The organism is Mesorhizobium sp. M0590 (assembly GCF_040320905.1).
In the GTDB taxonomy this organism is placed as follows: Bacteria; Pseudomonadota; Alphaproteobacteria; order Rhizobiales; family Rhizobiaceae; genus Mesorhizobium.
The window spans coordinates 1-112,383 of the sequence record NZ_JAMYQN010000004.1 but is presented as its reverse complement, the minus strand read 5'-3'; the positions used below and the strand labels follow the sequence as shown (position 1 = coordinate 112,383).

Genomic DNA, 112,383 nt, shown 5'->3' with positions numbered 1-112,383 from the left:
GCGGCAGCGACGATGATGGCGGTGCCGTGCTGGTCGTCATGGAAGACCGGTATGCCCATGCGGGCTTTCAACTGCTCCTCGACCTCGAAGCATTCGGGCGCCTTGATGTCTTCCAGGTTGATGCCGCCGAAGGTTGGTTCCAGCGCCGAGATCGTCTCGACCATGCGCTCGATGCCAGGTGCGTCGATCTCGATGTCGAAGACATCGATGCCGGCGAACTTCTTGAACAGCACCGCTTTGCCCTCCATCACCGGCTTGGAGGCGAGCGGACCGATATTGCCGAGGCCGAGCACCGCCGAACCGTTAGTGACAACGCCGACCAGATTGGCGCGGGCTGTATAGTCGGCAGCGGTTGCCGGATCGTCGCGGATTTCAAGGCAGGGGGCGGCGACACCCGGCGAATAGGCAAGCGCCAGGTCCCGCTGGTTGCCGAGCGGCTTCGTCGCCTGGATTTCAAGCTTTCCGGGACGGGGGTGCTTATGGAAATAGAGCGCTGCTTCGTCGAGGTCGGATCGGGCCGCCTTCTTGCTTTCGCCTGTCATGACGGCCGCCTCCTCAGTTCAGTCCGTTTGGTGTTTTGAGTCTCTTAGCATGCAGCCGAGCCTTTTCGAGGGGTGATATGTCGCAAGCGCGAGCTTATGGCTTCGCATCGCCCGCCGGCCTGTACGGTCTGCCATTGAAATGTTGGGGCGATAGGCGCGTTGCTGGAGCGAGCTGCGAGCCGAATGTCTGCTTCAGGTGGTTTGCGGACGATTAGGTATTCTTTCGCTAGTTCGCTGTGGGGCTGTTGCTCCTATAAAGTGCACGAAAGAAACTCTTGGAATAGCGATCGTACCAAGCGGCAGCCCACTCGCCGACAAGTCGCTCTGTCGACGACACCCTACGCCGGTAGTCGACTGTTCGGCGGATACCTCCTTCTTCCTCAAGCTCGATGTCCAGGTGAGTAAACTTTGGGGCCGCATCCGAAAACCTGAGATACATGTATGCAAACACCGCGATATGACGTTTACCCATTGATAAGCAACGATTTTCTATCGCCACCACCGCAGACTGGACTGTAGCGAAATCCTCTAGCCTAACCGCTCGTTCTAGACGAACGAAGTCAAGGAACAATCTCCTGTCGGCAATTGCAAGGTTGCCGTCGGCCGTGTCTCGAACCCCGTGCGACAGCAGTTTTTGCGCAACAAAGCGATAAATAGACGCCATTCGCCGGTCTCATTTTCATGTGCGAGGCAGGACATAACATGCGGACTAACCCTAGTCCTTGTGAACTGGGCGCCGTTTTGAGCATAATGTTGCCCTGTTTCGGCTTGCCTGAGGGCGCCTGTTGCCCGCCGTTTCCAGCGGGTATCAAGCCTTGGATTCTGCCACTAAAACGCGCTGACATAGAGGCCGCCGTCCACCGGTATGTTCTGTCCGGTCAGGTAGCCGGCATGGACCGAGCACAGAAAGGCGCAGATCTGGCCGAATTCCTCCGGCGTGCCGAGTCGCTTGGCCGGAACATTGGCCGCTGCTTGCGCTTTGCGCGCGGCGGCGGCGGCCGGATCTTCGGGCGTGCCGGCCTCGTGCGGGCCGCGCAGCCGGTCGGTATCGAGTTTTCCCGGCAGCATGTTGTTGATCGTCACATTGCGGTCGATCACCGTGCGCGCGACGCCGGCGAGGAACGAAGTGAGGCCGGCGCGGGCGCCGGACGACAGGTCGAGGCCGGGGATAGGAACATAGACCGACAGCGATGTGATGTTGACGATGCGGCCGAAGCCGCGCGCCGCCATACCGTCGATCACCGCCTGAACCAGTTCGACTGGGGTCACCATGTTCTGGGTGACGCCTTCGAGGATCTTTTCGCGGTCGAGCGCGCGGAAATCGCGAAATGGCGGACCGCCATTGTTGTTGACGAGGATGTCGGGATCGGGGCAGGCGGCAAGCAGCGCCTTCTGGACATCGGGCTTGGATACGTCGCCGACGATTTCGGTCACCTTGACGCCGAATTTCTCGCGCAGTTCAGCGGCGGTTTTGGCCAGCACGTCGGCGTTGCGGCCATTGACCACCAGATCGCAACCTGCCTCTGCCAGTGCCATGGCGCAGCCGCGTCCCAAGCCTTTGCTCGAAGCGCAGACGATGGCCTTCTTGCCGCGAATGCCGAGATCCATAGTGGTTTTCTCCTCTGATTGCCGCGGCAACCTACCCGTATGGCTGGACCAATCGCAACCGTCATACGCTTGTTGCATGAATCGGGGCATAGCCTCACGCGAAAGCAACGGTGACAAATGATGTCCGGCGCAGAGCCCCGCACTTTCCGCAGCATGTTCATCTCCGACGTCCATCTCGGATCGAAGGCGGCGAAGGCCGAGTTCCTGATCGATTTCCTGCGCCATCACGATGCCGATATCATCTATCTCGTCGGCGACATCGTCGACGGCTGGCGCTTGAGACGAAGCTGGCATTGGCCGCAGAGCCACAATGACGTCGTCCAGAAATTGCTGCGCAAGGCGCGCAAGGGCGCCAGCATCACCTACATCGCCGGCAATCACGACGAGTTCGCGCGCCAGTTCCAGGGCGTGCATTTCGGCGGCATTGTCGTCGCCGACCGCGCCATCCACGAGACCGCCGATGGCAAACGCCTTCTTGTCATTCATGGCGACCAGTTCGACACCGTCGTCCACAATGCGCGCTGGCTGGCCTATCTCGGCGACTACGCCTACGACGCGGCGATGCTGGTCAATCGCGTCATCACACGTCTGCGCCAGGTGCTCGGCCTGCCTTACTGGTCGTTCTCGTCCTGGGCCAAGGTCAAGGTCAAGAAGGCGGTGAATTTCATCGGCTCGTTCCAGACCGTGCTGACCGAGGAGGCGCGCCGCTCGCATGTCGACGGCGTGATCTGCGGGCACATCCACCATGCCGCGATCGAACGCTATGAGGACGTGCAATACATCAACACCGGCGATTGGGTGGAGAGCTGCACGGCGGTGGTCGAGCATTTTGACGGCCGGATTGAGATCCTGCACTGGGCGCATGTCCTGCCGGAGACTCCGGTCGGCAGCGAGGTGCTCGTGCCGATCGGCATCAAGGGCAGGGCAGTCCGGGCGGCTTGACCAAATCCGGCCGCATCTCGCTTCAATCGGTTAGTCCAGCGGTTTCATCGACTTTTTCGCCGTGTTAAGCAGCGGCAGGTGTGGCGGGCCGACCCGGCTGAATGCCGTGCCGACGGATCGCCTGTCAATGTCCTCGCTGCCGCCGCTTTCGCCCGAACAGCTCGTCAAGCCACGCCATTTCGAACTGCGCATGAGCTTGATCTTCTTTACGCTCTTCGTTCCGCTCGGGACGCATGTGCCGTATTTCCCGCTGTGGCTGCAGGCGAAGGGGTTCCATGCCGAACAGATAGCCGTGATCCTCGCCGCGCCGATGTTCCTGCGCGTGGCGACGACGCCTTTTCTTACTGCGCTGGCAGACAAAGCGAGCGACCGCGCCAATGTCTATGTTGCGCTCGTCGCCGCATCGCTGATCCTGTCCGCCGGCTACCTCCTGCCGCCGACCTACGCAACGGTACTTGCCGTGTCGTTGGCCCTGACGGTCGTCTGGACGCCGCATTCGCCGATTGCCGATTCGCTCGCCCTTTCAGGTGTTCGCCGCTTCGGCTCGAATTACGCAAGCATGCGCAAATGGGGCTCGATCTCCTATCTCTGCGCCAATCTCGCCGGCGGTTTCATCCTGTCGGCGAGCGGTGCCCAGGCTGTCCCGGTGATCATCTTCGCGGCGCTGTGTGCCGCGCTAGCCGCCGGACTGATTGCGCCGCGCCTCGGCCGTCCACGCCGCGCCTCGCCGCTGTCGGCCGCCGATATCCAGCAATCGGCACCGAAACTCCTCAACCGGTACTTCCTCTATTTTTCGACAGGCGTCGGCGTCATCACCGCCAGCCACGCATTTCTCTACGGTTTCGTGTCGATCTACTGGAAGTCGATCGGCATCAGCGATTCGGTTGTCGGGCTTCTGTGGGGGTGGGGAGTCGTCGCCGAGATATGCATGTTCGTCGTTTTCACCCGCGCTTTCGCCTCCTTCTCGGTCGTCTCGATCATGCTGATTGCCGGGATTGGCGCGATCGTGCGCTGGTTCGCCTTTCCGCTGATCTGGCCGCTTGGGCTTGGCGTTGGCGGGTTTTTCGCGATCCAGACGCTGCACGCGGTTTCGGTGGCGCTGGTGCTGATCGGCCTGCAAAAGATGATCGGTGAGACGGTCGCGGAAGAACGCACCGGGGCGGCGCAAGGCATCGCCTACTTCTCCAATGGCTTCTTCATGGCGGCGGCGACGCTGATTTCCGGTCCTCTTTACGACCGCTTCGGCGCGAATGGCTTCTTTGCGATGATCCCGATCGCCCTGACGGGCCTGGCTCTGATCGGGCTTGCCGCGCGTTCAGCCCCACAGCGCCCGCTCGGGCGGTGACACCAGCGAACCTTGGTAGACGAGACCGGGAACGCGGTCGCGGGCCAGCAGCAGCGGACCGTCGAGATCGACGAAATCGGCATCCTGCGCCAACAGCACGGCCGGCGCCATCGCAAGCGATGTGCCGACCATACAGCCGACCATGACACCAAGACCCAGTTCGCGGGCGCGGTCGCGAAGCACGAGTGCAGCGGTCAGGCCACCCGATTTGTCGAGCTTGATGTTGACGGCGTCGTAAAGGCCGACAAGCGCTTCAAGGTCCTTCGCCTCGTGCACGCTTTCGTCGGCACAGATCGGTACCGGATGCGCGATGTGGCGAAGAATACCGTCATGTCCCGCCGGCAGCGGCTGTTCGATCAAGGCGATACCGTGCTCGGCGGCAAAGGCGAGGTTTGCGACGATATTGTCGTCATTCCAGCCCTCATTGGCGTCGAGAATGATTCGGCTGTCGGGTGCTGCCGCCGTCACTGCGCGGATGCGCGCGATGTCGTTGTCGCCGCCGATCTTGACCTTGAGTAGCGGGCGCTGGGCGTTAGCGCGGGCCTGCGCCGCCATAGCCTCCGGCTCGGCGAGCGACAATGTATACGCCGTCTCGAGCAGCCGTAACGGAACGGTTCGTATCGTATGCGCCACCGGTGTTCCGCTGATCTTCGCTTCCAGGTCCCAGAGCGCGCAATCGATGGCGTTGCGTGCCGCGCCGGCAGGCATGGCATCGAGCAGGGCGATGCGGCTGATGCCGCGCGCGATCTCGCTGCGCATCGCCTCGATCGCGTCGCGCACACCCTCCATGGTCTCGCCATAGCGCTTGTAAGGGACGCATTCGCCGCGTCCTGTACGGCCGTTTTCGGTGATGGCGCAGGAAATCACCTCCGCTTCGGTCTTCGAGCCGCGCGAAATGGTAAAGGTCCCGGCTATCGGAAAGCGCTCGGCCTCGACCGAAATGACACGCGCCATATTTTTCTGCTCCAGCTGTGCGACAAGGAGGATATCGGCAAATCGACAGGTCGGCCCCGTCAGGCTAAACAGGATGCCATGTTGACCATCCGCAAACGCGACGCAAGCGGCCCTGCCAAGGAGCCCGACCACCAGCCGCGCATCGCGATCGGCGAGGAGGGCGACGTTCTCGGCTGCGCTTTCTCGGGAACCTGGACGACACGTACCGTTGCCCTGGTCGATGCCGAGATGCGCAAGATCGAGAAGCGCGGCGGCTTCAAGACGCTGGCGCTCGACCTTTCACAAATCGAGAAGATGGACACTGCCGGGGCGTGGCTGATCGACCGCCTGGTCAGCAGCTTCGAAAAGAAGGGCGTCGAGATCACGATGCAGGGGCAAAGCGAGATTGCCTCCATCCTGCTCGGCGCCGTCGGTGATGCGGTCCGACGCGAGGCCGAATCAGGTCCGGCAAAGCCGCCCAACTTCATCATTCGCGGGCTCGAGGCGGTTGGCCGGCGCGTTTATGAGATGCGCGACGATTTCCTGGCCGCAATGAATATCCTCGGCGCCACGATACGCGGCTCTCAGATGAAGCTTGGCCGTGGCCATGGCGTCAACATGGCGGCGATCTTCAATCAAATCGATCGCATGGGTGTCGGCGCCATACCGGTAGTCGTGCTGATGTCGGCCATCGTCGGTGCGATCGTTGCCCAGCAAGGCGCTTATCAGCTCAGCTATTTCGGCGCCGACATCTTCGTCGTCGACCTGGTCGGGGTGCTGATCCTGCGCGAGCTCGGCGTGCTGATGACGGCGATCATGATCGCCGGCCGCTCCGGCAGCGCGATCACCGCCGAGATCGGCTCGATGAAGATGCGCGAGGAGGTCGATGCGCTGAAGGTGATCGGTCTTAATCCAATCGGCGTGCTGGTGTTTCCGCGGCTGGTCGCGCTGGTCGTCGCGCTGCCTTGCCTGACGATCATCGCCAACTTTGCCGCGCTGGGCGGCGGCATTTTGGCTGCATGGCTCTACTCCGATATTGCACCGGCAGCGTTCATCGACCGGCTGCGTGTCGCAATCGACCTCAGCACCATTTTTGCCGGCCTGATCAAGGCGCCCTTCATGGCCATGATCATCGGCATAATTGCCTCGGTCGAGGGCATGAAGGTTGGCGGCAGCGCCGAATCGCTTGGCCAGCATGTGACCGCCTCAGTGGTGAAGTCGATCTTCGTGGTTATTATCCTCGACGGGCTTTTCGCCATGTTCTATGCAGCGATCGAGTTCTGACATGGCGCTGCCGGGCACAAACACGACCAAGGTGGCGGCGAAAGCCAAAGAAGACGAGATCGTGCTGTCGGCGCACGATATCACGGTGTCGTTCGCCGACCAGGTTGTTCTCGACAAATTGTCGCTCGATATCTGGCGCGGGGAGATTCTCGGCTTCGTCGGTGCCTCCGGTGCCGGCAAATCTGTTCTCTTGCGCACCATCCTTGGCTTGACGCGCAAGCAATCGGGAACAATCAAACTGTTCGGCGTTGACGTCGAGAAGGCAACCGAAAGGGAGCGCCTTCGCATCGACATGCGGCTTGGCGTGCTGTTCCAGCATGGTGCGCTTTTTTCGGCGCTGACGGTCCTCGAAAACGTCCAGGTGCCGATGCGCGAATATCTCGATTTGCCGAAGAAGCTGATGGACGAACTTGCCATGCTCAAGGTCGAGCTGGTCGGATTGCCGCCGGATGCGGCGCAGAAATTCCCCTCCGAGCTCTCCGGCGGCATGATCAAGCGTGCTGCGCTGGCGCGCGCTCTGGCGCTCGACCCGGATATCGTCTTCCTCGACGAACCGACGTCCGGGCTCGATCCGATCAGCGCGGCTGAGTTCGACGAATTGGTCGTCAAGCTGCGCGATACGATGGATTTGACCGTGTATATGGTCACGCACGATCTCGACACGCTGTTTACGGCGTGCGACCGCGTGGCGGTGCTCGGCAACAAGAAAGTGCTGGTCGAGGGCACGATCGACGACATGCTCAGGAGCGAGGAACCCTGGGTAAAATCCTATTTCCGCGGAAAACGCGCCCGGCAACTTGATCTTGCGGCGCGCGCATAGCCATAAGTGAGCAATGGAAACCAGGGCCAACTACGTCATTGTCGGCATTTTCACGCTGGCCGCGATCCTCGCGGCTTTCGCTTTCGTCTATTGGACGGCGGCAATCGGCGAAAAGGGTGAGACGACGGTGCTGCGCGTGCGCATTCCAGGCTCCGCTTCGGGGCTCGGCCGTGGCAGCTTCGTGCTGTTCAATGGCGTCAAAGTCGGCGACGTGCGCCGTGTCTATATCGACGTCGACAATCCGACCGCTGCTATCGCCGACACCGAAATAGACCGGAATACGCCTATCACCAAGTCGACGCAGGCCGATATCGGGCTTGCCGGCCTCACCGGCCAGGCCAACATCGAGCTCAAGGGCGCCGACCCCAAAGAGCCAAAACTTCTCGACGAGGCGGAAAAGGAAGGCCGTGTCGCCGAGATCGTTGCCAACCCGTCGGCGGTCACCAACCTGCTGCAGACGGCGCAGAACATCTTCACCCGCGCCGACAAGGTCCTTTCGGAGCTCGAAGGCTTCACCAAGGATGTTCGCGGGCCGCTGACGCAGACCGTCAACAATGTCCAGACCTTCTCCGATGCACTGGCCAGGAATGCGGACGGCGTCGACAAGTTCCTGGCCAGCGTCAGCTCGCTGGCGGACGAACTGAAGGGTGTTTCGGGCAAGCTCGACGGCACCCTGAAGGCGGCGGAAGGGCTACTCAACGCCGTCGACAAGGACCAGATCAAGAGCATCGTCGCCAATGTCGACACGGTCACTTCCAACCTCAAGGAAACCAGCAAGCAGTTCGACGCGGTCATCAAGAACGTGGACACCGCGGTAGGCTCGATCAACGAGTTCGCCCAGAAGACGCAAGGCACGCTGGCCAAGGTCGACGGCGTTCTCGACGGCATCGATCCGGCTGAAGTTCGCACCGCGCTGGCCAATATCCAGAAGGCCAGCGAAAACGCCAATGAAGCTGCCGCCGACATCGCCAAGGTGACCAACAAGTTCGCCAACCGGGCCGACGACATCGACGAAACCATCAAAGACGCGCACCAGCTCGCAGGACGCCTCAACGATGCCTCGGTGCGAGTCGACGGTATCCTTGCCAAGGTCGACAAACTGCTCGGCTCCGGTCAGGCCGACGGCGTCATGGCCGATGCCAGGGCGACGCTCAAATCGTTCAAGCAGGTCGCCGACACGCTGAACGCCCGCCTCGGCACCATCACCGACAATCTGGCGCGGTTCTCGGGACAGGGGCTGCAAAACGTCGAATCGCTGGTCCAGGACAGCCGTCGTTCGATCAACCGCATCGAAGAGGCGGTGACCGACCTCAGCCGCAATCCACAGCGGATCCTGTCCGGCGGCGAGGGTGAGGTCCGGCAGTTCGACGGCAGGGTGCGCCGTTGACTTCGGCCTGCGCCCACCGCAAGAACATAGCTTGCGGATGCGCGTTGTTTCCACGATCCGGGGGGGATCGCGTTTGAAGTCGATCAGTTCAGGCAGCGTCAGATCGAGTGGGTTCAAGACCGGAGCGGCACTGCTGGCGCTTTCGCTCGCCGGCTGCGCGGCGCTGGGCGGCAAGCCGGCGCCGCTGGATACGTTTGAGCTTTCGGCGCCGTCGCTGGAAGCGCGTGCCCACAGCCGTCGCCAGATACTCATCGCTCAGCCATCGGCGCTCAAGGCGCTGGACAGCCAGAACATCGTCATTAAGCCATCGCCGCGATCGATCCAGTATCTCAAGGGCGCGCAATGGGCCGACCGGCTGCCGATGATCGTACAGGCGCGGCTGGCAGAGACGTTCCAGCGCTCGGGCAGCTTCACCGGCGTCGGCAAGCCAGGCGAGGGGCTGGCGATCGACTATCAGGTGATCGTCGAGATCCGCTCGTTCGAGGTGCGTGTCGACGGTGGCGAACATGCCGAGGTCGAGCTGTTTGTGCGCCTGTTGAACGATCGCAACGGTGAAGTGCGCGCTTCGAAGACGTTTAGCGCAATCGCGCCCGTTTCGGGCAATGGCAACCAGGCCTATGTCGGCGCGCTCGATGCCGCGTTCGGCGATGCGGCAGGGCAAATCGTCCGCTGGACGGACACCGTGATCTGACACAGCCGGAACTGCCGGCACGGCACTCTACAGCGCCAATGGAATTCAGTACGGCATGAAAAAGGCGGGAAATCCCGCCTTTTCGTTTGTTCTCTGTCGCCCGCTTAGTGCAGGCGGCCGCTGGCGTGGGCCAGCATGGTGTAGACCTTGCCGGTGTCCGACGTCAGGTAGGTCTGCGCCATGATGTTGTCGCGGTCGTTGCGCGACACGTCCTTGAGCAGCTTTTCGAAATCGTCGCAGTAACGATCGACAGCAGCGCGGAACTCCGCCTCTGACTGATATTTGCGGCGGATCTCGTCGAACGTCTGCTGGCCCTTCAGCGTGTAAAGTCGGCGTGTGAAGACGTCACGCTCGCCACGCCGGTAGCGGTTCCACAACTCGATCGACGCATCGTGATCGATGGCGCGTGCGATATCGACCGAGAGCGAGTTCAGCGATTCCACGACATGAAGCGGCGAACGCGCAGCGGGAGCCGGGCGCGGCGCTTCGGCAGGCGCTGCCGGCTTGGCGTCGTCTTCGCGTGATGCACCGGTCAGGAGGTCACGCACCCAACCGCCCTGCGGCGTGCGGCCGTTGGGGTCGCGCTGGCGCGGCGCTTGGTCTGCGGGACGTTCGAGGTCGAGCGTGCCGCGCAGCGCCGTCTCGCCCGAAGGCGCCTGCGGTGCACGGCGCTGTTCGGGAGCCGGAGCCGGGCGACGTGGCGGTTCGGCGGGGCGTGCGGCAGGCGCTTGCGGCGCCGGACGCAGGTTGCGCTGTTCCGAACTGTCGGCGCTGCGGCCAGATTTCGCAACGATTTCAGAAAGTTCCTTCAGCGCGTTGATCTGCTCTGAAACGGCACGGCGGATAGCCGTGGTTGATTCCTTTGCCTCTTCCGGCATCTCGATGACGCCTTTCTTAAGCTCGGCCCGGGTGAGGTCGAGCTCGCTCTTGATCGAGCCGGCGGTACGCCGCATCTCCTCGGTCGCATCGGCAAAGCGCTTGGTTGCCGAATCGACCACTTCGGAAATCGCGGTACGGATCTTGTCGGCGGATTCCAGCGTCTTGCCTTCGGCGTTCTGCAGCGTCTGGCCGACCAGATTCTCGAACGAGCGCATGACCCTTTCGAGATCTTCCGACTTCTTGACAAGGCCGACGGCAAGGTCCTCCAGCGACGATTGCCTTTCGAGTGTGTGCTCAAGATTGCTCTGGGCCGAGCTCAACAGGTCCGAGGCACTGGAAAGCAACCGGCTGTGCTCGTCGAACTTGGTGGCGATTGAAGCAACCTCGCGCAAGGTCGACGACGACAGCTCGGTGAGCCGCGTCGTGTTCGAATCGACCAGGCGCGCCGAGCTGGCGAAGGTCTGCGCGGTCTTTTCGGTAGTCGCTGCGAAGCTTTGCGTGCTGCCGGTCAGGCGTTCGTCGACCTGGCCGAGATTGGCCGCCGCCTGCTCGATCAACTGACCGAGCTGCGAGCTGGAGGTGGTCATGCGGCCGATGAGGTCGGCAACGCTGTCGGCAAGCGTCGAGCGCGCGCCTTCGACGGCCGACAGCGTTTCGGCCGTGCGGCTGGCGAGGGCGTCGACGAGGGCGGCGTTTTGAGTGCGCAGCTTCTCGGTCGCACGTTCGGTGACCTCTTCCATGCTCTTTTGCAGCTCGGAGCCGCCCTGGGCGAAGCGCTCGACCAGAGGCCGTGCCGTCTCGTCCAGGATTTTCGATATTTCGGCCGAACGTGCCGCAAGCATCGTATTGAGCTCGCGAGTATTGGCACCGATGGACTTTGCAGCGTCATTGGTGCTCTGGCCGATATGCTGGCCGACCGCGGTGAAGGTTTCGGCGATCGAGTTGGCGCGCGAGACCAACTGCGCCTCGGCATTCGAGACCTGTTCATTGAGCTTTTGGCCCATTGTCTCGGCGGAGTAGGCGAGGCGGTTCTCGACGCTGGCGACCTGCTCCTCGACGCGGGCCGCAGTGGCAGCAGCACTCGATGCCAGGCGTTCGTCGGCACCGGCAAGCAGTTGCTCGATTTCACGGGCATGGACGGCGAGTTCCTGGCCAGTCTGCCTGGCGCGTTCGGCAACCCGCTGCTCGGTGCTGGTGAAGGCACCGACAATGGTGTCGGCATGTTCGCCGATTGCGGTGCTGCTGTCGGCAATGCGGGACACCAGACGATGATCCGCCTCCTCGAAGATGCGGCCGATCTCGGACGCACGGGCCGAAAGTGCTTCGGAGCCTTCGGCAATGCGCGAAATAAGTTGCTGGTCGGCGGCATCGAAAATGCGGCCGAGATCCGACGCACGTGCCGCGAGAGCTTCGGCGGATTCGCCGATGCGCACGCCCAGCCGCTCGTCGGCTGTTTCGAAATTGCGCAGGATGTCGCCGGCACGTGCAGCCAGCGACTGGGCCGTTTCGATGGCGCGAGAGACCAGCCTGTGGTCCGCCACGTCGAAGGTGCCGGCAATCTCACTTGCTCTGGCTGCCAGCTGATCGGCCGTCTCCTGGGCACGCGCGAACAAGGTGTTCGACGTGTCGTCGGCGCGGGCAATCAGTGCGCTCGACGTATCCTCGGCGCGGGCGGCGAGGCGACGATCCGCCTCTTCAAAGGTGCGGGCGATGTCCTCCGCCCTGGCGAGCAGGGCGGCCGAGGTCTGCTCGGCGCGCTCGGCGATCTTGCGGTCGGCATCGCTGAATGCCGCGCCCGCCTGCTCATGCAGCGCGCTGGTAACTTCCATGACCTTCTCGCGCAGCGCGCCGGCGACGAAGACCGCGCTTCTTTCGAGCACACTGCGCACGTTGTCGACACCCGTCGACAGCGCCCGCTCCATTGTGCTGGCGCGCTCTTCAATGATGCCTGTCTGCCGGCTGAACGCCTGCTCGATCTTTTCTACGTCCGCAGCGATCGCATCGGAGATGTCGGTGCTCCTGGCGGCGATCTGGTCGATATGGCCGGACAGCGAACGGTCGACATCCTTGCGCGTTTCGGCGAGCCTGGAGAGATCGTCCTGCAATGCGCGGGTCAGCATGTCGCGGCCCTCGCTCAGCTTGCCGACATGACCGGCGACGATCTCGTCGACTTCGCTGCGGCTCATTGCAAGCCTCTCCAGATCGGCTTCCAACGCGCGCCTGAGGATGTCGCGGCCTTCCGCCAGTTTCTCAACCTGGCCGGCAACCAGCCCATCGATGCTCGAGCGGCTTTCCGCCAGCTTGGCGAGATCGTCCTCGAGCGCCTTCGACAGGGTCGAGCGGTCCTGGACGAGCTTCTCTGCGTGGGTTGCGACAAGGCTGTTCACGTTGCCGAGATCGGCTTCCAGCGCACGCGAAAACTGCGCGCGATTATCGGTCAATAGCTGCGACTGATCGGCGATGGCGCCCCTGATCGTGCTGAGATCGGCCTCCAAGGCGCGCTTGAGGATGTCGCGACCTTCGGCCAGCTTCTCGACCTGGCCGGAAACCAGTCCGTCGATGCTCGAGCGGCTTTCGGCCAGCTTGGTAAGATCGTCTTCCAGCGCGCGCTTGAGGATGTCGCGACCCTCGGCCAGCTTCTCGACCTGGCCTGCGACCAGCCCGTCGATGCTCGACCGGCTCTCTGCCAGCCTGGCAAGATCGTCCTCGAGCGCCTTTGACAGGGCCGAACGGTCCTCGGCGAGCTTGTTCATATGTTCGGAGACGACGCCCCGCACGGTCTCGAGATCGGTCTCTAGTGCCCGCGACAGCTGACCACGATCCTCGGCCAGCTTCTCGGATTGGCCGGCGATGACATCCTTGACAGTGCTCAGATCGGCTTCGAGCGCACGCTTGAGGATGTCGCGGCCCTCTGCAAGCTTTTCGACCTGGCCGGCAACCATCACATCGATGCTCGAGCGGCTTTCGGCCAACTTGACGAGATCGTCTTCGAGCGCCTTCGAAAGGGTCGAACGGTCTTCGGCGAGCTTGTCCATGTGATCGGAGACAACGCCCCGCACAGCCTCCAGGTCGCTCTCCAGTGCCCGCGACAACTGGCCACGGTCTTCCGCCAGCTTTTCAGACTGGCTGGCGATGACGCCCTTGATCGCGTTCAGGTCCGATTCAAGCGCGCGCTTGAGGATGTCGCGGCCTTCGGCCAGCTTCTCGACCTGGCCGGCAACCAGCCCATCGATGCTCGACCGGCTTTCGGCCAGCTTGGCAAGATCGTCTTCAAGCGTCTTCGAAAGCAGGCTGCGGTCATCGGCGAGCCTGCCAGAATGATCGGCGATCAGGCTCCTGATGTCGGACAGGTCGTTATCGAGTGACTGGGAAAGCCCGCTGCGGTCTTGCGCCAATTTCGCCGAATGAGCCTCGATGAGGCCATTGATGCCGGCGATGTCGGCTTCCAACGCACTGGCGAGTATGGCGCGACCCTCGGCGATCTTTTCGACTTGACCGGCGACGAGGCCGTCTATGCCGGCGCGACTCTCTGCCAGCTTGCCGAGGTCGGCCTCGAGCGCGCGCGAAAGGATGCTGCGGCCTTCGGCGAGCTTGCCGACGTGCCCGGCAACCATTTCATCAATTATCGTGCGGGCTTGCACGAGTTTTCCAGAGTCTTCGTTCAAGGCCTGGGCAAGCCTGTTGCGACCCTCTTCAAGGCTTTCGAGATGGCTGCCCAGCGAAGCGTCGATCGCTGCGCGCGATTCGTTGACCTTGCGCAGATCCTCTTCAAGGGCGCGCGAGATCAGGCCGCGGCCTTCGGCTAGCTTCTGCACCTGGTTAGCCACCGCTGCGTCGATTTCGGCGCGACCTTCGGCGAACTTCGCCAGATCGGCCTGCATTGCCGCCGCCATCCGGTCGCGGCTTTCGGAAAGCTTGCGGCTGTGGTTCTCGACGGCTTCCTCGATGCCGGCGCGAGCATCGGCAAGCCGCTCGATGTCCGTATCGAACGAACGCGATACGACATGGCGCGCCGCTTCCATGCGCCCGGCGAAATCGCCGGCGCGGGCTTCAAGCATGGTCGAGGTCGATGAAATGATGTCGGCCATGTCGGCGCCGATCTGGGTCTTGCCCTGATCGATCATCGCCGACAGCGTATCCTTGCTATCCTGGAATGTGTGGGCGATTTCGCGGGCGCGCTCGACCAGCGTCTCGTTGATTTGGCGTGCGCGAGCCTCCAGCGCGGCGTTGAGCTTCTGCGTGCCGGTGTCGAGCGCCTCGGCGCGGGTCTGGAACTCGCTGATCAGCGCCTGGCCACGTTCAGCAAGCGTCCGCTCGATGCCGTTGAGGCTGGCTTCGAATTCCGAATTGAGTGTGCGGGCGGCACCGCCGAGCAGCGACACCATGCCGCTCGTGCGGTCGTCGAGCAGGTCGGTCAGTGACCGCGTCAGGCCATCGGTGGTGTCCGTCAGCTTGGCGATCCGGGTGTCGAGCAGGCTGGCGAAGGCCTCGCCCGACGTCGACAGCCGATCGGTGATCGATTCGAGCCGGCCTTCCACCGAATCGAAGATCGACAACGAGCTTCCGTTGATCCTGTCGATCAGCGTATCGCCGGATTCGTTGATCGTCATCGACAGCTTGGTCGAGGCGTTGAGAATGCTGTCGCGAATGATATCGCTGGCGGCGTTGATCTCGTCTTTCAGTGTCTCGTGGGCGCCGGTGATCGAGGCGCGCACGCGCTCGGCATGGGTGACGACCGCTTCGCGCTCGCTGCCCAGCCCGTCGACCAGCGAGCGGATGCGGGACTCGTTCTCTGAATAGGAGCGCTCGATCTGGTTCACCTCGCTGTGGACCAGCGTTTCGAGCTCGACGGCACGCGCAAGCGTGCGTTCGATGCCTTCGCCCATGGCTGCCACCTCCCGGCGAACCGCTTGGCCGATCATCATGACGCGATCCTGGGCAAGATTTTCCGGCTCGGCCAGACGGAAGGCCACCTCGGTCATCGACTGCGCGGCAAGGCGCATCTCCTGAGCGCGGCGAATCATCACTGCGAATGCCCAGAACAGGATGACGGGCACGATTGCCGCGACCGCCAGGCCGATCAGCTCCGGACGGGCGAAAAACTGATCGAAGGTGCGGATGTTCCAGATGCCAGGTCCGAACAACAGGTTCGCAAGGCCGCCAGCGCCGGCGATCCAGGCCAGCGAAACGAAAGCCACGACCCAGTAGATCGTGTTCGAGGCGCGCCGATTGAGGGTGTGCAGGAGCGTCTTATAGTCTTTTTGACGATCGTCGTTGGCCGGCGAGAAAGCTGCCGGCTGCGAGCCATTGCGCGTTACGACAGGACGCAACTCAGCCGGCTTGGCCTTTGGCGCGGGTTTTGCGATCTGGCTTTGATTGGCGGCAGGTGCCGCGTTCTGGGTCTGGTCCGGGGCAGGCGCTTCGTTCTGGCTGCGACCTTCGCGCGCCAACTCGTCGGCGGCTTGCGATATTTGCGCTTCGAGATCTTCCATGGATGCAGCCATGTCGAAGTCGCCGCCGGCATCGCCGCTCAGATCGATATCAAGTGCCTTTTCAAGTTCCCTGGCTACGTCGCTGTCGAGCGTTCTTGTCGTCGTTGGTTTCTTCGCCATGCCTTCGCTACCCTGTACAAGCTGCCGCGGGACTTATGGTTCTGCTTATTGATTCTGCCTAGCGTGTCCCGCGCAGGAGGCTGAAAATGGACCTGTCGTATCGTAATGACACAGCCGGGTAAAGAAAACATGCATTCCGCCCGATACGTAAAACTTTAAATATAAGGTTAACACAGCCGTGATTCCGGCGCCGTTATCGCGACATTTTTCCGGGCCAATCATTAACCCGTTGTCCACCGGATACGCCTAGTTTTTGCGGCGGTCGAAGAACGGAGTCTCAAAGTGATACGTGGCGAAAACGGCATTGCCTTCTCGATGCCCGGCGGCGACGTGTCGGGGACAGCCGGGGCGCGGCCGATCGACCTGGCGCATCTTGCGCGCCAGACGATGGGCGATCGGAGCCTCGAGCAGGAGGTGCTGGCTCTGTTCGTGCAGCAGGCGCTGTCGGTGCGCGACAAGATCGTCGAAGCGGATGTCAGGCAGCGGCTGCTATTGGCACACGGGCTCAAAGGCTCGGCGCGCGGGGTCGGCGCCTTCGCCATTGCCGATTGCGCCAGCGCGATCGAATGCCGGCCCGAAGACGCCAGCACGCTGAAGCGGCTTGGCTCGCTGATCGAAGAAGTGCGCGACTTCGTCGCCGCCATCAGCCGATAGGACTTATCCCAAAGACGCCACGCACGGGCGCTTTCGCGCCGCAGTTGACTTGTCCGGCAGAGTGATTATGTCGGCTCAGACTCCCTTCAGGTGACAAATGACCAAGCTGACCTTCATCGCCCATGACGGCACGCATTTTGACGTGGATGCCGAAAACGGCTCGACCGTCATGGAAAATGCGATCCGCAATGCGGTGCCGGGAATAGAAGCGGAATGCGGCGGCGCCTGCGCCTGCGCGACCTGCCATGTTTATGTCGACGAAGCCTGGACGGCGGAGGTCGGCGAGCCGGAAGCCATGGAAGAGGACATGCTGGATTTCGCCTACGAGGTCCAGCCGAACTCGCGGCTGTCATGCCAGATCAAGGTGCGCGACGCCCTCGACGGGCTGGTCGTGCGCGTGCCGGCCCGCCAGGGCTGAAGCCGATTTTTGCGGCTGCCGCTTGGCAGCGGACCAATGGTCATGCAGTGTCGCGCCGTTTTCCCATAAAGGCGCATGCTTCATGACCGCTATCACCAAGACGGACGTACTCATTGTCGGGGCAGGGCCTGTCGGCCTGTTTGCCGTATTCGAGCTCGGCCTCTTCGACATGAAGTGCCATCTGATCGACATCCTCGACCGGCCCGGCGGGCAATGCGCCGAACTCTACCCGGAAAAGCCGATCTACGACATTCCGGCTTGGCCCTCGATCTCGGCGCAAGGCCTGGTCGACAAGCTGCTTGAGCAGATCGCGCCGTTCAAGCCCGAATTCACCTATAGCCGCATGGTTTCGAGCCTGGAAAGATTGGAGGACGGCAGCTTCCGCGTCATTACCGACGAAAACGAGGTGTTCGAAGCCAAAATTGTGGTGATTGCCGCCGGCGGCGGTTCGTTCCAGCCGAAGCGCCCGCCGATTCCAGGCATCGAACCCTATGAAGGCAAGAGCGTGTTCTACTCGGTGCGCCGGATGGAGGACTTTCGCGGCCACGACCTCGTCATCGTCGGCGGCGGCGATTCGGCGCTCGACTGGACGCTGAACCTGCAGCCGGTTGCCAAGAGCGTGACGCTGGTGCACCGGCGGCCCGAATTCCGTGCAGCGCCCGACAGCGTCAACAAGATGTATGCCATGCAGGAGATGAAGCAGCTGGAATTCCAGGTCGGACAGGTGACTGGCCTGACCGGCGCCGACGGCCAGCTCGCCTCCGCCACCATCAAGGGGCCGGAGGGCGATATCGAAGTGCCGTGTACGCGGATGCTGCCGTTCTTCGGCCTGACGATGAAGCTCGGCCCAATCGCCGAATGGGGCCTCAACCTCCACGAGAACCTGATCCCGGTCGACACCGAAAAATTCCAGACGTCGGTGCCCGGCATCTTCGCCGTCGGCGACATCAACTGGTACCCCGGCAAGCTGAAGCTGATCCTGTCGGGCTTCCACGAGGTCGCCTTGATGGCGCAAGCGGCCAAGCGCATCGTCAGCCCCGGCGAGCGCATCGTTTTTCAGTATACGACCTCGTCAACCAGTCTGCAGAAGAAGCTCGGCGTGATCGACTGAGCCTCGCCATATTTTCGTCGGGCCGGTCTACTCCGCCAGGGCTGGAGCCACAGCCTCGGCATGGCCGCGAAGCGTTTTCTCCGGCATCAGCCAGAGCGTGATGAGCGACAACAGCAAGATCGCGGCCGCGGCAAGAAAGATCATCACGAACGGCATGGCCGAGGCGATATGGCCGGCCGGCTGCGTGCCTTCGCTGGCCAGCGGCAGCCCGTAACCAAGGGCGACGGCACCGAGCATAGCGACGCCAAGCGCGCTGCCCAGCGAGCGCAGGAAGGTGAGAACGCCGGTCGCTACGCCAAGGTGCATGCGATCGACGGCGTTCTGGACCGAGACGGTGGCAACCGGAAAGGTCGTGCCTGTACCCAGGCCTACGCAGGTCGTCAACACCTCGACGAGCAAAAGTGAGGCATGCCCGGCGACCAGGCTGAGCACGCCGAGGCACAGGATCGAGAAAACAGTTCCGATCATGGCAATGCGCTTATAGTGGAAAAAGCGCGGGATCATTCGCGCGCTGAATGTCGCACCGGCCACCGTGCCGAGCATCAGCCCAAGCAACGCGGTGCCCGATTGACTGACCGACAGGCCGACGACCGATTGCAGGTAGACCGGCAGATAGACCGACAGGCCGACATTGGCGGCCTGCAGTAGGAACATCGACAATGTGCCGGCGAGAACGATCGGATTGCCGAGCACTTCGAGCGAGATCAGCGGTTCGGCCGCGCGCATGAGCCGCAGCGCGAACGCGCTCCAGAACACCGCCGAGCAGGCGAGCAGTCCAAGGATTTCAGGCGACAGCCACGGATACTCGCTGCCGCCCCAGTTCAAGGCAAGCAGCAGCAGCGAGGTGGCCGCGACCAGAAGCAGCGCGCCGAGGCCGTCGATGCGGTGATGTTTTGCGGCGATCGGCAGCTTCTTGAGCGGGTTGTTGATGATCGCCATGGCCAGCAGGCCGAGCGGAATGTTGATCCAGAAGATCAGCGACCAATGCAGATGTTCGGCGAAGGTGCCGCCGAGGAGCGGCCCCGCGATGCTGGCGACGGCCCATGTGCCCGAGATCCAGGCGGCGTATCGGGCCCGCTCGCGCGGCGGCACGAGGTCGCCGATCACGGTCTGCGTCAGGGCGAACAGGCCGCCGCCACCGGCGCCCTGGATCGCCCGGCCGACAACCAGGACCAGCATGTTAGGGGCCGTGGCGCTGACCAGCGAGCCGGCGAGAAAGATCAGGATTGCAGCATAGACGGTCGGCCGGCGACCATAAATATCGGAGATCTTGCCGTAGAGCGGCGCCACGGCGGTCGCGGTCAGAAGATAGCCGGTCACGATCCATGGCAGATATTCGGCATGCCCGAGCAGACGGGCCATCGTCGGCATCGCCGGCGCGACGATGGTCTGGTCGAGCGCCGCCAGCAGCATCGACAAAAGCACGCCGCCGATGATGGCGTTTTTCTCGGTTTCGGTCAGCGGCGCGCTGGTTTCCACCATCGTTTGCTTGTCGACAGCCTGGTCCATATCCGTTCATCCATTATGCCTGCGTGCACGTCCGCGACGGGCTGGGAAGCATCTAGGTACGCCGATTGGCGTTTGCCGGAGGCTGATCCCTGCGAACCTGGCATATGTCGTTCGCTATAGGCCGATTTCGACAGCGGCTCGAAAGTTTTCCGAAGCTGGCACTATGTTTCGGCAAAATTGGCTTTGTCCGACGACGCGGAGTTCAGCCGGGAGCGAGCCGGCCGTTCTCAATGCGCTCGATGCGATAGTGCAAAAGCCGCAGGATGCGGCTTTGGAAATTGGCGCTTTCGACGCGATCGAAGCGCATCTGGTCCTGGTCGTGTTTGGCAAGCATGGCCGCAGTGATTTTTGCGGCCTTGGCCTTTGCCAGTTCGCAGGTCTTTTCCGGGTAGCTCGCCTTCAAGGCGTCTTCTAGTTCGCGGCCGTGGTTCTTGGCAATCTCGACGTGGCGTTCCTCATGGCGCTTGATGTCGGCGGACAACGTATCCCAGAACAGCCTGACGCCGGCATCGGCTTTGCGCGGGCGGCGCCACTCAGGAAGGATGACCTTGACCTTGACGGTGACGACAGCGTCGGCAATCCAGCACGAGCCCGGCTTTTGCGCATAGCTGACGCGGGTGGTGAACGCCATCTGGGTAGCTCCCGGATGCCGCGACCCGGTGCTTTTCACCTGAGGCCCGAGTTTCGACAGCTGGGTCTCGATGTCGTCGAGCGTCCTGCCGCCGATCGGGAAATAACTATATGTCTTGACGAGAGTTGCAGCGCCGGCCGGGAATGCGGTCAGAGCGAGCATCAGGGCGCAGAGGAGGGATCGTTTCATCGTGTTGCCTCTTTCCCCACCTTGCTTTACCGCCGTCCTCGGCGCAACGGAATTGATCCCCCGCCACGCCGCGAGATCGAACATGGTTGATGGGCAATGATGACAGGGCGATGGCAATTGGCGCACGGACGCCATCTCGACCTTGGCGGCAAGGCCGTGGTCGTCGGCATCCTCAACATCACGCCGGACAGTTTTTCCGACGGCGGCCTGTTCGATGCGCCGGAAAAAGCAGTGGCTCAGGCGCGCCGCATGGTCGAGGAGGGGGCCTCCGTCATCGACATCGGCGGAGAATCGACACGTCCCGGGGCGTCTGCGGTCTCCGCAAAGGAAGAGCAGGCTCGCATATTGCCGGTCATCGAGGCGCTCGCGACGTCTGGCGGAACGCTGATCTCGGTCGATACCTATCGCGAGGATACGGCCCGGCTTGCCGTCCAAGCCGGCGCGCATATCGTCAATGACGTCTGGGGCCTGCAGCGCGAACCGGGCATTGCCCGGGTCGCGGCCGAAACCGGCGCTGGCCTTGTCGTCATGCACACTGGACGGGACCGGCAGAAACTGCCCGACGTGATTGCCGATCAGCTCTTCTTCCTCAGGAAGTCGCTGGAAATCGCGCGGCGGAGCGGTGTTGCCGACGACCATATCGTGCTCGATCCGGGCTTCGGCTTTGCCAAGGAGACGGCAGCGGAAAATCTTGACCTGATGGCACGGTTTTCCGAGCTTCATGCGCTGGGTTTTCCACTGATGGCCGGCACATCGCGAAAGCGCTTTATCGGCACCGTCACCGGCCGCGACGCAGCCGCAAGAGGCGCCGGGACCGCGGCCACCAGCGTTATCCTGAGGCTCAAAGGCGCGCATCTCTTTCGCGTCCACGATGTCGCAATCAACGTGGATGCGCTGGCCATCGCCGATGCTATGCTGGCACGTGAGATCGGGGAAAGCTGAGCCATGTATGTCATCCGCATGAAGAACTGCGCCTTCTTTGCCCGGCACGGTGTGCTGGACGAAGAAGAGACGCTCGGCCAGCGCTTTTATGTCGATGCGGCACTCACGGTGGATCCCGGGCAGGCGCTGGTCGAGGATTCCATCGAGGACACCGTCAATTACGGCATCGCCTTTGCGGTCATCGAGAAGATCATTACCGGCGAACGGCGCTTTCTGATCGAAGCGCTGGCGCTCGAAGTGGCGAGGGCGCTGACGGCGCGGTTTCCGCAGATCAAAAAGGCCGAAATCACCGTGCGCAAGCCGAACGCCCCGGTGCCGGGTGTGCTCGATCATGTCGAGGTGACCGTTGTCTGGCCAGAATAGTAACAACAACAACACCGTCTATCTCAGCCTTGGCGGCAATCTCGGCGATCCGGCGAAGTCGATGGCTGCGGCACTGGGCATTCTGGATGCCAACGAGAGAACGCGCGTCGTTGCCGTTTCGTCGCTCTACCGCACGCCCCCCTGGGGCAAGCTCGATCAGCCGGATTTCCTCAACGCGACGGCCGAAATCTCGACCGCGCTCGCGCCACGGGCTTTGCTCGACCTTTGCCTCGACGCCGAGCGAAAACTGAAGCGGGTGCGCGAGGAGCGCTGGGGTCCACGCCTGATCGATATCGACATTCTGGTGTTCGGCGACCGCATCATCCACGAGACCGGACTGGAGGTGCCGCATCCGCGCATGCTGGAGCGCGCCTTCGTGCTGGCGCCGCTGGCAGAAATTGCGCCGGAGCTTGTGGTCGACGGCAAGAGCGTATCGGAGCGGCTGGCCGCCGTCGACACATCGGGCATTGAACGGCTGCCGTCAGGCCGGGATTGGTGGAAAACCTGATGCTGCCGCCATCGGTGCCTGAAATCAGCCGGAGAACCCACCTCCGTCGAGGAACATTTGTTCGTCCGGTGTCGTCTCGCGGCCAAGCATCCTGTTTCGATGCGGAAAGCGGCCGAAGCGCTGGATGATGTCGCGATGCTCGATCGCATATTTCAGATAGATCGGGGCTTTGGCGGCGGTAAGCTCTGCCGATTTGAGCTGATCGGCGAGGTCCTCCGAATGCTCATAGGGCAGATAGAGAAAAACGCGGAGCTCTTCGTCGAGTGCCAGGTCATGGCCGGCAGCGATCGCTTTCCCGGCGAAATGCCGCGCCAGCGGGTCCGTGGCGTACATGTGGCCGGTGGCGCGAAAGCAGTTTCGCGGAAACTGGTCGAGCAGGATCATCAGTGCCAGCGACCCTTCGGCGTGTTCGGACCAGCCGTCGCATTCGCGGCGGGCGGCGGCAAAGTGCAGATCGAGAAACCGGGTGCGAAAGTCGGCATCAAAGGCGTCGTTCTTCTCGAACCACGCGTCCTCCCCGGCGTCGCGCCAGAATCTGGTGATGGAGACAGCGCGCTCGTCCAGTTCGTTCATCATTCGCGTCTTTCCAACGTTTAATCGGCCGGTTCGGATTTCTGCAGCACGCCGGCGGTCTCCTCGTTGAGCGCCTGGCCCACGCGCCGTGGCGTGCTGAGCGGCGTCGGGATGGGGGTGCCGATATTGCCTTTGAGGAAACGCCGCCCGGCGCGTATGCCTTCGGCCTGTTGAAGCTCGAAACGGGCAGCATCGCGGCGGCGGACGTCCTCGACTACCTCGGCGACCTCTTCCGGATCGACGCCGAGAGCTTCCAGTGTCGAGCCGCCGAAGACAAGCGCCGATTCGAACGTCTCGCGGAGCTGATAGTCGACGCCGGCACGAATGAGCTGCAACGCCGTGCCGCGGTCGAAAGCCCGCGCCAGCACCGTCAGCAACGGAAACTCCGCCTTGATGAGCTCGGCGATGCGCACGGCGGCATCGGGCTTGTCAACGCAGATCAGCACGGCGCGTGCGCGCCCGGCTCCCGCGGCACGCAGGATGTCCAGCCGCGTGCCGTCGCCGTAATAGACCTTGAAGCCGAAATCGGCCGCCGCCTGGATCATTTCGACCTCATTGTCGATGATCGATACGTCGATCCCGCGCAACAAAAGCGGCTGGCTGGCGATCTGGCCGAACCGGCCAAAGCCGATGATCAGCACGCTGCCGGTCAGGCCGTTGGCGACATCGACGCCTTCAAGCGACTGCTCGTCGCGCGGCGTCAGATACCGCAGGGCTATGATTGCCAACGGCGTCAGCACCATGGAAATGATGACGATGGCGGTTAGCATCGCATTGGCCTGGCTATCGATGATCCCGACTGCCGCTGCTGCGGAATAGAGGACGAAGGCGAATTCGCCGCCTTGCGCCATGAAGACCGCGCGCTCGAGCCCTTCCCGGTGGCCGGTTTTGAGAATGCGGGCGACGATATAGATGCCGATCGCCTTCATCATCATGTAGGCGACGACATAGATGGCAATGAGCTGCCAGTTGACGACGACCACATGCAGGTCGAGCGACATGCCGACGGCGAGGAAGAACAGTCCGAGCAGAATGCCGCGGAACGGTTCGATGTCGGCCTCCAGCTGGTGGCGGAAGGTCGATTCCGACAAAAGCACGCCGGCCAGGAAGGCGCCCATCGCCATCGACAGGCCGGAAAGCTGCATGGCGAGCGCCGATCCGAGAACGACCAGAAGGGCGGCTGCGGTCATCACCTCGCGGGCGCGCGCATCCGCCAGGATACGGAAGAACGGATTGAGCAGATAGCGTCCTGCAAGCACCAGCCCGACGATCGCGGCAAGGCCGATGCCGACCTCCGTCAACCGATCCGACAGGCTCATATCGGCGCCGCCCGGCGCGAGGAAGGCGATCAGCGCCAGCAGCGGCACGATGGCCAGGTCTTCCAAAAGCAGGACCGAAACGATGCGCTGGCCCTTGGGCGTGGCCAGTTCGCCGCGTTCTTCCAGCAATTGCATGACGATGGCCGTCGAGGTGAGCACGAAACCGGCGCCGGCGACGAAGGATTGCGCGATAGGAAAAGCTCCCGCCAGCCCGACGCCGGTCAGCAGGACCGCGCAGACGCCGACCTGCAGCGCGCCAAGCCCGAAAATCTCGCGGCGCATGCCCCATAGCCGTGACGGCTGCATCTCCAGCCCGATGATGAACAGAAACATGACGACGCCGAGTTCGGCGACATGAAGAATGGCTTCCGATTCGGAAAAGATGCGCAGCCCGAACGGACCGATCACGACGCCGGCCGTCAAATAGCCGAGGATGGAGCCAAGTCCGATGCGCCTGAAGATCGGCACCGCAACGACGCCGGCGGCGAGCAGCGCCACCACCTGGATCAGATCGCCGTTCGATGCCTCTGCCGCCATGCCTGCCGTTCCGCTCTCTTGCAACAAGCGGCCAAGATAGGGGCTTCGGGGCGGATCGAACAGTGCGAATCCGGCGTGTTGTGAAGGCGATATTGCAGGCGCACTGAACAGGATAATGGGCTCCCGCGCGTTGCTTGTTCCAGCAATCCGGCGCTAAGGACGCCCGGCTTCGGCCAGTGAAGGGCGAGCGACGATCAAGTCGCGGCCCTTTTTTGAGGAGATGACTGACATGAAGAAGTTCTTGCTGCTTGCCGTTGGCATCGCGGCACTTGCCGGTTCTGCCTGTTCGAAGGCGCCGGAGTGCACGACCGAGATGCTGACCAAGAAGGCCCAGGACATGACTGCGGCACTTCAGGCTGCGATTACCAAGAATCCGGCCAAGGCAGCCGACCTCGGGGCCAAGGTCCAGGCGGTCACAACCAAATATCAGAGCGGCACGACAGCGGCTGAGGCCTGCAAGGCCTATGACGAAGTGATTGCCGCGATCAAGGACTGAGCGCCCATTTGCAAATCAAAAGAGGGCGGCGCCGTTTGGCCGCCGCCCTTCTCACGCTGAAAGTCAGTTCGGAGTTATGGAGCCGACCTCGACTGCATCGATCCGCTTCAGCTTCATGCCGATGACCGGGACCAGCTGCTGGTCGACGCGCACGGCAACGGTCACCGTCATTGAATTGTCGTCGGGGACAAGCGCCTGCATAACGCCGCGCAACTGATTGCGATTGATGGTGAAAACCACCTTGTGCGCATCGACGACATTGCCGCCGATAATGTCGAGGCCGGAGCCGGCGGCCCCGCCCATAAAGCTGCCCTTGTAGCCCTGCCGGCCCTTGTGTTCGATCGTTGCCGACATCTGCTGAGTGAACATACCGACCCGGCAGCCGCCGTCGAGCGACATGCCGACCTTGCCGTCAGGCGTCGAGCCGATGAAGCTGCAGGTGAATTTCGTGCCTTTGTATTTGCCGGCAACGATTTCTCCGGGGCCGACCCATTTGCCTTCGACCGATCGAAAGAACTGCTTGTCCGGTTCCGCCGCCGAAGCGTTTCCGGCAATGCCGACGGTTGCGACAAGCGCGAGCGCCACGGGCAGCCCGCTGGACAGAATAACGCTTTTCATCGACGACACCCGGCAACAAAGAGACTGGTTTGGACGCTTCCGACCATGGACAAGATTGGTTAATGCTTTGTCACCCCAAGGCAATAGTCACGTTCCGGAAGCGGATGTTTCTTTTTCTTTCTTTGCTGCAAAGGAGGTCAGCGCGGAGAGGAAATCGCCCAATCCGGGCCGCCTGACCGCGTAAAAGGGCAGGGGCCTTGCGGTTTCCATCGCTGCAATGCCGATGCGCGCAGTCATCATGCCGTTGACGACGCCTTCGCCGAGCTTGGCCGAGAGCCGGGCGGCAAGGCCGTGGCCGACGATCTGCTGGACGAAACTGTCGCCGACGGCGATCGACCCGGTGACCGCGAGATGGGCCAGAACGCTGCGCGCCAGGCGAAAAAAGCCAAGCGTGCCGGGGCGGCCGCCATAAAGCTCCGACAGCCGGCGAATCAACCGGCCGGCTTCGAACACGACATAAGCGACGTCGACCAGCGCGCGGGGGCTGACCGCGGTCACCAGCGAGACGCGCTTCGCCGCTTCGAGGATCATCACCCTGGCGCGGGCATCGAGCGGGCCGAGTATCTCGGTCTCGGCCAGCCGCACCAGATTGCCGCCGTCAATGATCTCGCCGCGCAATTCGGCCAGCGAGCGCCTGCCGGCCGCGGTTTCAGGCTTGGCCGAGACAAAGACCGACAACTCGTCGACCACGGCGCGGGCGGCCTTCGGATCGTCACGGGCAATCGCATCGAGCGCCCGCTTCTGCAACTTTTCGACCTCGGCAAGGCGGGCAATCGCCATGAATTCGCGCACCAGGATGATCAGAAGCGCCAGGATGGCGATCGCGGCCATAGCGGCAGCCAGCCAGCCCAGCCACTCGGCGCGCTCGAACAGGTCGCGAATCAGCTGGTCGGTCCAGAGGCCGACGGCGAGCGAAACCAGAACGCCCAGCGCGCCGAAGAACAGGCTGCCAAGCGGCGAACGTTTTCGCGGCGCAATCGCCGGCGGCGGTTCGGCAGCGACGATATCAGGCTCGTCGAAGACGTCGATCTCCGCCGGTGTGACCACGGCAAGATCCGCCGTCACGGTACGCGGCTTTCGCGCCGGCGCGGCCTCGGACGCAGCATGGTGAGCCGTCGAATCTTCCTTCTGCTGGGGCTCCGGCTCTATGCGAAAGGCCGCCGGTCTGCGGGGCGCACTCATGCGAGATGATCTCCGATCAGGAACTGCAGCGCGCGGTCGAGCCTGATATGCGGCAGCGACAGCGTCACACCCTCGGCGGTGCGCTCGAGTTTCGGCGGGCGAAAGCGCACGAAGCGGATCGCGGGGTCGTCATTGTTCTGCCGGCGGGTCGATTCGGAAACGTCGAACACCGCATCAACTTTCTCCGGCAAGTCACCGGGAAATATGGCTGTTTCGGTCTTTCCGTCAAAGGTTTCGCCATCGATTTTTTCGCCGCGCAATGGCGTGCCGATAATGACCGGCAAAGTCTCGCGGCCCTGCTTGACCGTGCCTTCCCGGGTCGCGCGCATGGCAGCCATAGCGACGACGTCGACGTCGGCGCCGGTGAAATTCGCCCGCGCCACGGCTCGGTCGGCTAGCCGCCGCACGATCGCCTGCAGCCGGTCGTGGCTTTCGTGGTGCAGATGGTCGGCCTTGGTCGCGGCCACCAATATGCGGTCGATACGCCTCGAAAACAGGTCGGTCAGGAAGTTGCCCCGGCCGGGCCGGAAACAGGACAGGATTTCGGTGACCGCGCGCTCCAGATCGGCCATCGCACCGGGGCCGGCATTCAATGCCTGCAATGCGTCGATGAGCACGATCTGGCGGTCGAGACGCGTGATGTGTTCGCGAAAGAACGGTTTGACGACATGCGTCTTGTAAGCCTCGTAGCGCCGCTCCATCATAGCCTGCAGCGATCCCGAGCGGGCGCGCCGGCCGCCCAGATTCGGCAGCGGCGCGAAGGTGAGAGCGGGCGAGCCTTCAAGATCGCCGGGCATCAGGAAGCGGCCGGGCGGCAAGGTCGAAAGCGCCCGCTCGTCGAGTTTGCAGGCCTTGAGATAGGCCGCGAAGCTCTCAGCGAGACGGCGCGCCGTCATCTCGTCGGCCTCGGCGTTGGGGTCGACCGGATTGGAGAGCGCCCGCCATTCCCGCGAAAGGTCGACACGCACCGGCAACACGGCCATCTCGAAGGCCTCACGCGAAAAATCGGCGTAGGACTTGCCGAGCAGCGGCAGGTCGAGCAGCCATTCGCCGGGATAATCGACGATGTCGACCGACAATTTGCCGGCGGAAAACATGCGGCTCCAGCCAGAGGCCGATTCGTATTCGATGGTGAGCCTCAGTTCGGAAATCGCACGCGTCGAATCCGGCCAGACGCGATCGTCGACAAGAGCCGCGATGTGATCCTCGTACTGGAAGCGTGGTACCGCGTCGTCCGGCTGCTCTTCGAGAAAAGCCCGGGCGATGCGCCCCGATTTTTGTGCCTCAAACAGCGGCAAGCGTCCGCCATGGACCAGATTGTGCACAAGGGCCGAGATGAACACCGTCTTGCCGGCGCGGGACAGCCCGGTCACGCCAAGACGCAGTGACGGAGCGAAAAGCCCGGCAGCGCGGCCTGACAACGTATCCAAGGCAATCTTCGCCTCGTCGGTAAAAGTCGTCAGCGATGATGCCAAATCTGTTCTCGCGGGCCGGTCAGGATCCGATATAGGCTTTGATGCGCGGCTTTGAAATGGCCTCAGATATCGGCAGGCGTCAGGAAGGCTTCGAGATAGCCGGTGCCTGGCGCAGCCTCGGCAAGTCTGCCGTTGAACCGGACCACCGCAAGTGCGGAGGTCGGGAAGCCGTGGTTCAGCATGGCCCGCGCGGTCTCGTCGCCGTCGCCTGAGAGCGCCATGGCGAGATCCTCAATCATCGGATTGTGGCCGATGACGAGCAAGGCATCCAGCCCGCCATTCTGCCGGATGGCAGTGAGGTACGCGGCGGCATCGTCGCTGTAGAGGGTGTCACAGAACAGCACCCGGCCCGTGTCCGTCTGGCCAGCCAAGCTTTCCAGCGTCTGGCGGGCGCGCTTGGCGCTTGAGCAAAGGGTGAGGGCCGGTGCGCATTTGCGGGAACGCATCAGCACGCCCATCGCTTCGGCATCGGCGAAGCCGGATGGATCGAGCGGGCGATCGAAGTCAGCCACGCCAGGCAGCGCCCAGCCGGCCTTCGCATGCCTCAGCAGGTAAAGTCTGGTCACCGGATCCCCGTTGTGCCGGGCACCGAACCCGTCAGCACGCCGCAGGATTTGCCATCAGAAGAGCTCCGTGCGCAATGGCAAGCACCCCTCAAGCATAGCGAATCATGTACGGATTCGGTCGTATTCTTCGCAAAAAGGGCATCGCAGATGCTGGTTTGTCCGAGACTAACAATTGCGTGAAACTGTTGTCGATTGACCTTGTGCAGCTTTCGGTCCGCGAATATATAGGCGCCAAATTTGGGGTTTGTTGGGTGAGTCGAATGAACGACATCGTTACCGCCGATTACGTGCCCTCCGAAGACGAGCCGTTCATGAACGAGCGGCAGAAATCCTACTTTCGCATGAAGCTCGTCACCTGGAAGAACGACATCTTGCGCGAAGCGCGCGAAACTCTCGAAATCCTGCAGCAGGAAAACGCCAACCACCCCGACCTCGCCGATCGCGCCTCCTCCGAAACCGACCGCGCCATCGAACTTCGCGCCCGCGATCGCCAGCGAAAACTCATCTCCAAGATCGATTCGGCCCTCCAGCGCCTTGACGAAGGCACTTACGGTTATTGCGAGGAGACGGGCGAGCCGATCGCGCTGAAGCGGCTCGACGCGCGCCCGATCGCCACCTTGTCGATCGAGGCACAGGAGCGCCATGAGCGGCGCGAGAAGGTCTACCGCGACGACTGAGTCGGTGGGTAAACAGCAGCAGCGATAAGTGTTCACAATGGCCGGTTTTCCGGCCATTTTCATTGGCCGTTCGCTATCGGCCTATCTTTTCTGATTGGACAACTCGCCGAGGAGCTTCGTCATCTCGTCGTCGAGAGAGGGCGATGCCTTCGCCACCGGCTTGCTCGGCGTTTGGCTGAAGCGTGGCTCGTCGAGGGAAACCTCCAGCTCCTTCATCAGCGCATCGTCAATCGACTCGTGCTGTGCCGGCGGCTCGTATCTTGCCGGGGAGTCCTGTCTTGCCGGCGGCGGTGCATGTCGCGAGGCATTGGCGTTGACGGATCCATAACTTGGCAACGGTGTGACGTTCGATGCCGGTTTCGGCGCCGGCGCCGGCATTATTGCCGGGATTGTCGCCGTCTGGCGGGCTCGGACGGGCGTTGCGGCTGCACTTGCCGGCTGCGGCGGCGCTTGCCTCGCCGGCGCGGCTGTGGTCTGAGCCGACCTTGCTGCCGGCTGGTGGCTGTTGTCTCCGGTCAATGCCGGGCGGCGCAGCGCCGAGAGCCTGATGTCGCGCTCGACGACGACGTCGGTCGGGCCACCGATCAAAAGCAGGTGCTCGATATCGTCGCGGCGCACCAGCACCAGCCGACGGTGACTGTCGACCGCTGTGGCGTCCATGACGGCCAGCCGCGTCTTGCGGTTCCTGCCGCCGGCGACGAATGTTCCGAACGTCAGGCTGCGGACCAGCTTGATGATGAGAAGAATGATGAGCAGAAGGACAAGTACTGCAAACGTCCATAGGATTGCTGCGGCATAACCAGGACCCGCCACGCCATCCAGCCATTGCAGCATTGGTTCCCCCAAAATCGGCTTTCGAAGAGAGGCGACACTAGACTGTTGCGGCAGGCCACCGCAAGTTGCCTTTCACGCTTCGTGAACAGCTTGAAGCACCGGGAGCCGAACGGCGTCATTTTTAGCGGACATTTGCCGCCGGGCCTTTTCCCGACCCTGAGAATATGATTCAACCGACACCGGAATTCACGAGCAGGGGGCACATGGCCAAGGAAGCGCGCGGCGATTTCTATCCGGTACCTATCGTCGACCAGAACACGCGACCGGGCGCGGTCACCCGGCTCATCGTCTTCATCGTCGTCCTGACAGGGGCAGCGATCGTCTTCGGCCTTTTCCGCGAGCGACTTGGCGATCCATTCCTGCTCGGCATGCTTGGCGTGCTGGCGATGATCGGCGTCGGCTTTCTGTTCGCCACTGCGATCGGCTTCGTGCACATCACGCCGCGCTCGACAAGCGACGAACTGTCGAAAGCCTTCGTCGATTCGATGTCGCAAGGTCTCCTGGTCACCGACACCAAAGGCCGTATCATCTACGCCAACCGGACCTATGCCGATATGACGGGTGCCGAGTCGGCCGCCGACCTCAAGACCGTCGAAGGTTTGCTTTCAGACGTTCCCGAGGCCTCGGTGACCATATACCGGCTGGCGTCCGGCCTGCGTGATGGCCAGCCTGGCGACGGCGAGTTTCGGCTCGCGCAGTCCATTCGGCCAGGCGCCGAACCGGGCGCTCGCTGGTACCGCGTTCGGGCCCGCGCCTTCAGCGTTCCCGGCCAGCGGCTGCCCATGCTTGCCTGGCAGCTTGCCGACATCTCGCAGGAACGGGCCGAGCAGGAGCGGTTCTTTCTCGACCTGCAAAAGGCGATCGATCACCTCGACCATGCGCCGGCCGGTTTCTTTTCGGCCGACCAGGAAGGCCGCGTCACCTATATCAACGCGACCCTTGCGGAGTGGCTGGGCATCGACCTGGCCAGCTTCACTCCCGGCGCCATCACGCTGCCGGAGATCGTCGCCGGCGACGGCATGGCGCTGGTCCGTTCGGTCAAGGCCGACGCTGGTACCACGCGCAATGCCGTTATCGACCTCGATCTGACGACGATGACCGGCGAGGCGCTGCCGGTGCGCTTCATGCATCGTGTCTCGGCCAGCCGAGAGGGGCTCAACGGCCCGACTCGCACCATCGTGCTCAACCGGACGCAAGGCGAGGACGCTTCGGCCGACCTCCGCGCATCGGAAATACGCTTCACGCGGTTCTTCAACTCGACGCCGATGGCGATAGCCGGCGTCGACCATGCCGGCCGCATCCTGCGCACCAATGCGCCGTTCCTGTCGCTGTTTTCCTCGGTCGTCGACCGCGATGCGGTCGATCGGCGTGTGCGGCTGGATACGGTGATCCACGAGCGCGACCGGCCGGCTTTCGCCGCGGCCTTTGAAAAGGCACGCCAGCAACAGGCTGACATCGAGCCGATCGATACGGTGCTGCCCGGCAATGAGGAGCGCCACATACGCTTCTACGTCAACGCGGTCGCAGACGGTACCGGTGGCGAGGGCGCCGAGGAATCGGCCATCGTCTATGCCGTGGAGACCACTGAGCAAAAAGCCCTCGAGGGCCAGATGGCGCAGAGCCAGAAGATGCAGGCGGTCGGCCAACTCGCCGGCGGCATCGCGCATGATTTCAACAATGTGCTGACCGCCATCATCATGGCCTCGGACCTGCTTTTGACCAACCACCGGCCGTCCGATCCGTCGTTCCCGGACATCATGAACATCAAGCAGAATGCCAACCGGGCGGCCTCGCTGGTGCGGCAGTTGCTGGCCTTCTCGCGCAAGCAGACGCTGCGGCCGGAGGTGCTCAACCTGACCGACGTGCTCGCAGATCTAAGGATGCTGCTTGCCCGGCTGGTCGGCAACGACATCAAGCTCAAAATCGACCATGGCCGCGACCTGTGGCCGGTCAGGGTCGATATCGGGCAATTCGAGCAAGTGGTGGTCAATCTGGCGGTCAATGCACGCGATGCGATGCCGGCCGGCGGCGAGCTCACCGTACGCACCCGCAACGTCAGCGCCGGAGAGTGCAAGACCTTTTCCTACCGCGAACTTACTCCGGCCGACTATGTGCTGGTCGAGGTCGAGGACAGCGGCAGCGGCATCGCGCCTGATGTGCTGAAAAAGATCTTCGAGCCCTTCTTCACGACAAAGGAGGTTGGCAAGGGAACCGGCCTCGGCCTGTCCATGGTCTATGGCATCATCAAGCAAACAGGCGGCTTCATCTTCTGCGATTCCGAAGTCGGCAAGGGATCCGTGTTCCGCATCTTCCTGCCGCGGCACATTGCGGAGGCAAGGAAGGCGGGCGAGGCTGGAGAAGTGCCGGCCGCCCCTGCCAAGATCGCCGACTCAGCCAAGGATCTGTCGGGCTCGGCCACGGTGCTGCTGGTCGAGGACGAGGACGCCGTGCGCATGGGCGGCATGCGGGCGCTGAAATCGCGCGGCTACACCGTCCACGAGGCGTCGTCGGGCGTCGAGGCGCTTGAAGTCTACGAAGCGCTCGGCGGCAAGGTCGACGTCGTGGTGTCGGACGTGGTGATGCCGGAAATGGATGGCCCGACGCTGCTTGGCGAATTGCGCAAACGGCAGCCCGACATCAAGTTTATCTTCGTGTCCGGCTATGCCGAAGACGCGTTCGCCAAGAACTTGCCGGCCGACGCGCATTTCGGCTTCTTGCCGAAGCCGTTTTCGCTCAAGCAATTGGCCACGATCGTAAAGGACATGCTGGAATCCTGACCCTTCCAACGCTCCGCTTGCGCAATGTCGTGAGACTGCCATGATTGCAGGCGAAACGGGCGACGGGTTTTGGAAGCATGCCGTGACGCCACACAACGAGGCTAGCAAAGGCGACTACGCAAGCACGGTGCTGCTGCCGGGCGACCCGCAGCGCGCTGAATGGATGGCGGAGACCTTTCTGGAAGCGTCGCGCTGCGTCAACCGCCGCCGCGGCGCGCTCGGCTTTACCGGGTTGTTTCGCGGCAAGCCTGTCAGCGTCCAGTCCACCGGCATCGGCGTCCCGTCATTCCTGGTCTACGTGCACGAGCTGCTGGATTTCTACGGTGCGAAAACGTTGATCCGCACCGGCACCTGCGGCGGCCTGACCGCCGAGATGGCGCTGCGCAGCCTGGTGATCGCACAATCGGTGCGCGGCGAAAATGCGGAGAGCGGCCAGGTTTTTGGTCTCTATCGTGCCGATGCCGGCCCCGATCCTGCATTGTTGGCCCAGGCGTTGGCCCGGGCTTCGGAACTCGGGATCGACCATCGGGCCGGGCTGACGATCTGCAGCGACATTTTTTATCATCCGCTGGGGCGCGAACGCTTTGCCGAAGCACAGGCACAGGGGGCGCTCGCCGTGGATATGGAAACCAGCGCACTCTACCGCATTGCGGCCGATTTCGGCGCCCGGGCGCTGTCGATCCTGACCGTCGTCGACAATGTGGCAACCGGCGAGCAGACCGACTATTCCGAACGCCAGGGCCTTTTCACCGATATGACCCGGCTGGCGCTCGACATGGCGGCGGAGAGCTAGGCGGCTTCTACTTCGGAGTACGGAACCTCGCCAGGTTCCGTACTTTTCAACGCTTCGTGCAGGTCGAGGCGGTAAAGGCGCCGTCTGGCTGCTTCATGATGATATCGAAGGACGGGGTGGTTCCGCTTTCCAGCGTCGCCTGCGTAAGCGAGATCGAGTTGCCGCCACTGGTGTAGCCGCCCAGCGGACCCAGCCAGGTGATCACGCCGTCTGCATCCATCTGGTAATTGTAGCTTTGCGGCGCGATGCCGAAGCTCACCGGACCGCTATAGACGTTTCCCTTGATGGTGATGTCGCCGAGGCTGAGGAACATGCCAAGCAGATAGACTTCGCAATGATAGGAGCCGTCCGGCAGCTTGCCGTCGCTGAAGCCGGCGCGCGCTACGGTCGTCGCCGCCAGCAGAAGCATGGCGGTGAAAATGCAAGAAGCTCTGAAGGCCATGGAGTCCCCCGTTAAGGGTTCGAACTTGCCTCATTTCGCTGCGGCGCTGCAATCCTCGCCAGCGCTCATATGATGCTGCTCAAAATTCGGGCATTGGCCTATATGTGAGTAAAACTTAGGCTGATACGAGTGATCTTTTCTCATTTCAAACCTGGCAGGGGAGGTTCATCTCCTGCGGCTAATACATTAACCGACTGACAGGGCTGGGAAATCTCAAACACTCCGATCTTTCGCCGGTGATTGGCACAGCCGTTGCATGGTCCTGTTCCGATGCAGTTAACCAGCTTGGGAGTTTAAAAGTATGAGGGGCAGTTTCTCGACAATAACAAAAATGTTTTCGGCCGGCGTGGTCACCGCCGGCCTGCTGATGAGCATTCCCGCCAGGGCGGCCGACGACACCATCAAGGTCGGCATCCTCCATTCGCTGTCGGGAACCATGGCGATCTCGGAGACGACGCTGAAGGACGCCATGCTGATGCTCATCGAAGAGCAGAATGCCAAGGGCGGCCTGCTCGGCAAGAAGCTCGAGGCGGTGGTCGTCGATCCGGCTTCCAACTGGCCGCTGTTCGCAGAAAAAGCGCGCGAGCTGATCTCGAAGGACAAGGTCGCCGCGGTGTTCGGCTGCTGGACCTCGGTGTCGCGCAAATCGGTGCTGCCGGTGTTCAGCGAGCTCGACAACATCCTGTTCTACCCCGTCCAGTACGAAGGCGAGGAAAGCGAGCGCAACGTGTTCTACACCGGTGCGGCGCCGAACCAGCAGGCCATTCCGGCCGTCGATTATCTGATGAGCGAGGATGGCGGTTCGGTGAAGCGCTGGGTGCTCGAAGGCACCGACTACGTCTACCCGCGCACCACCAACAAGATCCTCGAAGCCTACCTGAAGGCGAAAGGCGTTGCCGCCGAAGACATCATGGTCAACTACACGCCGTTCGGCTTCTCCGACTGGCAGACCGAAGTCTCGGCGATCAAGAAATTCGGTTCGGCCGGCAAGAAGACCGCCGTCGTCTCGACCGTCAACGGTGACGCCAATGTGCCGTTCTACAAGGAACTCGGCAACCAGGGCATCAAGGCCGAGGACATTCCGGTCATGGCCTTCTCGGTTGGTGAGGAAGAGCTTGCCGGTCTCGACACCGCGCCGCTGGTCGGCCATCTCGCCGCCTGGAATTATTTTGAGAGCGTCGACACGCCCGAGAACGCGAAGTTCATCGCCGACTGGCACAAATTCATCAAGAACGACAAGCGCACCACCAACGACCCGATGGAAGCCCATTATATCGGCTTCAACATGTGGGTGAAGGCGGTCGAGAAGGCCGGCACCACCGATCCGGACAAGGTCATCGACGCCATGGTCGGCGTCTCGGTGCCGAACCTGACCGGCGGTTATTCGACGATGATGCCGAACCATCACATCACCAAGCCGGTGCTGATCGGCGAAATCCAGGCCGACGGCCAGTTCGAAACCGTCTCGCAGACGCCGGGCCTGGTGATGGGCGACGAGTGGTCCGACTATCTGCCTGACTCCAAGGACCTGATCTCCGATTGGCGCGCGCCTCTGTCCTGCGGCAACTTCAACGTTGCCACCGGCAAATGCGGCGGCAAGGGAACCAACTGATCCTCCCGGTCTGTCCTCCCAGACCCGCAAGCCTCCGGGCAGGCTCCTCCTCCAGCCTGCCCGGAGGCGACATTCAATCTTCAAGAGCCACCAGAAACCAATGATCCTGATCCGCGCGATTGGCCTGATGCTGCTCCTTCTCCAGGGGACGCTGCTGCCGTCGAACGCCAGCGAAGCAGATCTGCGCGTGGTCATCGCCAAATTCGCCACCGCCGCCAATTTTCCGGCGATAGAAGCCGTGGTGCGGGAGCTTGCGGCTTCCGGCGATCCGGCCGTAGAACGGCCGCTTGCCGCGCTTGCGGAGGGCAGCCTTTACGTGCGCAAGGCCGATTCACTGGTCTTTGTCGGCAAGGAGAGCGGCGACGGCATCGAGCTGCTCGATGCGCTTACCGGCGAAAGATCGGGCGAAGCTGCCAAGGCCGACATCAGCAAGATCAAGGTCAACAACACGCTGCGCCGCGTCATTCGCGATGCATTGGGCACGCTGACGCTTGGCTCAAAGGATCCGGCCGTGCGCATTGCCGCCGCCGACACCATGTTCAAAACGCCCGACGCGGCAAACATCGAGCCGCTCGACACCGCCATCGCCAATGAGAGCGTGGCAAGCGTCAAGGCGCTGCTAGAACAGGCCCGCGCCGCGTCGGTTCTCGTTTCCGACAGGCCGGAGGCCGACAAACTGGCGGCAATCGCGCTCATCGGTGCGCGCAGCGACCGCGATGCGGTGTCGCTGCTCACGTCGGTCGAGGCCAGTTCCGAAGGTGCGGTGAAAGACGCGGCGACGGCTGCGATCGCCAACATCAATTCGACGCTGGCGCTGTGGGATGCCGGCCAGAACGTCTGGTACGGCATATCGCTCGGATCGGTGCTGCTGCTGGCGGCGATTGGCCTTGCCATCACCTTCGGCGTCATGGGCGTCATCAACATGGCGCATGGCGAGATGGTCATGCTCGGCGCCTACACGACCTTCGTCGTGCAGGAGGTTATCCGCAATTGCTTTCCCGGCCTGTTCGACTGGTCGCTGGTCATCGCCCTGCCGCTGGCCTTCCTGGTGGCGGCGCTCGTCGGCCTTGTCATCGAGCGCGGGCTGATCCGCTTCCTCTACGGCCGGCCGCTGGAGACACTGCTGGCGACATGGGGTGTGTCGCTGATCCTGCAGCAAGCCGTACGCACCATCTTCGGGCCGACCAACCAGGAGGTCGGCAACCCGTCCTGGATGTCCGGCTCGTTCAATATCGGCCAGCTTGCCGTGACCTGGAACCGGCTCTGGATCCTGGTATTCGCGCTCGGCGTGTTCGCTGTGCTGCTCTACGTGATGAAACGCACGCCCTGGGGGCTGCAGATGCGTGCCGTCACCGCCAATCGCCGCATGGCCGCCTCGATGGGCATCAGGACGCCTTGGGTCGATGCGCTAACGTTTGCACTCGGCTCCGGCATTGCCGGCATCGCCGGTGTCGCGCTCAGCCAGATCGACAACGTCTCGCCCAATCTCGGCCGCGGCTACATCATCGACAGCTTCATGGTCGTCGTTTTCGGCGGTGTCGGCAATCTTTGGGGCACGCTGGTCGGCGCTTTCTCGCTCGGCATCGTCAACAAGTTCCTCGAACCTTATGCCGGAGCAGTGCTCGGCAAGATCGTCGTCCTGGTGCTGATCATCCTGTTCATCCAGAAACGCCCGCGCGGTCTGTTCGCGCTAAAGGGCAGGTCGGTGGAAGCATGATCACGGGACGCTTCTTTGCCGCCGGCGCCGACCGCCGCGTCGCCATCACCATCTTCATCCTGCTGGCGGTTGCAATCGTCGTGCCGCTGCTCAATCTTGCGGTCTCGCCGACAAGTGCGTTTTACGTGCCGTCCTATATCGTCGCGCTCACCGGCAAATACCTCTGCTATGCACTGCTCGCCTTGGCGCTCGATCTCGTCTGGGGCTATTGCGGCATCCTCTCGCTCGGCCACGGCGCCTTCTTCGCACTCGGCGGCTATGCGATGGGCATGTATCTGATGCGCCAGATCGGCTCGCGCGGCGTCTACGGCAATCCGCTGCTGCCGGATTTCATGGTGTTCCTTAACTACAAGGAATTGCCATGGTTCTGGTATGGTTTCGACCATTTCTGGTTTGCCGCGGTCATGGTGCTTGCGGTGCCCGGCCTGCTCGCCTTCGTCTTCGGCTGGTTTGCCTTCCGCAGCCGCGTCACCGGCGTCTACCTGTCGATCATCACCCAGGCGATGACCTATGCGCTGCTGCTTGCCTTTTTCCGCAACGACATGGGTTTCGGCGGCAATAACGGCCTGACTGATTTCAAGGACATTTTGGGCTTCAACGTGCAGGCCGACATGACGCGCTCGGCGCTGTTCGCGGCCAGCGCCGTCATGCTGGCGTTTGCCGTCTTCGTCACCTGGGCAATCGTCGGTTCCAAGTACGGCAAGCTTCTGATGGCGGTGCGCGACGCCGAAAGCCGCACGCGCTTTCTCGGCTGGCGGGCGGAGAACGTCAAACTGTTCGCCTTCACCGTGTCGGCGGTGATGGCCGGCATCGCCGGTGCGCTTTACGTGCCGCAGGTCGGCATCATCAACCCTGGCGAATTCGAGCCGTCCAATTCGATCGAGGTGGTGGTGTGGGCGGCCGTCGGCGGGCGCGGCACCATCGTCGGGCCGATCATCGGCGCGCTTCTGGTCAATGCCGGTAAATCCTGGTTCACCGGCGTGCTGCCTGAATTCTGGCTGTTTGCGCTGGGCGGACTGTTTGTCGCCGTCACGCTGTTCCTGCCCAAGGGCATCATCGGCATGTGGGATTCCTGGCGCGGCAACGCCAAGGCGCTGCGGGCGGCCTCGGTTGCCGAAGAAGCCGGCATCGATCCCGATGCGCCGGTGCCGCCGAAAACCGACCGCTCGGCGGCGAGAAGGCCGGGCGACTGGTCGGCCTCCGGCGCCGAACCGCAGCCGGCGGAGTGATGGCCTGATGTCGAAGAGCAACACCATCCTCTATCTCGACGGCGTGTCGGTTTCCTTCGACGGGTTTCGCGCCATCAACAACCTTTCGCTGGTGCTCGACAAGGGCGAGATGCGGGCGATCATCGGCCCCAACGGCGCCGGAAAGACGACGATGATGGACATCGTCACCGGCAAGACGCGGCCCGACGCGGGTGAAGTTTTCTTCAACGGTGAGGTCGACCTAACCAAACACGACGAGGCCGAAATCGCCATGATGGGCATCGGCCGTAAATTCCAGAAGCCGACCGTCTTCGAAAGCCACACGATCGAGGACAATCTGATGCTGGCGCTGAAAGGCCCGCGCTCGATCTTCCCGGCACTGTTCCATCGTCGGTCGGCCGCGGACGTGCGGCAGATCGACGACATCCTCGGCATCATCCGGCTTGGCGACAAGCGTGACGAACTCGCCGCCAATCTGAGCCACGGCCAAAAGCAATGGCTCGAGATCGGCATGCTTCTGGCGCAGGATCCGAAGCTGCTGCTGGTCGACGAACCGGTTGCCGGCATGACCGATGCCGAGACCGAGGAAACCGCGCGGCTGCTCAGGGACATCGCGCGCGACCATTCTGTCATTGTCGTCGAGCACGACATGCATTTCGTGCGCGAGCTCGGCGTCAAGGTCACCTGCCTGCACGAAGGCTCGGTGCTTTCCGAGGGCAGTCTCGACTTCGTTTCGGCCGACGAGCGCGTCGTCGAAGTCTATCTGGGGAGATGAACATGGTCTGGCGCGTTCCGTTCCATCATTTCGACCTTTCGTTCTTCACGCGTTGGAGAAAGCGCTGACCATGCTCGAAGTCTCCAATGCCACGCTGCACTACGGCGCTGCCCAGGCGCTGCGCGGCGTCTCGCTGAAGGCCGGCGCCGGCAAGATCACCTGCGTGCTCGGCCGCAACGGCGTCGGCAAGACCAGTTTGATGAGATCGATCGTCGGCCATCACCGGCTGACGAGCGGAAGCGTTGCCTTCGAGGGGAAGGCGCTCGACCGGAGCGCGGCGTATGATCGCGCCCGGTCGGGCATCGCATTCGTGCCGCAGGGCAGGGAGATATTTCCGCTGCTTACGGTGCGGGAAAATCTCGAATCCGGTTTTGCGCCGTTGAAGCGCGCCGATCGCAACATTCCCGCTCACGTCTTCGAATTGTTTCCGGTGCTGAAGCAGATGCTCGCGCGCCGCGGCGGCGATCTTTCCGGCGGCCAGCAGCAGCAGCTTGCCATCGGCAGGGCGCTGGTGATGCGGCCGAAGCTGCTGGTGCTCGACGAGCCGACCGAAGGCATCCAGCCGTCGATCATCAAGGACATCGGCCGCGCCGTCCGCTATCTGCGCGACCAGGCCGGCATTGCGGTGCTTTTGGTCGAACAATATCTCGATTTCTGCCGGGAATTGGCCGACGAGGTCAATATCATGGACCGCGGCCAGATCGTCCATACCGGCCCCGCCGAGGATCTCGACCGGGCGGACGTCCGCAAATTCCTGACTGTCTGAATTCTTATTGATTCCATTGGTTTGCAACTCTGGCGCGCCGAAGATTGCGTGCTAGATTTTGCTTGGCCTTGGTGAGTCGGCCGCTTTCCGTACCAGTTCCAATTTGGCAGATCAGGGGAAGGCGCGGGCCGCGCCGGCACGCTTGCGCGCAAGCCGTTCCCTTCCAGCGATCTGTTGTCGTCCAACATTTCGGGTGCTTGGGAGCCAGGGCTAGACGATGGAGCGCTATGTCGAGGACTACCAGAAACGACGGCTCACGGAGCGCGTCGATATCCTAACAGCCATCAACATTCTGAAATCGCAGGGGTATGACCACGACGAACTCATCGCGGAGATCACCAAGGTCTTCTATGTCGACCTCGATGCTTTCAACGAGATCGTCAGGGTTGATCGGCGTCCGGACGAACGCGCCGCATAGCCGGTAGTTTAGGACCAAGCCAGGCGGACCACCGACAGCGGGGGCGTCAGCCTGCGACCCGCTTCATCAGCGCGATGGCGCCGAATGGAGCGCGGACCTTGCCCTCGGTGATGAAGTAGACGAACACATCGCGTGGCTTGACCGGCGCGTCGGTTGAAGGATCGGCGCGCGACAGGTCGGCCGGCACCTTGCCTTCCGCCCAGGTTTTTGCGCGCGCCGCCCATTCGTCGAGCGCCTTTGGCGTATAGCAATCGGGATTGTCGTCGCTGCCGGTCTGCAGCCGCGCATAGATGAAATCGCCGGTAACGTCGGCAATCCCCGGATATTTGGCGTGGTCGGCATAGACGATGGCGGCCTTGTGCTTTCGCGCCAAGGCGGCGAACTCCGGCACGATGAAGCTGTCGTTGCGCACCTCGACCGCGTGGCGCAGCGCAACGCCGTCCTGCTTTTCCGGCAACAGCTTGAGGAAGGCCTCGAAATCGTCCGGGTCGAATTTCTTGGTCGGCGCGAACTGCCACAGGATCGGCCCGAGCTTGTCGCCAAGTGCCGCGACGCCCGACCCGAGGAAGCGCATGATCGATTCCCCGGCCTCGCCGAGCACGCGGCGGTTGGTGACGAAGCGGTTGCCCTTCAGCGAATAGACGAAACCATCCGGCGCCTCGTTGGCCCATTTGACGAAGGTCGGCTCCTTGAAGCTCGAATAATAGGTGCCGTTGACCTCGATAGTGAGCACCTGCCGGCTGGCATAATGCAGTTGCTTGGCCTTCGACAATTTGTCCGGGTAGAAGGACGTGTCCCACGGCTCGAAGGTCCAGCCGCCCATGCCGGCGCGGATTGTTCCTGATTGAGTCATGGTCGTCCTCCCGGTTTGCAGAAAAGGATCACGCGATGGCGGTCGTCTCGACGGCTTTCGCCATGTCGACGACCGTCCATCCTGGCCGATATGGATTGGGCCGGCGACCCGTTTCGCGAAAGCCGTAGGCCTTATACAACGAAACGTTCCGTTCCATTCTGGCATTGGTGTAGAGTCGGATTTCCGGCAAGCTCCACAAGCGCGTCTGTCGCTCGGCCCAGTTGAGCAGCCCGATGCCGAAACCCTTGCCCTGAAAGGCGGGCGCAACGGCGACGCTGAAGATCATTGTATGGTCCGCATGTCGTTCGAGAACGATCAAGCCGGCCGGCTGTCCGTCCTGCTCCGAAAGCCAGACCTCGCCGCGTTCTATGCGCGGCGCATAGTCCTCGGTGACCGGGATCGGCGGTGCGCCGAGCAGGGCAGTGTAGGGCGCGTAGGCGTCGGTGGTGAGCGAGATCACCATGGGGAGATCATCGGCCCGAGCGGCTCTCATGATCAAAACTGGCCCGCGCCGGCAGCGGCCGCAATCACCTTGTCCATGCCGGCCGCTATCGCGGCGACGGCATTGCGACTGGCGTCGCCCAAGCCGTGGCGCTCGGCGAGCCAGTGCGCGTCATTGTAAGAGAGCCAGACCTTGCCTTGCTCGTCCTCCCAGGCCAGTGCCTTGACCGGCAGATCGATGCCGGCAAGCTGCCGGTCCTGCATCAGCGGCGTGCCGCCTTTCGGGTTGCCAAAAATCAGAAGCTGGGTCGGACGCAGGGAAGCTTCGACACTGCGCGCACCGGCGGCGTGGTCAATGCGGGCGAAGACCAGCAATCCTGCACGTTCCACAGTCCCGACCAGGCGATCGATCGTTTCGGCCACGCCGAAGCGGCTTTGGAGCGTGATGAGACCGTTCTTTACCATCACTCCGCCGCTTCGCGCTTGCCTCCGGGGCGCCGCTCCAGCAATTCCCTCAGGAACTGCCCGGTATAGCTGCGTTTTTCGCGAACGATCTCCTCAGGCGTGCCGGACGCTACCAGCTCGCCGCCGCCGTCACCACCTTCGGGGCCGAGATCGAGCACCCAGTCAGCGGTCTTGATCACCTCTAGATTGTGCTCGATGACGATGACCGTGTTGCCCTGGTCGACCAACTCGTGCAGCACTTCAAGCAGCTTGGCGACGTCGTGGAAATGCAGGCCGGTGGTTGGCTCATCGAGAATGTAGAGCGTCTTGCCGGTCGCCTTGCGCGACAGTTCCTTGGCAAGCTTGATGCGCTGCGCCTCGCCGCCCGATAAAGTCGTTGCCTGCTGGCCAACATGGATGTAGCCGAGGCCGACCCGTTTCAGCGTCTCCAGCTTGTCGCGCACACCGGGCACGGCGGCGAAGAAATCGACGCCTTCCTCGACCGTCATGTCGAGAACGTCGGCGATTGATTTGCCCTTGAACAGGACGTCGAGCGTCTCGCGGTTGTAGCGCTTGCCGTGGCAGACGTCGCAGGTGACGTAGACGTCGGGCAGGAAGTGCATCTCGATTTTGATGACGCCGTCGCCCTGGCAGGCCTCGCAGCGGCCGCCCTTGACGTTGAACGAGAAGCGGCCCGGCTGGTAGCCGCGCGCCTTGGCCTCCGGCAGGCCGGCGAACCAGTCGCGGATCGGCGTGAAGGCGCCGGTATAGGTGGCAGGGTTGGAGCGCGGGGTGCGCCCGATCGGCGACTGGTCGATATCGATGACCTTGTCGAGGAATTCCAGCCCCTCGATTCGGTCATGCTCGGCCGGATGCTCGCGCGAGCCCATGATGCGGCGCGACGCCGCCTTGAACAGGGTCTCGATCAGGAAGGTCGACTTGCCGCCGCCGGATACGCCGGTGACGGCGGTAAAGGTGCCGAGCGGGATTTCGGCGGTGACGTTCTTCAGGTTGTTGCCGCGCGCGCCGACGACCTTCAGCCGGCGGTTCTTCTTGGCCTCGCGCCGAACCGCCGGCGTCGCCACTTCGAGCTCGCCCGACAGATACTTGCCGGTGATCGAGGCGGGGGTCGCCATGATCTGCTGCGGCGTGCCCTGCGCGATGATGTGGCCGCCATGGATGCCGGCCGCCGGGCCGATATCGACGACGTAGTCGGCATGCAGGATGGCGTCCTCGTCATGCTCGACGACGATGACCGTGTTGCCGATGTCGCGCAGATGCTTCAGCGTGTCGAGCAGGCGGGCATTGTCGCGCTGGTGCAGGCCGATCGACGGCTCGTCGAGCACATAGAGCACGCCGGTCAGGCCGGAGCCGATCTGCGAAGCCAGCCGGATGCGCTGGCTCTCGCCGCCCGACAACGTGCCGGAGTTGCGCGACAGCGTCAGATAGTCGAGACCGACATCGTTGAGGAAGCGCAGCCGCTCGCGGATTTCCTTGAGCACGCGCACCGCGATCTCATTCTGCTTGTCGTTGAGCGATGCAGGCAGGTCGGTGAACCACTGGTCGGCCTTGCGGATCGACAGCTCGGTGACCTCGCCAATGTGCTTGCCGGCGATTTTGACCGCGAGCGCCTCGGGCTTCAGCCGATAGCCGCGGCAGGCCGGGCAGGGCGTGGCCGACATGAAGCGCTCGATCTCCTCGCGCATCCAGGCGGATTCCGTTTCCTTCCAGCGGCGCTCGAGGTTGGGGATGACGCCCTCGAAGGTTTTCGTCGTCTTGTAGGAGCGCAGGCCGTCATCGTAATGGAAGGTGATTTCGCGCTCGCCGGTGCCGTGCAGGACGGCTTGCTTTGCCTCCTCGCTCAAATCCTTGAACTTGTCGCCGAGCTTGAAGCCATAGGCAACGCCCAGCGCTTCCAGCGTCTGCGCATAGTAGGGCGAACTCGACTTCGCCCAAGGGCTGACGGCGCCGGCCCGCAGCGAGACATTCTCGTCGGGCACGACCAGGCTGGCATCAATGGCGCGTTGGCTGCCGAGCCCGTCGCAGGTCGGGCAGGCGCCGAACGGATTGTTGAAGGAGAATAGCCTGGGCTCGATCTCGGGAATGGTGAAGCCGGATACCGGGCAGGCGAACTTTTCCGAGAACAGCATGCGTTCATGCGTCTCGTTCTTCGATTTGTTGACCGAATCCTCGCCGGTCTGGCTGGCGTCGAGCGGCTTGTCGGCAAATTCCGCCACCGCCAGCCCGTCGGCCAGCTTCAGCGCGGTCTCGATGGAATCGGCGAGCCGCGTCGCCAGATCGCCGCGCACGACGATGCGGTCGACGACGACGTCGATGTCGTGCTTGTACTTCTTGTCCAGCGCCGGCACGTCGGCGATCTCATAGAAGACGCCATCGACCTTGACGCGCTGAAAACCCTTCTTCTGCAGCTCCAGCAGCTCCTTGCGGTACTCGCCTTTGCGGCCGCGCACCATCGGCGCCAGGATGAACAGCCGGGTGCCTTCCACGACTGCAAGCACCCGGTCGACCATCTGCGAGACCGTCTGGCTCTCGATCGGCAGGCCGGTGGCCGGCGAATAGGGTACACCGACGCGGGCGAACAAAAGCCGCATATAATCGTAGATCTCGGTGACGGTGCCGACCGTCGAACGTGGGTTCTTCGAGGTGGTCTTCTGCTCGATGGAGATGGCTGGCGACAGGCCGTCGATCTGGTCGACGTCCGGCTTCTGCATCATTTCGAGGAATTGCCGTGCATAGGCCGAAAGGCTCTCGACATAGCGGCGCTGGCCCTCGGCGTAGATGGTGTCGAAGGCAAGCGACGACTTGCCCGACCCCGACAGGCCGGTCATGACGATCAGGCTGTCACGCGGCAGGTCGAGATCGACATTCTTCAGATTGTGTTCGCGTGCCCCGCGAATGGAGAGATATTTATGGTCGGCCATCGCCGGTCGCCGCCTCAGAATCTGGAATTCGTGGGATGGGCGGGTTTTCCCGACCACCCCCTATGTAGGCAATTTCGCCGCCTTTTCGAGAGACGCCACAACTCTCGACCAAAGCGTTTAACCGCCTTTCGCGCGAACGGGCAAGCGGAAAGAACAAAGGCCGAACACGCTCCTGACAAAAGCTGCCCGTGGGGCCGGCTTCCCAAAACGTCTCGCGATCACATTTTTCGGTAATCGGCTATTCAAGGTTGACGTCCCTGCACCGTGGGGGCAGACTCCAGACGTCAACGAAGCCGGCCGTCTTTCGATGGCCTCGCGGCCTGGGGCTAGCCTGCGAGACGCCGCGGGTTATGCGATGAGCGCTTCGACGACGACAGTCGCAACCAACAGAAGGAGAGCAGAGGCATGACTCCACCGGATTGTTCGTTGAGGCTCCACGTGTCGCTGGAGCCGCGGCAGGTATAAGTGGCCAGGGTCAGGCGTTTTCGCTGCCCGCCAAACGGACCTGCTGATCCCCATAAAATCAGAGACTGCTAGTCGGATCGTCGGCTGAATGCCGCGAAGCATCCGAAATAAAATGCCGGCAGTACACTCCCGGCAATTTGGATTTCAGATCCAAGAAGCCCCGTCAGTTGCAAACGCAATGGCGGGGCTGTTCGTTTGAAGCGCAATATTTGTGGTTCACACCAGGCGAGCTTAGCGGCTGGAGGGCCTGATCCCGCCGGTAGCGACATCGATGGTGATGCTACCGGAAATCCGAACGTCGGTATCGCCAATCTTGAAGGTGCCGTTGCCGCTGCCTGGAGCCATATCGTCAGGCTCAGGCCGCGGCGCTGGCTCGGCGATGCGATAATCGCTGGTCACACCGGGCAGGGCGCCCTTTTGCGAAGACATCGAATTATCTTGGGCAAGTGCCATACCCACCAGCATGTTCGTGCCGGCTACGGTAGCGATAGCAAGGCATAACAGGCTGGACGAGCGGCTGGCGGTCATCGCCGGACTATAGTGCCGCGATAGCGGCAAGACCAGACCGATGTCGCTGAAATTGCGGGCGCTCAATCGCGTCAGTTCCGTCCGCCGGCCCAGCTCGTTCATGCGGCCTGCTTGCGAGTGTCGAAAACATGGTCGACGAGGCCCCAATCCTTGGCCTCCTGCGCGGTCATGAAAAAGTCGCGGTCGAGCGTGCGTTCCACTTCTTCGTAGGTGCGGCCGCAATGGCGGGCGTAAAGATCGGTCATGCGCCGCTTGGTGCGAAGGATGCCCTCGGCATGGCGCTGGATATCGGAGGCTTGGCCCTGGAAACCGCCGAGAGGCTGATGCAGCACGATGCTGGTGTTGGGTAGCGCGATCCGCCGCCCCGGTGTGCCGGCCATCAAAAGGAACGAGGCCATCGAGGCGGCGAAGCCCATACAAACCGTGGAGACCGGGCAGCTGATATACTGCATCGTATCGTAGATCGCGAAACCGCTGGTCACCACGCCACCCGGCGAGTTGATGTAGAGCGAGACCTCCTTGTCGGGATTGTCGGATTCCAACGACAGAAGCTGGGCGCAGACCAGCGCCGAGGTGCCGTCGTCGATCGCCCCGTTGATGAAGACGATGCGCTCGCGCAGCAGCCGCGAAAAAATGTCGAAGGCGCGTTCGCCGCGGCTCGACTGCTCGATCACCATTGGCACCAGATTGGCAAGGCCGCTCATCGGTTCTCTCCGTTGACTGTTGTCGTTCAGGCCGCGCGCAGGAAGAGGCGCGGCGTGTTTGCGGCGATCTGCTTGTGTCTGGGAGTGCGCGCTTCAAACGAAAGCCGGCAACCGGCGCCTGCCATCGCGATCTCCGGCACTGCTGCCCGAGCAAAACCATCATGGACGATGCGCAGATGCGTGCCGCCGGAAACGGTGCGGTCGAGCGTAAAGGTGACGATGCTGTCCACTGGGCTGTCGTTCATTGCGCTGTCCAGGGGGCTGCCGGGCGGCACCTGCGTATCGCCGGGCGCCGGCCGCTCCCGCCAGGAATAGCGCAGCAGCCGTCCGGGATCCGCGTCGAGGATTTCGCACTCGATCGGCGCATTCGGCGCTTTAAAGGCAAAGCGGTTGCCGATTTCGGGCTTGATGTCGTTCGGCATCATCCAGGCCGCGAGCAGGTCCGGCACCGTCAGCGCCCGCCACACCTTTTCCGGCGGTTCGGGCAGCTCGCACTCGAACTCGATCTTGTCTGCGGCCATTTCGGCGCGTTCTGTGCCTCGGCTGGTCATTGGTCCATGTCCTTCAAAACCGTCTTGAGTCTTTCGATGCGCTCTGGCCAGAACGCACGGTAGCGTTCGATCCAGCCGAGCAGTGGCGCAAGCCCCTTCGGATCGACGCGGTAATAGGCATTGCGACCGGCCCGGCGCTCGACCACGAGGCCGGCGCCGCGCAGCACTGCGAGATGTTGCGATACCGCCGGCTGCGATACCGGTATGCCAGTGCGCAGTTCCGACACCGTCATCTCGCCGTCGGCGAGCCGCTCATAGACGGCGCGACGCGTTGGATCCGCTAGTGCCCGAAAAATGTCTGCTTCGATCATGCCGAAAGCATAAGTCAATACTTATCGGTTTGGCAAGCCGTGTTTTTTAAGACAGGCGGTGTTTTTTAAGACAGGCGAGGTTTTACAAACTCGCTGGAGGCCAGCGTCTCACCATGTCGGGGGATCCGTTGAACGTCGCCTCGAAAACTGGTGACGCGAGCACAGCATGAATATGAAGCAATTCGGAGCCGACGTTTCGGAAGCCATGTTGCCTGTGCGCGGCAACAACAAGCGACTGTCCGGCAGTCAAGACGAGATGCTCTTCGTCGATCCACATCTCGGCCCTGCCAGCGATGACGGTAAGCACTTCCTCGACCGGGTGCCAATGTGTCGGGGCGCCAACCGCGGGTTCGACCCATTGTTCGAATATGCAAAGTTGAGTTGCGCCGTTGCAGGCCGAGACATGCATGCGGGTCTTTACTCCCGTCCGCCATTCTTCTTGCGGCTGATCGTCGTGCGCAACCATCTTCATGCGTTCGCCTCGATCCCATGGTCTGTGGAAATTCGACGCCAAGACACTACTTCTTACTGACAACTATTGACAGTGCAGGGCCTCTCCTATAGAACGAAAAGAGAACAAAAACCTTGTGGGAAAAGGCAGCGACGACAGGCAGGGATTGTCCATAGCCTGTAAGGTGCGGCGACAAAAATTCGGTTTCGGATGAGCGCGGAGAAGTATCATGGCGGGTAGCGTCAACAAGGTCATTCTGGTGGGCAACCTCGGGGCGGACCCTGAAATCCGCCGCTTGAATTCGGGTGACCCGGTCGTCAACATCCGCATCGCGACGTCGGAAAGCTGGCGCGACAAGACATCCGGAGAGCGCAAGGAAAAGACCGAGTGGCACAATGTCGTGATCTTCAACGACCAGATCGCCAAGGTGGCCGAGCAGTATCTGAAGAAGGGCATGAAGGTCTATGTCGAGGGCCAGCTGCAGACGCGCAAATGGCAGGACCAGACCGGCAATGACCGCTATACGACCGAAGTCGTGTTGCAGAAATTCCGCGGCGAGCTGCAGATGCTCGATGCGCGGGGCGAGGGCGGCGGCCAGGTCGGCAACTATGCCGGTGGTGGTGCGAGCCGCGGTTCCGATTTCGGCCAGTCCGGCCCGGGCGAAAGTTTCAATCGCGGTGGCGCCAACAAGGGCGGCGGCGGTGGTTCGTCGCGCGAGCTGGACGACGAAATCCCGTTCTGATTTCTCGGGGCGGACTGCCCTTGCGACGAAAAGCGCCGGCACCTTGGCCACGAAATGGCGTCCCGAAAATCTGTCTTGGATTTTCGGGACGTTGTGCGTTTGAGCGGTGAAAGGACGTATCAGGTGAAGGCAAGGGTCAAATGGGTCGAGGAGCGCACTTTCGTTGGCGAGTCCGCCAGTGGGCACAAGCTGGTGCTAGGCACTGCGTTCGGGCCGGAGGGCAAGACGCCGGGGCCGAGCCCAATGGAACTGGTGCTGATCGGCACTGGCGGCTGCTCGGCCTATGACGTGGTCCATATCCTCGAAAAGGGGCGCGAGGCGGTCGAAGATTGCGTGGTCGAACTCGATGCCGACCGTGCAGAAGCCGATCCCAGGGTGTTCACCCGCATTCACATGCATTTTGTCGTCAAGGGCCGGGCGCTATCACACGACAAGGTGAAGCGGGCGATCGGGCTTTCGATCGACAAATACTGCTCGGCCTCGGCAATGATGGCCAAGACTGCCGAGATTACCCACGACTTCGAAGTCATTGAAACGACAGCGAAGTAGGGTTGTCCCTACGTCGCCATCAGCGCCTTGATGCCGTCGGCGACGAACTGTACGGCGAGCGCCGCCAGGATGACGCCGAGCAGCCTTGTCAGGATCGAACGGCCGGTTTGGCCGAGGATACGGTCGATGCGCTCTGACAGCACGAACACCAGGTAGGTGATGACGAAGCAGATGGCGATGATGCCGACAAGGGCTGTCTGCGCCCCCAAACCCTGAAACGAGCTTGAGAGCAGGACGGTCGCCGAAATCGCGCCGGGACCGGCAATAAGCGGGATCGCCAGCGGAAAGGCGGCGATGTTGTGGATCATGTCCCTGGTGATGGCGACGTCGCCGATCTTCTCCTTGCGGTCCTGCCGGCGCTCGAACACCATTTCGAAGGCGATGAAGAACAGCAGAAAGCCGCCGGCGACGCGGAAGGCCGGCAGAGTGATGCCGAAGACTGACAGGATCGACGCGCCGGCGATTGCGAACAACGCCATTACCAGGAAGGCGATGACCGAGGCGCGCACGGAGACCTGGTTGCGCTCCTCGCGGTTCATGCCGCGGGTCACGGCGAGGAAGAGCGGCGCCAGGCCGGGCGGATCGATCGTCACCAGTATGGTGACGAAGGCGTTGAACAGGCTGTCGAAGCTCGGCATGCTGACCCTCCCCGCCGGCAAAGCCGGATAACGGGATTGGTAGAGCAAAGCGGAGCCAGTGGAAACCGTGCGGATCAGGGGCTGACGGCCCGGCGCGCCAGAAACTCGACTTCGAGACGCCAGGTGGCGCCGTCGTCCTGTGAGCGTTCGCCCAGCCAGCGGAACGAATTTTCGGTGATGCGCGAAAAGCTCCAGCGCACAGCAGATCCGGTGCCGTCTGCGCCTTGCTGGATGATGGTGTCGCCCTCGGCACGGCCGAGCTGGCGGCTGTAGTACTGATTGCGCGGATCGCTCCAGAAGATGTGCCAGGCGTCAACGCCGGGATCGTAGACGCGCAACGTCGTGCCATAGAAGGTCCATTTGCCGAGCGAGGGCGAGGGGCCGGCGTCACGGGCAGGCAGGATCCATACGTCCTGGATCGCGCGGCCTTCGAGCACCCAGCCGAAATGCACTTCGCCGCGCCCGGTCAGCACCTGACCGTCCTCGAGATGGCGCGTGGCGTCGAACGTCCAGGCGCCGATGAAGCGGCCATAAAGATTCAGTTTCTCGGCAAGGGCCGGTACGGGCCCACCGCTGTGCAGGGCCTTGGCAAAGGAATTGGACATGGCTTCGCTCTCATCTTGTCAGGAGACCGGCAAGCATAGAGGCTCACAGGGGTTCTGCGCTTGGGAAAAGTTGCTATGTTTCGGCGATGACGACGAGCGCGCACAGGCTGGCGTCGGGCCGAGGCTGGCAGGTGTCGGATGTCATCTGCACCGCCAGCGCCGCCGACAGGCCATTCGAGGAGGAGCATCGGGATTTCTGCGTTGCCGCCGTAACCAACGGCACCTTCCGCTATCGTGCGCGCGAGGGCACGGCGATGCTGGCGCCGGGCGCGCTCCTGCTCGGCAATCCCGGCACATGCTATGAATGCGGTCACGAGCATGGTGCCGGCGACCGCTGCCTCTCCTTCCATTTCGGACCGGCCTATATGGAGCGGATCGTCGCCGACGTGCCGGGCACGAAGACGCTCGATTTCGGCACGCCGCGCCTGCCGCCCTTGCCGGCGCTGGTGCCGCTGCTTGCCGAAGCGGAGGCGGCGCGCGAGATGGCCGACACCGGCGCGTTCGAGGAACTCGCCCTGCGCATTGCCGGTGCCGCGGTGACAGCGGCTTGCAGCGCCACGGATCGGGGACGGACGCCGAGCCGCCGTGACCAGAAGCGTGTTGCCGAAGCGGTGCGGCGCATCGAAGTCGATGCCGACCGGCCGATCTCGCTTGCCGAACTCGCCGACGAGACCGCCACCAGCCCTTACCATTTCCTGCGCACCTTCCGGCACGTCGCCGGTATGACGCCCTACCAATTCCTGCTGAGAGCGCGGCTGCACAGGGCAGCCGTGCGGCTCCGGACGTCGGATCAGACGATTTCGGCGATTGCCTTTTCGGCGGGATTCAACGATCTATCAACCTTCAATCGTCGTTTCCGGCGGCTGATGGGCGAGGCGCCGGGTACTTATCGCGCCCGCCGGCGACGCCCGTGAAAGGGTGCCACGGCCATATCGTCGCAATTGGTTTATCCTTTTGAATTTGCCGCTAAAAACCACACTGGAAAACTGCCGCGATTGTTGGAGTTTCAGGCTGGCTTCCTATATAAGCACCAAGTGATTCCTGATTAGATTGTGATCCGATTTGACCGACCAAAAGACACCGCGCGGCGCCGACGGCGGCCCCACCGGCATCGAGCCGATATCCATCATCGAGGAGATGCAGCGCTCCTATCTCGATTACGCCATGAGCGTGATCGTCAGCCGCGCGCTGCCGGACGTGCGCGATGGCCTCAAGCCGGTGCATCGCCGCATCCTCTACGCCGCCTATGAGAGCGGCTATCACTGGAACCGCAAATATGTGAAATCGGCACGCCCGGTCGCCGACGTGATGGGTAAATACCATCCGCATGGCGACGCCTCGATCTACGACGCTTTGGTGCGCATGGCGCAGGATTGGTCGCTGCGCGTGCCGCTGATCGACGGGCAGGGCAATTTCGGCTCGATCGACGGCGATCCGCCGGCGGCGATGCGCTACACGGAATCGCGGCTGACCAAGGTCGCGCATGAGTTGCTGGAAGACATCGACAAGGACACAGTCGATTTCCAGGACACTTACGATGCGTCCGGCAGCGAACCGAAAGTCCTGCCGGCGCGCTTCCCGAACCTGTTGGTCAACGGCTCCGGCGGTATCGCCGTCGGCATGGCCACCAACATCCCGCCGCACAATCTGGGCGAGGTCTGCAACGGCGCCATTGCCCTCATCGATAATCCGGCGATCGACCTTCCGGCGCTGATGGAGATCATTCCGGGACCGGATTTCCCGACCGGCGGCATCGTGCTTGGCCGTTCCGGTATCTACAGCGCCTATTCGACCGGCCGCGGCTCCATCGTCATGCGCGGCCGCGTCAACGTCGAGGCGCGCGGCAACGATCGGGAATCGATCGTCATCACCGAGGTTCCCTATCAGGTGAACAAGGCGTCGATGATCGAGAAGATGGCCGAGCTGGTGCGCGACAAGCGCATCGAGGGCATTTCCGACATTCGCGACGAGAGCGACCGGCAGGGCTACCGCGTCGTCATCGAACTGAAGCGCGACGCGGTCGCCGATGTCATTCTCAACCAGCTTTACCGCTTCACCCCGCTGCAGACATCCTTCGGCGCCAACATGGTGGCACTGAACGGCGGCAAGCCGGAATTGCTGACTCTGACCGACATGCTGAAGGCGTTCGTCGCCTTCCGTGAGGAGGTGATCAGCCGGCGCACAAAATTCCTGCTGCGCAAGGCGCGCGACCGCGCCCATGTGCTGGTCGGCCTTGCCATCGCTGTTGCCAACATCGATGAAGTCATCAAGCTGATCCGCAGCGCTCCGGACCCGCAGACGGCGCGCGAGCAGTTGATGGAGCGGCGCTGGCCTTCGGGCGACGTGGAATCGCTGATTCTTCTGATCGACGACCCGCGCCATCGCATCAACGAGGACGGTACCTACAATCTCTCCGAGGAGCAGGCGCGCGCCATCCTCGAACTGCGCCTGCAGCGCCTGACCGCGCTCGGCCGCGACGAGATCGCCGACGAGCTGAACACGATCGGCGACGAGATCAAGGACTACCTGGACATCCTCTCGTCCCGCGCCCGCGTCCAGCAGATCGTCAAGGACGAGCTCATCGCCGTGCGCGACGAGTTCGGCACGCCGCGCCGCACCGAGCTCGCCGAGGGCGGGGCGGACATGGAAGACGAGGACCTGATCCAGCGCGAGGACATGGTCGTCACGGTCAGCCATTCCGGCTACATCAAGCGCGTGCCGCTGTCGCTCTACCGGGCGCAGCGCCGCGGCGGCAAGGGCCGCTCCGGCATGTCGACCAAGGAAGAGGATTTCGTCACCCGGCTGTTCGTCGCCAACACGCACACGCCGGTGCTGTTCTTCTCCTCGCGCGGCATCGTCTACAAGGAAAAGGTCTGGCGCCTGCCGATCGGCAACCCGCAATCGCGCGGCAAGGCGCTGATCAATATGCTGCCGCTCGAACAGGGCGAGCGCATCACCACGATCATGCCGCTGCCGGAGGATGAGACGAGTTGGGGCGAGCTCGACGTCATGTTTGCCACCACGCGCGGCACCGTACGTCGCAACAAGCTGTCGGACTTCGTCCAGGTCAACCGCAACGGCAAGATCGCCATGAAGCTGGACGAGGAAGGCGACGAGATCCTCGGCGTCGAGACCTGCACCGACAATGACGACGTGCTTTTGACGGCAAGTTCCGGCCAGTGCATCCGCTTTCCGGTCAGCGACGTACGCGTCTTCCAGAGCCGCAATTCGGTCGGCGTGCGCGGCATTGCGATGGCCGATGGCGACCGGGTGATCTCGATGGCGGTGATCGAGCATGTCGATGCGCCGCCGGCGGAACGTGCCGCCTACCTCAAGCGGGTGGTGGCCGAACGCCGGCTCGCTGCTGACATTGCGGCCGGCGAGGAGGAAGAAATCCAGCTCACCAATGAAGAGGTCGGCGAAGAGGCGGAGCTTTCCGACGACCGCTATGAGTTCCTCAAGGCGCACGAGCAGTTCGTGTTGACGGTGACGGAATATGGCTACGGCAAGCGTTCATCGTCCTACGATTTCCGCCTGACTGGCCGTGGCGGCAAGGGTATTCGCGCCACCGACGTCTCGAAAACGGCCGAAATCGGCCGCCTGGTGGCGACCTTCCCGGTCGGCAACGACGATCAGATCATGCTGGTTTCGGATGGCGGCACCGTCATTCGCGTCCCGGTCAACGGCATTCGTTTCGCCAGCCGCGCCACCAAGGGCGTTACTATCTTCAATACCGCAGAGGGCGAGAAGGTCGTTTCGGTGGAGCGGATTTCAGAACCGCAAGCCGACGAGGAGATCGAAGAGAGTGTCGATGCTGAAGGTGGCGCTTCCACCGATGCCGAAGGTGGGGAGCCTGATACTACCGTCGAGTGAGTTTGCCACGACGGCGCCAGCCCTATGGGCCGGCGTGTGAAGACACCCCGCAATCTAGAAGTGGCGATAAGGCTTGCGGTTGCCGAAGCCTTCGAACCGCTTGGTATTGGCCTTGGCGGGGACGCGCTGTGCTTCCTGATGCAACCCGAATACGGTAGCGATCAGCATGGCGACGGTCATTGCGGTGGCGAGGATGTAGATCAGCATGTGCATGTTCTCCTGCGCCTAACAACGATTAGATGGGTGTTTGGTTTCATCTTCTGCAGCGGCAACTTAGTGAACACTGCGTGAAGCTGTTGTGAGCGGCACATTCATCTGTCGTTCACGTCGGCCAAAAGGTTCACGGGGCGGGCTGGCGATCGGATTTGCCTTTAGGGGAGAGGCTCGCTAGAAGCACCTGCCATGACCGAACGCATCGCCCTTTATGCCGGCTCTTTCGACCCGCTGACCAACGGCCATCTCGACGTGCTGAAGGCGTCGCTGGCCGTGGCGGATACAATCTATGCGGCGATCGGCATCCATCCCGGCAAGAAGCCGTTGTTTTCCTTCGAGGAACGGGTTGGCCTGATCGAAACGGCCGCGAAGGCGGAATTCGGCAGCGACGGTGCGCGTATCAAAGTAGTCGCCTTCGACGGGTTGGTGATCGATGCGGCCAGGAAGCATGGCGCCTCGATCATCATCCGCGGCCTGCGCGACGGCACCGATCTTGACTATGAGATGCAGATGGCCGGCATGAACGAGACCATGGCGCCGGAGCTGCAGACCGTGTTCCTGCCCGCCAGCCCTTCAGTGCGCACCATTACCGCCACACTTGTGCGCCAGATAGCTTCGATGGGAGGCGACATCCGCCCCTTCGTGCCGGCGGCCGTGGCCGGCGCGCTCACCGCCAAATTCGCGAAATAAATGCATGTCACCCAAAAGTGGAACCCGGCTTTGGGTAACGACATGCATGAACGAAGATATTCGGAGAAAGATCCCATGCAGCTGAAAAAGCTTGCCTTCTTGCTTGCCGTGCTTGCCGGTCTTGTGACCGCATCCGTGTCGGCCTTTGCCGCCGATCCGGAAAACACCATGATCGTAACGCTGAAGGACGGCGACGTGACCATCGCGCTGAGGCCCGACCTTGCGCCGAAGCACGTCGCGCAGATCAAAAAGCTGGTGCGCCAGGGCGCCTACGACAACGTCGCCTTTCACCGCGTCATCGACGGCTTCATGGCGCAGACCGGCGACGTCAAGTTCGGCAACATGAAGAGCGGCTTCAATGCCGACGCTGTCGGCACCGGCGGCTCCGATCTTCCTGACCTGCCGGCCGAATTCTCCAGCACCGAGCACTACCAGCGCGGCGTGGTCGGCATGGCCCGCTCCGACGATCCGAATTCCGCCAATTCGCAATTCTTCATCATGTTCGCGCCGGCACCGCCGCTCGATGGCCAGTACACCATCGTTGGCAATGTCGTCAGCGGCATGGAGCTGGTGGACCACATCAAGAAAGGCGACGAGGCGCAGAACGGGACGGTGACCGACCCCGATCGCATGATCAAGGTGCGCATCGCCGCGGACGGCAAGTAACCCCAATTGTTCAAAAGGATATTTCTGACATGGCCGAAATCAAGGACCGCGAGAACGCGCTTATCATGGACACGACCAAGGGCAAGGTCGTCATCGAATTGTTTCCAGATCTGGCGCCCGGCCATGTCGGCCGTATCAAGGAGCTGGCGCGCGAAGGCGCCTATGACGGCGTGGTCTTCCACCGCGTCATCGACGGCTTCATGGCGCAGACCGGCGACGTGAAGTTCGGCAATTCCAACAAGCCGTCTTTCGCGCCATCGCGCGCCGGCACTGGCGGTTCCGACAAACCCGATCTGAAGGCCGAGTTCTCCAACACCAACCACGGCCGCGGCACCTGCTCGATGGCGCGCTCGCAGAACCCGAACTCGGCCAATTCGCAGTTCTTCATCTGCTTCGACGATGCCGCCTTCCTCAACCGCCAGTACACGGTATGGGGCCAGGTCATCGAAGGCATGGACAACGTCGACAAGATCAAGCGCGGCGAACCGGTGCAGGATCCTGACAAGATCGTGTCGCTCAAGGTCGCGGCCGACGTGAAATGACCGGCCGGGCTGTCGCGGCCATCGCATTTGTGCTCGTCGCGGCGGCCACTCCGGCGCTGGCAACGGAATCGATCGTCTGCAGCGCCGACGGCGGCGCGGCATCGATTGATGTTTTGATGGGACACACGGCCGTCATTGCGGTGGCTCGTGTGTGGCTGGATGCCGGCGGCAAGACATGGACCACGGACGGACAGGCAGGCTCAACGAAAGTCATCGTTGGACAGGCATTCGAAGACGACGAGCGCATGCTGATCGATCTCACTGATGAGGGCCTCAGCTCGATCGTCGCCAAATTGCGGCTGGTCAAGGCCAGCGAGCAGTCCAGCTTCGCAATGGGCGGTACGCTGAGCATAGACAGTGTCGGCGCCTGGGCGGTGACCTGCCCGGAACCTTGAGGCGGGGATTTCTTGCGCGTCGATCTTTTCGACTTCGATCTGCCGGAGGAGCGCATCGCGCTTCGCCCAGCCGAGCCGCGCGACAGTGCCAGGATGCTGGTGGTCAGGCCGGGTGAGGGGCTCGAAGACCGGACGGTGCGCGACCTGCCGGCCCTGCTCAAGGCCGGTGATGTGCTGGTCTTCAACGACACCAAGGTCATTCCGGCACAATTGAAGGGCATCAGGCGGCGCGGCGAAGCAGCAGCGCAGGTCGAAGCCACGCTGCATATGCGGATGGCGCCCGACCGGTGGCTCGCCTTCATGCGTCCGGGCAAGCGCATCGCCGCCGGCGATCGCATCCATTTCGGTCATGACGCCAATTCCTGCTTTCTCGGCCAGCTCGACGCGACAGTGATCGAGAAGGGAGAAGGTGGCGAGGTGCTGCTCGGCTTCGACCTGTCAGGTCCGTTCCTCGACGAGGCGCTGCATGCCGTCGGCCACATCCCGCTGCCGCCCTACATCGCTTCCAAGCGTGACGACGACGAACGCGACCGCAGCGATTACCAGACCATTTATGCCAAGGAGGAGGGCGCCGTGGCCGCGCCGACGGCAGGGCTGCATTTCACGCCGGAGCTGTTTGCGACGCTCGACGCCAAGGGCATAGAGCGCCGTTTCGTCACGCTGCATGTCGGCGCCGGTACGTTCCTGCCGGTGAAGGCGGACGACACCGCCGACCACAAGATGCACGCCGAAACCGGTTCGGTCAGCCCGGAAACCGCCGAGGCGCTGAATGCGGCGAAAGCAAAAGGAGGGCGCATTATCGCCGTCGGCACGACATCGCTGCGCTTGTTGGAGAGCGCGGCTGGCGAGGACGGCAGGCTGGCAGCATGGTCAGGCCCGACCGACATCTTCATCACGCCCGGCTATCGCTTCAAGACCGCAGACATGCTGATGACCAATTTCCATCTGCCGCGTTCGACGCTGTTCATGCTGGTTTCGGCCTTCTGCGGTTTGCAGACGATGCGCGCGGCCTATGCGCATGCGATCGAGAACCGCTACAGGTTTTATTCCTATGGAGACGCAAGTCTTCTGTTCAGGGAGGATAGTAATGGACGATGACCTGGAAACCTTCGGCCGCGAAGCCTTGATCGCCGAGGTCAGGAAACTGCGCGCCGGAATCCGCCAACACCGCGACGCCACCGGCCATGATCTGTGCTGGCATCATCCCGACCTCTGGTCGCTTTTGCCCGAAAAGACCGAGCCGGCGATTGCCGTGCCGCCGTGGCCGAAATTCATGCGCGGCTGCATCCGCTACCGGCAATCACTCGACAAGCAGGCCCCGGACGCGCCGGTATTCGACAAGGAGTTCGATGGCTAGGGAATTCAATGACTGACGCATTCACCTTCAAGGTGCTGGCGACCGACGGCAGGGCGCGGCGTGGTGCAATCACCATGCCGCGCGGGGAAATCCGCACGCCTGCCTTCATGCCGGTCGGTACCGGCGGCACGGTGAAGGCCATGTATATGGATCAGGTGCGCGGCGTCGGCTCGGACATTATCCTCGGCAACACCTACCACCTGATGCTGAGACCCGGCGCCGAGCGCGTGGCGCGGCTCGGCGGCCTGCATGAGTTCGCCCGCTGGCAGCATCCAATCCTGACCGACAGCGGCGGCTTCCAGGTAATGTCGCTGTCGAAGCTGCGGAAACTGACCGAGAACGGCGTGACCTTCCGTTCACATATCGACGGCGGCGCCTACGAGATGTCGCCGGAGCGTTCGATAGAGATCCAGGGGCTGCTCGATTCCGACATCCAGATGCAGCTCGACGAATGCACGGCTCTGCCGGCCAAGCAGAACGAGATCGAGCGTGCCATGGAGTTGTCGTTGCGTTGGGCCGAGCGTTGCAAGACGGCATTCGGCGAGCAGCCCGGCAAGGCGATGTTCGGCATTGTGCAAGGCGGCGACGTGCCGGATCTGCGGCTGCGCTCGGCGCAGGCGCTGAAGGCAATGGAGCTGAAGGGCTATGCGATCGGCGGGCTGGCTGTCGGCGAGCCGCAAGCGGTGATGCTGGAGATGCTCGACATCACTTGCCCGGAGCTGCCGGCTGACCGGCCGCGCTACCTGATGGGCGTCGGCACCCCGGACGACATTTTGAAGTCGGTGGCGCGCGGCATCGACATGTTCGACTGCGTGATGCCGACGCGGGCAGGGCGCCACGGCCTTGCATACACACGGCGCGGCAAGGTCAATCTGCGCAACGCCCGCCATGCCGACGATCCGCGTCCGCTCGATGAGGAAAGCGACTGCCCGGCCGCACGCGACTATTCGCGGGCCTATTTGCACCATCTGGTGCGCTCGCAAGAGGCGCTTGGGGCGATGCTCCTGACCTGGAACAATCTGTCCTATTACCAGCAGCTGATGCGCGACATTCGTGAAGCGATCGAGGCTGGCAGGTTCGCCGAACAAGCCGAGATCATCACGCAGCAATGGGCAAACGGTGACCTCGCCGTCCGGTAGGCATGCTCGCCAGGAATCCGGCTCCAGGGAGGAGTTGCCCCTGCCATGAACTGTTTTGAAACGACTGCCTAATAAGCATTGCCGGACGACATCGGGCGAGGATCAAGAACCTGTTCGTTTCGGGGCAAGTTTCAGTTCCTGGCACGACGGTGCGGACGAACGGCATCGCTTCGCCTTCGTCCTCCGTGGCTGTCCAGCAATGGACGGCGGGGTCGTTGCTTGCCGCTCTGGCGATCGCAGTGACCGGCCTGGTCTCGCGCTTGCTTGGCGCGCGCGGCGACCTTTGGCTGGACGAGATCTGGAGCTTTGCGCTGATCGAGCCGCTGACCTCGATCGACCAGATATTCTGGCGCGTCAATCACGACAACAATCATTTCCTCAACTCGGTCTATCTCTATCTCATTGGCCCCGATGCTTCGCCGCTGATCCAGCGAGGTCTGTCGATAGCATTAGGTGTTGCCACGATCGCTGCGGCGGCAGCGAGCGCCGCATCGCGCGGACGACAGGTGATGATTGCCACAAGCCTGTTGTTTGCCGTGAGCTACCCAATGATCCATTACGGCTCGGAGGCGCGCGGCTATGCCGGCCTTGTGCTGTTCACGCTGCTGTCGGTCGTTTTTCTGGAGCGCCGGCTCGACAGTAGACGGTGGTCTGGCGTGGCCTTGGCAGCGGCGATCCTTTTCGGCTTCCTGTGCCACCTCACCATGATCGGAATGGTGGCGGTCCTCGCAATATGGACCGCCTGGCTCGCCTGGCAGCGTACGGCGAAGGTCGGCCGTGTCGTTGCGGACCTGGCGTCGATCTTCCTGCCGGGCTTGCTTGCCGTGCTGCCGCTGGCTGTCGGCGTGTTTGTCGGCGGTAGGCTGTTCGGCTTCAGTGTCGGTGGTGTTTCGCCGTTCTCGATTGCCGCCTTCGCGCAGGGCTATGGCGGGATGATCCGCTCTCTGTTCGGGCTGCCACCCTGGTTCGGCGACGGGCCCTACATCGTTGCCGCCTGCTGTCTTGTCGGCCTCTCCGCCGGTGTCTGGCGCGGTCGCCGAGCCAGCCTTTATGCGATCGGGATTATCGGACTGCCTTTGCTCATGGCGGCGGCGCATCTGCCCAACCTCGAGTTCCCACGCTATTTCATCATCAGCGGAACATTGCTGCTGCTCTGGGCCGGCGAGATGATTGGCCGCGGCCTGGATGCTCGCGGGACTGCAAGGCTACTTGCGATGGGAGCGCTGGCGATCGTGGTGGGTGGAAGCATTTCGTCGCTGCTTCAGTTCTATCAATATGGACGCGGCTCCTACGCCGCTATCGTTGATGAAATGACCAGGAACGGCGCAACCACCTATGCCAGCGACGGTAATTTCCGCACCCCCATCGTCGTCGACTATTTTGCGGCGCGAATGGATCGTCGGGCATTGCTGGTTCCAGACGACGGGATGTGCATCGAACGGCCCGCCTGGCTGGTCCTCGAGGGGGACGTGGACAAACAAGCCGAACATGTCGAACCGACGGCCGCATGCGCTCTGGCCTATGAACGGGCCGATGCGTCGAGGCATTGGGGGTTTTCAGGCCTGAGCTGGACGCTCTACCGGCGACAGGATTGAAACACCCCTTTAGGTGCTGAGCGACGTGGACGCACGCAGGCTGCAGCCGGTGATCCGAAAGCTGCCGTCAGGCTGTAGTTCGAGCGTGTAGACCGCCTCGTAGTCCTTGCCATCCGGGCCGACGATCAGCACTTGCTGGATGATCGACGTCGGGCTCGTCTCGCGGACCTTGCCGAAGGAGTAGGTCTGCGGTTGGCGCACCGGCGGATAGCCTTTTGTCACCATGTTCATGAAGGTATCGACGGTCGGAAAGATGCGTTTCACATTCGGTGCGGCAAAGCTGTAGGCCATCATTCCATCATTGGCGATGAAGGCCCTCAACTGCCCATCGATGACCGTCTGCGCCGCTTTGACTTCGGCGTCGCCAGCAAAGGCCTGGGATGCGAAAATGAATGGAACGACTGCGAATGCGAAAAACGCGCGGCGCATGGCCTGTCTCCGTTGTCCCCGAGAAATCGCTGCCTGAAGGTACATGATACCATACGCTTTGCCGTGTGCTTCAGGGTTTCAGCCGAGCGCAAACATTCGGCGTGGCAGTCCGTGCCCAGACCGAGACGCATTGTCGAGGCGAGAACAGCCTGAGCGATTGCCGATGCTTGAAAGGCGAACGGCAGTCTGCCACAAGGGCCGCTCGATTATACCTAGAGCGTGCGATGTGAGCAGGACCAGGCAATGAAGGCATTTTTCGTGCAGATAAAGTGCGATCTGGGCAAGGCCTACGACGTTGCCAGCGCCCTGGCCGATGCCGAGATTGCTTCGGAAATCTACTCGACAGCCGGAAACTACGACCTGCTCGCCAAATTCTATGTCGACGACGAGGAAGACATCGGCCACTTCGTCAACGAGAAAGTGCAGATTCTTCCCGGCATCAAGGACACGTTCACGGTCGTCACCTTTCGCGCGTTTTGATCCGCATCCGGGCATTTGCCCGGACACCAGGCAAAGCCTGATCAAGGCCCTATTGGTGCTGCCTTAATTTTAGGCAAGTGCGATATACTGATCGCCGGCGCCCAACAAATCACCGATTGCGCTTGATTTTCTCCAGCGAGGCCAGTGAAATGGCGCCACAGGGGAGTATGCGATTGGCAGCGTTCGATGAAATGCTTCCGGAAGTTTCCGGGCTGAGAAAACCGTATTCGGCTTACGATCGCTGGCTGAAGGAACAGGACCCGGCCAGACTTACCGAGAAGATGCAGGACGCCGAACGCGTCTTTCGCAAGACAGGCATCACTTTCGCCGTCTACGGCGAGCAGGAAGCATCGGAGCGGCTGATACCCTTCGATATCGTTCCGCGCATCATTTCGGGCAATGAATGGCGACGGCTGACGCAAGGCATCGAGCAGCGCGTCCAGGCGCTGAACGCCTTTCTCGACGACATCTACCATCGCCAGGAGATCTTGCGCGCCGGCCGGGTGCCGAAGGAGTTGATCGCCAAGAACGAGGCGTTCCTGCCCGAGATGATCGGGGTGCGGCCGCCGGCCGGCGTCTATACCCACATTATCGGCGTCGACATCGTACGCATCAGCGAGAACGAGTTCTACGTGCTGGAGGACAACGCGCGCACGCCGTCCGGCGTCTCCTACATGCTGGAGAATCGCGAGACGATGATGCAGCTCTTCCCCGAGCTGTTCCAGCAGATCAAGGTGCGGCCGGTTGAGAATTACCCGCAGCTCTTGCGCCAGTCGCTGGCGGCAGTGCGGCCGCAAAGCACCAAGGGCGCGCCGACCATTGCCGTGCTGACGCCGGGCAGCTTCAACTCAGCCTATTTCGAACATGCTTTCCTTGCCGACCAGATGGGCGTGCAGCTTGTCGAGGGGCAGGATCTGCGCGTCGTCGATGGCCATGTCGCGATGCGCACCACCGAGGGCTACAAGCAGATCGACGTGCTTTACCGGCGTGTCGACGACTCGTTCCTCGATCCGCTGACCTTCCGCCCCGACTCGGCACTTGGCGTGCCGGGCATTATGGACGTCTACCGCGCCGGCAACATCACTATCGCCAATGCGCCGGGAACCGGCATCGCCGACGACAAGGCGATCTATTCGTACATGCCCGAGATCGTCGAATTCTACACCGGCCGCAAGGCGATGCTCGGCAACATCCCGACCTGGCGCTGCTCGGAGCCGGACAGCCTGAAATACGTTCTCGAGCACATCGATGAATTGGTTATCAAGGAGGTCCACGGGTCCGGCGGTTACGGCATGCTGGTCGGTCCGGCGGCGACCAAGAAGGAATGCGAGGATTTTTCCAAAAAGCTCGCGGCAAAACCGTCGAACTACATTGCTCAGCCGACGCTGGCGCTGTCGACCTGTCCGATCCTGACGGACAAGGGGCTGGCGCCGCGCCATGTCGATCTGCGCCCCTATGTGCTGGTTTCCGACCGTATCCAGATCGTGCCCGGCGGGCTGACCCGAGTAGCGCTCAAGGAAGGCTCGCTGGTCGTCAATTCCTCGCAAGGCGGGGGCACGAAGGATACGTGGGTGTTGGATGATTAGAGTGGAAGTAGCGAGTAGGGAATAGCGAATAGTGAATAGTGAATAGTGAATAGTGAATAGTGAATAGTGAATAGATAAGGATATGGGTCGTTAATGTTGGTGAAATGCCCTGAAGTGAAGCGCGCGGAATCGTGCCCTGGAATCTGGATAGTCACCATTCACCATTCACCTTTCACTATTCACCACAGGACCGCCTGACATGCTTCTCGGCCGCACCGCCAACGGGCTCTACTGGATGAACCGCTACATCGAGCGGGCGGAAAACATGGCGCGATTGGTGGATGCCGGCCTGCGCATGGCGCTGACTCGTACCCAGAACGCTTCGGAGGAGTGGAATTCGGTGCTGCTCAGCGCCGGTTCAGACGCCAGCTTCACGCAGAAATATTCCGACTACACCGCCGCCAATGTCGCCGACTATCTGCTGCGCGACACATCGAACCCGTCGAGCACGATGTCGTCTATCGAAACGGCCCGTAACAATGCCCGCATGGTGCGCACGGCATTGACGCGTGAAACCTGGGAAAGCATCAACGAAGCCTGGATGTCGCTGAAGCGGATGCTGGCCAAGCCGATCGACGAGCGCGACCTGCCCAACGCGCTCGACGCAATCAAACGCGAGACGGCGCTGATCCGCGGCTCGTTCTACGGCACGATGCTGCGCAACGAGATTTTCGATTTTTCGCAGCTCGGCACGTATGTCGAACGCGCCGACAACACCGCGCGCATCCTGGATGTGAAATACTACGTGCTGTTGCCGTCGATCTCCTGGGTCGGCTCGACGCTCGACAACTACCAGTGGGAATCGATCCTGCGCTCGGTGTCGGCGCACCGTTCCTATCGCTGGGTCTATGATGCCGACTACAAGCCGAGCAACATCGCCGATTATCTGATCCTCAACGTCCGCATGCCGCGCTCGCTGACCTTTTGCTACCGCTTCCTGACGGAGCATCTCAAATTCCTGGGTGACGACTATGGGGAGCGCCACGCCTGTCATGCAACGGCTGCCAAGACCCAGGCCATGCTGACGGCCGGGTCGATCAAGGATATTTTCGACGCCGGCCTGCACGAATTCCTGGCCAATTTCATCCGCGACAACACCAGGCTCGGCGACGAGATCGCGCAGGATTACAGGTTCTATTGAGCATGATCCAAAAAAGCGGAGATCGGTTTTCGGAAAAGCTCATGCTCCAGGGACGAGAGCGATGCGGCTGAAGATCACCCACCGAACCGAATACCGCTACGATGCGCCCGTGCATTATCTGTTGCAGCGTTTGCGGCTGCTCCCGGTGAACGGGCGCACCCAGACGGTACTGTCCTGGGCGCTGAAGATCGAAGGCGCACGCGAGGAAGTGCGCTTCACCGACCATTTCGGCAATGATACCCGGCTGTTGAGCGTCGAGGGCGAGCGCGACTTCATCACCGTCGAAGCAGCCGGCGAAGTGGTGACGCGCGACACCGCTGGCGTCTGCGGACCGCACCAGGGTTTCGCGCCGCTCTGGCTGTTCGGCCAGGAAACGCCGCTGACGACGATCGGCAGCGGCATTCGCGAGCTTGCTGCCTCGGTCGGCAAGGGTACCGACATCGAAAGGCTGCACCGGTTGATGGCGGTGATCGGCGAGCGCGTCGCTTATACGCCGGACACCACCAACGTGACGACGCCGGCCGAAGAGGCCCTGGCGCTCAAGACCGGCGTTTGCCAGGACCACAGCCACATCTTCGTTGCCGCGGCGCGTGCCATGGATTTTCCGGCCCGCTATATCAGCGGCTACCTGATGATGGATGCGGCCATCGAGCAGGCGGCAAGCCACGCTTGGGCCGAGGCGCATGTCTCGGGCCTCGGCTGGGTCGCCTTCGATGTCGCCAACGGCATTTCTCCGGACGAGCGTTATGTGAAGGTGGCGACCGGCCGCGATTATCGCGACGCCACGCCGGTATCTGGAATTCGGCTGGGACAGGCGGAAGAACAGCTTGCGGTCACCGTCACCGTGGAGCAGTAATCCCCGGCAAGATTGTTGCCAAAGAGATTCGATGACCTATTGCGTCGGCCTGAAGATCGATCGCGGGCTCGTGTTCATGTCGGACACGCGCACCAACGCCGGCATGGATTCGATCTCGACCTTCAGGAAGATGCATGTCTGGGAAGAGCCGGGCGAGCGCGTCATCGTTTTGATGTCGGCCGGCAATCTGGCGACGACCCAGGCCGTGGTCAGCCTGCTCGACGAACGCACCAAGGCAGTGGCGGAGCGCCGTGCCACGCTGCTCGAAACGCCCTCCATGTACCAGACAGTCCGGTTGGTCGGAGACACCGTCAAGGAGGTCATCGCCAGTTCGTCGCCGGCTGGCGAAAAGGCGGATTCCTACTTCAACGCCTCCTTCATCCTCGGCGGTCAGATCAAGGGCAGCGCGCCGCGCCTGTTCATGATCTATCCGGAAGGCAATTTCATCGAATCGACCGACGACACGCCGTTCTTCCAGATCGGTGAGACCAAATACGGCAAGCCGATCATTATCCGCGCTTATGAAAGGACGATGAGTTTCGCCGAGACGGTGAAATTGCTGCTGGTGTCGTTCGACTCGACGCTGAAGTCGAACCTGTCGGTCGGCCTGCCGCTCGACCTGCTGTTCTATGAAAAGGACACTTTCAACGTCGGCCTCAAAAAGCGAATAACCCAGGACGATCAATATTATCGTACGATCTCGGATAGCTGGTCGAACGCGCTGAAGACCGCCTTTGCCAGTCTGCCTGATTTTCCCGAATGAAAACCTTCGTTTTTCGTGCTCTTTGATCGCGGCTCGATGAGGCGCCACGGAGGCGAAGAAGATGAATAGCAACGAATTCCGCGAGTGGTCGCTGCGAGCGGCTGAATGGGGCGTCGACTACAGAAACAGCCTTCGCGAGAGACCGGTGCGGCCGCTTGTCGAGCCGGGCGAAATCTTCAAAAGCATCGATGCCGCGCCGCCGGAAGACGGCGAAACGATGCAGGCAATCTTCGCCGATTTCGAACAAAAGATCCTGCCTGGCATGACGCACTGGCAGCATCCGCGTTTCTTCGCCTATTTCCCGGCCAATGCGGCACCGGTCTCCGTCGTGGCCGAGTATCTGGTTTCCGCGATGGCCGCGCAATGCATGCTCTGGCAGACCTCGCCGGCGGCAACCGAGCTCGAGACGCGTGTCGTCGACTGGATGCGGCAGGCGCTTGGTTTGCCGGAGGGATTCTCCGGCGTCATGCAGGATTCGGCTTCGTCGGCGACGCTTGCCGCCGTGCTGACCATGCGCGAGCGCGCGCTCGACTGGCAAGGCAACAAGAACGGCTTGCAAGGGCAGCCGGTCGTGAGGGTCTATTCTTCCGACCAGGTCCATACTTCCATCGACCGGGCGATCTGGGTGTCGGGCATCGGCGAGGCGAACCTCGTGCGCATTCCGGTCGCCGGACCCTTCCGCGCCATGCAGACGGCGGCTCTGGAAGCCGCGATCGTTACCGACCGCGAAAACGGCATGCTGCCGGCGGGCATCATCGCCAGCGTCGGCGGCACAAGTACCGGCGGCACCGACAATGTGGCGGCTGTTGCCGAGGTGGCGAAGCGGCACGGGCTCTACCTGCATGTCGATGCCGCATGGGCCGGCTCCGCCATGATCTGCCCCGAGTTCCGGCATTTCTGGACCGGCGCCGAAAATGCCGATTCCATCGTCTTCAACCCGCATAAATGGTTGGGGGCACAGTTCGATTGCTCGATGCAGTTCATCCGCCAGCCGGAAGACCTGGTCCGCACGCTGGCGATCAAGCCCGAATTCCTCAAGACGCATGGCCGCGACGGGGTCATCAACTACTCCGAATGGTCGGTGCCGCTCGGCCGAAGATTCCGCGCGCTGAAACTTTGGTTCCTGCTGCGTGCGCATGGCTTGGAAAATCTGCGGACCATGATCCGCAACCATGTCGCCTGGAGCGAGAGCCTCGCCGCGCGGCTGGCTCGGGAACCGGATTTCGAGATCGTCACGGAACCGATGCTGTCGCTATTCTCATTCCGCCATCTCGCGGCTGCGGCCATCGACTCTGACGAGCACAATTTGCGGTTGGTCAGCGCGATCAACGATGACGGCCGCATTTACCTGACGCAGACCCGGGTGGACGGGCAGGTGGCGATCCGCTTTCAGGTCGGGCAGTTCGAAACGACTGCGGCGGACGTCGATACTGCTTTCGAGGTCATCACTGAGATCGCGCGGGGGCTGAGTTGATACCCTCGTCGAGATTGCGCCGGAGCTTTTCTCTCTGCAGTCGCCCGATTTTCATTAGCCGGCCCATACCTGTTCATGGCTTTCGTTTTCAGCTATAGACGAGAAAAACGAAAATGAGAGGTTGCTAGATGTATCTGTCGCCGCGTCATTCCGAAATCATCCAGATGGCCAAGGACCATGGCCGCGTACTGGTCGAGGAACTGGCGACGCATTTCAACGTGACGCCGCAGACGATCCGCAAGGATCTCAACGATCTCTGCGACCAGCGGCTCTTGTCCCGCATCCATGGCGGGGCATTGTTCCCCTCCGGCATCGAGAACATGGAATATGAGGCTCGGCGCAAGATCGCCGCCGAGGAGAAGGAGGCGATCGGCCGCGCAGCAGCCCGGCTGATCCCCGACAACGCGTCTCTGTTCATCAATATCGGGACAACGACGGAAGCTGTCAGCAAGTCGCTGCTCGATCACAGCGGCCTGATGGTCATCACCAATAACATCAATGTTGCCAACAGGATGCGCATATATCCTTCGATCGAGGTGGTGATCGCTGGCGGTGTCGTGCGCGGTTCCGACGGCGGTGTGGTCGGCGAGGCCGCGGTCGATTTCATCAGGCAGTTCAAGGTCGATTTTGCGGTGATCGGCGCCTCGGCCATCGACCATGACGGCGCACTGCTCGACTTCGATTTTCGCGAGGTGAAGGTGGCTCAGGCGATCATCGCCAACGCCCGACATGTGATCCTGGTGTCGGACCAGACCAAATTCGAGCGCACCGCGCCCGTCCGCATCGGCCATCTGTCGCAGGTCAACACCTTTATCACCGATCGTTGCGACATCCCGTCGGTGCGTAAGATCTGCCAGGAGGCAGAAGTTCAGCTGATCGAAACGTCGCTATCCTAGAGATGCCGTTGCGGCATCTTCCGCCTATCATATTTCGTTTGACATTCGTTATCATTTCGAAATAATTCCTCTACGGTTTCGCAAGAACCCAAAAATGCTGCAATGCGAAATCGAGGGAGGATTCTTTGAGCGCATCACCGATTCATGACATTTTCGTCATCGGTGGCGGCATCAATGGCTGCGGCATCGCCCGCGATGCCGTTGGACGTGGCTTTTCGGTTTTTCTTGCCGAGATGAACGATCTGGCCAGCGGGACCTCTTCCGGCTCGACCAAACTGATCCATGGCGGCTTGCGCTATCTCGAATTCTACGAATTCCGTCTGGTGCGCGAAGCGTTGATGGAACGCGAGGTCCTGTGGAAGAACGCGCCGCATATCATCTGGCCGATGCGCTTCGTGCTGCCATACGCCAAGGGACTGCGTCCGGCCTGGCTCATCCGGCTCGGGCTTTTCCTCTACGACCATATTGGCGGGCGCAAATTGCTGCCGCCGACGAAAACGCTGGACATGGCCAAGGATCCGGCCGGCAAGCCGCTGAAGCCGCTGTTTCGAAAGGCGTTCGAATATTCGGACGGTTGGGTCAACGATGCCCGGCTGGTTGTGTTGAACGCCCGCGACGCTGCCGAGCGCGGCGCAACCATTCGAACCCGAACAAAGGTCGTCAGCGCACGCCGCGAAGGCAATCTCTGGACGGTCAGGCTTGAAAATGTGCGGACCGGCGATACCGAGGAGGTCAAGGCGCGGCTGCTGGTCAATGCCGCCGGCCCGTGGGTCGATCAGGTGCTGTCGGCCACCGTCGGCTTGAACGACGTGCACAATGTCCGCCTCGTACAAGGCAGCCATATCGTCGTGGGCAAGAAATTCGACGACCCACGCGCCTATTTCTTTCAGAACAAGGACGGGCGCATCATTTTCGCCATCCCTTACGAGGACGAGTTCACGCTCATCGGCACCACCGACCGTGACTATCCCGGCGATCCGCACAACGTCAGGATCAATGACGCCGAGATCGACTATCTCTGCGCTGCGGCAAGCGAATATTTCGCGCAGCCGGTCAAGCCGTCGGATATCGTCTGGACCTATTCCGCGGTGCGACCGCTCTACGACGATGGCGCCTCAAAGGCGCAGGAAGCCACCCGAGACTATGTGCTGAAGGCCGATGGAGGCGAGGGTGCCGCCCCGATCGTCAACGCCTTTGGCGGCAAGATCACGACCTACCGCCGATTGTCGGAATCGATGCTCGAGAAGATCGAGGGTTTTCTCGGCAAGCGCGGCAAACCATGGACGGCAAACGCGCCGCTGCCCGGCGGTGACTTTCCCGTCACCGGCTTCGATGCCGAGGTGGCGAAACTGAAAACGGCGTACCCGTTCCTCGACGCCCGGCTGGCCCGCCGGTTGACCCGGCTCTACGGCACCCGCGCAAGGAAGCTGCTGGGCCTCGCCAAGTCGAACGTCGATCTTGGCCGCAACTTCGGCGCCGATCTCTACGAAGCCGAGGTGCGCTACCTCGTCGAAAACGAATGGGCGATGACTGCCGAGGATGTATTGTGGCGCCGGACCAAGCGCGGCCTGCGTCTCAGCCGTGAGCAGGCGGCAGTGCTCGACGAGTTCATGCGCGGAATAAGCCGGCAGCACGTAGCGGCTGCCGAATAGGAACGGCCGACTGATGCAGAAAGCCTGGGAGGAGGCATCATGCTTGAACTGAGAAACGTGACGAAGACGGTGGGTGCAGCGGAACATAGCCGCGACGTCTCGCTGACGCTTCAGCACGGCTCGCTCAACGTCCTGCTCGGGCCGACGCTCTCCGGCAAGACCAGCCTGATGCGGCTGATGGCGGGCCTCGACGTGCCGACCTCGGGCTCGGTCTGGTTCGATGGCAAGGATGTCACCGGCATGCCGGTGCAAAAGCGCAACGTCGCCATGGTCTACCAGCAATTCATCAATTATCCGGCGATGACGGTCTACGAAAACATCGCCTCACCGCTGCGGGTGGCCGGCACGGATCAGGCAACGATCGACAGGGAGGTGCGCAATGCCGCCGCCCTTCTCAAACTAACGCCCTATCTCGACCGGACGCCTCTCAGTCTGTCGGGCGGCCAGCAGCAGCGCACCGCGCTGGCCCGCGCCATCGTCAAGAATGCCAGCCTCGTGCTGCTCGACGAGCCGCTCGCCAATCTCGACTACAAGCTGCGTGAAGAATTACGCGCGGAACTGCCGAAAGTCTTCGCGGCCGCCGGTACAATCTTTGTTTATGCCACGACCGAGCCGCACGAGGCTTTGCTGCTCGGCGGCAACACGGCAACGCTTTCCGAGGGCAGCATCACCCAGTTCGGGCCGACCATCGAAGTGTTCCGCAAACCGGTCGATCTGGTGACGGCGAGAACCTTCGCCGATCCGCCGCTCAACACCATCGTGCTTGCCAAGAAGGGCCTGGATTTCCTGCTCGAGGGCGGCGTGAAATTGCCGGTGCCGGCGGAACTCTTCGGCATTGCCGATGCGATCTATACGATCGGCTTCCAGCCGCATCATCTGTCCCTCGATCGGCCCAACGCCGCCGCAGTGCCGGTGCGCGCAAAGGTGACGATCACTGAGATCACCGGATCGGAAAGCTTCATCCATCTCGATTTTGCCGATGCGCGCTGGGTCATGCTGACCCACGGCATTCGCGACTTCGAGCCGGACGAGGAGGTCGAGGTGTTCATCGACCCGCGCCACATCATGGTCTTCGACGAGCACGGCCGCGCCGTGGCCGCGCCGAAGCTGGCGGCCTAGGAGGAAGCGATGGCGCGCATCGATGTCAATCATATCCGCCACTCCTATCTGCAGAACCCGCGCACGGATGCCGATTTCGCGCTGAAGGAAGTGCACCACACGTTCGAGGATGGCGGCGCTTATGCGCTGCTCGGCCCATCCGGCTGCGGCAAGACCACGCTGCTCAACATCATTTCGGGATTGCTGCATCCCTCGCATGGCCAGCTGCTGTTCAACGGCAGGGACGTGACCAATCTGTCGACCCAAGAGCGCAACATTGCGCAGGTCTTCCAGTTCCCGGTGATCTACGACACGATGACCGTCTACGACAATCTGGCATTCCCGCTGCGCAATCGCGGCGTGCCGGAGGCCGACGTCGACCGCAAGGTGCGCGAGACGCTGGAGATGACCGGGCTGGCCGATATGGCCAAACGAAAGGCGCGCGGACTGACCGCCGACCAGAAGCAGAAAATCTCGCTCGGACGCGGGCTGGTGCGCTCCGACGTCAATGCCATCCTGTTCGACGAGCCTTTGACCGTCATCGACCCGCATATGAAATGGGTGCTGCGCTCGCAGTTGAAGCAGCTTCACCGCCGCTTCGGCTACACCATGGTCTATGTCACGCACGACCAGACCGAGGCGTTGACCTTCGCCGACAGGGTGGTCGTCATGTATGACGGCGAAATCGTGCAGATCGGCACACCGGCGGAGCTGTTCGAGCGCCCGCGCCACACCTTTGTCGGCTATTTCATCGGCTCGCCCGGCATGAATGTCATGCCGGTGGCGATCGACGGCAAGACAGCGAAGCTGGGCTCGCAGCAGATCGAACTGCCGGGCGTGCCCAAGGCGGGCGGCGGCGCCATCGAGCTCGGCATCCGTCCCGAATATGTGCGCCTGGGCAGCCAGGGCATGGCCGTCCGGGTCAGCAAGGTCGAGGACGTCGGCCGCCACAAGGTGGTCCGTGCCAATCTCGAAGGACGCGAGATCGCCGCCGTCATCGGCGAGGACGAGACAGTTCCGGCTGATCCGAAGGTGCGGTTCGACCCGGCCGGCATCAACATCTATGCCGATTCCTGGCGCGTCGAGATGGGAGCCTGAAGTGGAAAAGACCTGGAACAACAGAGCCTGGTTCCTGGTGCTGCCGGTGCTGCTGCTGGTGGCGTTCTCGGCGGTCATACCGCTGATGACGGTCGTCAATTATTCGGTGCAGGACACTTTCGGCAATAACGTCTTCTTCTGGGCCGGCACGGAATGGTTCGAGGAACTGCTTTCCTCCAGCCGCTTCTGGCAGGCGATGATCCGCAACCTTGTCTTCTCCTTCATCATCCTGGCGATCGAAGTGCCGCTCGGCATCTTCATTGCGCTCAATATGCCGAAGAAGGGTTGGGGCGTGCCTGTTTGCCTTGTTTTGATGGCGTTGCCGCTGCTGATCCCGTGGAACGTCGTCGGCACCATCTGGCAGGTGTTCGGGCGCAACGACATTGGCCTGCTCGGCTATTACGTCAACGCGCTCGGCATCGACTATAATTATGTGCAAGACCCATATGACGCCTGGGTCACGGTCATCATCATGGACGTCTGGCATTGGACCAGCCTCGTCGTTCTGCTCTGCTATGCCGGCCTGGTCTCGATCCCGGATGCCTTTTATCAGGCGGCCAAGATCGACGGTGCCTCGCGCTGGGCGGTGTTCCGTTACATCCAGCTGCCGAAGATGAACCGCGTGCTGCTGATCGCCGTGCTGCTGCGCTTTATGGATAGCTTCATGATCTACACCGAACCGTTCGTGGTGACCGGCGGCGGACCCGGCAACTCGACGACCTTTCTTTCGATCGATCTCGTCAAGACGGCGCTCGGCCAGTTCGACCTCGGCCCGGCGGCGGCGATGTCGCTGGTCTACTTCCTTATCGTCCTGTTGTTGTCATGGGTGTTCTACACCGTGATGACCAATTACGACGCGGAGCGCTGAGATGAGCCGCGCTGACGAAAGAGCCGACAGAGTGAGCGAGACGACAGCTTCGGAAGGGCTTGCCAGCACGCTACGGCAGGACGAGATCGCACGGCTGATGCGCCGTCGCGGCGAGGAGTCGCGCTGGTGGTGGATCGTGCCGACGCTCTACATCATCGTTCTGCTTTTGCCGATCTACTGGCTCATCAATATGAGCTTCAAGACCAATGGCGAGATCGTCTCGTCGCTGACGCTCTACCCGCACGCACCGACATTGGCGAATTACCGCACCATCTTCACCGACGCGTCCTGGTACTCTGGCTACATCAACTCGATCACCTATGTGGTTATGAACATGGTGATTTCGGTGGCTGCGGCACTGCCTGCTGCCTATGCCTTTTCGCGCTATCGCTTCCTCGGCGACAAGCATCTGTTCTTCTGGCTGCTGACCAACCGTATGGCGCCGCCGGCGGTGTTCGCGCTGCCATTCTTCCAGCTTTATTCGGCCTTCGGCCTTATCGACACCCACATCGCCGTGGCTCTGGCGCATTGCCTGTTCAACGTGCCGCTGGCGGTGTGGATCCTCGAAGGCTTCATGTCGGGCGTACCCAAGGAGATCGACGAGACCGCCTATATTGACGGCTATTCGTTCCCACGCTTCTTCATCAAGATCTTCATGCCGCTGATTGCGAGCGGCATCGGCGTGGCGTGCTTCTTCTGCTTCATGTTCTCGTGGGTGGAGCTCTTGATCGCCCGTACGCTGACGACAACCGATGCCAAGCCGATCGCCGCGACCATGACCCGCACCGTTTCGGCCGCCGGCATGGATTGGGGGCTGCTCGCCGCAGCCGGCGTGCTGACGCTGATTCCCGGCGCGCTCGTCATCTGGTTTGTGCGCAACTACATCGCCAAGGGCTTTGCCCTGGGGAGGGTATGATGGAGCAGGTCGACAGAAGCCCATGGTGGTGGGCCGTGCTGCTTCTCGCCCTGGTCGTCGTGGCCTGGGTGGCACTTCAAATCGATTTCGTGGCAATAACGGTGGGCTTCAGCGATCCGGCCAATATCCGCCTGTGGGGATTTAACCTCTCGTCCAACCTCGATTTTTCGTGGATGGCCTGGACGTGGCCGACCGCGGCCTTCTTTGGAACCATCTTTCTGCTGCTTTGCGGCATGGCGGCGTGGGAATACGTCTCGCCGGGCGGCAATCCGCGCGTCGGCGTGCTGCGGTTCGAAACGACGCGTGGCGACCGCCTGTTCCTGTCGCTGCTTGGCAGCGCCTTTATCCATCTCGCTTGGCTGGGTCTAGTCGGACCCAATCTGTGGTGGGCTCTCGCTCTCTCCGTGGTCTACGCCGTCGGCGTGTTCCGCTACGTATAGAGGGGGAAACTGTTGGAACGGCGGCGTGCCGGCCGCCGATCCAGATCGCACTTTGAACTTTAACAGTGGAGGAAATACATGCGACGGCAATTCTTGACATCAACAACTGCGCTTGTCCTGTTGCTCGGGGCAAGCAATGCCTATGCCGGAATGGACGAGGCCAAGGCCTTCCTCGATAAGGAAATCGGGCCCCTTTCGACGCTTTCGCGCGCCGACCAGGAAGCCGAGATGCAATGGTTCATCGATGCCGCGAAACCTTTCGCCGGCATGGATATCAAGGTGGTTTCCGAAACCATCGCCACGCATCAGTATGAATCGCAGGTGCTGGCGCCGGCCTTTACGGCCATCACCGGCATCAAGGTTACGCATGACGTCATCCAGGAAGGCGACGTCGTCGAGAAGATCCAGACCCAGATGCAGACCGGCCAGAACCTCTATGACGGCTGGGTCAACGATTCCGATCTGATCGGCACGCACTGGCGCTACCAGCAGGTGCGCAACCTGACCGACTGGATGGCAGGCGACGGCAAGGATGTCACCAACCCGAATCTCGACCTGAAGGATTTCATCGGCACTTCGTTCACCACCGCGCCCGACAAGAAGCTCTACCAGCTTCCCGACCAGCAGTTCGCGAACCTCTACTGGTTCCGGTACGACTGGTTCAACGACGAGAAGAACAAGGCGGACTTCAAGGCCAAATACGGCTACGACCTCGGCGTGCCGGTCAATTGGTCGGCCTATGAGGACATCGCCGAGTTCTTCACCGGGCGTGAGATCGATGGCAAGAAGGTCTACGGCCATATGGATTATGGCAAGAAGGACCCGTCGCTCGGCTGGCGGTTCACCGACGCCTGGCTGTCGATGGCCGGCAATGGCGACAAGGGCATTCCGAACGGTCTGCCCGTCGACGAATGGGGCATCAAGGTCGACGAGAATTCGCGTCCGGTCGGTTCCTGCACGGCGCGCGGCGGCGACACCAATGGCCCGGCTTCTGTCTATGCCATCCAGAAGTACCTCGATTGGCTGAAGGCCTATGCACCGGCGGAAGCCCAAGGCATGACCTTCTCCGAATCGGGGCCAGTTCCGGCGCAGGGCGCGGTTGCCCAGCAGATCTTCTGGTACACCGCCTTCACCGCCAGCATGGTCGACGCCAGCGCCAAGGCGGTGCTGAACGACGACGGCACGCCGAAATGGCGCATGGCGCCGTCGCCGCATGGCGTCTACTGGAAGGACGGCATGAAGCTCGGCTATCAGGACGTCGGTTCCTGGACGCTGATGAAGTCGACGCCGACCGACCGCGCCAAGGCCGCCTGGCTCTACGCGCAGTTCGTCACCTCGAAGACGGTCGACGTGAAGAAGAGCCATGTCGGCCTGACCTTCATCCGCGAGAGCACGATCCACGACAAGAGCTTCACCGAACGTGCGCCAAAGCTCGGCGGCTTGATCGAGTTCTACCGCTCGCCGGCGCGCGTCCAGTGGTCGCCGACCGGCACCAACGTGCCGGACTATCCTAAGCTGGCACAGCTCTGGTGGCAGGCGATCGGCGATGCTTCGTCGGGTGCCAAGAGCGCGCAGGAAGCGATGGACTCGCTCTGCGGCGAGCAGGAAAAGGTGATGAGCCGCATCGAGAAGTCGGGCGTCCAGGGCGATATCGGCCCGAAGATGGCCGAAGAGCATGACCTCGCCTACTGGAATACGGACGCGGTCAAGAAGGGCAATCTCGCTCCTCAGCTCAAGATCGAGAACGAGAAGGAAAAGCCGGTCACCATCAACTACGACGAGCTGGTGAAGAGCTGGCAGCAATAGGACCGTTTGATGCGGGCGTCCGCGCCCGCATCGCCATGCTCAGGGGAGGCGGCATGTTGCCGTCTCCCCTGTTTGCGTGAACGGCTCCGCGCCATCTGGCGTCGAGACATCGTAGCACCTTGAATTCGCTTCGACGGGAGAGAGAATGACCGGATATATCCTTGCAATCGACCAGGGGACGACATCGAGCCGGGCGATCCTGTTCGACGACAAGATGATGGTCGTCGGCAGCGGGCAAAAGGAATTCACGCAATATTATCCGGCCTCCGGCTGGGTCGAGCACGATCCCGAGGAGATCTGGTCGAGTGTCGTGGAAACGGTAGAGGCTGCGCTGAAGACAGCCGGCCGCAATGCGGCGGATGTCGCGGCGATCGGCATCACCAACCAGCGCGAAACCGTCGTCATCTGGGACAAGGAGACCGGCAAGCCGATCCACAACGCGATTGTCTGGCAGGACCGCCGCACCGCGCCGCTGTGCCAGAAATTGAAGAAGCTGGGACTGGAGAAGAAATTCACGAAAAAGACCGGCCTGCTGCTCGATCCGTATTTCTCCGGCACCAAGATCGCCTGGATGCTGGACAAGGTGAAGGGCGCAAGAAAACGCGCCGAGAAGGGCGAGCTGCTGGCCGGCACCATCGACAGTTTCCTGATTTGGCGGCTGACCGGCGGCAAGGTCCACGCCACTGACGCCACCAACGCCTCGCGCACACTGGTCTACAACATCGAACAAAACGCCTGGGACGACGAGCTGCTGGCCATTCTTGGCATACCTGCAAGAATGCTGCCGCAGGTGAAAGATTGTGCCGATGATTTTGGAATCACCGACAAAAGCCTGTTTGGTGCACAGATCAGAATCCTCGGTGTGGCCGGCGACCAGCATGCGGCGGCGATCGGCCAAGCCTGTTTCGAGCCAGGCATGATGAAATCCACCTACGGCACCGGTTGCTTCGCGCTGCTCAACACCGGCAGCGATCTGGTGCGTTCGAAGAACCGGCTTTTGACCACCATCGCCTACAGGCTGAACGGCAAGACCACCTACGCTCTGGAAGGCTCGATCTTTATCGCGGGCGCCGCCGTGCAATGGCTGCGCGACGGCATCAAGGTAATCGGCAAGGCCGAGCATAGCGGCAAATTGGCAGCGGAAGCCGATCCGACGCAGAACGTCTATCTTGTGCCGGCTTTCGTCGGGCTCGGGGCACCGCACTGGGATGCCGGAGCGCGCGGCGCCATCTTCGGGCTGACCCGCAACTCGGGGCCGGCGGAATTTGCCCGCGCGGCACTGGAATCAGTCGCGTTCCAAACACGCGACCTGCTTGACGCCATGCGCAAGGACTGGAAGGCCGCCTCGGCCAAGACCGTGCTCAGGGTCGATGGCGGCATGGTGGCGTCGGACTGGACCATGCAGCGGCTGGCCGACATTCTCGATGCGCCGGTCGACCGGCCGACAATTCTCGAGACGACAGCACTCGGTGCGGCATGGCTGGCCGGCTCGAAGGCCGGTGTCTGGCCGAAGGCGCGGGAATTCGCCAGGAGTTGGGCGCTCGAGCGCCGGTTCAAGCCGGACATGGATGCTTCGACACGTGCGGCCAAGCTGGCCGGTTGGCGCCACGCTGTGCGCAGGACGCTAAGTACGCAATAGGCAGGGATGCCCCGATGCCCCGGGATTCGCACTAATGAAAAACCCGCGCCGTTTCGGGCGCGGGCTTGCAGCCTCTAATCTGGGACTCAGTAAGGCGACCGGCACTGCCGGCGCGGACCGTAGTTGGGCTGGTAAGTGTTGTCAGAAGCGCGATAGCTCCGATAACGGTCATAGCACCACTGCACGTGGGCATCGCCACGATAGACACGATTCTGGTTGACGATCGCGCCGGTAATCAGCGCTCCAGTAGCAAACGCAGCCAGCGGGAACCAGAAATCGCCGTGACGGCGATAGCCGCGACGATATTCGCGATAGCCGCGATGGCCACGCCAGTACATGCCGTCGTCACGCGAAAAATTGCGACGGAAATCGCGACGCGAGAAATCGCGATTGAAATTCCGGTGCCTCCGCCACGGCTCGTACTGGACGGTCTGGACATTCGAGGTGAGCCCCTGGGCCGGGGGCGCATAGCTGGGCTGAGCGTTGACTGGCACGATCTCCGCGGCAGCGAATGAGATCGAAAGAGTGGTCGCCAGCAGGCCCGACATGATCCTATTCATGGTCTTCTCCGTCTTCTCCTTGAAACGCATGTCCCTTATCGCGGGAAACGGGCAGGCTGCGCAAATTGTTCCGCCAAAAATCCCAAGTTGCTGATCCGCAAAGGTTCTTCCGATTTGCTGCTTGCCTTTGTCGGCATAGAGGGCGAGCTTCGGTCTTGCGCGAGAACGAGGCCGTTCCGTCGACGCCGAAGCGCTCCGCACGGCATGATGACACTGCAGGACAGTCCGGTTTGCGAGCCGTCTTTTTCCGGTTGACCGGCAGAGGCACTCTCCCTATGTTCCGCGCAATTTCGAGGGCGGCCTTTCTGAGCCCGCGGGAGCGCGTAGCTCAGCCGGTAGAGCAACTGACTTTTAATCAGTAGGTCATGGGTTCGAATCCCATCGCGCTCACCAAAATCAAAAGTGTCCAACCCGGAGACATAGGTAACAGATTGTACCTAAGACTTGGGTGACAACCTCGTGCCGAACGCATGCAGTGGCTTTAGCCGCCCGCCCCATCGTCCAGCATGGTGCCTGTGAGTGCCTCATAGGCCTTGCTGCACAGCTGAGAACCCGGACAACCCTTCACGATAAGCACTGGCGCCACGGTAAGAACCGCTGCGGCAAGGATTTGTACACCGAGACGGGTAGCGCTTACCTTCCTGCCCAACACACCGGCCAAGAAAAAGTAGAGACCCTGGGCCATGCAGGCTGCCGTCAGAATGCCCAAAAGCGTGCTGGTCGCTCTTGCGAAGGGCGTTATGTAGCCGTCGGGAAAACCCGACATGCCGAGATCCATCGACCATTGCAGCGCCAGTATGACGCTCAGCGCTGACCAGACGAGGGCCGTCGTGCGAGTGAACAGCGTCTGCTTTGGTTTGTTGCTCGGATCGGCCATCGGGATCACGTCGGGATTGCTTGCCGTGACATGCGCAAGCTCTCGGTCAGATCAGTGAGACGTTGCCGCCGGCGTGGCGTTCGAGCCGGCCGGCGAGGTCGAGCTCCAGCAGCACCATGAAGACTTGCGCGGGATGCAGGCCGGTGTGGCGGATGATCTCGTCTACCGCCACCGGCGTCGGGCCGAGCGCCTCGACGACGCGGTCGCGGTCGTCCTCGCGCGGCGGCGGCGTTGCCGAAAAGTCGGGCGGCTCCTCAAGCGGCGATGTCCTTGGGGCCCAGGCGCCGACCAGCGGGGCGATCGCACTGGTGATATCGGCGGCCTCGGTGACAAGGGTTGCGCCATCCTTGAGCAGGCCATTGGCGCCGGCAGCGCGCGGATCGAGCGGCGAACCGGGAACGGCAAAGACCAGCCGGCCCATCTCGCCGGCAAGCCGGGCGCTGATCAGTGAGCCGGAGCGCTGTGCGGCCTCGACCACCACCAATCCCAATGCAGCACCGGCGACGAGCCGGTTGCGGCGCGGAAAATCCTGTGCGCGCGGCTGCCAGCCAAACGGCATTTCGGAAATGATGGCGCCGCCGCGCTCGGCGATCTCGTCGCACAGGCCGGCATTTTCGGGCGGGTAGGGCAAATCGAGGCCGCCGGCGAGCACGCCGATTGTGCCAGTCGCAAGGCTGCCCTGGTGCGCGGCCGTATCGATGCCGCGCGCCAGGCCGGAGACGATGCCATAGCCGTCGCGGCCGAGATCCGCCGCCAGCATCCGCGCCATCTTGATGCCGGCCAGCGATGCGTTGCGAGCGCCGACGATGGCGACCGCTGGCAAGCGGAACACCGCGCTATTGCCCCTGACCGCGAGCAGCGGCGGCGGATGATCCATGCTTTTCATCAGCGGCGGATAATCCGCTTCGCCGATGCCGACGAAGCGGGCGCCAGCCCGCCGGGCGGTCTCCAGCTCCGCCTCGGCCTCGGCAATGGACGGGATGCGGACGATTTTTTTGGCGCCACCCGAAATCATCAGCTCGGGCAGCATCGATAGCGCTGCTTCGGCCGAACCGAACCGGTTGATCAGGTCGCGAAAGGAAGCCGGGCCGACATTCGGCGTGCGGATCAGACGAAGCCAGCTCAGCCGCTGCCGGTCGCTGAGGCGCGGCCCGGCGTCGGGCTCGCTCACTCCTTGGCCCCGATCTTACCCTCGGTGCCGGCAAGCAGCCGCGCAATGTTGGCGCGGTGCTTTACGATGACGATTAGGCTCATCGCCGCGAAAAGCCCGGCAATCTGCGGCGTGCTCAGGAAATACAGCGCCATGGGCACCACGACTGCTGCCGTCAATGCCGCAAGCGAGGAGAAGCGGAACAGGAAGGCCACCGCCAGCCAGACGACGGCGAAGATCAGCGCCGCCTGCCAGGCAAGGCCGATCAGCACGCCAAGGTAAGTGGCGACACCCTTGCCCCCCTTGAAGCCGAGCCAGACCGGAAAGAGATGACCTAAAAACGCGCCGAAGCCGGCCCAAAGTCCGAGCTCGGGCGCAAAGCGACCTGCGATCAGCACCGCCGCGGTGCCTTTAAGGGCGTCGAGCAGAAGCGTGGCCGCGGCCAAGCTCTTGTTGCCGGTGCGCAGCACATTGGTGGCGCCGATGTTGCCGGAGCCGATGTTGCGCACGTCGCCGAGGCCGGCGGCACGGGTGATCAGCAGGCCAAACGGGATCGAGCCGAGAAGATAGCCGAACACCAATGCCAAGACGGGACTGTAAGCCATTGTTCCCCCGAACTTTCCTTGGCTGAGCGGATTTTAAGCCGTGACGCCTGTTTTCGTCCTAGGCCGAAAACACTGTGCGGCCCGCCACCATCGTTTGCAAGACCTTGCCTTGCAGTCGAGCGCCTTCGAAACAGGTGTTTTTCGAGCGTGAGCGGATGCCGCTCTCGCTGACGACCCATGGCTCGTCCAGATCGACGAGCGAAAGGTCGGCCAATGCCCCCGGTTTCAGCGTGCCGCCGGGCAGGCCGAACAATCTTGCCGGCGCGGTCGACAGTGTCTCGACCAGCCGGAGCAGCGTCACGTCGCCATTGTGATAGAGCCGCAGCGCTGCGCCTAGCAGGGTTTCCAGGCCGATGGCGCCGGCCGCGGCATCGGCAAAGGGCAGGCGCTTGGTGTCGACGTCCTGCGGGTCGTGCGAGGAGACGATGAGATCGATGGTGCCGTCCTTGATCGCTTCGATCATCGCCAGCCGGTCTTCCTCCGCACGCAGCGGCGGCGTCAGCCGGAAGAAGGTGCGGTACTCGCCGACATCATTCTCGTTGAGCGACAGATTGTGGATCGACACGCCTGATGTGACATTGGCGCCATCGGCTTTCGCGCGCGCTACCGCGTTTGCCGCCATAGCCGTCGAAATCTTGGCAGCGTGATAGGCGCCGCCGGTCAGGCGAGCCAACGCGAGATCGCGCTCCAGGGGGATCGATTCGGCTTCGCGCGGAATGCCGGCAAGGCCAAGCCAGCTTGCGTAAAGGCCTTCGTTCATCACGCCGGCCGAAGCGAGGTCGGCGTCTTGTGTTTCATGCGCGATGACGCCACCGAAATCGCGCGCATAGGTCAGCGCGCGGCGCATCACCAGCGCGCTGGCAATCGAATGCCGGCCATCGGTGAAGGCGACCGCGCCGGCCTCGCGCAGCAGGCCGAATTCGGTCATTTCGCGGCCTTCCAGCCCCTTGGTGATCGCTGCTGCCGGCAAGATGTTGACGATTGCGGTGTCCTTGGCGGTGCGCAGCACGAACTCGACCAGTGCGACATTGTCGATCACCGGGTCGGTATCGGGCATCATGACGATTGAGGTGACGCCGCCGGCCGCCGCAGCGATGCTCGCCGAAGCAATGGTCTCCCGGTGTTCGCCGCCGGGTTCGCCGATGAAGACGCGCGCGTCGATCAATCCAGGGATGATAGTCTTGCCGGCGCAGTCGATGATGGTGGCGCCTTCGGGCGCGCCCTGATTCAAAGCCGCCTTGCCGGCGGCAACGATTTTGCGGCCTTCGACGATGACGGTGCCGACCTCATCGATGCCGCGCGACGGGTCGACGATGTGGGCCCGGCTGAAGACCGTTATGCTCATCAGGCGCGGCCCTCGTGGTTTCGACGGGGGTCGAGCAGCGCTTCCATAACCGCCATGCGCACGGCGACGCCCATCTCAACCTGTTCCTGGATAACGCTTTGCGGGCCGTCGGCGATCTCGGAGGCGATCTCGACGCCGCGGTTCATCGGGCCGGGATGCATGACCAGCGCACCGTCCTTGGCCGCCTTCAGCTTCTCCGCGTCGAGGCCGAAATAGCGGAAATATTCGCGTACCGACGGTACGAAAGCGCCTTCCATGCGTTCGCGCTGCAGGCGCAGCATCATCACCACGTCGGCGTCCTTCAGACCCTCGGCCATGGAACGGGTGACGATGACGCCCATCTTCTCGATGCCGGCGGGCAAAAGCGTCGAAGGGGCGACGACCCTGACCTGGGCACCAAGCGCGTTGAGCAGGATGATGTTGGACCGGGCCACGCGCGAATGCAGGATGTCGCCGCAGATCGCCACGATCAGCTTCGGCAACGGACCCTTGACGCGGCGGATGGTCAGTGCGTCGAGCAGCGCCTGGGTAGGGTGCTCATGGGCGCCGTCGCCGGCATTGACCACCGAACAGCCGACTTTTTGGGCGAGAAGTGCTGCCGCGCCGGCCGATTGATGGCGGATGATCAATATGTCGGGACGCATGGCATTCAGCGTCATCGCCGTATCGATCAGCGTCTCGCCCTTTTTCACCGACGAACTCGCTACGGACATGTTCATGACGTCGGCGCCGAGCCGTTTGCCGGCCAGCTCGAATGACGATTGCGTACGGGTCGAGGCTTCGTAGAAGAGATTGATCTGGGTGCGGCCGCGCAGCGTCGATGTCTTCTTGTCCGACTGCCGCGAGATGGCAACGGCCCTGTCCGCCCGGTCGAGCAGAAGCTCGATGTCGGCAGGGGAAAGATCGCGGATGCCCAGAAGATGGCGGTGGGGATAAAGCGGCAGGGACGATGCGTCGGTCATCTCAAGTCGCTGCTATAGGGGGGAGGCTCCGCGGCTGCAAGCACCGGCTTGGGATTGGATTGGTTCTCCCCGGTATTTTCGTCGCGCGCCGCTGGCCATAGGCTATAAACCGCCTTGGCTTTGGATTCGCAGCCTTCAGGTGATAAGGACGAAGCGTGACTGACGACGTGACCAACCAGCCGCCGCCGCTGGCCGGCGGCAACGCCTGGCGGGGCGATCCGTTGCTGATCCAGCTTGCCGAGCGCTTTTCCGATCCGGTGCGCAAGGACCTCGACGGGCTTGGCCGTTTCGTTCTGACCCATGAGGCGCAGGAACTGGCCCGTCTTGCCAATGTCGAGATGCCGAAGCTCAGGACCCATGACCGCCAGGGCCGGCGCATCGACCAGGTCGAGTTCCATCCCGCCTATCACGCGCTCATGCGCCGCTCTGTTGCCAACGGGCTGCATTCGTCGGTCTGGGAGAATGGCGACGCCGAGATCGGCCGCCGCCACCAGGTGCGCGCTGCACGCTTTTACCTCACGGCTGAGCTCGAGACCGGACATCTCTGCCCGATCACCATGACCAGCGCTTCGCTGGCAGCGCTGATGGCCAGCCCGAAGCTGTTTCGCGAATGGGCGCCTCGGGTGACGACGCGCAAATACGATCAAAGCCAAAAGCCTCCGGTCGAAAAAGCCGGGCTGACGCTCGGCATGGGCATGACCGAGAAGCAAGGCGGCACCGATGTCCGTGCCAACGTCACCAGGGCCGAGCGCGCCGGCAGCGGGTTTTATCGCCTGACCGGCCACAAATGGTTCATGTCGGCGCCGATGTCGGATGCCTTCCTGGTGCTCGGACAGGTGCCGGAGGGACTGTCGTGCTTTCTCGTTCCCCGCCTGCTCGGCGACGGATCCGGCAACGGCTTCCGTTTTCAACGGCTGAAGGACAAGCTCGGCAACCGATCCAATGCCTCGTCGGAGGTGGAATTCGTCAATGCCATCGGCGAGATGGTCGGCGAGCCCGGCGCGGGCGTGAAGACGATCATGGACATGGTGACCCTGACGCGGCTCGACTGTGCCGTCGCCTCATCGGCGATCATGCGGGCCGGACTGGCCGAGGCCGTCCACCACACGCGCCACCGCAAGGTGTTTGGAACCAATCTGATCGAGCAGCCGCTGATGCAGCGTGTGCTGGCCGATATGGCGCTCGACGTTGCCGCCGCTACCGCGCTGTCGTTCCGGCTGGCGCGCTCCTTCGACGAGGCGGCCGGCGACCGCGGCGAGGCGGCCTTCGCGCGCGCCATGACGCCGGTCGTCAAATACTGGGTCTGCAAGATTGCGCCGCCGCTGCTCTATGAAGCGATGGAGTGCCTCGGCGGCAATGGCTATGTCGAGGAGGGGCCGCTCGCCCGCTACTATCGCGAAGCTCCGGTCAACGCGATCTGGGAGGGATCCGGCAACGTCATGGCGCTCGATGTGCTACGTGTGCTGGGGCGTGCACCCGGCCTGTTCGATGACGTGCTGGCCGGCATCGACCGCGATCTCGGCGCCGGCGGACGCGGCACCGTCGGCGTGCTCAAGGCGGCAATGCAGGTCGCTGCAACCGACGAGGGCTCGGCGCGGCTCTTGACCGAGCAATTGGCATTGTCGGCGGCGGCAGCAGAGCTTCGCAGGCTGGGGGCAGGGCGGATCGCCGACGCCTTCGTCGAAACGCGCCTCGCCGGCCAGTGGCGCAATACCTATGGCATGATCGATTCCCGCCATGATGCGCGCATGATCATCGATACGCTCTACCCGCCGATCAACTAAGGGCCGTCGCCCAATTCGCTGCCGCTCTCGCGACCCTGTGGATGGCCGTTAACCTTAACGAATGGTTTCCATTGCGGCGGCCGGTGGCAAAGCCCAGTGTTATGGTTAAGGCAAGGATTGTTCAGCTTGAGCGGCTTTGCCCTGCGAAGCAGGAGCGTCATGCGGCATATTCTGAGCTCTTTTCTGGCATTGCATTGGGCGGCCGTTTTCGCCCTGCTGGCGTTCATTTGCATCGACGGGAATCGAGGCGTGGCGACGGCCCTTGGCGTACTGGGCGTTCCCGTCCAGAACACTCGATTTGCCGATCTCGAAAACGCCGTCGTTGTGGCGCCGCTCGCCGTGGCACTGCTTGTCGTCGCGGTGCTGTTCTGCTGGGCCTTTGTTGAAGCACTGACCAGCGACAGGACCAACCCGGATCCCGCCGATAGCGTCATGCGAATCGCCTTCATTTCCGCCTTGGGCGTGCTGTCGCTGATCGTCATCGGCGGCGCCGCGCACGGCATCAATGGGCTGTTCATGATTGTCGCGGTGCAATTGGCGGCACTTCTGGCGTCCTATGTCGCGATGCTCGCGGAGCGGCGGTCGACCGTTGCCGCGGCAGTTCCAGGGACCGGCGAAATCCGAGCGGCCGCGCATGTCATGGCCAAGGCAGCGGCGCATAATTCCTCGCTTGCCCGCATTTCCGGCCGGCTGGATTCGAGGGATGACCGCTGATGCGCACCTTGTTCGCGCTGTGGGCGGCTCCGCTCCTCTTGTTTTGGGGCTGGTTCTTTCTGTCGCTCAACGACATCAATTTCGGCTATGTCATCCTGAGCCGCCAATTACACGATCTCGTCTTCCAGCTCTATGGACAGATGCTCGGCGTTGATCCGGCGCTTATTCCGGGCATGGTGGCGAAAGCTTGCGTGTTCGATGGGCTGCTGCTGGTGGCGTTCTGGGCATTTCGCCGCCGCAAGGCGATTGGTGGCTGGATCACGGCGATGCGCAACCGCTATTTCGACCAGGCATCGACGCCGAGCGCCTGAAGCCGGTCGAGAACACCTTGGAGGATAAAAGCGGCCGCCGCAGAATCGATCTTGCCGGCGCGTTTCTTGCGGGAAAAATCCATCTCGATCAGCGTCCGCTCGGCCGCCACCGTCGACAGCCGTTCGTCCCAAAAGAGGAAGGGCAGATCGGTCAATCCAGCCATATTGCGCACGAAAGCGCGGGATTTTTGGGCGCGCGGGCCTTCGGAGCCGTCCATGTTGATGGGGAGGCCGATCACCACGGCGCCGGCATTTTCCTTCTGTAGCAGAGCGAGCAGCACTGCGGCATCGAGCGAGAATTTCCTGCGCATGATGACGGGGCGCGGGTGGGCGAACGACAAGCCGCGGTCGGAAACCGCCATGCCGATTGTCTTGTCGCCGAGGTCGAGACCGGCCAGGGTCTTGCCGCCGCCGAGCCGGGCCGGCAACTCCTCGATGGTGATGATGCCCAACGGCTTTTCCTTTGACCGCGACGCCGCACGTCCTATACGCGCAAAGCGTGCGCGGCACTTTAATTTCGCCGTCGGCGTTCTATCCTCTACCGAAGCAAAAATCGAGGAAAGCATTGATGAAACTGACCTGGTACGGACATTCGGCATTCCGAATCGAAATCGAAGGCGCGAAAATCCTCATCGACCCCTATCTGGTCGGCAATCCGTCATGGACAGGCGGCTGGGAAGGGCCGGCCGAAGGGGTCACGCACGTGTTGCTCACCCATGGCCACAGCGACCACATCAGCGGCGCCATCGAAGTGCTCAAGAAGAGCGGCGCGATGCTGGTCGCCAATTTCGAGATTTGCATGTACCTGGTCGGCAAGGGCGTCGGTGACAAGCAGATCAATCCCGGCAATATCGGCGGCACCGTCGATTGCGGCGGCTTCACCACCACCTTCGTTCAGGCTCTGCATTCATCGTCCTTTCCGGGCGAGGGTGGCCAGAATACCTATCTCGGCAATCCGGGTGGGCTCGTCCTGCACTTTCCCGAGGACAAGACGCTTTATCATATGGGCGACACCGACATTTTTTCCGACATGGCGCTGATCAACGAGTTGCACGAACCGAAGATCGGCATCGTGCCGATCGGCGACCGCTTCACCATGGGTGGCGCGGTAGCAGCCCTTGCCTGCCAGCGTTTCTTCAAGTTCGAGACGGTCGTTCCTGCTCACTTCGGCACATTTCCGATGATCGATCAGACCGCCGACAAATTCGTGGCCGGGCTGGATGGATCGGGTGTGAAAGTTGCGTTGCCGAAGATCGGCGAGACGATTACGGTGTAAAGAAAGCCGGTCCGGAACGATACGATGCGCTTGAGAAATTCTCTTTGCATTTCCATGCTGGTTGCCGCGTCGCCGACGCTGGCCGCGGAAAATTTCATCGAGGGCGTCTATCTGCAATCGGAGGACCTCTGCGCGCAGGCCAAAAAGGATACGCTGCAGACGGTGATCGAGGGCGGCAATATCGTGCTGTCGGCAAATGGCCTGGAAAGCATCGAATATAATTGTGAATTCCTGCAGATCACCAAAGCGACACGCTCACCAAGCTGGGCGGTGACCGCTATATGCCAGGAGCCGGGCTACGTCTTTCCCGATGTTCTCTCACTGACACAGATGAGCCCGAAGCAGATCGACCTGGTATCGGTTCGGCCTGCCGCCGACGAAGGCGAGCAGAGCGGCAACGGCGGCAGTTATTTCCTCTGCGACGGCGTGGCGATGCCATAGGGCAGTTGATGGCACGATGCATGTTGCGCGGCACGCGCCGCGCCGCTATAGCGCTGGTTTTCCCCGAGGCACAAACATGTCCGTTGATATAAAAACCGTGAAGCGCGTCGCGCATCTTGCCCGTATTGCGGTGAGCGAGGAGGATGCAGAGCGCATGACCGGCGAATTGAACGCCATTTTGGGCTTTGTCGAGCAGTTGAACGAGGTCGATGTTTCCGGCGTCGAGCCGATGACCTCGGTCACGCCGATGGCAATGAAAAAGCGCCAGGACGTCGTCACCGACGGCGGCAAGGCAGCCGACATCGTCGCCAATGCACCGGCGACCGAAGAGAATTTCTTCCTTGTGCCGAAGGTCGTGGAGTAGCAGGCTGATGGCAATCGACATCGCGGCTGAGACGCCGCTGCAGGACGATGTGCGTGGGCTGGTCGAGGAGCTCAACGCCACATTGCTGGAGCTGACGCCGCCGGAGCATTGCTACCATTTGACGGTCGAGCAGATGGCGGACCGTGACACGACCGTCTTCATCGCCCGCGACAACGGCCTTGCCATCGGTTGCGGCGCACTGAAGCGCCACGATGCTGTCGTAGGCGAGGTCAAGCGCATGTATACGCGACCTTCGCATCGCGGCCACAAGATCGGCGCGAAGATTGTCGAGCGTATCGAGGCGCTGGCGCGCCAAGAAGGGCTTAAGCGTCTGGTGCTGGAGACGGGCGACCGTCATCCCGCCGCCTGGACCGTCTACGAACGCGCCGGTTTTTCGCGTTGCGGCCCGGTACTGGATTATCCCGATTCCGAGTGGTCGGTGTTTTACGAAAAGAGCCTTGCCTGATGAGCGACCTTACCCAGCTGACGATTTCGCAGGCCCGCGCCAAATTGCGTTCCAGGGAGATCACCGCCACCGAAATCACCGAGGCTTATCTATCGGCGGTCGAGCGAGCCAATCCGGCGCTCAATGCCTACGTGGTGGTCACCGATGACAAGGCGCGCGACATGGCCAAGGCCTCCGACGCGAAACTGGCCAAGGGCGAGGGCGGGTCGCTCGAGGGTATCCCGCTCGGCATCAAGGATTTGTTCGGCACCGAAGGTGTCCACACCCAGGCCTGCAGCCATGTGCTGGATGGCTTCAAGCCGCGCTATGAATCGACTATCACCGCCAATCTTTGGGCGGATGGCGCCGTCATGCTCGGCAAGCTCAACATGGACGAGTTCGCCATGGGCTCGTCCAACGAGACTTCGTATTACGGGCCGGTCATCAACCCGTGGCGGCGTTCGCGCCTCGACACGGTGGTAATGCCGACGACGCATCAGGGCGAGGGTGGCTTCGTTTCGGCGGGCGGCACCAGGACCGCGCGCACGTTGGACAATGCCCAACTGGTGCCGGGCGGTTCGTCCGGAGGCTCCGCATCAGCGGTCTCGGCCTTCCTGTGCGCCGGCGCCACCGCCACCGACACCGGCGGCTCGATCCGCCAGCCCGCCGCCTTCACTGGCACAGTTGGCATCAAGCCGACCTATGGCCGCTGTTCGCGCTGGGGCATCGTTGCCTTCGCCTCGTCGCTCGACCAGGCCGGGCCGATCGCGCGCGACGTACGCGACGCCGCGATCCTGTTGAAGTCGATGGCTTCGGTCGACCCGAAGGACACGACGTCCGTCGACCTGCCGGTGCCGGACTACGAGGCGGCGATCGGCCGCCCGATCAGGGGCATGAAGGTCGGCATTCCCAAGGAATATCGTGTCGACGACATGCCCGCGGAGATTGAGGCGCTGTGGCAGAAAGGCATTGCCTGGCTGCGGGATGCTGGTGCCGAGATCGTCGATATCTCGCTGCCGCACACCAAATATGCGCTGCCGGCCTATTACATCGTGGCGCCGGCCGAAGCCTCGTCCAACCTCGCCCGTTACGACGGCGTCCGCTATGGCTTGCGCGTGCCCGGCAAGGACATTGTCGATATGTATGAAAAGACCCGCGCCGCCGGCTTCGGGCGGGAGGTCAAGCGCCGTATCATGATCGGCACCTATGTGCTTTCCGCCGGCTACTACGATGCCTACTATCTACAGGCGCAGAAGGTTCGAACCCTGATCAAGCGTGACTTCGAAAATGTGTTTGCCGCAGGCGTCGACGTCATCCTGACGCCGGCAACGCCTTCCGCCGCCTTCGGCATCGCCGACGAGGACATGGCCGCCGACCCGGTCAAGATGTATCTCAACGACATCTTTACGGTGACGGTGAACATGGCCGGCCTGCCCGGCATAGCGGTTCCGGCCGGGCTCGACGCCAAGGGGCTGCCGCTCGGCCTGCAGCTGATCGGCCGGCCCTTCGACGAGGAAACGCTGTTCCAGACCGCCCATGTCATCGAACAGGCGGCGGGCACATTTCAGCCGGAAAAATGGTGGTAGGATCGTTTCTCATCTTGAGGGGGTGAGGGATGTTCTTCTATGTCTCCAAGGTTCTCGGGTTCTTCGTCGAGCCGTTGAATCTCGCGATCTTCCTGCTGCTGGCGGGGCTGATCGCGGCGATGTTCGGGCGGCGACGGTTGGCGACCGCCGGCAGCGCTCTTGCCTTCCTCATTCTGGCGGTTTCGATATGGAGCCCGCTCGGCCCCATGATGCTCAATCGGCTGGAGGAACGCTTCCCCAGGCCACCGCTGCCGGAAAAGGTTGACGGTATCATAGTGCTTGGCGGCAGTCTGGATGGCGCCGTCAATCTGGTGCGTGGCGGCTATGAAATGAACTCCAGCGGCGACCGGATGGTCGAGGCGGTCGTGCTGGCGCGGCGCTTTCCGACAGCGAAAGTCGTTATCTCCGGTGGCAGCATCGAAACGTTCCGCGGCGGCGAAGGCGATGCAGATACCGCGCCGCGTCTTTTTGCCGCATTCGGCGTGGCGGCCGATCGGCTGATCCTCGAGAACAAATCCCGCAGCACCTACGAGAACGCTGTCTTTACCAGGGAACTGGTGACGCCGAAACCGGGCGAGACCTGGTTGCTGGTGACCTCGGCCTTCCACATGCCACGCGCCAAGGCGCTGTACGACAAAGCCGGCTTTTCGACCGTTCCGTGGCCGGTCGACTATCGCACTTCCGGCAAGGAAAGCATCGGCACCTTGCCTTATCCCGGCGACTGGCTGGAGGTCACCACTGTTGCGATCCGCGAATGGATAGGGCTCACCGCCTATTGGCTGTCGGGGCGCATCGATCGGCCTTTCCCCGGACCGGGCGGCTGACCGAGCACCGCCTGCCGCGCCGCCGAGAAAAACTGGCGGCGCACCAGTACCGCCAGAAGCAGCAGCGTCGATAGCACGAAGACGGTGGGATCGACGAACCAACCAAGATAGCCGATCGAGAAGAACACGCCGCGCAGGCCCGAATTGAAATGCTTTCCGGCCAGCATGTTCATGCGCGCGGCACGCCACACCGCCGTTTCGGTGACCGGATTGCGCGACGCCTCGCCATGTGGAATCGGCACGGCGCCGATCAGGATCGAGCAATAGTTGAACAGCCGGTAAGCCCAGCCGAACTTGAAGAAGGAAAAGGCCAGGATCAGCACCAGCCCGAACACCTTCGTCTGGAAGGCCGCGCGTGAGGACGTGGCGCCAAACGGCAGGTCGCTCAGCACGGTCAGAACCTGATTGGAGGCGCCGAGCAGGGCAAAACAGCCGCCGATCGCAATCAGCGAACTGGAGGCAAAGAAGGCGGTCCCCTGTTGCAGCCCGCTCATGATAGCGGTGTCGACGATGCGGATCTCCCGTTCGGCCATGGTCCGCATCCAGGCCTCGCGCTGCGCGTTCATAGCCCTCGTCAGCGACACGCGGCTGACCAGCATTCCGTCCGCGGCGAGCGTATGCAGCACCCACGCGGCAAGGAAGAACCCCAGCGCCGCAAGGTCGGCCATCGATAGATGAAAGGAATCGCTCATGCGTTGCTTTTACCACAGGCGGAGGGGGCGCTTCGATGGTCGAAGCTGGAATGTCGCTGCCGGAGCAAACGAGGTCGGCAGGCGCAGCGCGGCGGTCTTTAAAACAGCGGAAAACATCATGGGAATTCCTATATGTAGACCTCAACAGGGTCCCAGGAGAAAACGCCCACGTGTTCCTTTCGGTTTTCGACTTGTTCAAGATCGGCATCGGCCCATCGAGTTCGCACACGATGGGGCCGATGACGGCCGCGCGGCGGTTTCTCGACGAGATTGCGGGAGACGACTGGCCGCGCCCGGCCGGCGCCAAGGTCGACCGGATCGCGGCCAGCCTGCATGGCTCGCTCGCCTATACCGGCATCGGCCATGGCTCCGATCGTGCCGTGGTGCTCGGCCTCGCCGGCCAGACGCCGCAGACGGTGGATCCCGACCTAGCAGACGGCATCGTCGCTCGCATCGCCGCCGAGAAGCGGATTTCGCCGCCCGGCCATCCGTCCTACCGTTTCGACCCGGCAACGGATCTTGTGCTGGATCGCAAGACGCCGCTGCCGGGTCACGCCAACGGCATGGCCTTCTCTGCCCATGATGCCGGCGACCGGTTGCTGCTGAGGCGCGTCTATTATTCGATCGGCGGCGGCTTCGTAGTGTCCGAGGAAGAACTGCAGCGGATGAAAGCAAGGGGCTCGGCGACAACCGAAGGCAAGAAGGTTCCGTATCCGTTCAAGAACGCCGTCGAAATGCTGTCCATGGCAGCGAAAAGCGGGCTTTCCATTGCCGAGATGAAGCGCGTCAACGAGGAGACGCAGATGTCGCGCGGGGAGCTCGACGCCGGCCTCGACGGCATCTGGAGCGCCATGAAGGGCTGCATCGAGCGCGGCCTGTCGCAAGACGGCATCATGCCGGGCGGACTCAAGGTGCGCCGCCGTGCCCGGATGCTGCACGACAAGCTGCAGGAGCAATGGCAGCAGAACCGGCCCAACCCGCTGCTCGCCAACGACTGGCTGTCGATCTATGCGATGGCGGTCAATGAGGAGAACGCTGCCGGCGGCCGTGTCGTCACCGCGCCAACCAATGGGGCGGCCGGCACTCTGCCCGCAGTGCTGCGCTACTGGTTGCATTTCCATCCCGAAGCCGACCAGCCCAGCATCCGCGATTTCCTGCTGACGGCGGCGGCGGTCGGCGGCATCATCAAAACCAATGCTTCGATCTCGGGGGCGGAAGTCGGCTGCCAGGGCGAGGTCGGTTCGGCTTCGGCAATGGCTGCGGCGGGATTGTGCGCCGTCATGGGCGGCACGCCCGAGCAGGTCGAGAATGCTGCCGAGATCGCGCTGGAACATCATCTCGGCATGACCTGCGATCCGGTCGGCGGCCTGGTGCAGGTGCCGTGTATCGAGCGCAACGCGCTTGGTGCCGTCAAGGCGGTGACCGCCGCTTCGCTGGCCATCAAGGGCGACGGCGTTCATTTCGTGCCGCTCGATGCCGCGATCGAGACGATGCGCCAGACCGGTCTCGACATGAACGAAAAGTACAAGGAAACCAGCCTTGGCGGATTGGCCGTCAATGTCGTGGAGTGTTGAGCGCCAATCTGGCGGCATGGACCACCACTGTGGAGAAGTCGATCAGGCCGTTGACGCGTTCGCGTGCTGGACTAAACCTTAAACGATGTCTCTCAATCTCATAAAGCTTTGCGTCGGCTGTGACAGCGTCGAGGATCTGGAAGAGTGGATTGCCTTCCGTCTCGACGAGCCGCGCCGCGCCGGCGAACCGGCCGAGCACTACCACACCACCCGCATGGTGCCGACGCGTGGCGCCGAGATTACCGGCGGCGGCTCGCTCTACTGGGTGATCAAGGGCAATGTCCAATGCCGCCAGCTGATCACCGAAATCCGGCCCTTCACCGATGACGAGGGCATCGGCCGTTGCCATCTGATCCTCGATCCCGAGGTCGTGCGCACTGACTGGCAACCGCGCCGTGCATTCCAGGGGTGGCGCTACCTGAAGCCGGCGGACGCGCCGGCCGATCTCGGCAAGGGCAAAGCCGGGCTGATCGAGATGCCGCCGAAGCTCAGGCGTGAGCTTGCCGATCTCGGCCTGCTCTGACGCCAAGAAACGCAACGCCAAGACCACCAGCCGAAGCGTTGTCCGCAGGTGCCATCATCACCGGTCCTCCAGGTCGCCTCATCTGGGCTTGCAAGCCGGGGAACAACGCCACATCTTGAATGTCATGAGCGACAAGAAGCAGCCCGTGTCTGCAAAGGCCAATCCTGCGCCGGTCGAGTCTCAATCGAGCACCGGCGAGATCGACGCGTTTCTCCGTCAGGCAAGGACGCTCGCTGCATCCGCCACCGGTTCAGGTAGGCTGATCCTGTCCCTCGACGCGACGATGAGCCGCCAGCCGACCTGGGATCTCGCCTGTGCGCTGCAGGCCGAGATGTTCGACGCCGTCGGCAAGGCCGGGGCGCTCAAGGTTCAACTTGTCTATTTTCGCGGCCTTGGCGAGTGCCGCTCGTCCGCATTCGTCACCGATACCGAAGCTCTGAAACAGCTGATGACGCGCATCGACTGCCGCAGCGGCCATACCCAGATCGGCAAGGTGCTCGCCCATGCGCTGAAACAGACGGCGGCGGCCAAGGTCAACGCGCTGGTCTATATCGGCGACGCGATGGAAGAAAACATAGATGATCTGGCCGAAAAGGCCGGCAGCCTCGGTCTGCACGGCGTTCCTGTCTTCGTCTTTCAGGAGGGCCATGATGCCGCTGCGGAAAAGGCGTTCAAGGAAATTGCGCGGCTGTCGAAAGGGGCCTGGTTCCGGTTCGATCGGCGGGCTGCCGCGACGTTGGCCGGCCTGCTTTCGTCTGTCGCCGTGTTTGCGACCGGCGGGCTGAAAGCACTGGAGGCCCGGGGCAGGCCGGAGGATCGGCTGATGATCGAGCATATGCGGGGCGGCGGAAACTGATGGGCGCGATTATCGCTTTCGTAGCATTGCTTCTGGTGTTTCTCGGCACGGTCACTGTCTTCCTGCGCGCCGATCCGGCGAAGCTTGCAGGCGGCATGAGGACGCTTGGACCTGTGCTGCTCGGGCTGGTCGGCGTCGCCGTGCTGCTGGTCGGGCGCGAGGGCATCGGCGGCTTGATCCTGTCGGCTGCGCTCGCCTGGTACGGCTCCATGCGCATGAATCGGCCGGCGGCAAAACTGGCACCAGGCAAGCGTTCCACAGTTCGTACGGCGGCGCTTGAGATGGAACTCGATCACGATACCGGCGGCCTCGAAGGCCTTGTGCTGGCTGGGCGCCATGAAGGCAAGATGCTTGGCTCGATGGGGCTTGCCGAATTGCAGCAACTCTATCGCGAACTCTCCGGCGATCCGGAGAGCCGCCAATTGCTAGAGACGTATCTTGACGGCAGATTTCCCATCTGGCGCAAAGACGCTGATGCGAATGGTGGCGAAGGGCTGGGTGTTGCGCCAGGTTCTGGCGCCATGACTAAGGAGGAGGCCTACAAGATCCTTGGTCTTGAAGCGGGGGCTGCCGCGGCGGATGTCCGCAAGGCGCACCGCCGCCTGATGCAGCGCCTGCACCCCGATATCGGTGGCACGTCTTTCCTGGCGGCGCGGATCAATGAAGCCAAGGACGTCTTGCTCTCCAATCACAACTAGTCTCCTTCGACGCAGAACTTCGGGAAAGATATCGTTTCGCGCGCCGCTTACTGCTGGACGGCGTAGCACTCGATCTTCTTCTTTTTCAAAGCGTTGCAGGCTTTCCAGGCAGCCGTCTTCGAACCGAAACCACCGAACCGGGCGCGGTAGTAGGTGACACCGTCCTTGTCGAAGGCGACGGTGAAACCGGAGGCATCGGTCAGAACGGAGGGCGCCTGCTTCGTCGCCTTGTCGAGGAAAGCCTTCGCTTCGGCCTGTTTTGGCGAAGAGGCGACCTGTATTGCCCAGCCGGATGGCACCGACGCCGTGCTGACCGGATCGACCTCTGCCGCCGGTTCGGCATAGGCTGCGGCGACCCGGGCTGTCGCCACGTCGTCCACCGTCGACACAGCCGTCGTCTTGACCCTCTTGGCCTGAACGACCGGAGCGGTCTCTTCAACGACGGGCGCATTTTCCTCGACAAGAGAGGCAACGGCATCGTCGTCCGGCTTACTGTCCGGTGTCGGCACGTCATGCTTCGGTAGAAGCACCTTGGCCAAGGCTGAAATCGGATTGCCGCCGGCCTTGGCAACCAGCACGCCGCCGCCGCGCGACGACGCCTGCGGCATGTAGGCATTGATCAACCCGGCCATCTGGCTGTCGCGGCTGCCGCCGGACCTGCCGCCCATGACCACCGCTACGATGCGCCGATCGCCATCCGAGACCGAGGAGACCAGATTGTAACCGGAGGCGCGGGTGTAACCGGTCTTGATGCCGTCGACGCCCTTGATGCGTCCGAGCAGACGATTGTGGCCGTTGATGCGCTGCCGCCCGTAAAGAAAGGAGCGCTGCGAGAAATAGCCGTAATATTGCGGGAAATGCTCTCTCAGGGCGATGCCGAGCATCGCCATGTCGCGCGCGGTCGTGAACTGGCCGGGATCAGGCAAGCCGTTGGCGTTGCGGAAAACGGTTCCCCTCATGCCCAGCGCCCGCGCCTTGGCGGTCATCATGCGGGCGAAATTGGCTTCGTTGCCGCCGAGCATCTCGCCAAGCGCTGTTGCGGAATCGTTTGCCGATTTGGTCACCATCGACAGGATCGCGGTCTCGACCGTGACCGAGCCGCCCCGCTTGACGCCGAGCTTCGTCGGCGGTTCGGCAGCGGCATTGGCCGAGAACACGACCGGGGAATTCTTGCTGATCCTGCCCTTCGCCAACGCCTCGAACGTCAGATAGAGCGTCATCATCTTGGTAAGCGACGCCGGATAGCGCCGGCCATCGGCGTCCGACGAATAAAGCACCTTGCCGGTCTTGGCATCGATGACGATGGCCGCCGACTTGGCCGCCATGGATGAGGCCGCGTCCGCGACGACGAAGCTCATCGCCATGGCGAGGATCATGATCGTTTTGAGGGGGGACGCGGATTTGGAAACGAAGCCCGACAACGCCTTACGCACTGATAGTTCCTTTGAATTTCCGTTGCCTTGGAGGCGGCAAAGGGTCCTGCCTCACCTCCGGCCACGCTAACGCGGACAGCGTTACCAATCCGTTTATGGTAACCGCCGCGTTCACCATTTTCTGTGGGATTGAGCTTCTCTTTATTCGAATCTTAGCGATTGCCGGCAGCTCACGATCCGCATTGCCGCGGGAATCTTGACTTTTGTGCACTGCACAATATATTTACACGCATTGCACAACGCGGCCCGGACAAGCCGCGTCTATCGTCCAAGGCAACCGTTCAAGGGAATGCGTGAAATGACCCAGACCTATGAAGATTTCAGCAAATACGGCAAGGAATTTGCGGACACCGGATTGAAGAGCTTCGCCTCGCTGTCCAAGGGTGCGCAGGCTATCGCCGCCGAGGCGGGCGAGTACACCAAGAAAAGCTTCGAAGCCGGCAGCGCCGCTGTTGAGAAGCTCTTTTCCGCCAAGTCGCTGGACAAGGCGATCGATATCCAGTCCGACTATGCCAAGCAGTCCTATGAGAGCTTCGTCACCGAAGCCACCAAGCTTGGCGATCTCTATGCCGAACTCGCCAAGGAAGCCTACAAGCCGTTCGAATCGATCGTCGCCAAGGCGAAGTAAATTCGACGAACATTCCGAGCCGGCCCCTGGGCTTGCAAAGACAGACCCGGTCGCGAACGCGCGGCCGGGTTTTTTCATGCCAGCTCGAAATCGGGGGCCTGCGGTCTTCACGATTTGAAAAATCGGTCAAGTTTGGCCACCTAGCCATATTGTCAGCTAAACAGAAGGGCTTAAAATCGTCCATCGAACACCTACATGTCGAGCATGCATGAGGATTCGAAAGAGGCAGGACTACGTGACTACAGGTTTGACTGCCACGAGCTACGTGGTGCGAATGCAGAACGGCAGCAACGGCAATGAGGCCGGTCGCGGCACGGCCGTCATCACGCGCACAAAAACCAAGACCAAGAAGCCCAGTCTGTATCGGGTCCTCATTCTTAACGACGACTACACACCCATGGAATTCGTGGTCCATGTGCTGGAGCGCTTTTTCCAGAAGGACCGCGAAGCCGCCACACGCATAATGCTTCATGTTCACAATCATGGGGTGGGCGAGTGCGGGGTCTATACATTCGAGGTGGCCGAGACCAAAGTGGCTCAGGTCATGGATTTCGCCCGACAGAATCAGCATCCGCTGCAATGCGTGATGGAGAAGAAGTGAGGTAACATGCCGGCTTTCTCCCAAGGCCTGGAAAAGGCGCTTCACCAAGCGCTGACGCTCGCCAATGAGCGGCACCATGAATATGCAACCCTTGAACATTTGCTGCTCGCCCTGATCGACGACACCGAGGCGGCGGCCGTCATGCGTGCCTGCAACGTCGATCTCGACGAGTTGAAGCATACGGTCCTCACCTATATCGACACCGAGCTCGACAACCTCGTCACCGGCTACGATGAAGATTCCAAGCCGACTGCCGGTTTCCAGCGCGTCATCCAGCGCGCGGTGATCCATGTGCAGTCGTCAGGTCGCGAGGAGGTGTCCGGCGCCAACGTGCTCGTCGCCATCTTCGCTGAGCGCGAGAGCCACGCCGCTTACTTCCTGCAGGAACAGCAGATGACCCGCTACGACGCGGTCAACTATATCTCGCATGGCATCGCCAAGCGCCCCGGCGCTTCCGAGACGCGGACGCCGCGCGGCGCCGACGACGAGCAAGGCGGCCAGAGCGGGGCCGAGCCGCAAGAGGAAGGCGGCAAGAAGAAGCAGCAGCAGGACGCGCTGACTGCCTATTGCGTCAACCTGAACAACAAGGCCAAGGCCGGCAAGATCGATCCATTGATCGGTCGCGAGAGCGAGATCAACCGGACCATCCAGGTGCTGTGCCGCCGCTCCAAGAACAACCCGCTCTATGTCGGTGATCCCGGCGTCGGCAAGACGGCAATCGCCGAAGGCCTCGCCAAGCGTATCGTCGAGGGCGACGTTCCCGAAGTGCTGCACAATGCCACCATCTTCGCGCTCGACATGGGCACGCTACTGGCCGGCACCCGCTATCGCGGCGATTTCGAGGAGCGGCTGAAGCAGGTCGTCAAGGAGCTCGAGGATTATCCCGGCGCCGTGCTGTTCATTGATGAGATCCACACCGTGATCGGGGCAGGGGCCACCTCTGGCGGCGCCATGGATGCGTCGAACCTGTTGAAGCCGGCGCTGTCGTCCGGCGCGATCCGCTGCATCGGCTCGACCACCTACAAGGAGTTCCGTCAGTTCTTCGAGAAGGACCGCGCGCTGGTGCGGCGCTTCCAGAAGATCGACGTCAACGAGCCGACCGTCGAGGACGCCATCGAGATCATGAAGGGCCTCAAGCCCTATTTCGAGGAGTTCCACAAGGTTCGCTACACGAGCGAGGCGATCAAGGCTTCGGTCGAGCTCTCGGCGCGTTACATCAACGACCGCAAGCTGCCGGACAAGGCGATCGACGTGATCGACGAGACCGGCGCCTCGCAGATGCTGGTGCCGGAAGCCAAGCGCAAGAAGACCATCGGCATCAAGGAGATCGAAGCGACGATCGCCACGATGGCGCGTATCCCGCCGAAGACGGTTTCCGCCGACGACGAGAAGGTGCTGCAAGGTCTCGACATCGAGTTGAAGCGCGTCGTCTACGGCCAGGACACCGCGATCACCGCGCTGACTTCGGCCATCAAGCTGGCGCGGGCCGGCCTGCGGGAACCGGAAAAGCCGATCGGCTCGTACCTGTTCTCGGGTCCGACCGGTGTCGGCAAGACGGAAGTGGCCAAGCAGCTCGCCGCCTCGCTCGGCGTGGAGCTGATCCGCTTCGACATGTCGGAATATATGGAACGCCACACCGTTTCACGGCTGATCGGCGCGCCTCCCGGCTATGTCGGCTTCGACCAGGGCGGCCTTCTGACCGACGGCGTCGACCAGCATCCGCATTGCGTGCTGTTGCTGGACGAAGTGGAGAAGGCGCATCCGGATCTGTTCAACATCCTGTTGCAGGTCATGGATCACGGCAAGCTGACCGACCACAACGGCAAGCAGATCGACTTCCGCAATGTCATCCTGATCATGACCACCAATGCGGGCGCGTCCGACGCGCAGCGCGCGGCCATCGGTTTCGGTTCGACCAAGCGCGAAGGCGACGATGTCGAGGCGATCAACCGGCTGTTCACGCCGGAGTTCCGCAACCGTCTCGATGCGATCATTCCGTTCGGCTCGCTGCCGGTGCCGGTCATCCATCAGGTGGTGCAGAAGTTCGTCATGCAGCTGGAAGCACAGCTTTCCGAGCGCGGCGTGACATTCGACCTGTCGCAGGAGGCGATCGCATGGCTGGCCGACAAGGGCTATGACGAGCGCATGGGCGCCCGGCCGCTTGGCCGTGTCATCCAGGAGCACATCAAGAAGCCGCTGGCCGACGAGGTGCTGTTCGGCAAGCTCAAGAAGGGCGGCACAGTACGTGTCACTGTCGAGAAGAAGGAAACCGGCGAGACCGGCCTGAAGCTCGAATCGCTCGCCGACGAGGCGCCGGTGAAGCCGAAGAAGGAAGAGCCGGACGACGCGCCGAAGGCCAAGAAGGCGGTGGCGAAAAAGCCCGCCGCGAAAAAGGCGGTGGCGCAGAAGCCGGAGCCGAAAGGCAAGGATGGTGGCAAGCGCAGCCTTGTGCCGCAACTGCCGCGTAAGAACTGACGAATCCGCAAGTCAAAAAAAGCCCCGGAAACGGGGCTTTTTTTGTGACACCTTCCGATTAAGCACCCGGCGCCCGCCGGAGCGGTTTGCGCCGGTTCAGCTTGCCAGCGCCATCCGTATCTTGCCGGCGTTCTCGGCCAGGACTTCAGGCTTTTCCATCTGTCCGCTGTGCGGTTTCAGGGGAATGCCCTCGAAGCGCGGAATGACATGGACGTGAAGGTGAAAGACAGTCTGCCCCGAAGCTGGTTCGTTGAACTGCATAACCGTGACGCCATCGGCATCGAAGGCCTTCTTTACGGCCCGCGCAATTTTCTGGACGTGAGCGAAGAGCGGGCCAAGCGCCGCCGGATCCGCGTCAAGCAGGTTGCGCGACGGCGCTTTCGGCACCACTAGCGTGTGACCCTGCCCTTGCGGCATCACATCCATGAAGACGATGACCGCGTCATCTTCGTAGACGCGGTGCGAAGGGATTTCTCCGCGCAGGATTTTGGCGAAGATGTTGCTGCTGTCATAGGTTGCTTCGGCCATGGCGCGCGCTCCGGTTCTTGGCTCGCTGTCTCGTGTAGCGAAGCTGTTCCGGGCGGGCAAGACGATCGGTCGACATCGGCCGTGCCGGCCCGCTCGGCTGAGCGATTGGGCTCGCTACCCTACTCCGCCATGTCCTTGCGGAACGGGGTGTGCTCTTCCAGATATTCGCTCATCCGCTCGACTTCGCGCCGCTCGCGCTGGAGGTAGTCGGCCACTGCATTGCGCAGACCTGGATGGGCGATGTAGTGCGCCGAATGCATCGTCACGGGCCGGTAGCCGCGCGCCAGCTTGTGCTCGCCCTGCGCACCGGCTTCAACCACCTTCAGCTTGCGCGAGATGGCGAAATCGATTGCCTGATGGTAGCAGACCTCGAAATGCAGGAATGGGTGGTCCTCGATGCAGCCCCAATTGCGGCCGTAGAGCGCGTCTGAGCCGATGAAGTTGATGGCACCTGCAATGTAGCGCCCGTTGCGTTTGGCCATGACCAGCAGGATGTCGTCGGCCATGCGCTCGCCGATCAGCGAGAAGAAATCGCGGTTGAGGTAGGGCCGGCCCCATTTCCTGCTGCCGGTATCCATGTAGAACGCGAAAAAGTCGTCCCAGGCCTTTTCGGTCAGATCCTTGCCGGTCAGCCAGTCGATCGAGATGCCGTCGGCGAGGGCCTCGCGCCGCTCTTTCTTCATTGCCTTGCGCTTGCGCGAGGCTAACGTTGCGAGAAAATCGTCGTAGCTCGAGAAGCCTTCGTTGAAGAAGTGAAACTGCTGGTCGGTGCGATGCAGGAAGCCGGCCGCCGCCAATATCTGGACGTCGTCCTCCGGCGCGAAAGTAACATGCGCGGAAGACACGCCGAGCTTATCCGTCACCGCCTTCAGGCCGGCCGCAAGACCGGCCTTGACGGTGGGGCTGTCCTCGCCCCTGCCGACCAGCAGGCGAGGGCCGGTGACGGGTGTGAACGGCACCGCGCATTGCAGCTTCGGATAGTAGCGCCCGCCGGCGCGTTCGAACGCGTCCGACCAGCCATGGTCGAAGACATATTCGCCCTGGCTGTGCGACTTCAGATAGCAGGGGACCGCTCCGAGCAACTTGCCTCGCGCGGTTTCCAGCCTGAGGTGATGGCCTTGCCAGCCGGTGCGCCGAACAGCGCAGCCGGAATCTTCCAGCGCGCTCAAAAAAGCCAATGAAACAAGCGGGTTGTAGCCGTATTCTGCATCGCCGCGTGTAGTGCCGCCGAGGCTGTCCCATTCAGCGCTGGTAAAGGCGCCGATGCCCGCGGCGATGCGGATCGACAGCTCCGCATTCGCCGTTTGTCTTTCGCAGTCGTCCCCTTGATCCATGAGGCTTACTTAAGCTCGCTGCGGACCCATACAAGCCCGCTCAGGCAAGCCGTACCAGATCGGGCTCGAATCCTTCGAACGTCATCTGGTCGGCATATTTGAAGGTCAGGTCGACGGCAGGCTGGTCGTGCACGGTCCAGGTGATCACCGGCATACCGAGTCTCTCTCGCACGAAGGAGACGAACCGGTTCGGCAGGTCGCCGGCAGCGTAGGAGGTGAAGGCGATGTCATGCGCCAGCATGGCGAAATGCGCCTCGATCAGGTGGTTGTCGTTGCCGTAGGCGGTCAACCCGCCGGGTATGCCGGGTGCATATTTCGGGAACTCGCGGATCAGCCAATGGTCGAACGACATGATCGCGGTCTTGCCCTTGTAATGCTTGAGCATCTTGCCGACGCTTTCGACCAGGCCTTCGTCGTGCCCGGCAGCACCTTTCAGCTCGACAACCATCGGCACACGGCCGTCGACCAGATCAAGCGCCTGCTGCAGCGTCGGCAAATGGTCGGCGGTGCCGCCGACCTTCAGCGCCGTGATCTCTGCAGCCGTACGCTGCCAGACGAAGCCGTCCTCGCCGGTCAGCCGCCGCAGATCGCCATCGTGGATGATGACGGGGACGCCGTCGGATGATAGGTGCACATCGCATTCGATCGCGTAGCCGCGCTCGGCCGCCGCAGCGAAGGCGGAAAGGGTGTTCTCCCAGCGCGTCTTGTTCATGTCGTGGAGGCCGCGATGGGCGACGGGCCGGGCGGTCAGCCAGGAAAGATCGGTCATGGTTGCAGTCCCGGTCATTCGACTTCGAAGATCGCTTCGATTTCCACTGCGGCATTAAGCGGCAGGGAGGCGGTGCCGACGGCGGAGCGAGCGTGCTTGCCGCGATCGCCGAGCACGGCGGCGAGAAAATCCGAGGCGCCGTTGGCAACCAGATGCTGTTCGACAAAATCCGGTGCCGAGGCGACGAAGACGGTGATCTTCACCAAGCGACGGATTTTCTCGAGATCGCCAAGTGCCGCCTGAGCCTGGGCCAATATGTTGATCGCACAGTATTTTGCGGCTTCCTTGCCGGTCGCGGTGTCGACATCGCGGCCAAGCAGTCCGCTCGCCTGGAGCTTGCCGTCCTTGAGCGGCAACTGCCCGGCGGTGAACAGCAGATTGCCGGTCCGGCAATAGGGCACGTAATTGGCGGCGGGCGCGGCGGCGGCCGGCAGCGTCACGCCGAGATCGCTTAGCCGCTTTTCGATTGTTTCGCTCATGCTATTTCCCTATTGCTTGAAGGTGCCGCGCAGGCCGGGCCGAAATTGCTATTTTTGCCTCGCTTCCGCCACGACTTTTTTTAAGCTGGACCATCTTTCCATGCGGCCTGCCATTAGCCGCGATGATCGGAGCACCCCATGCGCGCAACGCGCCTCGCATTCAACGCCGTTCTCTTGACAGCGGCTTCCTGGGCGGCTCCCGCTTTTGCGGTGCCTGCGCTGCAGGCGCATCGTGCTGTTTACGACATTTCACTCGACAAGGCTTCAGACCGTTCCGGTATTACCGGCATCACCGGCCGCATGGTCTACGAGTTCAACGGCTCGCCTTGCGAGGGCTATACAGTAAAGTTCCGTTTGGTGACCCAGATCGTAACCAGCGACAACACCAGGCTGACCGACCAGCAGATGACCACCTTCGAGGATGCCGAGGGCAAGACCTTCTCCTTCGTGAACAAATCCTTTGTCGACCAGAACCTCGACAAGGAGGTCAAGGGTACCGCAACGAAGGAAGCCAACGGTCTCAAGGTCGATATCGACAAGCCCGAGAAGAACAGCCTGGAACTCGCGCCGACCCAGTTCCCGACCCAGCAAATGGTCGAAATGATCGGCAAGGCGGAAAAGGGCGAGCGTTTCTACGAAACCAACCTGTTCGACGGCTCTGAGGATGCCAACAAGGTGGTGACCACCACCGTCGTCGTCGGCAAGCAAGCCGATGCCGACAATGCCGATCCGGAAGCGCCGGCGCTGGCCAAGCTCGCCACCGACAAATACTGGCCGGTCGACATCGCCTATTTCGATGATGCCGACAAAGGCGGCGAGGAGGTGCCGGAATACCGGATCAGCTTCAAGCTGCACAAGAACGGCATCACGCGCGATCTCGTCATGGACTATGGCGAGTTCTCAATGACCGGCAAATTGGTCAATCTGTCGCTGTTCGATCAGCCAAAGACCTGCCCGTCTAAATAAGCTCGAGTGAACGGCAAGCCGCCGGCCGCTATCCGGGACGGTAGCGCTTAATCTTGCGGGGCAAGTCGCATCGACTTGAGCATGCCGCAATTGCCTATCAACGTCTTATGACAGTATGGGCCGCGGGGGAGCAGGTTGAGCAGGATCGACGTTTTTGTGGCGCCGCGGCCCAATGCGACGCTGATCAACGCTATGACATTCGTCAACCGGATTGTCATGCTGCACGGCGTTCCGGGGTTTCGCGACCTGTTGCCATTCAACCGTCTGGCCGGTTTGCGCGGCGTCGCCAATGTCCGCCACATCGATTTTCCGGAGAATGACCGGCAAAGGCTGAAGGCTTGTTGCGGCGCGGGCAAGGCGACGTTCATCACGCCCAACCATCCCGAATTCTTTACCGACTGGATGATCGACAAGGAGGTCGTCTCGCGGGTAAGCCCGCTGGCGGCATCCTGGGCCACGCACGGCGTCGTCAACGGGCTTGGCCGGCTGATGCAGAAATTCTGGTTGGCCAACAATCTGATCGCGCAAATCCCGGGCAACAGCGCGGCCGCCAAGGAACATTCGGTGGCCTGGGCGCTGAAGGGGCACGGCGTGCTCCTGCATCCCGAAGGCGGTGTCGGCTGGCATGCCAACATCATTGCCCCGCTGCTGCCGGGCGCGGTCGAAATGGGGTTCGAGGCGCTGAAGCGCGGCCGCCTGACGGATCCGGACTTCAAGGTTTGGATCGCGCCCGTGATCTGGAAGCTTGCTTTCACGGGGAATGTCGAGGCAGCGCTGGCAAAGGAATGCGCCTATGTCGAGCACAGCCTGAAGATCGAACGCCGTGCCGCCAATTCGCTGCCGGAGCGCATCCATCATATCTATGCGACCTTGCTGTCGCGCGATGAGGCTGCATATGGCCTGCGGTCCGATGAGCGGGCTTCGTACGACGCACGTCAAAAGGACCTGCTGACCGAACTCGGCCGTCGCCTTGCCGAACTTGTCTCGGTCGACGCCGGCACGCTCGACACTGCCGAGCTTTTGCGCCGGTCGCGGCGCTGGCTGGGGGAGAACATGGACGGCACCGAAATCCAGAAGCAGGTCCGAACGCTGGCAGATACAATCCAGCGCCTGCAGCGTGTCGGGCCGTGGGCTTCAGCCAATCCGCGCATCACGCAGGAGGAGATCGCCGAACATTTGAAGCGGATCCGCAACGACTATTGCAAGGGTACGCTGCGCGATACGATCAACCGTTTCGTGCCGCAGCCGGCAGGCCCACGCCGCGCCTATGTCCGGGTACCGGAGCCGCTAGGCTTGCACGCCTATCAAGGCTCCGTCGAGGAGGCACTCGCCGAACTGCACGACCGGATGCAGGAGACCGTCACCAGGACGATGACGCAACTCGAGGCCGGCGGCGGCTTCATTTTCTATGCCAATCCCTTCTATCATCGTTAGCGGCGTGTTGGTCGGCGCAAGATGAAGGAGTGCGGCAAATCTCATGGCGGTCTATGTCGATGCGGCGATCTGGAAATGGATCGGCCACCGCTGGTGCCATCTGCTGGCAGACGACACCGACGAGCTGCATCGCTTTGCCGGGCAGCTCGGCATCAAGCGCGCGTCCTACCAAGGACCGCCGAAGACATCGGCACCGCATTATGACATAACCGGGTTCGAGCGCGACCGCGCAGTGCGGTTAGGCGCCATCGAATGCAGCCGCGAGGAGATCGTCGCCGTTTTCCGGCGTGTGCGGGTGCCGAAGGGGAAGATGCGGCGATGACACCGGTGCGCTGATCGCCGCACGCTGAACCACAAGACGCCACAACGCTTGCGTTTGTCGCGCTTCCCCTCTATATGCGCGCTCATTCCACACACGGACTTTGGTGTCTGCCCGGGAGAAATCCGGCTGAAACCTCCGGTGGCGTTCGAGGACAAAGTCCAAAAATGCCTGTGTCCGTGGAGGCTAACCGGAAAGGAAATAAGAATGGCTCTGCCTGATTTCAGCATGCGCCAGCTATTGGAAGCTGGCATTCACTTCGGCCACCAGACCCACCGCTGGAACCCGAAAATGGCGCCCTATATCTACGGCGCCCGCAACAACATACACATCATCGACCTCTCGCAGACGGTGCCTTTGCTGCACCAGGCGCTGAAGCAGGTTTCCGACACTGTTGCCAAGGGCGGCCGCGTGCTGTTCGTCGGCACCAAGCGCCAGGCCTCCGACATCGTCGCCGATGCCGCGCAGCGCTCGGCCCAGTACTATGTCAACTCGCGCTGGCTCGGCGGCATGCTGACCAACTGGAAGACGATCTCGAATTCCATCCAGCGCCTGCGCAAGCTCGACGAAATGCTGGCCGGCGAGGCTCAGGGCCTGACCAAGAAGGAGCGCCTCAACCTCGACCGCGAGCGTGAGAAGCTCGACAAGGCGCTGGGCGGCATCAAGGATATGGGTTCGACGCCCGATTTGATGTTCGTGATCGACACCAACAAGGAAGCGATCGCCATTCTCGAGGCCAAGCGTCTCGGCATCCCGGTCGTTGCCATCATCGATTCCAACTGCGACCCGGACAAGATCGACTTCCCGATCCCCGGCAATGACGACGCGGCCCGCGCCATCCAGCTGTATTGCGATTTGATCGCCAAGGCAGCTATCGACGGCATCGCCCGTCAGCAGGGCGCGCTCGGTGTCGATATCGGCGCATCGGTCGAGGCTCCGGTCGAACCGGCGCTCGATCAGACCCCGGCCGCCGAGAGCCCGGCAGCCCAGACCCCGGAAGCATAGTAGCGAAGGCCGGCTGCGGCCTTCATCTTTCCAATATGTTGGCGCGGTAAGCGCTACCGGCACCAGGCGCATCATCGAAAATCGATGGTGCGTCAGTGCATTTAGACAAAGAGGCGACAATGAGCATTTCGGCTGCACAGGTCAAAGAACTCCGCGACTTGACCGGCGCGGGCATGATGGATTGCAAGGCGGCGTTGAACGAGACCAACGGCAATATGGAAGAAGCCATCGACTGGCTGCGCAAGAAGGGCATTTCCAAGGCCGACAAGAAGGCTGGCCGTACCGCTGCCGAAGGCCTGATCGGCGTAGATTCCGGCGTCCGCGAGGCAGCGATTGTCGAGGTCAATTCCGAGACGGACTTCGTTGCCCGCAATGCTGCGTTCCAGGAGATGGTCGCCAATGTCGCGAAGGTCGCGCTTGCCTATGGCGGCAAGACCGAGGCCGTTGCCGCCGCTCCCTATCCGGGCTCGGGCAAGTCGGTCGCCGAGACCATCAAGGACGCTGTCGGCACCATCGGCGAGAATCTGGGCTTCCGCCGCTCGGCCAAGCTCACCGTCGAGCACGGCGCTGTCGCAACCTACGTTCACAATGCAGTCGCCGACGGCCTTGGCAAGCTCGGCGTGCTAGTGGCCATCGAGACGACAGGCAACGCGCATGCCGCCAACGCCTTCGCCCGTCAGGTTGCCATGCATGTCGCTGCCACCAATCCGATGGCCCTGACCACCGAAGAGCTCGATCCGGCCGCAGTGGAACGCGAGAAGGCGATCTTCGCCGACCAGGCGCGCCAGTCCGGCAAGCCGGAAGCGATCATCGAGAAGATGGTCGAAGGCCGTTTGCGCAAGTTCTATGAAGAGGTCGTGCTGCTCAAGCAGGCTTTCGTGCTCAATCCCGACATTACCGTCGAGAAGGCGCTGAAGGATGCCGAAAGCGAAATCGGGGCGCCAGCCAAAATCGCTGCCTATCTGCGCTTCGCGCTCGGTGAGGGCATCGAGAAGGAAGAGACCGATTTCGCGGCGGAAGTCGCGGCAGCGGTCAAGAAGTAACTATTCGTTTGAAAGGCTTTTTCGGCCGGGTATCCGCGAGGATGCCCGGCCGATTTCTTGCGCGGTGTCGATGAAGGCGCGGAGCTTCGGGGCCATCGCGGCGCGGCGCGGGAAATAGAGGAACAGTCCCGGTTCCTCGATCGATGCCTCGCCAAGGACTTCGACCAGCCGGCCTGCCTCGATGTCGGGCTTGACAAGCGGCTCGAACAGATAGGCGAGGCCGATGCCGGCAAGCGCCATTTCCCTTGCCGACAGCGGATCGCTGACGACCACGCTGCCGCGTGTCTCGACGCTGATATCCTTGCCCTGATCGGACAGATCCCAGCGATAGAGCGCACGTGATCGCAACAGCCGATAGCCGATGCAGTTGTGCGCGGCGAGATCGGCCAACGCCCATGGCCGCCCGCGCCGGCCGACATAGGCCGGCGAGGCAACGATGATGCTGCGGAAAGGCCCTGTCAGTCGCACCGTCACCATATCCTCGGCGATCATCTCGCCCAGCCGGATGCCGGCGTCGAAACCCTCGCCGACGATATCGCTCAGACGTTCGTCGGTGACGATCTCCACCGTCACGTCAGGGTAACGTTCCGCCATCGCCGTCAGGATGGGCATCAGCGCCAGAGGCAGCGCCAAACGCGGCGCGTTGATCCTGAGCAGTCCGCTTGCCCGGCCTTTGACAGAGCGGATACGTTCGATCCGGTCGGCAATGTCTTCCAGCGCCGGCTCCGCCGCAGCGACAAGCGCGGTGCCAGCCTCGGTCAGCGAGACGCTGCGCGTGGTGCGGGCAAACAACGGCTGGCCGATTCGCTCCTCTACCAGCCGAACCGCATGGCTGACCGCTGACGGGCTCATGCCGAGCTCGGCGGCTGCCGGCGCGAAGCCGCCACGCCGCGCGACGGCAACGATTACAGGTAGGTGGCTAAGCAGATCGCGGTCCATTCATGCATGATATCGCATAGTCCATTCGGATAATGCAATCTTATCGGCGGAGAAAGGAGGGCGCATCTTTGGCTGCATCACACGGCAATCGCCGAGCAGCCAAGGAGACGTCTAATGACCGACCTCGATTCCGAACGAACCCGTAATCTCGAGACCGTGCGTAAATTCTTTGATCTGATGCACCGCAAGGACATTGAGGCATGGGGCGACCTTTGGGCTGAAGATGGCCGTATACTTGTCTTCTACCCGCCGGCAGGATTTGGAAACAGCATCGATGGTAAAGCCGCGATCCTGGCGGCCTTCCGAGGCCTCTTCGGTAATTTCGAATCCTTCGATTCGCAGCTGACAGCCATCTATCCGGCAGCGGATTCGGACGCGATCGTCGTTGAGTACAAGAACCGCGCGGTGCTGATCGGCGGCACTGAATACACCAACAGCAATATCGCGATTTTCCACTTCAAGAGCGGTCTGATCAGCACCTACCACGATTATTTCGATCCGCGCCGCTTCCAGGTGGTGGTCGATGCGCTGGCCAAGGCCTGACTGCGTATCCCAGGCAAGACCTCAATCCCGCTTTTCAAACTTCAGGAGAAATCCATGACCATGTCCTACTACACGCTCGGCAACAGCGGGCTGCGTGTCACCCGCCTGGCGCTCGGCACCATGACGTTCGGCACGGAATGGGGCTGGGGCGCGGAGAAGGAAACCGCGCGCGCCTTGGTTGATGCCTATGTCGAAGCCGGTGGCAATTTCTTCGATACCGCCGATCTCTATACCGGTGGCACGGCCGAAACCTGGCTCGGCGAATTCATCGCCGAGCGTGGGCTGCGCGACAAGGCGGTGATCAGTACCAAATTCACCTACAACGCCGAACCGGGCAACCCGAACGCCGGGGGCAACGGCCGCAAGAACATCCTGCGGGCGATAGACGGTTCGCTGAAGCGGCTCGGCACCGACTACATCGACCTCTACATCCTCCATACCTGGGACAGGCTGACGCCGCCGGAGGAGGTGATGCGGACGCTGGACGATCTGGTGCGCGCCGGAAAGATCCGGCATGTCGGTATGTCCGACGTGCCGGCCTGGTACGCAAGCCGGGCGCAGGCCGTCGCCGAGCATCGCGGCTATGAACCGGTTTCGGCGCTTCAGCTCGAATATTCGCTGGCCGAGCGCAACATCGAGCACGAGTTCGTGCCGTTCGGCACGCGCTATGGCGCCGGAATCATGGTCTGGAGTCCATTGGCCAGCGGCCTGCTCAGCGGAAAATACCGTTTCGATACAATCGTCGAGGATGGTGGCCGGCTGGAGACAATGCGTGGTTCGACCAATCCCGGTTTCCAGAAATTCACCGATCGCAACTGGCAAATCGTCGCCGAACTGGAGAGGGTTGCCGGCCAGCTCGGCCGCAGCATGGCCCAGATCGCCTTGAACTGGACGGCAAACAGGCCAGGCATTGCATCCGTCATCGTCGGCGCCACCAGGCTTGACCAGCTCAAGGACAATCTCGGCGCGCTTGATTTCGACATTCCCGAAGATCTTCGGGCACGGCTCGATGCGGTGAGCCGGCCGGTCACGCCCTTTCCGTATTCGTTCTTCGGCCCTGAAATACAAGGCGGCCTGACCGGTGGGCAGGCGGTTGGCGGTAAGCCGGCAAGCTATCTGCCGGATCTGCTCATGCGAGGCACTTTTGCCGGCGTGAGCTGACGGCTATCCCGGTCCACGATCTCAACTTTCCGGCTCGGGGGGGGCGGCGCCGGCGGCAGCCGCGCGGCGGGGTGGGGAGGGATTAAAGAAAAAAAAACCTAGAGCCACAGAAAGGCGGGGTGATGACTGAGGTGTGCGGGTGAGAATAAA

General features: G+C 62.2%; 114 protein-coding genes and 1 tRNA gene (1 of these 115 only partly in view). 73 read left to right on the top strand and 42 right to left on the bottom strand.

Going from position 1 to position 112,383, the window contains the following annotated elements; all coding sequences use genetic code 11:
- From NKI52_RS09305 to NKI52_RS09295, 3 genes are all read right to left on the bottom strand, one after another.
- A protein-coding gene (locus NKI52_RS09305; RefSeq protein ID WP_352697732.1) for an NADP-dependent malic enzyme crosses the window boundary here: on the bottom strand, positions 1–542 show its 5' portion. The gene continues 1,783 nt to the left of window position 1, outside the view; the window shows 542 of its 2,325 coding nt (coding positions 1–542); it begins with the start codon at positions 540–542; the stop codon falls past the left edge of the window.
- 226 nt (positions 543–768) lie between these two features.
- Positions 769–1,206, bottom strand: a complete 438-nt coding sequence (locus NKI52_RS09300) for a hypothetical protein (RefSeq protein ID WP_352636785.1) — start codon at positions 1,204–1,206, stop codon at positions 769–771.
- A 164-nt stretch (positions 1,207–1,370) separates the two neighbouring features.
- Entirely contained in the window at positions 1,371–2,150 is a 780-nt protein-coding gene (locus NKI52_RS09295) for an SDR family oxidoreductase (protein ID WP_352448726.1), read from the bottom strand.
- Between the two features lie 120 nt (positions 2,151–2,270).
- Here NKI52_RS09295 and NKI52_RS09290 point away from each other — a divergent pair, with 120 nt between their 5' ends.
- Positions 2,271–3,092, top strand: coding sequence for a UDP-2,3-diacylglucosamine diphosphatase (locus NKI52_RS09290; protein ID WP_352636784.1), 822 nt, complete (start codon positions 2,271–2,273; stop codon positions 3,090–3,092).
- Positions 3,093–3,219: 127 nt separating this feature from the next.
- Complete coding sequence (locus NKI52_RS09285) at positions 3,220–4,437, top strand: MFS transporter (RefSeq protein ID WP_352540619.1); 1,218 nt, start codon at positions 3,220–3,222, stop codon at positions 4,435–4,437.
- Here the strand turns inward: NKI52_RS09285 and dgcA are convergent.
- On the bottom strand, positions 4,408–5,391 hold the full coding sequence (gene dgcA, locus NKI52_RS09280; RefSeq protein WP_352636783.1) for an N-acetyl-D-Glu racemase DgcA: 984 nt from the start codon (positions 5,389–5,391) through the stop codon (positions 4,408–4,410). The two genes, NKI52_RS09285 and dgcA, sit on opposite strands and share 30 nt — an antisense overlap.
- A gap of 78 nt (positions 5,392–5,469) precedes the next feature.
- On the opposite strand from dgcA, the gene NKI52_RS09275 reads away from it, so the two are divergent.
- The 4 genes from NKI52_RS09275 to NKI52_RS09260 are packed head-to-tail and all read left to right on the top strand — an operon-like array spanning position 5,470 to position 9,552.
- Positions 5,470–6,654, top strand: coding sequence for an ABC transporter permease (locus NKI52_RS09275; RefSeq protein WP_352619836.1), 1,185 nt, complete (start codon positions 5,470–5,472; stop codon positions 6,652–6,654).
- A gap of 1 nt (position 6,655) precedes the next feature.
- Positions 6,656–7,474 (top strand): ABC transporter ATP-binding protein, encoded by an 819-nt coding sequence (locus NKI52_RS09270; RefSeq protein ID WP_352574968.1) that lies wholly within the window; start codon positions 6,656–6,658, stop codon positions 7,472–7,474.
- Positions 7,475–7,487: 13 nt separating this feature from the next.
- Complete coding sequence (locus NKI52_RS09265) at positions 7,488–8,861, top strand: MlaD family protein (RefSeq protein ID WP_352636782.1); 1,374 nt, start codon at positions 7,488–7,490, stop codon at positions 8,859–8,861.
- A 37-nt stretch (positions 8,862–8,898) separates the two neighbouring features.
- A complete protein-coding gene (locus NKI52_RS09260) occupies positions 8,899–9,552 on the top strand; it encodes an ABC-type transport auxiliary lipoprotein family protein (protein ID WP_352502487.1) in 654 nt (217 codons plus the stop codon).
- A 104-nt stretch (positions 9,553–9,656) separates the two neighbouring features.
- On the opposite strand, the gene NKI52_RS09255 is transcribed toward NKI52_RS09260, so the two are convergent.
- Positions 9,657–16,043 (bottom strand): apolipoprotein A-IV repeat region-like domain-containing protein, encoded by a 6,387-nt coding sequence (locus NKI52_RS09255; protein WP_352697730.1) that lies wholly within the window; start codon positions 16,041–16,043, stop codon positions 9,657–9,659.
- Between the two features lie 285 nt (positions 16,044–16,328).
- Here NKI52_RS09255 and NKI52_RS09250 point away from each other — a divergent pair, with 285 nt between their 5' ends.
- The 3 genes from NKI52_RS09250 (at position 16,329) to NKI52_RS09240 (ending at position 18,226) form a co-directional block, all read left to right on the top strand.
- Entirely contained in the window at positions 16,329–16,697 is a 369-nt protein-coding gene (locus NKI52_RS09250) for an Hpt domain-containing protein (RefSeq protein ID WP_352593565.1), read from the top strand.
- Positions 16,698–16,794: 97 nt separating this feature from the next.
- Entirely contained in the window at positions 16,795–17,115 is a 321-nt protein-coding gene (locus NKI52_RS09245) for a 2Fe-2S iron-sulfur cluster-binding protein (protein WP_023674833.1), read from the top strand.
- 82 nt (positions 17,116–17,197) lie between these two features.
- Complete coding sequence (locus tag NKI52_RS09240) at positions 17,198–18,226, top strand: NAD(P)/FAD-dependent oxidoreductase (RefSeq protein ID WP_352593543.1); 1,029 nt, start codon at positions 17,198–17,200, stop codon at positions 18,224–18,226.
- A gap of 27 nt (positions 18,227–18,253) precedes the next feature.
- Here the strand turns inward: NKI52_RS09240 and NKI52_RS09235 are convergent, their stop codons facing one another.
- Together NKI52_RS09235 and NKI52_RS09230 are read right to left on the bottom strand one after the other, a co-directional pair.
- Positions 18,254–19,735, bottom strand: coding sequence for an MDR family MFS transporter (locus tag NKI52_RS09235; protein ID WP_352568757.1), 1,482 nt, complete (start codon positions 19,733–19,735; stop codon positions 18,254–18,256).
- Positions 19,736–19,937: 202 nt separating this feature from the next.
- Positions 19,938–20,555 carry a DUF922 domain-containing Zn-dependent protease gene (locus NKI52_RS09230; RefSeq protein WP_023674836.1) on the bottom strand — a complete coding sequence of 206 codons (618 nt, stop codon included), beginning with the start codon at positions 20,553–20,555 and terminating at the stop codon, positions 19,938–19,940.
- A 96-nt stretch (positions 20,556–20,651) separates the two neighbouring features.
- Here NKI52_RS09230 and folP point away from each other — a divergent pair, with 96 nt between their 5' ends.
- Genes folP through folK form a run of 3 tightly spaced genes read left to right on the top strand, consistent with a single transcriptional unit; the run spans position 20,652 to position 22,368 of the window.
- A complete protein-coding gene (gene folP, locus NKI52_RS09225) occupies positions 20,652–21,497 on the top strand; it encodes a dihydropteroate synthase (protein ID WP_352568756.1) in 846 nt (281 codons plus the stop codon).
- A gap of 3 nt (positions 21,498–21,500) precedes the next feature.
- The gene (folB, locus tag NKI52_RS09220) at positions 21,501–21,860 is read left to right on the top strand and encodes a dihydroneopterin aldolase (RefSeq protein WP_352568755.1); all 360 of its coding nucleotides are present in this window, start codon (positions 21,501–21,503) and stop codon (positions 21,858–21,860) included.
- Complete coding sequence (folK, locus tag NKI52_RS09215; protein WP_352568754.1) at positions 21,844–22,368, top strand: 2-amino-4-hydroxy-6-hydroxymethyldihydropteridine diphosphokinase; 525 nt, start codon at positions 21,844–21,846, stop codon at positions 22,366–22,368. Before folB ends, folK begins: the two co-directional genes overlap by 17 nt.
- Positions 22,369–22,392: 24 nt before the next feature.
- Here folK and NKI52_RS09210 read toward each other — a convergent pair whose 3' ends face one another.
- Positions 22,393–22,944, bottom strand: coding sequence for a DUF924 family protein (locus tag NKI52_RS09210; protein ID WP_502894566.1), 552 nt, complete (start codon positions 22,942–22,944; stop codon positions 22,393–22,395).
- Between the two features lie 17 nt (positions 22,945–22,961).
- Positions 22,962–24,797: a monovalent cation:proton antiporter-2 (CPA2) family protein gene (locus NKI52_RS09205; RefSeq protein ID WP_352697728.1), complete on the bottom strand. Its 1,836-nt coding sequence runs from the start codon at positions 24,795–24,797 to the stop codon at positions 22,962–22,964.
- Between the two features lie 229 nt (positions 24,798–25,026).
- Here NKI52_RS09205 and NKI52_RS09200 point away from each other — a divergent pair, with 229 nt between their 5' ends.
- A complete protein-coding gene (locus NKI52_RS09200) occupies positions 25,027–25,293 on the top strand; it encodes a hypothetical protein (protein WP_352697726.1) in 267 nt (88 codons plus the stop codon).
- 63 nt (positions 25,294–25,356) lie between these two features.
- Here the strand turns inward: NKI52_RS09200 and NKI52_RS09195 are convergent, their stop codons facing one another.
- From NKI52_RS09195 to NKI52_RS09180, 4 genes are all read right to left on the bottom strand, one after another.
- Complete coding sequence (locus NKI52_RS09195) at positions 25,357–25,911, bottom strand: hypothetical protein (RefSeq protein WP_352697724.1); 555 nt, start codon at positions 25,909–25,911, stop codon at positions 25,357–25,359.
- 87 nt (positions 25,912–25,998) lie between these two features.
- Positions 25,999–27,093, bottom strand: coding sequence for a YcjF family protein (locus NKI52_RS09190; RefSeq protein ID WP_352448741.1), 1,095 nt, complete (start codon positions 27,091–27,093; stop codon positions 25,999–26,001).
- Positions 27,090–28,568: a YcjX family GTP-binding protein gene (locus NKI52_RS09185; RefSeq protein WP_352697722.1), complete on the bottom strand. Its 1,479-nt coding sequence runs from the start codon at positions 28,566–28,568 to the stop codon at positions 27,090–27,092. The genes NKI52_RS09190 and NKI52_RS09185 overlap by 4 nt, the downstream gene beginning before the upstream one ends.
- Positions 28,569–28,630: 62 nt before the next feature.
- A complete protein-coding gene (locus tag NKI52_RS09180; protein WP_352697720.1) occupies positions 28,631–29,134 on the bottom strand; it encodes a SixA phosphatase family protein in 504 nt (167 codons plus the stop codon).
- Positions 29,135–29,394: 260 nt separating this feature from the next.
- Here NKI52_RS09180 and dksA point away from each other — a divergent pair, with 260 nt between their 5' ends.
- Entirely contained in the window at positions 29,395–29,811 is a 417-nt protein-coding gene (gene dksA, locus NKI52_RS09175) for an RNA polymerase-binding protein DksA (protein ID WP_023674847.1), read from the top strand.
- An 81-nt stretch (positions 29,812–29,892) separates the two neighbouring features.
- On the opposite strand, the gene NKI52_RS09170 is transcribed toward dksA, so the two are convergent.
- On the bottom strand, positions 29,893–30,645 hold the full coding sequence (locus NKI52_RS09170; RefSeq protein WP_352697718.1) for a hypothetical protein: 753 nt from the start codon (positions 30,643–30,645) through the stop codon (positions 29,893–29,895).
- A gap of 203 nt (positions 30,646–30,848) precedes the next feature.
- Between NKI52_RS09170 and cckA the strand changes: the two genes are divergently transcribed.
- Both cckA and NKI52_RS09160 read left to right on the top strand, forming a co-directional pair.
- On the top strand, positions 30,849–33,422 hold the full coding sequence (cckA, locus tag NKI52_RS09165) for a cell cycle histidine kinase CckA (RefSeq protein WP_023674849.1): 2,574 nt from the start codon (positions 30,849–30,851) through the stop codon (positions 33,420–33,422).
- 82 nt (positions 33,423–33,504) lie between these two features.
- Positions 33,505–34,215 carry a purine-nucleoside phosphorylase gene (locus tag NKI52_RS09160; RefSeq protein ID WP_023674850.1) on the top strand — a complete coding sequence of 237 codons (711 nt, stop codon included), beginning with the start codon at positions 33,505–33,507 and terminating at the stop codon, positions 34,213–34,215.
- 46 nt (positions 34,216–34,261) lie between these two features.
- Here NKI52_RS09160 and NKI52_RS09155 read toward each other — a convergent pair whose 3' ends face one another.
- On the bottom strand, positions 34,262–34,657 hold the full coding sequence (locus NKI52_RS09155) for a hypothetical protein (protein WP_023674851.1): 396 nt from the start codon (positions 34,655–34,657) through the stop codon (positions 34,262–34,264).
- Positions 34,658–34,958: 301 nt separating this feature from the next.
- On the opposite strand from NKI52_RS09155, the gene urtA reads away from it, so the two are divergent.
- From urtA to NKI52_RS09125, 6 genes are all read left to right on the top strand, one after another.
- Positions 34,959–36,269 (top strand): urea ABC transporter substrate-binding protein, encoded by a 1,311-nt coding sequence (urtA, locus tag NKI52_RS09150; protein ID WP_023674852.1) that lies wholly within the window; start codon positions 34,959–34,961, stop codon positions 36,267–36,269.
- Between the two features lie 100 nt (positions 36,270–36,369).
- A complete protein-coding gene (urtB, locus tag NKI52_RS09145) occupies positions 36,370–37,986 on the top strand; it encodes an urea ABC transporter permease subunit UrtB (RefSeq protein WP_352697716.1) in 1,617 nt (538 codons plus the stop codon).
- Positions 37,983–39,215: an urea ABC transporter permease subunit UrtC gene (urtC, locus tag NKI52_RS09140; RefSeq protein WP_023674854.1), complete on the top strand. Its 1,233-nt coding sequence runs from the start codon at positions 37,983–37,985 to the stop codon at positions 39,213–39,215. The genes urtB and urtC overlap by 4 nt, the downstream gene beginning before the upstream one ends.
- Before the next feature lie 7 nt (positions 39,216–39,222).
- A complete protein-coding gene (gene urtD, locus NKI52_RS09135) occupies positions 39,223–39,969 on the top strand; it encodes an urea ABC transporter ATP-binding protein UrtD (protein ID WP_023674855.1) in 747 nt (248 codons plus the stop codon).
- A gap of 70 nt (positions 39,970–40,039) precedes the next feature.
- Entirely contained in the window at positions 40,040–40,735 is a 696-nt protein-coding gene (urtE, locus tag NKI52_RS09130; RefSeq protein ID WP_023674856.1) for an urea ABC transporter ATP-binding subunit UrtE, read from the top strand.
- Positions 40,736–40,952: 217 nt separating this feature from the next.
- On the top strand, positions 40,953–41,153 hold the full coding sequence (locus tag NKI52_RS09125) for a hypothetical protein (RefSeq protein ID WP_023674857.1): 201 nt from the start codon (positions 40,953–40,955) through the stop codon (positions 41,151–41,153).
- 46 nt (positions 41,154–41,199) lie between these two features.
- On the opposite strand, the gene NKI52_RS09120 is transcribed toward NKI52_RS09125, so the two are convergent.
- The 9 genes from NKI52_RS09120 to NKI52_RS09080 form a co-directional block, all read right to left on the bottom strand.
- Positions 41,200–42,006: a DUF72 domain-containing protein gene (locus tag NKI52_RS09120; protein WP_023674858.1), complete on the bottom strand. Its 807-nt coding sequence runs from the start codon at positions 42,004–42,006 to the stop codon at positions 41,200–41,202.
- A 28-nt stretch (positions 42,007–42,034) separates the two neighbouring features.
- Positions 42,035–42,505: a GNAT family N-acetyltransferase gene (locus NKI52_RS09115; protein WP_023674859.1), complete on the bottom strand. Its 471-nt coding sequence runs from the start codon at positions 42,503–42,505 to the stop codon at positions 42,035–42,037.
- Positions 42,502–42,912, bottom strand: a complete 411-nt coding sequence (locus tag NKI52_RS09110; protein WP_023674860.1) for a DUF302 domain-containing protein — start codon at positions 42,910–42,912, stop codon at positions 42,502–42,504. The genes NKI52_RS09115 and NKI52_RS09110 overlap by 4 nt, the downstream gene beginning before the upstream one ends.
- Positions 42,912–45,833: an excinuclease ABC subunit UvrA gene (gene uvrA, locus NKI52_RS09105; RefSeq protein WP_352697713.1), complete on the bottom strand. Its 2,922-nt coding sequence runs from the start codon at positions 45,831–45,833 to the stop codon at positions 42,912–42,914. The genes NKI52_RS09110 and uvrA overlap by 1 nt, the downstream gene beginning before the upstream one ends.
- Before the next feature lie 696 nt (positions 45,834–46,529).
- Positions 46,530–46,928: a hypothetical protein gene (locus NKI52_RS09100; RefSeq protein ID WP_352697711.1), complete on the bottom strand. Its 399-nt coding sequence runs from the start codon at positions 46,926–46,928 to the stop codon at positions 46,530–46,532.
- Positions 46,925–47,530: an ATP-dependent Clp protease proteolytic subunit gene (locus NKI52_RS09095; protein ID WP_352502501.1), complete on the bottom strand. Its 606-nt coding sequence runs from the start codon at positions 47,528–47,530 to the stop codon at positions 46,925–46,927. The genes NKI52_RS09100 and NKI52_RS09095 overlap by 4 nt, the downstream gene beginning before the upstream one ends.
- 26 nt (positions 47,531–47,556) lie before the next feature.
- Positions 47,557–48,081 (bottom strand): SRPBCC family protein, encoded by a 525-nt coding sequence (locus tag NKI52_RS09090; protein ID WP_352697709.1) that lies wholly within the window; start codon positions 48,079–48,081, stop codon positions 47,557–47,559.
- The gene (locus NKI52_RS09085) at positions 48,078–48,392 is read right to left on the bottom strand and encodes an ArsR/SmtB family transcription factor (protein WP_352448759.1); all 315 of its coding nucleotides are present in this window, start codon (positions 48,390–48,392) and stop codon (positions 48,078–48,080) included. The genes NKI52_RS09090 and NKI52_RS09085 overlap by 4 nt, the downstream gene beginning before the upstream one ends.
- Before the next feature lie 82 nt (positions 48,393–48,474).
- Positions 48,475–48,801: a cupin domain-containing protein gene (locus NKI52_RS09080; RefSeq protein WP_352697841.1), complete on the bottom strand. Its 327-nt coding sequence runs from the start codon at positions 48,799–48,801 to the stop codon at positions 48,475–48,477.
- Positions 48,802–49,072: 271 nt separating this feature from the next.
- Between NKI52_RS09080 and NKI52_RS09075 the strand changes: the two genes are divergently transcribed.
- Complete coding sequence (locus NKI52_RS09075) at positions 49,073–49,585, top strand: single-stranded DNA-binding protein (protein WP_023674867.1); 513 nt, start codon at positions 49,073–49,075, stop codon at positions 49,583–49,585.
- A 123-nt stretch (positions 49,586–49,708) separates the two neighbouring features.
- The gene (locus tag NKI52_RS09070; protein ID WP_352646472.1) at positions 49,709–50,134 is read left to right on the top strand and encodes an OsmC family protein; all 426 of its coding nucleotides are present in this window, start codon (positions 49,709–49,711) and stop codon (positions 50,132–50,134) included.
- An 8-nt stretch (positions 50,135–50,142) separates the two neighbouring features.
- Here the strand turns inward: NKI52_RS09070 and NKI52_RS09065 are convergent, their stop codons facing one another.
- A complete protein-coding gene (locus tag NKI52_RS09065) occupies positions 50,143–50,772 on the bottom strand; it encodes a MarC family protein (protein ID WP_352697707.1) in 630 nt (209 codons plus the stop codon).
- A 74-nt stretch (positions 50,773–50,846) separates the two neighbouring features.
- Complete coding sequence (locus tag NKI52_RS09060) at positions 50,847–51,377, bottom strand: hypothetical protein (RefSeq protein ID WP_352646474.1); 531 nt, start codon at positions 51,375–51,377, stop codon at positions 50,847–50,849.
- 86 nt (positions 51,378–51,463) lie between these two features.
- Between NKI52_RS09060 and NKI52_RS09055 the strand changes: the two genes are divergently transcribed.
- Together NKI52_RS09055 and gyrA are read left to right on the top strand one after the other, a co-directional pair.
- Positions 51,464–52,291, top strand: a complete 828-nt coding sequence (locus NKI52_RS09055; protein WP_352593499.1) for a helix-turn-helix transcriptional regulator — start codon at positions 51,464–51,466, stop codon at positions 52,289–52,291.
- A 148-nt stretch (positions 52,292–52,439) separates the two neighbouring features.
- Positions 52,440–55,250, top strand: coding sequence for a DNA gyrase subunit A (gene gyrA / locus NKI52_RS09050; RefSeq protein ID WP_023674872.1), 2,811 nt, complete (start codon positions 52,440–52,442; stop codon positions 55,248–55,250).
- 54 nt (positions 55,251–55,304) lie between these two features.
- Here gyrA and NKI52_RS09045 read toward each other — a convergent pair whose 3' ends face one another.
- Positions 55,305–55,457: a hypothetical protein gene (locus NKI52_RS09045; RefSeq protein ID WP_352646477.1), complete on the bottom strand. Its 153-nt coding sequence runs from the start codon at positions 55,455–55,457 to the stop codon at positions 55,305–55,307.
- Between the two features lie 195 nt (positions 55,458–55,652).
- Here NKI52_RS09045 and coaD point away from each other — a divergent pair, with 195 nt between their 5' ends.
- The 8 genes from coaD (at position 55,653) to NKI52_RS09005 (ending at position 61,847) form a co-directional block, all read left to right on the top strand.
- Positions 55,653–56,153, top strand: coding sequence for a pantetheine-phosphate adenylyltransferase (coaD, locus tag NKI52_RS09040; protein ID WP_023674874.1), 501 nt, complete (start codon positions 55,653–55,655; stop codon positions 56,151–56,153).
- 75 nt (positions 56,154–56,228) lie between these two features.
- Positions 56,229–56,819: a peptidylprolyl isomerase gene (locus tag NKI52_RS09035; protein WP_352471695.1), complete on the top strand. Its 591-nt coding sequence runs from the start codon at positions 56,229–56,231 to the stop codon at positions 56,817–56,819.
- 29 nt (positions 56,820–56,848) lie between these two features.
- Positions 56,849–57,361, top strand: a complete 513-nt coding sequence (locus tag NKI52_RS09030; RefSeq protein ID WP_352568728.1) for a peptidylprolyl isomerase — start codon at positions 56,849–56,851, stop codon at positions 57,359–57,361.
- Positions 57,358–57,756 (top strand): hypothetical protein, encoded by a 399-nt coding sequence (locus NKI52_RS09025; RefSeq protein ID WP_352568726.1) that lies wholly within the window; start codon positions 57,358–57,360, stop codon positions 57,754–57,756. The genes NKI52_RS09030 and NKI52_RS09025 overlap by 4 nt, the downstream gene beginning before the upstream one ends.
- A 12-nt stretch (positions 57,757–57,768) precedes the next feature.
- Positions 57,769–58,854 carry a tRNA preQ1(34) S-adenosylmethionine ribosyltransferase-isomerase QueA gene (gene queA, locus NKI52_RS09020; protein WP_352568725.1) on the top strand — a complete coding sequence of 362 codons (1,086 nt, stop codon included), beginning with the start codon at positions 57,769–57,771 and terminating at the stop codon, positions 58,852–58,854.
- Positions 58,844–59,113, top strand: a complete 270-nt coding sequence (locus NKI52_RS09015) for a hypothetical protein (RefSeq protein ID WP_023674879.1) — start codon at positions 58,844–58,846, stop codon at positions 59,111–59,113. Before queA ends, NKI52_RS09015 begins: the two co-directional genes overlap by 11 nt.
- A gap of 8 nt (positions 59,114–59,121) precedes the next feature.
- Positions 59,122–60,252, top strand: a complete 1,131-nt coding sequence (tgt, locus tag NKI52_RS09010) for a tRNA guanosine(34) transglycosylase Tgt (RefSeq protein WP_023674880.1) — start codon at positions 59,122–59,124, stop codon at positions 60,250–60,252.
- 215 nt (positions 60,253–60,467) lie between these two features.
- Positions 60,468–61,847, top strand: a complete 1,380-nt coding sequence (locus tag NKI52_RS09005; protein ID WP_352697705.1) for a glycosyltransferase family protein — start codon at positions 60,468–60,470, stop codon at positions 61,845–61,847.
- A gap of 9 nt (positions 61,848–61,856) precedes the next feature.
- Here NKI52_RS09005 and NKI52_RS09000 read toward each other — a convergent pair whose 3' ends face one another.
- A complete protein-coding gene (locus NKI52_RS09000) occupies positions 61,857–62,276 on the bottom strand; it encodes a DUF4864 domain-containing protein (RefSeq protein WP_352697703.1) in 420 nt (139 codons plus the stop codon).
- Between the two features lie 243 nt (positions 62,277–62,519).
- Between NKI52_RS09000 and NKI52_RS08995 the strand changes: the two genes are divergently transcribed.
- The 15 genes from NKI52_RS08995 to glpK all read left to right on the top strand — a co-directional run bounded on the left by NKI52_RS08995 (position 62,520) and on the right by glpK (position 78,989).
- Positions 62,520–62,756 (top strand): Lrp/AsnC ligand binding domain-containing protein, encoded by a 237-nt coding sequence (locus tag NKI52_RS08995; RefSeq protein ID WP_023674883.1) that lies wholly within the window; start codon positions 62,520–62,522, stop codon positions 62,754–62,756.
- Between the two features lie 173 nt (positions 62,757–62,929).
- Complete coding sequence (locus tag NKI52_RS08990; RefSeq protein WP_352448777.1) at positions 62,930–64,342, top strand: circularly permuted type 2 ATP-grasp protein; 1,413 nt, start codon at positions 62,930–62,932, stop codon at positions 64,340–64,342.
- 199 nt (positions 64,343–64,541) lie between these two features.
- Positions 64,542–65,483, top strand: coding sequence for an alpha-E domain-containing protein (locus tag NKI52_RS08985; RefSeq protein WP_023674885.1), 942 nt, complete (start codon positions 64,542–64,544; stop codon positions 65,481–65,483).
- Between the two features lie 61 nt (positions 65,484–65,544).
- Positions 65,545–66,339 carry a transglutaminase family protein gene (locus tag NKI52_RS08980; RefSeq protein WP_352455718.1) on the top strand — a complete coding sequence of 265 codons (795 nt, stop codon included), beginning with the start codon at positions 65,545–65,547 and terminating at the stop codon, positions 66,337–66,339.
- A 31-nt stretch (positions 66,340–66,370) separates the two neighbouring features.
- Entirely contained in the window at positions 66,371–67,102 is a 732-nt protein-coding gene (locus NKI52_RS08975) for a proteasome-type protease (RefSeq protein WP_352593478.1), read from the top strand.
- A gap of 61 nt (positions 67,103–67,163) precedes the next feature.
- On the top strand, positions 67,164–68,576 hold the full coding sequence (locus tag NKI52_RS08970) for a pyridoxal phosphate-dependent decarboxylase family protein (RefSeq protein WP_352697701.1): 1,413 nt from the start codon (positions 67,164–67,166) through the stop codon (positions 68,574–68,576).
- 128 nt (positions 68,577–68,704) lie between these two features.
- The gene (locus NKI52_RS08965; RefSeq protein ID WP_023674889.1) at positions 68,705–69,472 is read left to right on the top strand and encodes a DeoR/GlpR family DNA-binding transcription regulator; all 768 of its coding nucleotides are present in this window, start codon (positions 68,705–68,707) and stop codon (positions 69,470–69,472) included.
- Positions 69,473–69,597: 125 nt separating this feature from the next.
- Entirely contained in the window at positions 69,598–71,124 is a 1,527-nt protein-coding gene (gene glpD, locus NKI52_RS08960; RefSeq protein ID WP_352697699.1) for a glycerol-3-phosphate dehydrogenase, read from the top strand.
- A gap of 39 nt (positions 71,125–71,163) precedes the next feature.
- Complete coding sequence (locus NKI52_RS08955; protein ID WP_352697697.1) at positions 71,164–72,243, top strand: ABC transporter ATP-binding protein; 1,080 nt, start codon at positions 71,164–71,166, stop codon at positions 72,241–72,243.
- 9 nt (positions 72,244–72,252) lie between these two features.
- Complete coding sequence (locus NKI52_RS08950) at positions 72,253–73,320, top strand: ABC transporter ATP-binding protein (RefSeq protein ID WP_352455722.1); 1,068 nt, start codon at positions 72,253–72,255, stop codon at positions 73,318–73,320.
- A 1-nt stretch (position 73,321) separates the two neighbouring features.
- Entirely contained in the window at positions 73,322–74,188 is an 867-nt protein-coding gene (locus tag NKI52_RS08945) for a carbohydrate ABC transporter permease (RefSeq protein WP_023674893.1), read from the top strand.
- Between the two features lies 1 nt (position 74,189).
- The gene (locus NKI52_RS08940; RefSeq protein ID WP_352523506.1) at positions 74,190–75,104 is read left to right on the top strand and encodes a carbohydrate ABC transporter permease; all 915 of its coding nucleotides are present in this window, start codon (positions 74,190–74,192) and stop codon (positions 75,102–75,104) included.
- 173 nt (positions 75,105–75,277) lie between these two features.
- A complete protein-coding gene (locus NKI52_RS08935) occupies positions 75,278–75,544 on the top strand; it encodes a DUF2160 domain-containing protein (protein WP_031211283.1) in 267 nt (88 codons plus the stop codon).
- Between the two features lie 78 nt (positions 75,545–75,622).
- The gene (locus NKI52_RS08930; RefSeq protein WP_352646485.1) at positions 75,623–77,350 is read left to right on the top strand and encodes an ABC transporter substrate-binding protein; all 1,728 of its coding nucleotides are present in this window, start codon (positions 75,623–75,625) and stop codon (positions 77,348–77,350) included.
- Positions 77,351–77,495: 145 nt separating this feature from the next.
- Entirely contained in the window at positions 77,496–78,989 is a 1,494-nt protein-coding gene (gene glpK / locus NKI52_RS08925) for a glycerol kinase GlpK (RefSeq protein ID WP_352568714.1), read from the top strand.
- A gap of 86 nt (positions 78,990–79,075) precedes the next feature.
- Here glpK and NKI52_RS08920 read toward each other — a convergent pair whose 3' ends face one another.
- On the bottom strand, positions 79,076–79,549 hold the full coding sequence (locus NKI52_RS08920; RefSeq protein WP_023674898.1) for a BA14K family protein: 474 nt from the start codon (positions 79,547–79,549) through the stop codon (positions 79,076–79,078).
- Between the two features lie 317 nt (positions 79,550–79,866).
- Between NKI52_RS08920 and NKI52_RS08915 the strand changes: the two genes are divergently transcribed.
- Positions 79,867–79,942: transfer RNA gene (locus NKI52_RS08915), tRNA-Lys, on the top strand.
- A gap of 88 nt (positions 79,943–80,030) precedes the next feature.
- Here NKI52_RS08915 and NKI52_RS08910 read toward each other — a convergent pair.
- The 5 genes from NKI52_RS08910 to NKI52_RS08890 are packed head-to-tail and all read right to left on the bottom strand — an operon-like array spanning position 80,031 to position 84,488.
- The gene (locus NKI52_RS08910; RefSeq protein ID WP_352697695.1) at positions 80,031–80,426 is read right to left on the bottom strand and encodes a hypothetical protein; all 396 of its coding nucleotides are present in this window, start codon (positions 80,424–80,426) and stop codon (positions 80,031–80,033) included.
- A 46-nt stretch (positions 80,427–80,472) separates the two neighbouring features.
- Entirely contained in the window at positions 80,473–81,597 is a 1,125-nt protein-coding gene (dprA, locus tag NKI52_RS08905; RefSeq protein WP_352540581.1) for a DNA-processing protein DprA, read from the bottom strand.
- Positions 81,594–82,181, bottom strand: a complete 588-nt coding sequence (plsY, locus tag NKI52_RS08900) for a glycerol-3-phosphate 1-O-acyltransferase PlsY (protein WP_352455728.1) — start codon at positions 82,179–82,181, stop codon at positions 81,594–81,596. The genes dprA and plsY overlap by 4 nt, the downstream gene beginning before the upstream one ends.
- Before the next feature lie 58 nt (positions 82,182–82,239).
- The gene (locus tag NKI52_RS08895) at positions 82,240–83,526 is read right to left on the bottom strand and encodes a dihydroorotase (RefSeq protein WP_352455729.1); all 1,287 of its coding nucleotides are present in this window, start codon (positions 83,524–83,526) and stop codon (positions 82,240–82,242) included.
- Positions 83,526–84,488: an aspartate carbamoyltransferase catalytic subunit gene (locus NKI52_RS08890; protein WP_023674903.1), complete on the bottom strand. Its 963-nt coding sequence runs from the start codon at positions 84,486–84,488 to the stop codon at positions 83,526–83,528. The genes NKI52_RS08895 and NKI52_RS08890 overlap by 1 nt, the downstream gene beginning before the upstream one ends.
- 155 nt (positions 84,489–84,643) lie before the next feature.
- Here NKI52_RS08890 and NKI52_RS08885 point away from each other — a divergent pair, with 155 nt between their 5' ends.
- From NKI52_RS08885 to NKI52_RS08875, 3 genes are all read left to right on the top strand, one after another.
- Entirely contained in the window at positions 84,644–86,272 is a 1,629-nt protein-coding gene (locus NKI52_RS08885) for a DNA alkylation response protein (protein WP_352455730.1), read from the top strand.
- Between the two features lie 159 nt (positions 86,273–86,431).
- Positions 86,432–86,986, top strand: coding sequence for a hypothetical protein (locus tag NKI52_RS08880; RefSeq protein ID WP_352697693.1), 555 nt, complete (start codon positions 86,432–86,434; stop codon positions 86,984–86,986).
- Positions 86,986–87,297: a DUF6105 family protein gene (locus tag NKI52_RS08875; RefSeq protein WP_352448794.1), complete on the top strand. Its 312-nt coding sequence runs from the start codon at positions 86,986–86,988 to the stop codon at positions 87,295–87,297. The genes NKI52_RS08880 and NKI52_RS08875 overlap by 1 nt, the downstream gene beginning before the upstream one ends.
- Here NKI52_RS08875 and ruvX read toward each other — a convergent pair.
- Complete coding sequence (gene ruvX / locus NKI52_RS08870; protein WP_352448795.1) at positions 87,264–87,749, bottom strand: Holliday junction resolvase RuvX; 486 nt, start codon at positions 87,747–87,749, stop codon at positions 87,264–87,266. The two genes, NKI52_RS08875 and ruvX, sit on opposite strands and share 34 nt — an antisense overlap.
- 116 nt (positions 87,750–87,865) lie before the next feature.
- Here ruvX and NKI52_RS08865 point away from each other — a divergent pair, with 116 nt between their 5' ends.
- From NKI52_RS08865 to NKI52_RS08840, 6 genes are all read left to right on the top strand, one after another.
- Positions 87,866–88,573, top strand: coding sequence for a metal-dependent hydrolase (locus tag NKI52_RS08865; protein ID WP_352697691.1), 708 nt, complete (start codon positions 87,866–87,868; stop codon positions 88,571–88,573).
- A 24-nt stretch (positions 88,574–88,597) separates the two neighbouring features.
- Positions 88,598–89,014, top strand: a complete 417-nt coding sequence (locus NKI52_RS08860) for a hypothetical protein (protein ID WP_352471669.1) — start codon at positions 88,598–88,600, stop codon at positions 89,012–89,014.
- Positions 89,015–89,090: 76 nt separating this feature from the next.
- Complete coding sequence (gatC, locus tag NKI52_RS08855; RefSeq protein WP_023674910.1) at positions 89,091–89,378, top strand: Asp-tRNA(Asn)/Glu-tRNA(Gln) amidotransferase subunit GatC; 288 nt, start codon at positions 89,091–89,093, stop codon at positions 89,376–89,378.
- 7 nt (positions 89,379–89,385) lie between these two features.
- Positions 89,386–89,844 carry a GNAT family N-acetyltransferase gene (locus NKI52_RS08850; RefSeq protein WP_352448798.1) on the top strand — a complete coding sequence of 153 codons (459 nt, stop codon included), beginning with the start codon at positions 89,386–89,388 and terminating at the stop codon, positions 89,842–89,844.
- The gene (locus tag NKI52_RS08845; protein WP_352697689.1) at positions 89,844–91,409 is read left to right on the top strand and encodes an amidase; all 1,566 of its coding nucleotides are present in this window, start codon (positions 89,844–89,846) and stop codon (positions 91,407–91,409) included. Before NKI52_RS08850 ends, NKI52_RS08845 begins: the two co-directional genes overlap by 1 nt.
- 29 nt (positions 91,410–91,438) lie before the next feature.
- Positions 91,439–92,233: a YdcF family protein gene (locus NKI52_RS08840; protein WP_352697687.1), complete on the top strand. Its 795-nt coding sequence runs from the start codon at positions 91,439–91,441 to the stop codon at positions 92,231–92,233.
- Here the strand turns inward: NKI52_RS08840 and NKI52_RS08835 are convergent.
- Entirely contained in the window at positions 92,182–92,925 is a 744-nt protein-coding gene (locus tag NKI52_RS08835) for a DUF599 domain-containing protein (RefSeq protein WP_352697685.1), read from the bottom strand. The genes NKI52_RS08840 and NKI52_RS08835 overlap by 52 nt on opposite strands.
- A gap of 170 nt (positions 92,926–93,095) precedes the next feature.
- Between NKI52_RS08835 and NKI52_RS08830 the strand changes: the two genes are divergently transcribed.
- The 4 genes from NKI52_RS08830 to NKI52_RS08815 all read left to right on the top strand — a co-directional run bounded on the left by NKI52_RS08830 (position 93,096) and on the right by NKI52_RS08815 (position 96,576).
- Positions 93,096–94,499, top strand: a complete 1,404-nt coding sequence (locus tag NKI52_RS08830; protein WP_352448802.1) for an L-serine ammonia-lyase — start codon at positions 93,096–93,098, stop codon at positions 94,497–94,499.
- Between the two features lie 85 nt (positions 94,500–94,584).
- A complete protein-coding gene (locus tag NKI52_RS08825; RefSeq protein ID WP_352697684.1) occupies positions 94,585–95,022 on the top strand; it encodes a DUF1489 family protein in 438 nt (145 codons plus the stop codon).
- 124 nt (positions 95,023–95,146) lie between these two features.
- Positions 95,147–95,878 (top strand): vWA domain-containing protein, encoded by a 732-nt coding sequence (locus NKI52_RS08820; protein WP_352593453.1) that lies wholly within the window; start codon positions 95,147–95,149, stop codon positions 95,876–95,878.
- Positions 95,878–96,576 carry a DnaJ domain-containing protein gene (locus NKI52_RS08815; protein ID WP_352593451.1) on the top strand — a complete coding sequence of 233 codons (699 nt, stop codon included), beginning with the start codon at positions 95,878–95,880 and terminating at the stop codon, positions 96,574–96,576. The genes NKI52_RS08820 and NKI52_RS08815 overlap by 1 nt, the downstream gene beginning before the upstream one ends.
- A 47-nt stretch (positions 96,577–96,623) precedes the next feature.
- Here NKI52_RS08815 and NKI52_RS08810 read toward each other — a convergent pair whose 3' ends face one another.
- Positions 96,624–98,009, bottom strand: coding sequence for a D-alanyl-D-alanine carboxypeptidase (locus tag NKI52_RS08810; RefSeq protein ID WP_352697682.1), 1,386 nt, complete (start codon positions 98,007–98,009; stop codon positions 96,624–96,626).
- Positions 98,010–98,307: 298 nt separating this feature from the next.
- Between NKI52_RS08810 and NKI52_RS08805 the strand changes: the two genes are divergently transcribed.
- The 3 genes from NKI52_RS08805 to clpA all read left to right on the top strand — a co-directional run bounded on the left by NKI52_RS08805 (position 98,308) and on the right by clpA (position 101,713).
- Entirely contained in the window at positions 98,308–98,637 is a 330-nt protein-coding gene (locus tag NKI52_RS08805; RefSeq protein WP_352471661.1) for a phasin family protein, read from the top strand.
- Between the two features lie 274 nt (positions 98,638–98,911).
- A complete protein-coding gene (clpS, locus tag NKI52_RS08800; protein WP_023674921.1) occupies positions 98,912–99,238 on the top strand; it encodes an ATP-dependent Clp protease adapter ClpS in 327 nt (108 codons plus the stop codon).
- 6 nt (positions 99,239–99,244) lie between these two features.
- Positions 99,245–101,713: an ATP-dependent Clp protease ATP-binding subunit ClpA gene (clpA, locus tag NKI52_RS08795; protein ID WP_352593445.1), complete on the top strand. Its 2,469-nt coding sequence runs from the start codon at positions 99,245–99,247 to the stop codon at positions 101,711–101,713.
- Between the two features lie 96 nt (positions 101,714–101,809).
- On the opposite strand, the gene NKI52_RS08790 is transcribed toward clpA, so the two are convergent.
- The 4 genes from NKI52_RS08790 to NKI52_RS08775 form a co-directional block, all read right to left on the bottom strand.
- Positions 101,810–102,241, bottom strand: coding sequence for an HIT family protein (locus NKI52_RS08790; RefSeq protein ID WP_352593442.1), 432 nt, complete (start codon positions 102,239–102,241; stop codon positions 101,810–101,812).
- Between the two features lie 119 nt (positions 102,242–102,360).
- On the bottom strand, positions 102,361–103,575 hold the full coding sequence (locus NKI52_RS08785) for a GNAT family N-acetyltransferase (RefSeq protein ID WP_352636757.1): 1,215 nt from the start codon (positions 103,573–103,575) through the stop codon (positions 102,361–102,363).
- A gap of 40 nt (positions 103,576–103,615) precedes the next feature.
- Complete coding sequence (locus tag NKI52_RS08780; RefSeq protein WP_023674925.1) at positions 103,616–104,344, bottom strand: glycerophosphodiester phosphodiesterase; 729 nt, start codon at positions 104,342–104,344, stop codon at positions 103,616–103,618.
- A gap of 14 nt (positions 104,345–104,358) precedes the next feature.
- Complete coding sequence (locus tag NKI52_RS08775; RefSeq protein ID WP_352593436.1) at positions 104,359–104,823, bottom strand: RidA family protein; 465 nt, start codon at positions 104,821–104,823, stop codon at positions 104,359–104,361.
- Between the two features lie 138 nt (positions 104,824–104,961).
- Between NKI52_RS08775 and NKI52_RS08770 the strand changes: the two genes are divergently transcribed.
- From NKI52_RS08770 to tsf, 5 genes are all read left to right on the top strand, one after another.
- Positions 104,962–105,789 (top strand): cell envelope integrity EipB family protein, encoded by an 828-nt coding sequence (locus tag NKI52_RS08770; RefSeq protein WP_023674927.1) that lies wholly within the window; start codon positions 104,962–104,964, stop codon positions 105,787–105,789.
- Positions 105,790–105,924: 135 nt separating this feature from the next.
- Positions 105,925–107,223, top strand: coding sequence for a lysophospholipid acyltransferase family protein (locus NKI52_RS08765; RefSeq protein ID WP_352593433.1), 1,299 nt, complete (start codon positions 105,925–105,927; stop codon positions 107,221–107,223).
- A 43-nt stretch (positions 107,224–107,266) separates the two neighbouring features.
- On the top strand, positions 107,267–107,545 hold the full coding sequence (locus NKI52_RS08760; protein ID WP_352455747.1) for a DUF4031 domain-containing protein: 279 nt from the start codon (positions 107,267–107,269) through the stop codon (positions 107,543–107,545).
- 204 nt (positions 107,546–107,749) lie between these two features.
- Positions 107,750–108,547, top strand: coding sequence for a 30S ribosomal protein S2 (rpsB, locus tag NKI52_RS08755; RefSeq protein ID WP_031211288.1), 798 nt, complete (start codon positions 107,750–107,752; stop codon positions 108,545–108,547).
- A gap of 119 nt (positions 108,548–108,666) precedes the next feature.
- Entirely contained in the window at positions 108,667–109,590 is a 924-nt protein-coding gene (gene tsf, locus NKI52_RS08750; protein WP_352697680.1) for a translation elongation factor Ts, read from the top strand.
- Here tsf and NKI52_RS08745 read toward each other — a convergent pair whose 3' ends face one another.
- Complete coding sequence (locus NKI52_RS08745) at positions 109,591–110,529, bottom strand: LysR family transcriptional regulator (RefSeq protein WP_023674931.1); 939 nt, start codon at positions 110,527–110,529, stop codon at positions 109,591–109,593.
- 114 nt (positions 110,530–110,643) lie between these two features.
- Between NKI52_RS08745 and NKI52_RS08740 the strand changes: the two genes are divergently transcribed.
- Both NKI52_RS08740 and NKI52_RS08735 read left to right on the top strand, forming a co-directional pair.
- Complete coding sequence (locus NKI52_RS08740) at positions 110,644–111,072, top strand: nuclear transport factor 2 family protein (protein ID WP_023674932.1); 429 nt, start codon at positions 110,644–110,646, stop codon at positions 111,070–111,072.
- A 54-nt stretch (positions 111,073–111,126) separates the two neighbouring features.
- Complete coding sequence (locus NKI52_RS08735) at positions 111,127–112,233, top strand: aldo/keto reductase (protein WP_023674933.1); 1,107 nt, start codon at positions 111,127–111,129, stop codon at positions 112,231–112,233.
- Positions 112,234–112,383: the final 150 nt, after the last annotated feature.

What these genes read in the sequence shown, in the direction of transcription:
- NKI52_RS08745 (WP_023674931.1), bottom strand. Translation starts at nt 110,529, where the DNA reads ATGGACCGCGATCTGCTTAGCCACCTACCTGTAATCGTTGCCGTCGCG.
- NKI52_RS09110 (WP_023674860.1), bottom strand. Translation starts at nt 42,912, where the DNA reads ATGGTAAAGAACGGTCTCATCACGCTCCAAAGCCGCTTCGGCGTGGCC.
- NKI52_RS09015 (WP_023674879.1), top strand. Translation starts at nt 58,844, where the DNA reads ATGGACGATGACCTGGAAACCTTCGGCCGCGAAGCCTTGATCGCCGAG.
- NKI52_RS09255 (WP_352697730.1), bottom strand. Translation starts at nt 16,043, where the DNA reads ATGGCGAAGAAACCAACGACGACAAGAACGCTCGACAGCGACGTAGCC.
- folP (WP_352568756.1), top strand. Translation starts at nt 20,652, where the DNA reads ATGATGACAGGGCGATGGCAATTGGCGCACGGACGCCATCTCGACCTT.
- dgcA (WP_352636783.1), bottom strand. Translation starts at nt 5,391, where the DNA reads ATGGCGCGTGTCATTTCGGTCGAGGCCGAGCGCTTTCCGATAGCCGGG.
- NKI52_RS09230 (WP_023674836.1), bottom strand. Translation starts at nt 20,555, where the DNA reads ATGAAACGATCCCTCCTCTGCGCCCTGATGCTCGCTCTGACCGCATTC.
- NKI52_RS09025 (WP_352568726.1), top strand. Translation starts at nt 57,358, where the DNA reads ATGACCGGCCGGGCTGTCGCGGCCATCGCATTTGTGCTCGTCGCGGCG.
- NKI52_RS08940 (WP_352523506.1), top strand. Translation starts at nt 74,190, where the DNA reads ATGAGCCGCGCTGACGAAAGAGCCGACAGAGTGAGCGAGACGACAGCT.
- NKI52_RS08875 (WP_352448794.1), top strand. Translation starts at nt 86,986, where the DNA reads ATGCGCACCTTGTTCGCGCTGTGGGCGGCTCCGCTCCTCTTGTTTTGG.
- NKI52_RS09260 (WP_352502487.1), top strand. Translation starts at nt 8,899, where the DNA reads ATGCGCGTTGTTTCCACGATCCGGGGGGGATCGCGTTTGAAGTCGATC.
- NKI52_RS09030 (WP_352568728.1), top strand. Translation starts at nt 56,849, where the DNA reads ATGGCCGAAATCAAGGACCGCGAGAACGCGCTTATCATGGACACGACC.
- NKI52_RS09055 (WP_352593499.1), top strand. Translation starts at nt 51,464, where the DNA reads ATGACGACGAGCGCGCACAGGCTGGCGTCGGGCCGAGGCTGGCAGGTG.
- NKI52_RS08845 (WP_352697689.1), top strand. Translation starts at nt 89,844, where the DNA reads ATGAGCGACCTTACCCAGCTGACGATTTCGCAGGCCCGCGCCAAATTG.
- folB (WP_352568755.1), top strand. Translation starts at nt 21,501, where the DNA reads ATGTATGTCATCCGCATGAAGAACTGCGCCTTCTTTGCCCGGCACGGT.
- NKI52_RS08760 (WP_352455747.1), top strand. Translation starts at nt 107,267, where the DNA reads ATGGCGGTCTATGTCGATGCGGCGATCTGGAAATGGATCGGCCACCGC.
- urtD (WP_023674855.1), top strand. Translation starts at nt 39,223, where the DNA reads ATGTCGAAGAGCAACACCATCCTCTATCTCGACGGCGTGTCGGTTTCC.
- NKI52_RS08825 (WP_352697684.1), top strand. Translation starts at nt 94,585, where the DNA reads ATGTCTCTCAATCTCATAAAGCTTTGCGTCGGCTGTGACAGCGTCGAG.
- urtC (WP_023674854.1), top strand. Translation starts at nt 37,983, where the DNA reads ATGATCACGGGACGCTTCTTTGCCGCCGGCGCCGACCGCCGCGTCGCC.
- NKI52_RS09285 (WP_352540619.1), top strand. Translation starts at nt 3,220, where the DNA reads ATGTCCTCGCTGCCGCCGCTTTCGCCCGAACAGCTCGTCAAGCCACGC.
- rpsB (WP_031211288.1), top strand. Translation starts at nt 107,750, where the DNA reads ATGGCTCTGCCTGATTTCAGCATGCGCCAGCTATTGGAAGCTGGCATT.
- NKI52_RS09240 (WP_352593543.1), top strand. Translation starts at nt 17,198, where the DNA reads ATGACCGCTATCACCAAGACGGACGTACTCATTGTCGGGGCAGGGCCT.
- NKI52_RS08790 (WP_352593442.1), bottom strand. Translation starts at nt 102,241, where the DNA reads ATGGCCGAAGCAACCTATGACAGCAGCAACATCTTCGCCAAAATCCTG.
- NKI52_RS09210 (WP_502894566.1), bottom strand. Translation starts at nt 22,944, where the DNA reads ATGATGAACGAACTGGACGAGCGCGCTGTCTCCATCACCAGATTCTGG.
- dksA (WP_023674847.1), top strand. Translation starts at nt 29,395, where the DNA reads ATGAACGACATCGTTACCGCCGATTACGTGCCCTCCGAAGACGAGCCG.
- NKI52_RS08805 (WP_352471661.1), top strand. Translation starts at nt 98,308, where the DNA reads ATGACCCAGACCTATGAAGATTTCAGCAAATACGGCAAGGAATTTGCG.
- NKI52_RS09235 (WP_352568757.1), bottom strand. Translation starts at nt 19,735, where the DNA reads ATGGACCAGGCTGTCGACAAGCAAACGATGGTGGAAACCAGCGCGCCG.
- NKI52_RS08840 (WP_352697687.1), top strand. Translation starts at nt 91,439, where the DNA reads ATGTTCTTCTATGTCTCCAAGGTTCTCGGGTTCTTCGTCGAGCCGTTG.
- NKI52_RS09000 (WP_352697703.1), bottom strand. Translation starts at nt 62,276, where the DNA reads ATGCGCCGCGCGTTTTTCGCATTCGCAGTCGTTCCATTCATTTTCGCA.
- urtB (WP_352697716.1), top strand. Translation starts at nt 36,370, where the DNA reads ATGATCCTGATCCGCGCGATTGGCCTGATGCTGCTCCTTCTCCAGGGG.
- NKI52_RS09065 (WP_352697707.1), bottom strand. Translation starts at nt 50,772, where the DNA reads ATGCCGAGCTTCGACAGCCTGTTCAACGCCTTCGTCACCATACTGGTG.
- NKI52_RS08980 (WP_352455718.1), top strand. Translation starts at nt 65,545, where the DNA reads ATGCGGCTGAAGATCACCCACCGAACCGAATACCGCTACGATGCGCCC.
- tgt (WP_023674880.1), top strand. Translation starts at nt 59,122, where the DNA reads ATGACTGACGCATTCACCTTCAAGGTGCTGGCGACCGACGGCAGGGCG.
- NKI52_RS09060 (WP_352646474.1), bottom strand. Translation starts at nt 51,377, where the DNA reads ATGTCCAATTCCTTTGCCAAGGCCCTGCACAGCGGTGGGCCCGTACCG.
- NKI52_RS08965 (WP_023674889.1), top strand. Translation starts at nt 68,705, where the DNA reads ATGTATCTGTCGCCGCGTCATTCCGAAATCATCCAGATGGCCAAGGAC.
- urtE (WP_023674856.1), top strand. Translation starts at nt 40,040, where the DNA reads ATGCTCGAAGTCTCCAATGCCACGCTGCACTACGGCGCTGCCCAGGCG.
- NKI52_RS08735 (WP_023674933.1), top strand. Translation starts at nt 111,127, where the DNA reads ATGACCATGTCCTACTACACGCTCGGCAACAGCGGGCTGCGTGTCACC.
- NKI52_RS09155 (WP_023674851.1), bottom strand. Translation starts at nt 34,657, where the DNA reads ATGGCCTTCAGAGCTTCTTGCATTTTCACCGCCATGCTTCTGCTGGCG.
- NKI52_RS09125 (WP_023674857.1), top strand. Translation starts at nt 40,953, where the DNA reads ATGGAGCGCTATGTCGAGGACTACCAGAAACGACGGCTCACGGAGCGC.
- NKI52_RS08815 (WP_352593451.1), top strand. Translation starts at nt 95,878, where the DNA reads ATGGGCGCGATTATCGCTTTCGTAGCATTGCTTCTGGTGTTTCTCGGC.
- NKI52_RS08930 (WP_352646485.1), top strand. Translation starts at nt 75,623, where the DNA reads ATGCGACGGCAATTCTTGACATCAACAACTGCGCTTGTCCTGTTGCTC.
- NKI52_RS09090 (WP_352697709.1), bottom strand. Translation starts at nt 48,081, where the DNA reads ATGACCAGCCGAGGCACAGAACGCGCCGAAATGGCCGCAGACAAGATC.
- NKI52_RS09170 (WP_352697718.1), bottom strand. Translation starts at nt 30,645, where the DNA reads ATGCTGCAATGGCTGGATGGCGTGGCGGGTCCTGGTTATGCCGCAGCA.
- NKI52_RS08955 (WP_352697697.1), top strand. Translation starts at nt 71,164, where the DNA reads ATGCTTGAACTGAGAAACGTGACGAAGACGGTGGGTGCAGCGGAACAT.
- plsY (WP_352455728.1), bottom strand. Translation starts at nt 82,181, where the DNA reads ATGGCTTACAGTCCCGTCTTGGCATTGGTGTTCGGCTATCTTCTCGGC.
- NKI52_RS08995 (WP_023674883.1), top strand. Translation starts at nt 62,520, where the DNA reads ATGAAGGCATTTTTCGTGCAGATAAAGTGCGATCTGGGCAAGGCCTAC.
- NKI52_RS09045 (WP_352646477.1), bottom strand. Translation starts at nt 55,457, where the DNA reads ATGCTGATCTACATCCTCGCCACCGCAATGACCGTCGCCATGCTGATC.
- NKI52_RS09245 (WP_023674833.1), top strand. Translation starts at nt 16,795, where the DNA reads ATGACCAAGCTGACCTTCATCGCCCATGACGGCACGCATTTTGACGTG.
- NKI52_RS08970 (WP_352697701.1), top strand. Translation starts at nt 67,164, where the DNA reads ATGAATAGCAACGAATTCCGCGAGTGGTCGCTGCGAGCGGCTGAATGG.
- NKI52_RS08890 (WP_023674903.1), bottom strand. Translation starts at nt 84,488, where the DNA reads ATGACCGACGCATCGTCCCTGCCGCTTTATCCCCACCGCCATCTTCTG.
- NKI52_RS08850 (WP_352448798.1), top strand. Translation starts at nt 89,386, where the DNA reads ATGGCAATCGACATCGCGGCTGAGACGCCGCTGCAGGACGATGTGCGT.
- NKI52_RS08860 (WP_352471669.1), top strand. Translation starts at nt 88,598, where the DNA reads ATGCGCTTGAGAAATTCTCTTTGCATTTCCATGCTGGTTGCCGCGTCG.
- NKI52_RS08910 (WP_352697695.1), bottom strand. Translation starts at nt 80,426, where the DNA reads ATGGCCGATCCGAGCAACAAACCAAAGCAGACGCTGTTCACTCGCACG.
- NKI52_RS08785 (WP_352636757.1), bottom strand. Translation starts at nt 103,575, where the DNA reads ATGGATCAAGGGGACGACTGCGAAAGACAAACGGCGAATGCGGAGCTG.
- NKI52_RS09200 (WP_352697726.1), top strand. Translation starts at nt 25,027, where the DNA reads ATGAAGAAGTTCTTGCTGCTTGCCGTTGGCATCGCGGCACTTGCCGGT.
- NKI52_RS09190 (WP_352448741.1), bottom strand. Translation starts at nt 27,093, where the DNA reads ATGAGTGCGCCCCGCAGACCGGCGGCCTTTCGCATAGAGCCGGAGCCC.
- NKI52_RS08935 (WP_031211283.1), top strand. Translation starts at nt 75,278, where the DNA reads ATGGCCTGGACGTGGCCGACCGCGGCCTTCTTTGGAACCATCTTTCTG.
- NKI52_RS08985 (WP_023674885.1), top strand. Translation starts at nt 64,542, where the DNA reads ATGCTTCTCGGCCGCACCGCCAACGGGCTCTACTGGATGAACCGCTAC.
- cckA (WP_023674849.1), top strand. Translation starts at nt 30,849, where the DNA reads ATGGCCAAGGAAGCGCGCGGCGATTTCTATCCGGTACCTATCGTCGAC.
- tsf (WP_352697680.1), top strand. Translation starts at nt 108,667, where the DNA reads ATGAGCATTTCGGCTGCACAGGTCAAAGAACTCCGCGACTTGACCGGC.
- NKI52_RS09295 (WP_352448726.1), bottom strand. Translation starts at nt 2,150, where the DNA reads ATGGATCTCGGCATTCGCGGCAAGAAGGCCATCGTCTGCGCTTCGAGC.
- NKI52_RS09205 (WP_352697728.1), bottom strand. Translation starts at nt 24,797, where the DNA reads ATGGCGGCAGAGGCATCGAACGGCGATCTGATCCAGGTGGTGGCGCTG.
- NKI52_RS08865 (WP_352697691.1), top strand. Translation starts at nt 87,866, where the DNA reads ATGAAACTGACCTGGTACGGACATTCGGCATTCCGAATCGAAATCGAA.
- NKI52_RS09265 (WP_352636782.1), top strand. Translation starts at nt 7,488, where the DNA reads ATGGAAACCAGGGCCAACTACGTCATTGTCGGCATTTTCACGCTGGCC.
- NKI52_RS08820 (WP_352593453.1), top strand. Translation starts at nt 95,147, where the DNA reads ATGAGCGACAAGAAGCAGCCCGTGTCTGCAAAGGCCAATCCTGCGCCG.
- NKI52_RS08920 (WP_023674898.1), bottom strand. Translation starts at nt 79,549, where the DNA reads ATGAATAGGATCATGTCGGGCCTGCTGGCGACCACTCTTTCGATCTCA.
- NKI52_RS09095 (WP_352502501.1), bottom strand. Translation starts at nt 47,530, where the DNA reads ATGAGCGGCCTTGCCAATCTGGTGCCAATGGTGATCGAGCAGTCGAGC.
- NKI52_RS08780 (WP_023674925.1), bottom strand. Translation starts at nt 104,344, where the DNA reads ATGACCGATCTTTCCTGGCTGACCGCCCGGCCCGTCGCCCATCGCGGC.
- NKI52_RS08835 (WP_352697685.1), bottom strand. Translation starts at nt 92,925, where the DNA reads ATGAGCGATTCCTTTCATCTATCGATGGCCGACCTTGCGGCGCTGGGG.
- NKI52_RS09275 (WP_352619836.1), top strand. Translation starts at nt 5,470, where the DNA reads ATGTTGACCATCCGCAAACGCGACGCAAGCGGCCCTGCCAAGGAGCCC.
- NKI52_RS09300 (WP_352636785.1), bottom strand. Translation starts at nt 1,206, where the DNA reads ATGGCGTCTATTTATCGCTTTGTTGCGCAAAAACTGCTGTCGCACGGG.
- NKI52_RS08880 (WP_352697693.1), top strand. Translation starts at nt 86,432, where the DNA reads ATGCGGCATATTCTGAGCTCTTTTCTGGCATTGCATTGGGCGGCCGTT.
- NKI52_RS09085 (WP_352448759.1), bottom strand. Translation starts at nt 48,392, where the DNA reads ATGATCGAAGCAGACATTTTTCGGGCACTAGCGGATCCAACGCGTCGC.
- NKI52_RS09120 (WP_023674858.1), bottom strand. Translation starts at nt 42,006, where the DNA reads ATGACTCAATCAGGAACAATCCGCGCCGGCATGGGCGGCTGGACCTTC.
- NKI52_RS09290 (WP_352636784.1), top strand. Translation starts at nt 2,271, where the DNA reads ATGTCCGGCGCAGAGCCCCGCACTTTCCGCAGCATGTTCATCTCCGAC.
- NKI52_RS08740 (WP_023674932.1), top strand. Translation starts at nt 110,644, where the DNA reads ATGACCGACCTCGATTCCGAACGAACCCGTAATCTCGAGACCGTGCGT.
- uvrA (WP_352697713.1), bottom strand. Translation starts at nt 45,833, where the DNA reads ATGGCCGACCATAAATATCTCTCCATTCGCGGGGCACGCGAACACAAT.
- NKI52_RS09195 (WP_352697724.1), bottom strand. Translation starts at nt 25,911, where the DNA reads ATGAAAAGCGTTATTCTGTCCAGCGGGCTGCCCGTGGCGCTCGCGCTT.
- urtA (WP_023674852.1), top strand. Translation starts at nt 34,959, where the DNA reads ATGAGGGGCAGTTTCTCGACAATAACAAAAATGTTTTCGGCCGGCGTG.
- NKI52_RS08770 (WP_023674927.1), top strand. Translation starts at nt 104,962, where the DNA reads ATGCGCGCAACGCGCCTCGCATTCAACGCCGTTCTCTTGACAGCGGCT.
- NKI52_RS09035 (WP_352471695.1), top strand. Translation starts at nt 56,229, where the DNA reads ATGCAGCTGAAAAAGCTTGCCTTCTTGCTTGCCGTGCTTGCCGGTCTT.
- NKI52_RS09100 (WP_352697711.1), bottom strand. Translation starts at nt 46,928, where the DNA reads ATGAACGAGCTGGGCCGGCGGACGGAACTGACGCGATTGAGCGCCCGC.
- NKI52_RS08775 (WP_352593436.1), bottom strand. Translation starts at nt 104,823, where the DNA reads ATGAGCGAAACAATCGAAAAGCGGCTAAGCGATCTCGGCGTGACGCTG.
- clpS (WP_023674921.1), top strand. Translation starts at nt 98,912, where the DNA reads ATGCAGAACGGCAGCAACGGCAATGAGGCCGGTCGCGGCACGGCCGTC.
- NKI52_RS08975 (WP_352593478.1), top strand. Translation starts at nt 66,371, where the DNA reads ATGACCTATTGCGTCGGCCTGAAGATCGATCGCGGGCTCGTGTTCATG.
- NKI52_RS09080 (WP_352697841.1), bottom strand. Translation starts at nt 48,801, where the DNA reads ATGCATGTCTCGGCCTGCAACGGCGCAACTCAACTTTGCATATTCGAA.
- coaD (WP_023674874.1), top strand. Translation starts at nt 55,653, where the DNA reads ATGACCGAACGCATCGCCCTTTATGCCGGCTCTTTCGACCCGCTGACC.
- NKI52_RS08950 (WP_352455722.1), top strand. Translation starts at nt 72,253, where the DNA reads ATGGCGCGCATCGATGTCAATCATATCCGCCACTCCTATCTGCAGAAC.
- glpK (WP_352568714.1), top strand. Translation starts at nt 77,496, where the DNA reads ATGACCGGATATATCCTTGCAATCGACCAGGGGACGACATCGAGCCGG.
- clpA (WP_352593445.1), top strand. Translation starts at nt 99,245, where the DNA reads ATGCCGGCTTTCTCCCAAGGCCTGGAAAAGGCGCTTCACCAAGCGCTG.
- gatC (WP_023674910.1), top strand. Translation starts at nt 89,091, where the DNA reads ATGTCCGTTGATATAAAAACCGTGAAGCGCGTCGCGCATCTTGCCCGT.
- NKI52_RS09075 (WP_023674867.1), top strand. Translation starts at nt 49,073, where the DNA reads ATGGCGGGTAGCGTCAACAAGGTCATTCTGGTGGGCAACCTCGGGGCG.
- NKI52_RS09270 (WP_352574968.1), top strand. Translation starts at nt 6,656, where the DNA reads ATGGCGCTGCCGGGCACAAACACGACCAAGGTGGCGGCGAAAGCCAAA.
- NKI52_RS08895 (WP_352455729.1), bottom strand. Translation starts at nt 83,526, where the DNA reads ATGAGCATAACGGTCTTCAGCCGGGCCCACATCGTCGACCCGTCGCGC.